Below are 115,102 nucleotides of genomic sequence, written 5' to 3' on the forward strand. Positions count from 1 at the left end.
AACGCCGTTTGGCCGACGCGCAGCAGATCCGAGACAGGTTCTCAGCGCTTGCCGATCTGCTCGTCCGGGGTGCGCCAGATCAGCTTGCTGGTGTCGTAGTCGCGATGGTGCGCCTCGTCCAGCAGTTTCTCGCGCACCTGTGGCGTCACCTGCGGCTCGCGCGACAGCAGCCACAGGTAGTCGCGATCGGGGTTGCCGACCAGCGCGGTGCGGTAGTCCTTGTCCAGGTACAGCACCCAGTATTCGCCCTTGCTCAGGCCCGGGGCGAGCGAGGAAAACCAGTTGTCGAAGCGCACCCACAGCTTGTTGGTTTCGCCCTTCTCCTGCGGCTCGGCGCGGCCGTCGGCCTGCAGCCATTCGCCCTCGGCATTGCGGCAGCGGTTGGTGACCGCGAGGCTGCCATCGTCTTGCAGCCGATAGTGGGCCTCGGCTTGCGCGCAGTCACGCTGGATGAACATCGGCAGGCGCGCCAACTCGTACCAAGCGCCCTGGTAGCGCTGCAGGTTGACCTTGTCGACGGTCTTCGGCGGCACCGGGCCGGTGCCGGAATTGGCGCAGCCGGCCAGGACCAGCACGGCGCATAATGCTAGAAACTTGCGCATGCTCGACTCCTTACTTCAGGCCCTTGCCGGAAAACATCAACACCTTGTCGCCGGCGTACTGGACGCTGATGAAGGTCTGCTGATCGCCCCAGGTGCAGCTGCTGAAGCCGGCCGCGCCAGAGCACTCGGTCGGGCTGCCGAGCAAGGTTTCGACCTCGGCCTTGGCCATGCCGGTCTTGAGTTTCGAGTAGTTTTCCTGATTGAGCTTGCTGCAGGCGGCCAACAGCACGCACAACGACAGCAGGGCGAAACGACGCAATGGCATGACGAACTCCTTAGGGACAGGGACGACAAGCTGAGCATAGCCAGTTGCCGCATCAGCCCTTGGAGTCAGAAACGCGAGCCAGGTTCCTGCAGGAAGGCGAGTTCTTCCGCGCTCGAGACGCGGCCGAGCAGCGCATTGCGGTGGGGGAAGCGGCCGAAGCGGGCGATCACCCGCCGATGTTGCTCGGCATAGTCGAGAAAATCGGCGAACAGCGGCTGTTCGGCCGGGTCCGCGGCGTCGCGCAGCGCCTGATAGCGCTGCACCGCCTGCTCCTGCAGCGCCAGATCTTCGGCATGTTCGAGCACCAGCAGGATGAACACCCGCTGGATCGGCGCCAGCGCCGTCTCGCGGTCCTGGGCGAGACCGGTGGCGACCAGCGCCTGGGCGCGCGCGTCGCCGGCGAAGGCTTGCGGGCTATCGCGGTGGATCATCCGTGGCAGCTGGTCGAGCAGCAGGATCAGCGCCAGCCAGCCCTGCGGCTCGGCCGTCCACTCCTCGAGGCCGCCCGCCAGCGCCTGCTCGACCCAGGCGCCGAAACGCTCACGCGCCTCGGCGTCCTGGCTGGCGCGTTTGCCGAACCACAGGCCGCTGCGCTGCGCCGCCACCTCGGCGGCGCTCGTCAGGGGGCCGAACCACCAGTCGAGCAGTGGCTGCCAGGCGGCGGACATGGCTTATGCCAGGTGGTAGCGGGTGGCGCGCTCGACTTCTTCCTTCGAGCCGAGGAACACCGCCACGCGCTGGTGCAGGGAGTCCGGCTGGATGTCGAGGATGCGTTGCTGGCCGTTGGTGGCGGCACCGCCGGCCTGCTCGATGATGAAGGACATCGGGTTGGCTTCGTACATCAGCCGCAGTTTGCCGGGCTTGCCGGGCTCGCGGGCGTCGCGCGGGTACATGAAGATGCCGCCGCGGGTGAGGATGCGGTGCACGTCGGCGACCATCGAGGCGATCCAGCGCATGTTGTAGTTCTTGCCCAGCGGGCCGTCCTTGCCGGCCAGCAGCTCGTCGACATAGCGTTTGACCGGGGCTTCCCAGTGGCGCTGGTTGGACATGTTGATGGCGAATTCGGCGGTGCTTTCCGGCACGCGGATGTCGTCGTGGGTGAGCACGAAGCTGCCCAGCTCGCGGTCGAGGGTGAAACCCTTGACGCCGTCGCCGAGGGTCAGCATGAGCATGGTCTGCGGGCCGTAGATGGCGTAGCCGGCGGCGACCTGCTGGGTGCCCGGCTGGAGGAAGGCTTCCTCGCCGAGGGCATCGTTCTGGCTGACGCAGCCGTTCGGGCAACGCAGCACCGAGAAGATGGTGCCGACCGAGACGTTGACGTCGATGTTACTGGAGCCGTCCAGCGGGTCGAACACCAGCAGGTAGGCGCCTTTCGGGTACTTACCGGGGATCTGGTAGGCGTTGTCCATTTCCTCGGAGGCCATGCCGGCCAGATGGCCGCCCCACTCGTTGGCCTCCAGGAGGATCTCGTTGGACAGCACGTCGAGCTTCTTCTGCACCTCGCCCTGCACGTTCTCGGTGCCCATGCTGCCGAGCACGCCACCCAGCGCGCCCTTGGACACCGCGTGGCTGATCTCCTTGCACGCGCGCGCCACCACTTCGATGAGGAAGCGCAGATCGGCCGGGGTGTTGTTACAGCGGGTCTGCTCGATCAGATAGCGACTGAGGGTAACGCGGGACATGGAGAGGCTCCAGAAAGGAAGAAAAATCGCGCGCAGTTTAACGCGAGTCGTGCGGCAATGCTTCTGTCAGACCCGCGCGCCCGGCGGATGGTTCGTTTGTGCCTCAGCGCGCCAACACGCAGACCTGATTACGACCACTGCGCTTGGCCTCGTAGAGCGCCGCGTCGGCCGCCTGCAGCAGCGCCTCGAGCGTCAGCCCCTGCGCCGGCCAATGCGCCAGGCCGGCGGACAAGGTGACCCCCAGGGCGCCGCTGCGGGTCGCCACCGGCGTGGCCGCCAGTTGCTGGCAGAGGCTGTTCAGCCGCTTGTGCGCCTCGCCCGCCTCGGCCCCTGGCAACACCAGCAGGAATTCCTCGCCGCCGATGCGGAACACCGCATCGGTACTGCGCAGGCTGGCAGTCAGCAGCTGCGCCACTTCGCGCAGCACATCGTCGCCGACCAGGTGGCCGTATTCGTCGTTGAGGCGCTTGAAGTGATCCAGATCGATCAGCGCCAGGGCGATCGGCTTGCACTCGCGCTGGCAGCGCGCCAGTTCGCGGGCGAAGAACTCGTCGAGGTAGCGGCGGTTGTACAGCCGGGTCAACGGGTCGCGCAGCGCCTGGTCCTGTAACTGGCCATGCAACTGGGTGATGGTGCGCAGACGTTCCTCGCTCACCGCCAGCGCCTCGGCGAGCTTGAGCTCGCTGAGGTGACGCTGGGTGACATCGCGCAGATAGAGCATCTGCCCGAGGCTATAGGGACCGGCTCGGGTCATCCGCTCGATGCCGCGCACGCGCAACTCGAAGTAGCGCGCCTGTTCGCTCAGGCTCAGCAGCGGTTCACTGTTGGCGGTCTCCGCGCCCTGCTGGAGCAAGCGCTGCAACTCGCCGCCGAGCAGCGGCCAGTCCCGCAGCGGACGCCCCTGCCAACCGCCGCTCACGCCACTCAGGCACAGCGCCGCCGGGTTGGCTTCGACCACCCGCCCCTGTGCATCCACCACCAGCACCGGATCGGGCAGCTGCTCGAGCAGCAGGTGACGCGCCACCGGCACCAGATCGAACAGGCGCACGGCGGTGATCAGCAGGGTGAACGCGATCAGGGTGAAGGCGAAGCTGAACGGCGTCGGGTCGAAACCGAACAGCGACCAGCCGTACAGCAGGTGCGCCGCGTTGGCCAGCCAGGGCACGCAGGTGACCAGCACGAAAGCCAGATAATGACGGCGATGCAGCCCTTGACTGGCCAATGCCGCGCGCAGCACCACAGCCAGGCTGAACAACATGAACAGATAGATGTAGGCCGCCACGGCCTTGAACAGCGGACCGTGCTCGTACAGCACCGGCGCGCCCGGCAGGCCATTCAGCGGTGCGGTCAGCGGGCCGTAGAACAGTTGTCCCGGGTTGACCAGCGCCAGCCCGCAAGCCAACAGCGGACCGATGCTCAGCGCCAGATAGGCCGCAGGCCGCAGCGGTGTGCGGATGCTATTGACGTACTGCCACAGGAACACGGCCCACAGGCTCGGCACGGCGGCGATTCCCGGCCAGGCCATGCTGGCCCAGAGCACCTTGCAGGAGGCGCCCTGCACACCCATTTCGATGCCCGCGGCGAGCAGCCACCAGAGCATCGCCGCGTGGAGGAGGACGAAGGTGCCACGACCGGAAAAGTACGGTTGCCGGGCGACCCAGAGCGCCACCAGGAAGACGCCGGCGCTCACTGCGCCGATCAGAGCCAAGGGCGGGCTAAACTGCCAACCGGACTGTACGCAGACGCTCAGCACGACACCCTCTCCTTTTTCTACCCGGACTACACGAGGAACGCCGCAGTCTTTCCTGACCGGGTCGAATCTGGCAAAGATACCCGAAGCCCGGGGGTTTTGCTCTTGCCCGCACCGGCGGACGGTCGTTCCTTTTTCCGGCACGCCCGCTATCATGCCGGCCCGCAACCTTCCCCAGACATGGATCACCATGAACAAGCTGTTGATCATCGGCGCCGAACTGGATCGCACCGAAACCTGGATCAAGTACGAGAAGACCATGTGCAGCAGCTGCCACTCCAGCTGCTGCACCATGCCGGTGGAGGTGCGCTTCAACGATTTGCTGCGCATCGGCCTGGTCCAGGAATTCGAGCGCAGCGAGCCGGCGAAAAACATCGCCAAACGCCTGATGAAAGAAGGCGTGGTCGAACGGTTCAGCCAGAAGTCCGGGATCTACACCCTGGTGCGCATGGGCAACAACGACTGCCTGTACCTGGACCGCAAGAGCCGCCTGTGCACCATCTACGAGCAGCGCCCGGACACCTGCCGCAACCACCCGAAAATCGGCCCGCGCCCGGGTTACTGCGCGTTCAAGCCGAAGCAGAGCAGCTGACCTCCGCACCCCGCTAACACCCACGGCAGCCGCAACACTGCCCTGGTGAAACAACAACGCCCCCGTCAGCCAGGCTGACGGGGGCGTTGTTTCAAGCGGCTAGCGGTCAGTTCTTGCTGGCGCGCTTACGCTCGTTTTCGTTGAGCACTTTCTTGCGCAGACGGATCGACTTCGGCGTCACTTCCACCAGCTCGTCGTCGTCGATGAACTCCAGCGCCTGCTCCAGGGTGAACTTGATCGGTGGCACCAGGGCGATGACTTCATCCTTGCCGGAGGCACGCATGTTGTCGAGCTTCTTGCCCTTGGTGGGGTTGATCACCAGGTCGTTGTCGCGGCTGTGGATACCGGCCAGCTGGCCTTCGTAGATGTCCTGGCCCGGCTCGAGGAACAGCTTGCCGCGGTCCTGCAGGGTTTCCAGCGAGTAGGTCAGCGCCTTGCCGGTAGCCATCGAGACCAGCACGCCGTTCTGGCGGTGGCCGACTTCACCCGACTTGATCGCGCCGTAGTGGCTGAAGGTCGAGGTCAGGATGCCGCTGCCCGAGGTCATGGTCAGGAAGGTGTTACGGAAACCGATCAGGCCACGCGCCGGGATGGTGTACTCGAGGCGGATGCGACCCTTGCCATCCGGCACCATGTTGGTCAGGTCGCCTTTACGCAGCCCCATCTGCTCCATGATCGGACCCTGGTGCTGCTCCTCGACGTCGATGATGACGTTCTCGTAGGGCTCCTGCTTCTCGCCGTCGACTTCCTTGATCACCACTTCCGGACGACCAACCGCCATCTCGAAGCCTTCGCGACGCATGGTTTCGATCAGTACCGAGAGGTGCAGTTCGCCGCGGCCGGAGACCTTGAACTTGTCGGCCGAGTCGCCTTCCTGCACGCGCAGGGCCACGTTGTGCAGCAGTTCTTTTTCCAGGCGCTCTTTGATGTTGCGGCTGGTGACGAACTTGCCTTCCTTACCGCAGAACGGCGAGTCGTTGACCTGGAAGGTCATGGAAACGGTCGGCTCGTCGACGGACAGCGGCGGCAGGGCTTCGACATTGTTCATGTCGCACAGGGTGTCGGAGATGTACAGCTCGTCCATGCCGCTGACGCAGACGATGTCGCCAGCCTGGGCTTCGGCGACTTCAACGCGATGCAGACCCGAGTGACCCATGATCTTCAGGATGCGGCCCTGACGCTTCTTGCCGTCGGCGCCGATGGCGACCACCGGGGTGTTGGTTTTGACCTTGCCGCGAGCGATACGGCCGATACCGATGACTCCGAGGAAGCTGTTGTAGTCCAGCTGAGAGATCTGCATCTGGAACGGACCGTCGACGTCGACATTCGGGGTCGGTACGTGGTCGACGATGGCCTGGAACAGGGCATCCATGTGCTCGTCCATTTTTTCGTGGTCGAGGCCGGCGATGCCGTTCAGGGCGCTGGCGTAGACGATCGGGAAGTCCAGCTGCTCTTCGGTGGCGCCGAGGTTGTCGAACAGGTCGAAGATCTGGTCGATGACCCAATCCGGACGCGCGCCCGGACGGTCGATCTTGTTGACCACGACGATCGGACGCAGGCCGGCCTTGAACGCCTTCTGGGTCACGAAACGGGTCTGCGGCATCGGGCCGTCCTGGGCATCGACCACCAGCAGCACGGAGTCGACCATCGACATCACGCGCTCGACTTCACCGCCGAAGTCGGCGTGGCCGGGGGTGTCGACGATGTTGATGTCGTAGCCGTTCCATTTCAGGGCGGTGTTTTTTGCCAGGATGGTGATGCCGCGCTCTTTTTCCTGGTCGTTGCTGTCCATCACGCGCTCGGATTCCAGCTCTTTACGGTCCAGGGTGCCGGACAGGCGCAGCAGCTTGTCGACCAGGGTGGTTTTGCCATGGTCGACGTGGGCGATGATGGCGATGTTGCGGAGATTTTCGATCACGATGTCGTCTCGATTAGGGATTCAGGTGCCGCGATTCTGGGCGGCCAATATGAAAAGCAATGCAGTGATTCAGCTCGGGTCGGGGGGGCGATGGCGGATACTGCCGCCAAGCAGCCCCGGCTGTTTAAGCCGGACGATAAACGCGCACATTGGCATGCCCCTCGCTGAGCAAATGATGGGCATGCAGGCGACTCATCACACCCTTGTCGCAATACAGCAGGTACTGGCGGGTGTCATCCAGGTTCTTGAAGCGACTGTTGAGGGCGAAGAACGGCAGCGCCTGCACCTCGATGCCGGGAAGCGTGAGCGGCTGGTCTTCGGCGGCATCCGGGTGGCGGATGTCGAGGACGATCTGCCCCGGCAGCGCCTCGGCCAGCTCCTCGACCTGCACATCCTCGCCCAGCTCGTCGATCACCCGGTCGATGGCCACCAGCCGCGCGCGCTCCAGCGCTCGTTCGAGCACCGCCATGTCGAACTGGCGCTCCTCGTATTCGACGCGGTCGCGCTTGGCCTTGGTGGTCGGGTTGACCGAGATGACGCCGCAGTATTCCGGCATGTGCTTGGCGAATTCGGCGGTGCCAATCTCGTAAGCGGTATCGATGATGTCTTGCTTGTGGGCGGCGATCAGCGGACGCATCACCAGCTTTTCGGTCGCCGCGTCGATCACCGCTAGGTTCGGCAGGGTCTGGCTGGACACCTGGGAGATCGCCTCGCCGGTGACCAGCGCATCGATCTTCAAGCGCTCGGCGATGTCGGTGGCGGCGCGCAGCATCATGCGCTTGAGGATCACGCCCATGTGGCTATTGTCGACCTTGCCGAGAATCTCGCCAACCACTTCCTCGAACGGCACCGACACGAACAGCACGCGTTGCGAACGGCCGTACTTGTCCCACAGGTAATGGGCGACTTCCATCACCCCCAGCTCGTGGGCACGGCCGCCCAGATTAAAGAAGCAGAAGTGGCTGACCAGGCCGCGGCGCATCATCTGATAGGCCGCCACGGTGGAGTCGAAACCGCCGGACATCAGCACCAGGCAGTGTTCGATGGTGCCCAGCGGATAGCCGCCGATGCAGTCGTGCTGTTTATGCACGACGAACAGGCGCTGGTCGCGGATCTCCATGCGCACTTCGACTTCCGGCTTCTTCAGCGCGATGCCGGCGGCGCCACACTGCTGGCGCAGCTGGCTACCGACATGGCGCTCGACGTCCATGGAAGTGAAGTCATGCTTGCCGGCACGCTTGCAGCGCACGGCGAAGATCTTGCCCAGTAGCTGGTCGGCGTAATGACGTTTGCACTTCTCGACGATGTCGTCGAGGTCACCCAGCGGGTATTCGTGCACCTCGAGGAACTGACCGATGCCCGGCGTACAGCGCAGCCGCTCGATCATCTCGCGCAGCACCTTCGGCTCGCTCAGCGCGGTCTGCACTTCCAGGTTGTCCCAGGCGCCGCTCACCTCCAGCTTGGGATCGAGGTCGCGCAACACCGTGCGAATGTTCTTCGCCAGCTGCCGGATGAAGTGCTTACGCACCGGGCGGCTCTTGATGGTGATTTCCGGGAAGACTTTGACGATCAGTTTCATGAAAACAGCGCGCGCGGGCGAGGTCGAAAAACAGGGGCGCGGATTATAGCCGAAATTGCTCAAGGTTTAATCAACTATCGTATAGCCGCCCAACCGACGCACCAACATGAGGCGGGCAAAAATCAGCCAGCCCCACAATAGTGCATCAGGACGCGCCACGCGCCATCGCAACCCCCGCCACGCCTGAGTTTCAGGGCTCGCTCCCAACCTGGAGCACTGGCACGCAATTTGCTCCCTTGTGAGGCAGACTGCCCTGGCGGAGTATGCCGCCCCGGCTTCAACTTTATTACTCAGAGGCTAATCGTTAAGCCTTTACCTTCTGGAGGACATCATGTCGAAGGCGCTTCAACTGATTAAAGATAACGATGTGAAGTGGGTAGACCTGCGCTTCACCGACACCAAAGGCAAGCAGCACCACGTGACCATGCCGGCCCGTGATGCTCTGGACGAAGACTTCTTCGAACACGGCAAGATGTTCGACGGCTCGTCCATCCATGGCTGGAAAGGCATCGAAGCCTCCGACATGATCCTGCTGCCGGTCGACGAAACTGCCGTGCTCGACCCGTTCACCGAAGAGCCGACCCTGATCCTGGTCTGCGACATCATCGAGCCGAGCACCATGCAAGGCTACGACCGCGACCCGCGCTCCATCGCCAAGCGCGCCGAGGAATACCTGAAGACCACCGGCATCGGTGACACCGTATTCGTGGGCCCGGAGCCTGAGTTCTTCATCTTCGACGAAGTGAAGTTCAAGTCCGACATCTCCGGCTCGATGTTCAAGATCATCTCCGAGCAAGGCTCGTGGATGACCGACCAGGACGTCGAAGGCGGCAACAAGGGCCACCGTCCGGCCGTCAAAGGCGGCTACTTCCCGGTTCCGCCGTGCGACCACGACCACGAAATCCGTACCGCCATGTGTAATGCCATGGAAGAAATGGGCCTGGTCATCGAAGTTCACCACCACGAGGTGGCGACTGCCGGTCAGAACGAAATCGGCGTGAGGTTCAACACCCTGGTCGCCAAGGCTGACGAAGTTCAGACCCTGAAGTACTGCGTGCACAACGTCGCCGACGCCTATGGCAAGACCGCGACCTTCATGCCGAAGCCGCTGTACGGCGACAACGGCTCGGGCATGCACGTGCACATGTCCATATCCAAAGATGGCAAGAACACCTTCTCCGGCGAAGGCTATGCCGGCCTGTCCGAGACCGCCCTGTACTTCATCGGCGGCATCATCAAGCACGGTAAAGCCCTGAACGGCTTCACCAACCCGGCGACCAACTCCTACAAGCGTCTGGTTCCGGGCTTCGAAGCTCCGGTCATGCTGGCCTACTCGGCCCGCAACCGTTCCGCCTCGATCCGCATCCCGTACGTTTCTAGCCCGAAAGCCCGTCGCATCGAGGCGCGCTTCCCGGACCCGGCTGCCAACCCCTACCTGGCCTTCGCCGCGCTGCTGATGGCCGGTCTGGACGGTATCCAGAACAAGATCCACCCCGGCGATGCCGCCGACAAGAACCTGTACGACCTGCCGCCGGAAGAGGCGAAAGAGATCCCGCAGGTTTGCGGCAGCCTGAAAGAGGCGCTGGAAGAGCTGGACAAGGGCCGTGCGTTCCTGACCAAGGGCGGCGTGTTCACCGACGACTTCATCGATGCCTACATCGAGCTGAAGAGCGAAGAAGAAATCAAGGTGCGCACCTTCGTGCACCCGCTGGAATACGACCTGTACTACAGCGTCTGATCCGGCTCTGCTGAACATGAGGCCTCCTTCGGGAGGCCTTTTTTATGCCTTGCGTTCTATCGGAAACCCCCGAGTCGAACCTAGGATCATTCCGAGTTCGCCAGCCCACTCAGCGGCGGGATTGCCGACCACTGCGCAAGGTCGGCCACGCGCGCCGCCGCCGCGGCCTTTTCCCTTGCCAGTCACGCCCGGCGATGCAAGGCTTAGCGCAGTCCACCCGAGGAGCACACGCATGCGTTTGCCGATTGCCTGCCTGATGCTGGCACTGACCCTGCCGGCCAGCGCGCAGATCTACAAATACACCGACGCCAAGGGCAATACGGTGTACACCAACCAGCCACCGCACGGCGTTAAGAGCGAGACGGTCGAATTGCCGCCGCCCAATACCGTGGAGATGCAGGCGCCAAGCGCGGCGGCCGGCGACGCCGGGCAGAATGTTCAGGCCGAGCAAGCGCCCTACCGCCAGCTGCGCCTGGCCAACCTTCCCGATGAGGCGGCCTTGCGCGCCAACAGCGGCACCTTCAGCGTCAGCGTCGAGCTACAACCGCGCCTGCAACCCGGCCATAGTCTGCGCCTGCTCCTCGACGGCCAGCCCTATGGCGCGCCGAGCCAGGTGACGAGCCTGCAGTTGACCAACATCGCGCGCGGCGAACACAGCCTGGCGGTGGAAGTCCTCAGCGGCGACCAAGCGATCCAGCAGAGCGCGACCGAGACCTTCACCGTGCAGCGCGTCAACACCAGCAGCCCGGCGCTGCGCCCGCCAGCCCCCACCCCCCGAGCCACGCCCTGACTCATGCGCCTTACGCTCTTCTGCCTGCTCCTGCTCGGCCTGCCGGCCATGGCCGAGGTCTACACCTACCTCGACGCCGAAGGCAACCGGGTGTTCACCGACCGCCCCCACCCCGGCAATGCCCAGCGCCTGCAACTGACGCCGGCCAACAGCATGGGCGGCCAACGGCCCAATGCCGCGCCGCCGGCTCCGGCTCCGGCCGCCCCGGTCACGGTGCCGAGCTACCAATTGCTGCGCATTCTGGTGCCGGAGCCGGACGCGACCATCCAGAACGGCACTTCCGGCGATCTGATCGTCACCGCCACCAGCGAGCCCGGCCTGCTTCCCGGGCATAACTACCAGGTGCTGCTGGATGGCCGGCCCGCCAGCGAGCCCAGCCGCAGCCCGGTGTTCCCGCTGAGCAACCTGGAACGCGGCAGCCACCAGCTGGCGGTGGAAATCCGTGACGCCGAAGGCCGCACGCTGGAGCGTACCCCCAACCAGCCGGTGCATATCCTGCGCGCCTCGCTGGCGCAAAAGCGCCGGATCAAGCCGTGCAAGCACGAGGATTACGGCGCGCGCCCGGAATGCCGACTGCAGGACAAGCCGGCCGAAGAGCCCGACATCCCCCTCGTCCCCTTCATGTGAGCCCGGCAGGATTCGCACCATAACAGTGCGACATCCTGCACCACTTTCTGTACGCTCACCATAATGGTTCACCACCAGCGCCCCATCGCGCCGGAATGCGGCCGCAAACGCTAAGCAGCCTGGTTTTCCCGCGTCTTTTCGGGGCTTTGGTTTGTTTTTTGCATTTTCCGACCCAACTCCGGAAGCTGCCTATGACCATTAACGACGCACTGCACCGCCTGCTGCTCGACAACCTGACCACCGCGACCCTGCTGCTCAACGCCGAACTGCGCCTCGAGTACATGAATCCGGCGGCCGAGATGCTCCTGGCCGTCAGCGGTCAGCGCAGCCACGGACAATTCATCAGCGAACTGTTCACCGAGTCGCCCGAGGCCCTGGCATCCCTGCGTCAGGCCGTCGAGCAGGCGCACCCGTTCAACAAGCGCGAAGCGGTGCTGACCGCCCTGACCGGGCAGACCCTGACCGTCGATTACTCGGTCACGCCGATCCTCAACCGCGGCGAGACCCTGTTGCTGCTGGAAGTCCTGCCGCGCGACCGGCTGCTGCGCATCACCAAGGAAGAGGCGCAGCTGTCCAAGCAGGAAACCACCAAGCTGCTGGTGCGCGGCCTGGCCCACGAGATCAAGAACCCGCTCGGCGGCATCCGCGGCGCCGCCCAGTTGCTGGCCCGCGAGCTGCCGGAAGAGAGCCTGCGCGACTACACCAACGTGATCATCGAAGAGGCCGACCGCCTGCGCAATCTGGTCGATCGCATGCTCGGCTCGAACAAACTGCCGAACCTGGCACCGACCAACGTCCACGAGGTGCTGGAGCGGGTCGGCAGCCTGGTCGAGGCGGAAAGCCAGGGCGGCATCACCCTGGTGCGCGACTACGACCCGAGCATCCCGGACGTGCGCATCGACCGCGAACAGATGATTCAGGCGGTGCTCAACATCGTCCGCAACGCCATGCAGGCCATCGGCACGCAGAACGAGCTGCGCCTCGGCCGTATCACCTTGCGCACCCGCACCCTGCGCCAGTTCACCATCGGCCATACCCGCCATCGCCTGGTGACCAAGGTCGAGATCATCGACAACGGCCCGGGCATTCCGGCCGAGCTGCAGGACACCATCTTCTATCCCATGGTCAGTGGCCGCCCGGACGGTACCGGGCTGGGGCTGGCCATCACCCAGAACATCATCAGTCAGCACCAAGGCCTGATCGAGTGCGAGAGCCACCCCGGCCACACCGTGTTCTCGATCTTCCTGCCGCTGGAACAAGGAGTCAGCCCGTCATGAGCCGCAGTGAAACCGTCTGGATTGTCGATGACGACCGCTCGATCCGCTGGGTACTGGAAAAAGCCCTGCAACAGGAAGGCATGGACACCACCAGCTTCGACAGCGCCGACGGTCTGATCAACCGCCTCGGCCGCCAGCAGCCGGACGTGATCATCTCCGACATCCGCATGCCGGGCGCCAGCGGCCTCGATCTGCTGGCGCGGATTCGCGAGCTGCATCCGCGCCTGCCGGTGATCATCATGACCGCGCACTCCGATCTGGACAGCGCCGTGGCCTCCTACCAGGGCGGCGCCTTCGAGTACCTGCCCAAGCCGTTCGACGTCGACGAAGCGGTGTCGCTGGTCAAGCGCGCCTTCCAGCACGCCCAGGAGCAACAGGGCCTGGAGGCACCCGCCGCACTGGCACGCACGCCAGAAATCATCGGCGAGGCGCCGGCCATGCAGGAGGTGTTCCGCGCCATCGGCCGCCTCTCGCACTCCAACATCACCGTGCTGATCAACGGCGAGTCCGGCACCGGCAAGGAGCTGGTCGCCCACGCCCTGCACCGCCACAGCCCGCGCGCGGCCGCACCGTTCATCGCCCTGAACATGGCGGCGATCCCCAAGGATCTGATGGAATCCGAGCTATTCGGCCATGAGAAAGGCGCCTTCACCGGCGCCACCAATCAGCGCCGCGGACGCTTCGAGCAGGCCGACGGCGGCACCCTGTTCCTCGACGAGATCGGCGACATGCCGGCCGATACCCAGACCCGCCTGCTGCGCGTGCTGGCCGACGGCGAGTTCTACCGGGTCGGCGGGCATACCCCGGTCAAGGTCGACGTGCGCATCATCGCCGCCACCCACCAGAACCTCGAGTCGCTGGTGCAGGCCGGCAAGTTCCGCGAGGACCTGTTCCACCGCCTCAACGTCATCCGCATCCATATCCCGCGCCTGTCCGACCGCCGCGAGGACATCCCCACCCTCGCCCGCCATTTCCTCAGCCGCGCCGCCCAGGAGCTGGCCGTCGAGCCCAAGCTGCTCAAGGTCGAGACCGAGGACTACCTGAAGAACCTGCCCTGGCAGGGCAACGTACGCCAGCTGGAAAACACCTGCCGCTGGATCACGGTGATGGCCTCCGGGCGCGAAGTGCATATCGACGACCTGCCGCCGGAGCTGTTGACCCAGCAGCAAGACAGCGCGCCGGTGACCAACTGGGAGCAGGCGCTGCGCCAGTGGGCCGACCAGGCCCTGGCGCGCGGCCAGTCGAGCCTGCTGGACAATGCCGTGCCGGCATTCGAGCGGATCATGATCGAGACCGCGCTCAAGCACACCGCCGGCCGCCGTCGCGACGCCGCCGTGCTGCTCGGCTGGGGCCGCAATACCTTGACGCGCAAGATCAAGGAGTTGGGCATGAAGGTCGCCGGCGGCGATGACGACGAGGGCGACGACGCCTGAGGCGCGCCCCTGAACCACGCAAAAGCGGGCCACTGGCCCGCTTTTGCGTTTCTCCGCCCGCCACTCGTAACCTAGCCGGATGCTCATTGCCGGCGCGCGGGGTGCACGCGATGCACCCCCGCGGTTCAAACGCAGCGCCTTAATGGCCGGCGAAAAACCCGCAACGCGGCTGCAGCCCAATAAATTCGAGCCCTGGCGCCATCGTAATAAAACTGGCACATGCTCTGCATAGGATAGAGCACAGCCAGTTTCGGGGACCTTGGTACAGGCAGGCCGGGGAATCCCCTCTTTTATTCCGCCCGCAGGCTGATCGTCAGCCGCCACCGCCCGTCCGCCGTTGCGCCGTGCCATTCGCCGCGCAACGGGCGGGCAGCGACCAGATTCAGCAGCAAGCCCTGCGCGCCCCGCCCCACTCGCCAATTCACCGCCTTGCCGTTCAGTTGCAACTGGCCGCGGCGAGCCTCACCCTCGGCATCGATCCGCAGCAGCAGCGCACCCTGCACGTGCTCGCCGTGCACCTGCGCCTCACGGTTGAACCACAGCACCAGGCCGCCGGCCTGCACCTCCACCCGTTCGAGACTCACCGGCTCGGGGCTGCTCAGGCGGCCGAGCATCAGCCCGACCAGCAGGCCGAGCAACGCCAGGGCGGCGAGAAAACGCCAACGCAACTGCGGGCGCGGGTCCTCGGGAGTAGAATGCCGCCCGTCCTCAAGCGCGGAGCCGTGCATGTTTCACGTCATCCTTTTTCAACCGGAAATTCCACCGAATACCGGCAACATTATCAGGCTGTGCGCCAACAGCGGTTGCAGCCTGCACCTGATCGAGCCGCTCGGCTTCGAACTGGACGACAAGCGCCTGCGCCGCGCCGGTCTGGACTACCACGAGTACGCCCAGGTACAGCGCCACCCCGACCTCGCCAGCTGCCTGCAGAGTCTCGGCCAGCCGCGCCTGTTCGCCTTCACCACCAAGGGCTCGCACGCCTTCCACGAAGTCCAGTACCGCCCCGGCGACGCCTTCCTGTTCGGCCCGGAAAGCCGCGGCCTGCCGGAAGAGGTGCGCAACGCGCTGCCGCCGGAACAGCGCCTGCGCCTGCCGATGCGCCCCGGCTGCCGCAGCCTGAACCTGTCCAACACCGTGGCGGTGACGGTGTATGAGGCCTGGCGCCAGCAGGGTTTCGCCGGGGCGTAAGATGGGTTGAGGAGCGTAGCGACGATACCCATCATGCCGATGCCCATGGGTATCGCTTCGCTCAACCCATCCTACGGCTACTCGCACCTTGTCGGCGCCCATAAAAAACGCCGCTAAAAAGCGGCGTTTGATACCCGGTCGGGGCTTAGGCCTGGGCCGGCGCCGTGCCGGCGGCCTGCATGCGCGCCAGTTCCTGGGCATACAGGGCATCGAAGTTCACCGGCGACAGCATCAGCGCCGGGAACGAGCCGCGCACCACCAGGCTGTCCAGGGTTTCGCGCGCGTAGGGGAAGAGGATGTTCGGGCAGAACGCGCCGAGGGTGTGGCTCATGGACGCCGGGTCCAGGCCCTTGATCAGGAAGATGCCGGCCTGCTGCACTTCGGCGATGAAGGCGACTTCTTCACCGGTCTTGACCGTTACCGAGAGGGTCAGCACCACTTCATGGAAGTCGCCTTCCAGGGCCTTCTGGCGAGTGTTCAGATCCAGCGCGACGCTCGGGTTCCACTCCTGGCGGAAGATTTCCGGGCTCTTCGGCGCCTCGAAGGACAGGTCGCGGACATAGATGCGCTGCAGGGAGAACTGCGGGTTCTGCTCGTCCGGAGCAGCGCCACTGGTTACTTGATCGGTCATAGCGGAGCCTTCTTCTTATACGGGTTTGTACGGGGTGAACATTCAGGCCTCGAGCAGCGCGTCCAGCTTGCCGGCGCGCTCCAGGGCGTAGAGGTCATCGCAGCCACCGACATGGGTGCTGCCGATCCAGATTTGCGGCACCGAAGTGCGCCCGGCCTTGTGGCTCATCTCGGCGCGCAGCTGCGGCTGGCCATCGACTTTGATTTCCTCGAAGGCCACGCCCTTGCTCGCCAGCAGTTGCTTGGCGCGCATGCAGTAGGGGCACCAGTCGCTGGAATAGACGACGACGCTGGGCATCTCACTTCACCAGCGGCAGATTGTCGGCGCGCCAGCTGCCTATCCCGCCGCCCAGCTTGGCGGCGTTGAAGCCGGCCTTCTTCAGCTCGCGGCAAGCGGTGCCGGCATGCTGGCCCATGGCATCGACCACGATCAGGGTCTTGGCCTTGTGCTTGTCCAGCTCGCTCATGCGCGCGACGAGCTTGTCGTAGGGGATGCTCAGCGCATCGACGATGTGCCCGCTGGCGAAGTCCTTGCTGCTGCGCACGTCGACCACCAGGCCGCCGTCGCTGTTGACCAGCGCGGTGAGCTCGCGGCTGCTCAGGCTTTTGCCGCCCTTGTTCAGTTCGGTGACGATCAACAGCGCCAGCAGCACGGCGAACAATCCGCTCAGTACATAGTGGTTAGAGACAAATTCAATCAGGTGGGCAAGCATCACGTGGTTCCACAACCGTAAAATGGCGGCCAGTATACACAGGCCCAAAGGTCGGCCAAACCCCGTCCGGCGGTGACGCCAACGGAACTTGGCTTTAAAATGCCGCTCTTTTTTTCACCCCCTTAGCGCAACCGAGTCGACCCCATGACTGCTACGCCAAAACCGCTGGTTCTGATCATCCTCGACGGCTTCGGTCACAGCGACAGCCCCGAATACAACGCCATCCATGCCGCCCGCACGCCGGTCTACGACCGCCTGTGGGCGACTCAGCCGCACAGCCTGATTTCCGGCAGCGGCATGGATGTTGGCCTGCCGGACGGGCAGATGGGTAACTCCGAGGTCGGCCACATGAACCTCGGCGCCGGCCGCGTGGTGTACCAGGACTTCACCCGGGTGACCAAGGCGATCCGTGACGGCGAGTTCTTCCAGAACGCCGTGATCAACGGCGCGGTCGACCAGGCCGTGGCCACCGGCAAGGCCGTGCACATCCTCGGTCTGCTCTCCGATGGCGGCGTGCACAGCCACCAGGACCATCTGGTGGCCATGGCCGAACTGGCCGCCCAGCGCGGCGCCGAGAAGATCTACCTGCACGCCTTCCTCGACGGGCGCGACACTCCGCCGAAGAGCGCCCAGCCGTCGCTGGAACTGCTCGACGCCACCTTCGCCCGCCTCGGCAAGGGCCGCACCGCCAGCCTCATCGGCCGCTACTTCGCCATGGACCGCGACAACCGCTGGGACCGCGTCGCCCAGGCCTACAACCTGATCGTCGACAGCCAGGCCGAGTTCAGCGCCGCCAGCGCCGTCGAGGGCCTGGAGGCCGCCTATGCGCGCGGCGAGAGCGACGAGTTCGTCAAGGCCACCCGCATCGGCGCGCCGGCGCCGGTGGCAGACGGCGACGCCGTGGTGTTCATGAACTTCCGCGCCGACCGCGCGCGCGAGCTGACCCGCGCCTTCGTCGAGCCGGACTTCCAGGAATTCGCCCGCGCCCGCCAGCCGCAGCTGGCCGGCTACATCATGCTCACCCAGTACGCCGCCAGCATCCAGGCGCCCAGCGCCTTCGCCCCGGCCAGCCTGGACAACGTGCTCGGCGAATACCTGGCGAAGCATGGCAAGACCCAGCTGCGCATCGCCGAGACCGAAAAATACGCCCACGTCACCTTCTTCTTCTCCGGCGGCCGCGAAGAGCCGTTCGAAGGCGAAGAGCGCATCCTCATTCCGTCGCCGAACGTCGCCACCTACGACCTCAAGCCGGAGATGAGCGCCCTGGAAGTCACCGACCGCATCGTCGAGGCCATCGAGCAGCAGCGTCACGACGTGATCATCGTCAACTACGCCAACGGCGACATGGTCGGCCACACCGGCGTGTTCGCCGCCGCGGTGGCCGCGGTGGAATGCCTGGACGGCTGCGTCGGCCGCATCGTCGCCGCGCTGGACAAGGTCGGCGGCGAGGCACTGATCACCGCCGACCACGGCAACGTCGAACAGATGGAAGACGAGTGCACCGGTCAGGTGCACACCGCCCATACCTGCGAACCGGTCCCCTTCATCTATGTCGGCAAACGCCCGCTTAGTCTGCGCGAAGGCGGCGTGCTGGCCGACGTAGCGCCGACCATGCTCAAGCTGATGGGCCTGGCGCAGCCGGCGGAAATGACCGGCACCAGCATCATCGAGCTGCAATAACCTCGCCCGCGCCTAGCGAAGCCCCGGCCAGTGCCGGGGCTTCGGCGTTTCCAGGCAGCCGTTGCGGCACCCTGCAGATCCGCGCCCACGCCCGCCATCCGCGGCACGGGCGTTTTTTTTGCCACGCTCCGCGGGCATACTAGGCCGGTCCTCCCTCCTCGGTGTCACACGCCCCATGCCTCGTGCCCTGCTTGCCCTTCTTTGCCTCTGCTTGCTCAGCCCGGCCATGGCCGATCAGCGCGCGGAAACCCAGCAGCAGCTGGAAGCGGCGCGCAAAGACATCAACGAGCTGAAAAAACTGCTCAACCAGGTCGAGCAGGAAAAATCCGGCGTGCAGAAACAGCTGCGCCACACCGAAACCGAGATGGGCGACCTGGAAAAGCAGGTCAAGTCCCTGCAGGACGAGCTGAAGGACAGCGAGACCGAGCTGCAGCGCCTGGATGACGAGAAAAAAAAACTCGACAGCGCGCGCCATGAACAGCAGCGCCTGATCGGCATCCAGGCCCGCGCCGCCTATCAGGCCGGCAATCAGGAGCCCCTGCGTCTGCTGCTCAACCAGCAGCAGCCGGCGCAGTTCTCGCGCACCCTCACCTACTACGAATACCTCGGCCAGGCGCGGGTCGACCAGCTCAACACCTTCAATGAAACGCTGCGCCAGCTGGCCAATGTCGAGCAGGACATCGCCACCCAGCAAAGCCGCCTGAACGAACAGAAAAGCGCCCTCGACGGCCGCCGTGAGCAGCTGGCGCAGGTGCGCAAGGAGCGCCAGCTGGCCCTGGCGCAACTGAACCAGCAGTCCAGCGAACGCAGCCGCAAGCTCAAGGCCCGCGAGCAGAACCAGGCCGAGCTCGGCCGCGTGCTGAAAACCATCGAGGAAACCCTGGCCCGCCAGGAGCGCGAAGCCAAGGCCGCCGCCGAAGCCGCCCGTCAGCGCGCGCTGGCCGAGCAGCGTCTGGCCGCCAGCCAGCCGCCAAGCAAGGCCAAGCCGGCCGCTGCCGGGCCGCTGGTGTCCAGCAGCGGCGCCAATTACGGCGGGCCGTTCGGCCAGGCGCGCGGCAAGCTGCCGTGGCCGGTCAGCGGCCGTCTGGTGGCCCGCTACGGTGCCCCGCGCGGCGGCGACGCGCGCAGCACCTGGGACGGCGTGCTGATCGGCGCCAGCGCCGGCAGCCAAGTGCGCGCCGTGCACGGCGGCCGGGTGGTGTTCGCCGACTGGTTGCGCGGCGCCGGGCTTCTGGTCATTCTGGATCATGGCAACGGCTACCTGAGCCTCTACGGCCATAATCAGAGTCTGTTGAAAGATGCCGGCGATATCGTCAAGGCCGGCGAGCCGATCGCCACCGTTGGCACCAGTGGCGGGCAAGACGCCCCGGCCCTGTATTTTGCGATTCGTCAGCAGGGCCGCCCCAGCGACCCCGCTCAGTGGTGCCGCGCGCAGGGCTAGGAAGCTCGCGTCTTGGTAGCGCCGCACATTATTTAGGAGTCAGTCTCACATGCCGCATTTGCCCCGCCTCACTTCCCTGGCTGCCGCGCTTGCGCTGCTGCTAGGCGCGCCGCTGCTGCCAGCCGCCGAGTCGAGCCCGCCGGCGGTCGACGCCGCCGCCAAGGACAAGGCGCCGCTGCCGCTGGATGAACTGCGCACCTTCGCCGAGGTCCTCGACCGAGTGAAAGCCGCCTATGTCGAGCCGGTGGACGACAAGACCCTGCTGGAAAATGCGATCAAGGGCATGCTCAGCAACCTCGACCCGCACTCGGCCTATCTCGGCCCCGAGGACTTCCAGGAACTGCAGGAAAGCACCAGCGGCGAGTTCGGCGGCCTGGGCATCGAGGTCGGTATCGAAGACGGCTTCGTCAAGGTGGTGTCGCCGATCGACGACACCCCGGCGTCCAAGGCCGGCATCCAGCCCGGCGACCTGATCATCAAGATCGACGGCCAGCCGACCAAGGGCCTGTCGATGATGGAAGCGGTGGACAAGATGCGCGGCAAGCCGGGGCAGAAGATCCAACTGACCCTGGTGCGCGAAGGCGGCCAGCCCTTCGACCTGGAGCTGACCCGCGCGGTGATCAAGGTCAAGAGCGTCAAGAGCCAGCTGCTCGAAGCCAACTACGGCTACCTGCGCATCACCCAGTTCCAGGTCAACACCGGCGAGGAAATCGGCAAGGCCCTGGCCAAGCTGCGCAAGGACAACGACGGCAAGAAGCTGCGCGGCCTGGTCCTCGACTTGCGCAACAACCCCGGCGGCGTGCTGCAGTCGGCAGTGGAGGTCGCCGACCACTTCCTCAAGAAGGGTCTGATCGTCTACACCAAGGGCCGCATCGCCAATTCCGAGCTGCGCTTCTCCGCCGACCCGGCCGACGCCAGCGAAGGCGTGCCGCTGGTGGTGCTGATCAACGGCGGCAGCGCCTCGGCCTCGGAGATCGTCGCCGGCGCCCTGCAGGACCACAAGCGCGCGATCCTGATGGGCACCGACAGCTTCGGCAAGGGCTCGGTGCAGACCGTGCTGCCGCTGAGCAACGAGCGCGCGCTGAAGATCACCACCGCGCTGTACTTCACCCCCAACGGCCGCTCGATCCAGGCCCAGGGCATCATTCCGGACATCGAAGTGACCCGCGCCAAGATCACCCGCGAGCAGGATGGCGAGATCTACAAGGAAGCCGACCTGGCCGGCCACCTCGGCAACGGCAACGGCGGCGCAGACAAACCGAGCGCCAAGAAGGCGGCCGCCATGCCGCGCCCACAGGACGACGACTTCCAGCTCGGCCAGGCGCTCAACCTGCTCAAGGGCCTCAACGTCACCCGCGGCGGCTAAACCGGCGGAGCGACTGCAGAAACAAAAAACCCGGGCCTTGGTCCGGGTTTTTTATGGGCCCATCGGCCTTAGAACCTGTTTCGGATCTCGCGAGCTAGAGTCATACAAGGCAAAACGGCTGAGGATGCGGAGTTTACGAGTTGTAAATGAGCATTCCGAAGCCGTTTTTAACGCCGTTTGGCCGACGCGCAGCAGATCCGAGACAGGTTCTTACAGATAGCTGTTGAGGATGTCATCAACGAAGCCCTCGGCACGCATCTGCTCCAGCGCGGCCTGGAGCTTCTGCACCACCTCGTCCGGCACATCCTTGTTCAGCGCCAGGAACAGCTCGGCGCTGTTGAAGCGCAGCACGGTCTTCAGCCCGGACACGCCCTCCTGCTTGGCCAGGTAGCGCCCGGCCGGATCGCCGCTGGCCCACAGGTCGATCTGCCCGCTCTCGAGCTTCTTGGCATTCTCCTGGTCGCGCAGCGCGGTGATCGGCTCCAGCTTGTGCTGGGTCAGGTACTCGGCGATGGCATCGCCCTTGTAGGCGCCGATCTTGTACTGCTTGGCCTGCTCCAGGCTGCCGAGGGTGATCGGGCTGTCGCTCTTGGCCAGCAGCACCCAGTCGTCCGGACCGATCGGACCGACCCACTTGAACAGCTGCTCGCGCTCCGGCAGACGGGCGGTGACGAACACGCCGTAGTCCGGCTTCTCCAACGCCAGCTTGTAGATGCGGTCCCAGGGGAAGCGCAGGGTCAGGCTGTACTTGATCCCGGCGCGCTTGAACATCTCGCGCACGATGTCGGCGGCGATGCCGTCGATGTTGTCTTCCTGGGCGAAGTTCTTGCCGTTGATCGCCATGTTGTAGGGCGGGAAGTTCTCGGTCAGCAGGACCACGCTGTAGTTTTCGTCCACTTCGGCGCGCGCGGCGGTGGAGAGCACCAGCAAGGTGCCGGCAAACGTGAGCAGCAGGCGTTTCAACATAAGCCACTACCTAAGTCAGAGGGATCGGAAAGGTGCTGGAGCGCAGCTCACTGCGCTCGCGGAGCTCAATAGTAGGCAAGAACCGCGCTCAGCGCCCGCTCTAAACCGCGGCTCAGCGCACCACGATGCCACGACTGGCCAAATAGGCCTTGGCCTCCGGCACGGTGTATTCGCCGAAGTGGAAGATGCTCGCCGCCAGCACGGCTGAGGCCTTGCCTTCGAGGATGCCGGCGGCCAGGTGTTCGAGGTTGCCGACGCCGCCGGAGGCGATCACCGGGATACCCACGGTGTCGCTGATGGCGCGGGTGACACCGAGGTCGTAGCCGCGCTTGACGCCGTCCTGATCCATGCTGGTCAGGAGGATCTCGCCGGCGCCGAGGTCTTCCATCTTCTTCGCCCAGGCCACCGCATCGAGACCGGTCGGCTTGCGCCCGCCATGGGTGAAGATTTCCCAGCGCGGGGGTTCGCCGGGGGCGGAAACCTTCTTGGCGTCGATGGCGACGACGATGCACTGCGAGCCGAAACGGTCGGCCGCCTCGCCGACGAATTCCGGGGTGAACACCGCAGCGGTGTTGATCGACACCTTGTCGGCGCCGGCATTCAGCAGGTTGCGGATGTCCTGCACGGTGCGCACGCCGCCGCCGACGGTGAGCGGGATGAACACCTGGCTGGCCATGCGCTCGACGGTGTGCAGGGTAGTGTCGCGGCCATCGACGCTGGCGGTGATGTCGAGGAAGGTGATCTCGTCGGCGCCCTGCTCGTCGTAGCGGCGGGCGATCTCCACCGGGTCGCCGGCGTCGCGGATGTTCTCGAACTTGACGCCCTTGACCACGCGGCCGTTGTCGACGTCGAGGCAGGGGATGATGCGTTTTGCCAGTGCCATTGCGGTGCTCTCGCGACTTGTAGGGTGGACAACGCTTTGCTTGTCCACCATCGATCGGTGGAAAACGCTTCGCGGTTTTCCACCCTACCCTACGTTCAGATTAACCCTTGTAGCTGTCGCACAGCGCCTGCGCTTCGGCGACGTCCAGGGTGCCTTCGTAGATCGCCCGGCCGGTGATCGCGCCGATGATGCCCGGGGCCTTGGCGTCCAGCAGGGCCTGGATGTCGCCGAGGTTGTGGATGCCGCCGGAGGCGATCACCGGAATCTTCGTGGCGTTGGCCAGGGCGGCGGTGAAGGGCACGTTGCAGCCCTGCATCATGCCGTCCTTGGCGATGTCGGTGTAGACGATGGCGGCGACGCCATCGGCCTCGAAACGCTTGGCCAGGTCGATGACCTGCACCTGGCTGATTTCCGCCCAGCCGTCGGTGGCGACGAAGCCGTCCTTGGCATCCAGGCCGACGATCACCTTGCCGGGGAAGGCCTTGCACGCCTCGCTGACGAACTCCGGCTGCTTGACCGCCTTGGTGCCGATGATCACATAGCCGACCCCGGCCTTGACGTAGTGCTCGATGGTTTCCAGCGAGCGGATGCCGCCGCCGATCTGGATCGGCAGTTGCGGGTAGCGCTTGGCGATGGCGGTGACCACTTCACCGTTGACCGGCTGGCCCTCGAAGGCGCCATTCAGGTCGACCAGGTGCAGGCGCCGGCAGCCGCCGTCCACCCACTTGGCGGCCATGCTCACCGGGTCGTCGGAGAACACCGTGGAGTCGTCCATGCGGCCCTGGCGTAGACGCACGCAGGCGCCGTCCTTGAGATCGATAGCGGGAATAATCAGCATCGCGGAAACCTGTTTGAGTCTTGAGTTCGGTTAGGACGGGTCAGCTCTTCTCGAGCGCCCACAAGTCGCTTTCGATGCTCTGGAACCTGTCGGCCAGGTGCGCCTGCACATCGGCAATCGCCTTGTTGTAAAAGTGTGGCGCCACTTCGCGGGTGAACAACTCGAGCACTTCCTGCACCTCGAAGGAACCCAGCTGCAGCTCGAAGCGCTCCTCGAGGAAGCGTTTGATACTCTGCAATGCGGCCCGCTCCTGGGCGGCGTCCAGCGCCAGGATCGGCGGCTTCTTGGCGCGGCTCACCAGCGACCATCCCAGGCGGCGAAGTTCTGCAGCAATTGCAGGCCGTGGGTATGGCTCTTCTCCGGGTGGAACTGCACGGCGAAGCGCGAGCCCTCGGCCAGCGCGGCGGCGAAGTCCTTGCCGTAGTGGCCGCGGCCGGCGACCTGGCGCGGATTGCCAGCCTCGATGTAGTAGCTGTGCACGAAGTAGAAGCGCGCCAGGTCCGGAATATCGTGCCAGAGCGGGTGGTCGAGGCTCTGCGCGACTTCGTTCCAGCCCATGTGCGGCACTTTCAGGGCCTCGCCGTCCTCGACCAGATCCTTGCCGAAGAAGCGCACCTGGCCGGGGAACAGGCCGATGCAGTCGACCCCATCGTTCTCCTCGCTGCGCTCGAGCAGCGCCTGCATGCCGACGCAGATGCCGAGGAACGGCCGGTCCTGGCTGACTTCGCGGACCAAGCTGTCGAAACCGAGGCGGCGGATCTCGGCCATGCAGTCGCGAATCGCGCCGACGCCGGGGAACACCACGCGGTCGGCCTCACGAATCACCTGCGCATCGCTGGTGATCTGCACCCGCCCGGCACCGACATGCTCGAGGGCCTTGGCCACCGAGTGCAGGTTGCCCATGCCATAGTCGATTACGGCAACGCTTTGCATCAGAGCATGCCCTTGGTCGACGGCATCTGCCCGGCCATGCGCGGGTCCAGTTCGACGGCCATGCGCAGCGCGCGGCCGAAGGCCTTGAACACCGTCTCGATCTGGTGGTGGGTGTTGTGCCCGCGTAGGTTGTCGATGTGCAGGCTGACCAGAGCGTGGTTGACAAAGCCCTGGAAGAACTCCTGGAACAGGTCGACGTCGAAGCCGCCGACCACCGCGCGGGTGAACGGCACGTGCATCTGCAGGCCGGGACGGCCGGAGAAGTCGATCACCACGCGCGACAACGCTTCGTCCAGCGGCACATAGGAGTGACCGTAACGGGTCATACCCTTCTTGTCGCCGATGGCCTTGGTGAAGGCCTGGCCGAGGGTGATACCGACATCTTCGACGGTGTGGTGGTCGTCGATATGCAGATCGCCCTGGCACTCGATGTCCAGGTCGATCAGGCCATGACGGGCGATCTGCTCGAGCATGTGCTCGAGGAATGGCACGCCGATGGCGAAGCGCGCCTTGCCAGTGCCATCCAAGTTGATCGAAACCTTGATCTGGGTTTCCAGGGTGTTGCGTTCGACGGACGCCGTACGTTCGGCCATCACCAGCTCCACAAATGCTCACGGAAAAGGCCGGCATTATAGGCTTTCGCGGCCGCACGCGGCTACCGACCGCAGCCACTCGCGGTTTACACTCGTCGCCCCACGCCCCCGCCGGAGCCCCCGCCATGCCCGTGTTCGTCGAAGTCGTCAGCGCCCCCACGGCGCAGGATCACAGCGATCTGGCGAAGATCTATGCCGATGCCCCGGCCTGGCTACTGGTGCCCTATGCCGACGCCGCGGCTCTGATTCAGGCCGGCCTGGATAACGGCACCCTGGTCGCCGGGCGCTTCAACGATCGCCTGCTCGGCGCCGCCCTGCTCGAACGCGGCGCCGCGCATTGGCAGCTGTCGCACCTGTGCGTACGCAAGGCCACCCGCCAGCGCGGCGTCGCTCGCCGCCTGCTCGACGAGGCCCAGCGCCTGGCCACCGAAGCCGGCAAGCCGCTGCACCTGGCCGCCCCCACCGGCCACCTGGAGAGTCAGGCCCTGGCCGCGCGCACGCACTTGCCGCTGGGCCCGCTGTAACGCCTACGCCGGTCCGGCGGCCGCGCCGACGCGGGAACCTGCCGCCGCTCGGCCCGTCCAACCCGCTACACGTCTGGCGGCGCAGCAGTTTTCCGCCACTCTGTATACTCCGCTATCACCCTGCTATTGCACACAAGGACTCGTCGATGAAATCGCTCGGCAAAATTCTCGGCCTGGTCTTCCTCGGCCTGTTGCTGATCGTCGTGGCGCTGGGCTTCGCCCTCACCCACCTGTTCGATCCCAACGACTACAAGGACGAAATCCGCCAGCTCGCCCGCGACAAGGCCAATCTGGAACTGACCCTGAACGGCGACATCGGCTGGAGCCTGTTCCCCTGGCTCGGCCTCGAGCTGCACGACGCGACGCTGGCCAGCGCCGTCACCCCGGAGCAGCCGTTCGCCGACCTCGACCTGCTCGGCCTGTCGGTGCGCGTGCTGCCGCTGCTGCGCAAGGAAGTGCAGATGAGCGACATCCGCGTCGAAGGCCTGAACCTGACCTTGCACCGCGACGAACAAGGCCACGGCAACTGGCAAGACATCGGCCGCCCGGCCAAGCCCGCCAGCGCTCCGGCCGACGCCAGCCAGTCGGCTCCGAGCACGCCTGCCAGCACCGACGCGGCCGAGGAGAAACCGGCGCAGCCGCTGAAGCTGGATATCGACAGCCTGATCGTCAACAACGCGCGTATCGACTACCAGGACGCCAAGAGCGGGCGGCAATTCAGCGCCGAAAGCATCCAGCTGACCACCGGCGCGATCCGCGAAGGGACCAATATTCCGCTGAAGCTGACCGCCTTCCTCGGCAGCAACCAACCGCTGCTGCGCGCCAAGACCGAACTGCAGGGCGAACTGCGCTTCGATCGCGCGCTCAAGCGCTACCAGCTGGAAGACCTGAAACTGTCCGGCGAGGCCTCCGGCGAGCCGCTGCAAGGCAAGACCGCGACCTTCGCCGTGCAGGGCCAATTGCTGCTCGACCAGGCGGCGCAGATCGCCGAATGGACCGGCCTGAAGCTGTCGGTCAACCAGCTGCGCGCCCTCGGCGAGCTGAAGGTGCGCGAACTGAACAAGACCCCCAAACTCACTGGCGGCCTGTCCATCGCCCAGTTCAACCTGCGCGAATTCCTCGACAGCCTCGGCCAGCCGCTGCCGGCCATGGCCGACGGCAACAGCCTGAGCAAGCTCGAGCTGGTCGCCCGTCTGAACGGCAGCCCGAACAGCCTGGCCCTGGACGAACTGAACCTGAAGCTGGACGACAGCAGCTTCAGCGGCCGCCTCGCCGTGGCCGATTTCGCCAAGCAGGCGCTGCGCGCGCAGCTGAAGGGCGACCGCCTCGACCTCGACCGCTACCTGCCGGCGAAAGCCGCCAAGGCCGCCGATGCCGCCAGCGCCAGCCGCCAGGCCGAAGTGCAAAGCACCGTCGCCACCGCCACCACTCAAGGCAACAGCGAACTGCCCAAGGCCCCGACCCAACAGGCCTGGAGCGAGGCGCCGCTGCTGCCGGTGGAGCGCCTGCGCAGCCTCGATCTGGAGCTGGACCTCGGTCTCGGCCAACTGACCCTGGAAAAACTGCCGATCGAGCAGGCCAGCCTCAAGGTTCAGGGCAAGGACAGCTTGCTGACTCTGCAGGACCTGCGCGGCGAACTGTACAACGGCCGCTTCGACGCCAAGGCTACGCTCGACGTGCGCCCGCCCGTGCCGCTGCTGACCATACAAAAGCACCTCAGCCAGGTGCCGGTGGAAAAACTCATCGAGAGCCAGGGGCAGAAAACCCCAGTCACCGGCCGCCTGGACCTGACCACCGACCTCAGCACCAGTGGCAACAGCCAGAAGACCTGGATCGAAGGCCTCAACGGCAGCGCCAGCTTCACCCTCAACGACGGCGTGCTGCTCAACGCCAACCTCGAACAGCAGCTCTGCCAGGGCATCGCCACCCTCAACCGCAAGAGCCCGGGTGGCCCGGTCGGCGGCAAGGACACGCCGTTCGAGGAACTCAAGGGCAACCTCAGCTTCCACAACGGCGTCGCCAGCAACCCCGACCTGCGCGCGCGCATTCCCGGCCTGAGCCTCAAGGGCGACGGCGACGTCGATCTGCGTGTGCTGGGCATGGACTACCGCGTCGGCATCTTCATCGAAGGCGACAAGCGCGAGATGCCCGACCCAGCCTGCCAGGTCAACCCGCGCTACGTCGGCATCGAATGGCCGGTGCGCTGCCGCGGCCCGCTGGAGCTGGGCGCCAAGGCCTGCCGCCTGGACCAGGACGGCCTGGGCAAGGTCGCCGCCAAGCTGGCCGGCAGCAAGCTCAACGAAAAGCTCGAAGAAAAACTCGGCGACAAGGTCAGCCCGGAACTGAAAGACGCACTCAAGGGCCTGTTCAAGCGATGAGTCCCGAGCAATTCAACGGCGCGGTGCTGGCCTGGTACGACCGCCACGGCCGCAAGGACCTGCCCTGGCAGCAGGGCATCAATCCGTACCGGGTGTGGGTCTCGGAAATCATGCTGCAGCAGACCCAGGTCAGCACAGTGCTCGATTACTTCGACCGTTTCATGCACACCCTGCCGACGGTCGAAGCGCTGGCCGCGGCGCCGGAGGACGAAGTCCTGCACCTGTGGACCGGGCTCGGCTACTACAGCCGTGCGCGCAACCTGCACAAGACCGCGCAACTGGTCGTCAGCGAGCACGGCGGCGAATTTCCCCGCGACGTCGACGCCCTCGCCGAACTGCCCGGCATCGGCCGCTCCACCGCCGGCGCCATCGCCAGCCTGAGCATGGGCCTGCGCGCACCGATCCTCGACGGCAACGTCAAGCGCGTGCTGGCGCGCTACAGCGCCCAGGACGGCTATCCCGGCGAACCCAAGGTGGCCAAGCAGCTGTGGGAAGTCGCCGAGCGCTTGACCCCGCAGCAGCGAGTCAACCACTACACCCAGGCGATGATGGATCTCGGCGCCACCCTCTGCACCCGCAGCAAGCCGAGCTGCCTGCTGTGCCCGCTGCAGAGCGGCTGCCGCGCCCACCAGCTGGGCCGCGAAAGCGCCTACCCGGTGCCCAAGCCACGCAAGACGCTGCCGCAGAAGCGCACCCTGATGCCGCTACTGGCCAACCGCGACGGCGCCATCCTGCTCTACCGGCGCCCCGCCAGCGGCCTCTGGGGCGGACTCTGGAGCCTGCCGGAACTGCTCGCCAGCAACGAACTGGACGGCCTCGCCGCCCGCCACGGCCTGACCCTCGGCAGCCGCCGCGAACTGCCCGGCCTGAGCCACAGCTTCAGCCACTTCCAACTGGCCATCGAACCCTGGCTGGTCCAAGTCGAGGCCCAGAGCCCCGCCGTGGCCGAGGGCGACTGGCTCTGGTATAACCTCGCCAGCCCGCCGCGCCTGGGCCTCGCCGCCCCGGTGAAGAAGCTGCTGAAGTGCGCGGAAACCGAATTGCACCAAGAGCCGGGCTGACCACGCCCCGCGCCGACTGATCGGCCGCGAAGCCCCAAGCGCCCGCCGAACCGCAGGAGATTGACCATGACCCGCACCGTGATGTGCCGCAAATTCAAAGAAGAACTGCCCGCCCTCGCCCGTCCGCCCTACCCCGGCGCCAAGGGCGAAGACATCTACAACCACGTCTCGCAGAAAGCCTGGGACGAATGGCAGAAACACCAGACCCTGCTGATCAACGAGCGACGCCTGAACATGATGAACGCCGAGGACCGCAAGTTCCTCCAGGCCGAGATGGACAAGTTCCTCTCCGGCGAGGAATACGCCCAGGCCGAAGGTTACGTCCCGCCCAGCGAATGAGGCCGAAATACGTAAGCGCCCGTTATCGCTAAATATTTTTCGTTCTCTCGCTTGACAGGCAAAGGTCAAATCCGTCTAATAGCGCCCCGTTGCCCAGGTAGCTCAGTCGGTAGAGCAGGGGATTGAAAATCCCCGTGTCGGCGGTTCGATTCCGTCCCTGGGCACCACTAATACCGAACAAAAAGCCTCAGCCAAGTGCTGGGGCTTTTTGCTTTCTGGGGTTCATCACCGACCAAGCTCCGACCTCGCCAGCGAACCCCGCACATATAAACAACCCGAATCCGATTGGGCTTTTTTGTATCAGCGCGACACCCGCCTTCGGCTATGCGACAAGCCTTCTTGCGGGCCGCATTTAGCCCTGCTCGCGCGCTTGGCTGGCTTTTGAACGCTATGCTAGCTTGGTGCCACGCCAGGAAGGCCAACAACTGCCGGAGCGCATCCCGAGAGCAAGAGGACCCTGTATGGCCGAGGCCACGCCCGCGCTGGAAATTCGCAATCTGCACAAACGCTACGGCGACCTCGAGGTACTCAAGGGCATCTCCCTGACCGCTCGCGATGGCGACGTGATCTCCATTCTCGGTTCCTCCGGTTCCGGCAAGTCCACCTTCCTGCGCTGCATCAACCTGCTGGAAAATCCCCATCAGGGGCAGATCATCGTCGCCGGAGAAGAGCTCAAGCTGAAGGCTAACCGCCACGGCGAACTGGTCGCCGCCGACAACAAACAGATCAATCGCCTGCGCAGCGAGATCGGTTTCGTCTTCCAGAACTTCAACCTGTGGCCGCACATGACGGTGCTCGACAACATCATCGAGGCACCGCGTCGGGTGCTCGGCCAGAGCCGTGCCGAAGCCATCGAAGTGGCCGAAGCGCTGCTGGCCAAGGTCGGCATCGCCGACAAGCGCCACGTCTACCCAAATCAGCTCTCCGGCGGCCAGCAACAGCGCGCGGCAATCGCCCGCACCCTGGCGATGCAGCCGAAGGTGATTCTGTTCGATGAACCAACCTCGGCCCTCGATCCGGAAATGGTACAAGAAGTGCTTGCGGTGATCCGCGCGCTCGCCGAGGAAGGTCGCACTATGCTGCTAGTGACCCATGAGATGGGTTTCGCCCGCCAGGTCTCCAGCGAAGTGGTCTTTCTGCATCAGGGCCTGGTGGAAGAGCAGGGGCCGCCCGCGCAGGTTTTCGACCACCCGAACTCGGCACGCTGCAAACAGTTCATGTCCAGCAATCACTAACGGAGCAACATCGCATGATGAACTATAAGAAGATTCTGCTGGCCGCTGCCGCCACCCTGGCCTTCGGTTCCGGCGCCTTTGCCGCGGACAAGTTGAAGATCGGCACTGAAGGCGCCTACCCGCCCTTCAACCTGATCGATGCCAGCGGCCAGGTGGTCGGCTTCGACGTCGAAATCGCCCAGGCGCTGTGCGCCAAGATGAAGGTCGAATGCGAGGTGGTGACCTCCGACTGGGACGGCATCATCCCGGCCCTCAACGCGAAGAAATTCGACTTCATCGCCGCCTCGATGTCGATCACCGAGGAACGCAAGCAGGCGGTGGATTTCACCGAGCCCTACTACACCAACAAGCTGCAATTCATCGGCAGCAAGTCGACCGAACTGAAAACCGACAAGGCCGGCCTCAAAGGCAAGGTCATCGGTGCCCAGCGCGCCACCATCGCCGGCAACTGGCTGGAAGACAACCTCAACGACGTGGTCGACATCAAGCTCTACGACACCCAGGAAAACGCCTACCTGGACCTGTCCTCCGGGCGTCTCGACGGCATCCTGGCCGACACCTTCGTCAACTGGGAATGGCTGAAGAGCGATGCCGGCAAGAGCTTCGAATTCAAGGGTGACCCGGTGTTCGACAACGACAAGATCGGCATCGCCGTGCGCAAGGGCGACCCGCTGCGCGAGAAGCTGAATGCCGCCCTGAAAGAAATCGTGGCCGACGGCACCTACAAGAAGATCAACGACAAGTACTTCCCGTTCAGCATCTACTGATGCCAGCCGACTGGCGTCACCGTGTGGCGGCGCCGGTCTTCAATAGTTGCCCCAGATGACCTTCGATCTCTACGGATTCGGTCCGGCGCTGGCCGCCGGCACCCTGATGACCATCCAGTTGGCGCTGTCGGCGCTGGCCCTCGGCCTGGTGCTCGGCCTGCTCGGCGCCCTGGCCAAGACTTCACCGTTCCGCACCCTGCAATGGTTGGGCGGCACCTACTCGACCCTGGTGCGCGGCGTTCCCGAATTGCTCTGGGTGCTGCTGATCTATTTCGGCACGGTCAACCTGATGCACGGTATCGGCGCGCTGGTCGGCAACCCGAGCCTGGAGCTGTCACCGTTCGCCGCCGGCAGCATCGCCCTCGGCCTGTGCTTCGGCTCCTACGCCACCGAGGTGTTTCGCGGCGCCATCCTGGCCATCCCCCGCGGCCACCGCGAGGCCGGCCAGGCGCTCGGCCTGTCGAAAACCCGCATCCTCTGGCGCCTGATCCTGCCGCAGATGTGGCGCATCGCCCTGCCCGGCCTCGGCAACCTGTTCATGATCCTGATGAAAGACACCGCGCTGGTGTCGGTGATCGGCCTCGAAGAAATCATGCGTCGCTCGCAGATCGCAGTAACCGCGAGTAAGCAGGCCTTTACCTTCTTCCTAGTGGCGGCCTTCATCTACCTGGGCCTGACCATCCTCGCCATGATCGGCCTGTACTGGCTGGAAAAACGCGCCGCCCGCGGCTTTGTCAGGAGCGCGTCATGAACTGGGAAGTCATCATCAAGTACCTGCCGCGGTTGCTCGACGGCGCCTGGCTGACCCTGGAGCTGGTCGCCATTGCGGTCATCGCCGGGCTGTTCCTCGCCATTCCACTAGGTGTCGCCCGCGCCTCGCGGCACTGGTACGTGCGCGCCCTGCCCTACGGCTACATCTTCTTCTTCCGCGGCACACCGCTGCTGGTGCAACTGTTCCTGGTCTATTACGGCATGGCGCAGTTCGAGGTGATCCGCCAGGGCCCGCTGTGGCCGTACCTGCGCGATCCGTACTGGTGCACTATCCTGACCATGACCCTGCACACCGCCGCCTATATCGCCGAGATTATCCGTGGCGCGATTCAGGCGGTGCCACCGGGCGAGATCGAGGCGGCACGCGCGCTGGGCATGTCGCGCCCTCAGGCGCTGTTCTACATCATCCTGCCGCGCGCCGCGCGCATCGGCCTACCGGCCTACAGCAACGAGGTGATCCTGATGCTCAAGGCCAGCGCCCTGGCCAGCACCGTCACCCTGCTGGAGCTGACCGGCATGGCACGCACCATCATCGCCCGCACCTACCTGCCGGTGGAGATCTTCTTCGCCGCCGGGCTGTTCTACCTGCTGATCGCCTTTATCCTGGTGCGCGGCTTCAAGCTGCTGGAACGTCGACTGCGGGTCGACGTCACCCAGGGGCGTTGAGCATCCAAGCCCCTCTCCGGCGGAGAGGGGCTTATACTGCGCTGCCACTCAGCCAATCTCGCTCCCGTGTCCACTCCAACTCCGCTCCAAGGCCCGCAACTGCTCGAACGCTTTCAGGCGCTGGATGCCTTCCTGCTGGCCGGACAAGCCCTCTGGCGCCCACGCCCCTTCACCCATCGGTATCTGCCCTGGGAGCAGCAACACCCCGAGCTGGCCACCTGGCTGCGCCGGCGCTCGCTGGCGGAAGCCGAAGCCGTCCATAACCACCCGGAGCAGCTGCAAGCACCCGCGCCTTTCGCCCAACTGGCCGCGCAAGCCCTGGCACTGAACGCGGTGGGCGAGTTCGCGGAGAAGCCGCTGCCGACCCTATCGATGCACTTCGCGATGGATATTCCCGGACGCAAATGGCAGCAGATCCAGGCCTTCGCCAGCCGCCTGCAGTTCCGCCAACCGCCGCGGCACTGGCTCGACTGGTGCGCCGGCAAGGGCCATCTCGGCCATCTGCTGGCCCAGGATGGCGGCGGCCTGACCTGCCTGGAATACGACCCGCAGCTGGTTCAATCCGGCGCAGAACTGAGTCGGCGCCGCAGCCTGCAAGCTGTGCACCGGCAGCAGGACGTGCTCGCCGTCGATGCCGCGGCTTGCCTAGACGCCCGCCACACACCGGTGGCCTTGCACGCCTGCGGCGATTTGCATGTGCGCCTGATCGAACTAGCCAGCGCGGCCGGCTGCGCGCACCTGGCGATCGCTCCGTGCTGCTACAACCGTATCGCGAGTGCGACCTATCAACCGCTTTCATCCGCTGCGCAGGCCTCGGCACTGCACTTATCCCGCGACGACCTCGGCCTGCCGCTGAGCGAAACGGTTACCGCCGGCGCTCGCGTACGCCGTCAGCGCGACACCTCGATGGCCCGCCGCCTGGCCTTCGACCTGCTGCAACGCGAACTGCGCGACTGCGACGACTATCTACCGACCCCATCGCTCCCCAGCGCCTGGCTGCACAAGGACTTTCGCAGCTATTGCTTGGACCTGGCGGCGCTGAAGAACCTCCCCATTTCCGGCGCCCGCGACTGGTCAGCCTTGGAAGCGGCCGGCTGGCAACGCCTGGCCGCAGTACGCAACCTCGAACTGCTGCGCGGCCTGTACCGCCGCCCGCTGGAACTCTGGCTGCTGCTCGACCGCGCGCTCTACCTGCAAGACCAGGGTTATCGCGTGCAACTGGGCAGCTTCTGCCCCAGCCGGCTCACCCCGCGCAACCTACTGCTGCTCGCCGAGCGCGAATGAGTTACCCACACATTCTGTGGATAACTTTGTGGGCAGTTTCTGAGCAAATCGCTGCACCGTCGGCAGACCAAGGCCTGGCCTGTACTGGCGAATTTTCATCCGGTTCATAAAAATTAGTAAAAACAGATAGTTATGAATTTCTGCTAGCTGTCGCACAAAAACCGAGCACGTTTGTACTAAGCGCATTGAGGCTGTGCATAAGCATTTCCTTTACATGCCTCGAACTCCGTCTAAACAGCCATTTCTCCGACTTTACGCGAGCTTACGAATGGATATAATGGCGGCCCGAAAAAGCCGGTATAGCTCAGCTGGTAGAGCAACTGACTTGTAATCAGTAGGTCCCGGGTTCGATTCCTGGTGCCGGCACCATATAAAACAACGACTTAGGCTCACCGCAAGGTGGGCCTTTTTCGTTTCCAGAGCAATTAAAGGCCATTTGGTCACAGCTTTGGTCACAGCTTCTCGCTTGATTGAACTGAATACGCCCCTGTTCCGGCGAAACTCGTGCACAGCGTGCGCCGGCTCGCGGGTGGCGCGTCATGAAACAAGAAAGCCCCGCCACCGGTGATGGTGTGCAGGGCTTTCAAGGCTTGGGCAGAGCACGGCGAATCTATCAGGGCACCATGCCCAGGACAAACGTGCCCCCGGCATAACGCTTCGTTCCCCTCTCCGTCGCCACCCAAGGCGCCGGCGTGCCCCTGGGCGACTGATCGCTGATCGGCGAAGTCCTCGCCACCGGCCGCCTCGTAGCCCCTTCGACCTCAAGGTGCCCACTGGCGACGGCTTCCTCGTCTACCCCAAACGCCCGCCCCCAGCCCGCCACTGGGCGAGCTGGCGGACTGGCTCTTGGCCCAGGCCCGCCACTGCCAACCGCTGCAGGAACAATGGCAAAGAAATATTGCTAATGGCCAGTTGCCAGAATTGAACGTGTAAGCAATTATTTGCACTCGCGTACCAGTACGGTGCGCAATCCCTTGCAGCACGGACCGCTGACACCCCTCTTTCCAACCGGGGGCATTTCGAGGCGGCGCCACACAGGAGAGCTTCGATGTCCATCCAGCGACTGTTTTCCCTGATTTTCAGCGCCATCATTCTCTGCACCGCCATCCTCTGCCTGCTGGTCGTGCTGCTCATCAACAACCAGAAACAACTCAGTGAACGACAGGAAAACCGTAACCAGTCCTACCTCCTGGCTGACGAACTGCGCCAGAGCTCGGATGACCTCACCCGCATGGCCCGCACCCTGGCCGTGACTGGCGATGCCCGCTACGAAAAGCTCTACCACCAGATACTGGCCATCCGTAACGGCCAAGAACCCCGGCCGCAGGGCTACCAGCACCCGTACCTCGACTTCATCGTCGCCGGCCAGGACAGCGACACTGAGCCGGGCCAGGCCATGCCCCTGCTCGAACTCATGCGCCGCCAAGGCTTCACCGAGGCCGAACTGGCCAAACTCGCGGAAGCCGACGCCGCTTCCAATGCCCTGGTGAAAATCGAAACCCAGGCCATGAACGCCGCCCTCGGCCTGTACCCTGATGACCAGGGCCAGTACACCCGACACGGCCAGCCCGACCTCGTCCTGGCCAGCCAACTCATGCACAGCCCCGACTACCACCGCGAAAAAGCCCGCATCATGCGCCCAGTGGACGACTTCTTCGAGTTGCTCGACCAGCGCACCAACAACGAAGTGGCTCATCTGCGCGAAGTCGGCACCGCCTACATGACGGCCGTCAGCGTCATGGTCCTGCTGCTCATCGTCATCGCCGTCATCGGCATCATCGCCATCCGCCGCAAAGTCAGCGGTGCCCTGCTGCGCCTTTCCGCCGAAGTCAGCCGCGTGGCCGAAGGCGAATTGGCCACCAACCTCGACGCCCGCAGCGCCGGCGAATTCGGCATGCTCTCCCACGCCTTCAGCCAGATGGTCGGCAAGCTGCGGGAAATCGTCAGTAACGTCGTCCACTCCAGCAGCCAGCTCAGCGTCTCCGCCGCGCAGCTCACCAGCATCACCAGCACCACCCAGGACAACATCAAGCAACAGGAACTGCACACCGTCGAAGTCGCTACCGCCATCACCGAAATGGCCGCCACCGTGCAGGAAGTGGCGCGCAACTCCGCGCACACCGCCGATGCCGCGCAAGAGGCCGACCGGGCCGCCAACAGCGGCCGGCAAGTGGTGGAGCAAATGGTCGGCACCATCCAGCGCCTGTCCGGCGAGATTGGCCAGGCCGCCGAAGTGGTTCAAGCGCTGGCGGCAAACACCGCCAACATCGGCGGCATACTCGACGTGATTCGCGGCATCGCCGACCAGACCAATCTCCTCGCCCTCAACGCCGCCATCGAAGCCGCGCGGGCCGGCGAACAAGGTCGCGGCTTCGCCGTGGTGGCTGACGAAGTACGCAGCCTGGCCAAACGCACCCAGGACTCGACCCAGGAGATCCAAGGCATGATCGAACGCCTGCAAGAAGGCGCGCAGCAAGCCGTCAGCGTCATGACCCAAAGCCGCGCCCAGGCCGAAACCGGCGCCAGACAAGCCGACGACGCCGGCCAAGCCCTGGCCAGCATCACCCACTCCAACCGCGTGATCAGCGAAATGGCCGTCCAGATCGCCAGCGCCGCCGAAGAACAAGCCGCCGTGGCCCAGGACATCAGCCAACGCATCGAACTCATCCGCGACCTCGCCAGCAGCAACGCCGCAGGCTCCGACCAGGTCAACAGCGCCAACCAAAGCCTCGCCGAACTCGCCGAACTCCTCCACGCTCAGGTCCGCTACTTCAACCTCGGCCGCACCTGAAAGAAAGTACTCACCAGAAGCAGAGGTCAGGCCACGATAGCCTTCCTCTTGCTTCGCATTGACGCCGCCCGCCAGCAGAATGCTTTGGGCATGAGTCCAGCCTGACCGTGAGGTGCATGACTCTGGTGCGCCATACCGCGCCAGCGCTCACGGATCGAGTCTTGAGGGCGTATCGCTTCGGAGTTTGGCAGGACTGCAGCGAAAAGGTGCTTCGGCCGCGCCCTCCCACCGCAGTTGAATTTGCCGGGCAAGCCCCAGGAGCGTCACCAAGGAGCGTCACCAAGGAGCGTTAAGTGTCTCGCACAATCCACAGCCTGCGCACACGCACCCTCTTCTATCTGCTGTTGCTGCTGTCCGCAGTGGCGCTGGCCAGTTACTGGAGCTCCTCTAACCTGCTGCACCAGAGCCTGGGGCAGTATGAAGAGCGCCAGGCCCAGGAAGAGCTGGAACGGGTCAATGTGGCGTTGGTCACTGACGCCCAGGCGTTGCTGGGCAGTGCTCTGGACTATGGCGTCTGGGATGACAGCTACGAGTACCTGCAGCAGCCGAGCCCGGCTTACCTGGACGCCAATTTCACCGTCGACTCCATGCGCAACCTGCGCGTGGATTTCGCGGTGTTTCTCACGACCGCCGGTGCGCTGCACTCCGACATCACGTCAGGTGGCGAGCAGCGGGAGCCCCTCGCGACCGACAGCAGCACGCTGCGCGCGGTGCACGGCGGTCTAGCCGCGCTCTCCGCCACGCTGCAGCAGCAGGGCGCCTACCTGCTGCGCTGGATCGATGGCACGCCGGTAATCCTGGCCTACAGCCCCATCCTGGACACCGACCGGAACCAACCGCAGCGGGGTTGGCTGGTGATGGGCCGACGGCTCGACGCGAACGCCTTGGCCAGGCTGGAGCAGCTGGTCGGCACTTCCTTCCAGCTGGCACCTGCCACGACCAGTGCGCCGGCGCTCCCAACGGCACCGGGCAGCCTGCGCGTCAGTCGCCTGCTCGCGGACTCCCTGGGCCCCAGCGCCGTGCACCTCATCATCCAGCGCCCGCCCATCCTGGACCCGCAGAAACGCGCCGGCGACCTCCTGCTCCTCGGCAACTCCCTGCTCATTCTGCTGCTGGCTGCCCTGGCCGCCACCCTCCTGCTCGACCGCCTGATCCTCAAGCGCCTGAGCCGCTTCTCGCACCTGGCCGAGCAGCGCCGGCGCAATGCGGAACAGCCGGCAGTTTGGCCGGTGCAAGGCGACGATGAACTGGACCAGCTCGCGCTATCGCTCAACGAGCTGATGACGGAAGTGCACACGGCCCACGAGAGTCTTTACCAGGAAGCGCGCCGGGATCCGCTCACCGGACTGGGCAACCGCAAATTCCTCAGCGAGCGCCTGGCCCTCTACCAGGCGATGCAGCGGCGCCAGCCCGGCCTGACGCTGACCCTCTACCTGATCGACCTGGACGACTTCAAGCTGATCAACGACTGCCTCGGTCACGAAGCCGGCGATGCCCTGCTGAACCACCTCGCGCAACGACTGGGGGGATTGCTGCGCGCTAGCGATACGGCGGTGCGTATGGGCGGAGATGAATTCGTCGTGCTCAGTCTGACGGACGACACCGGGCCGGGCAGTCACGCCCTCGCCCAGCGCCTGCTAGAGGCGGTCTGTCAACCGCTGATGTTCCAGGACACGCAGCTGGCGATCAGCGCCTCCATCGGCATCGCCCTGGCCGGACCGGGTACTAGCGAGGACGAGTTACTGCGCAACGCCGACATCGCCTTGTACCAGGCCAAACGGGCCGGCAAGAGCGGCTTTGCGTTCTTTTCCGCGACCATGCACACCAATGTGCAGGAACGCATGCGCATCGAACAACGCCTGCGCCAAGCCCTGGCCCTTGGCCAGTTGGAAGTCTGGTTCCAGCCGATCGTCGACGGTGAATCTGGAGCCACCCGGATGGTTGAAGCACTGGCTCGCTGGCCTGTCGACGGCGGCTACTGCCCACCCGACAAGTTCATCCCGGTGGCCGAGGAGGCCGGTCTGATCTGCGAGCTGGGCCTGTATATCGCCCGGCGCGCCATCCAGGCCCTGCCCCGCCTGCAGCAGGCCCGCCCAGGACTGGTCCTGAACATCAACCTGTCGGTCAAGCAACTGCTGCAGGTCAACCTCGTCGGTCAACTCTGTGAACTGGTGGACGCCGAACGGCTATCCCGGCACAGCGTGCACTTCGAGCTGACCGAGAGTGCCTTCTCGGAAAGCCTGGAGGTGCTCGAGGAACAGGTCAATGCGCTGGTCGCGGCCGGGTTCCAGCTCCATCTCGATGACTTCGGCACCGGCTATTCCTCCCTGCAACGCCTGCAACATTTGCCGATGTCGGCGCTTAAGCTGGACAAATCCTTCACCCGCCTGCTGGACGAGGGCGATGAGCGCATCGTCAAGGTGATCCTGTCGCTAGGTGAACTGCTGCAGCTGAGGGTGATCGCCGAGGGCGTCGAAACCGAGCAGCAGCGGGAGCGTTTGCAAATCCTCGGCTGCCGGCTGATGCAGGGTTATCTGTTCGCCAAACCAATGCCCGAACAACAATTGCTCGACTGGCTACCGGCCCCTTCCTCCACGGCTGGCTCAGTGTGAGAACAACAGGCGTGATGCTCGGCCGGCTACACAAAGCCGCCAGGCGGTCGCCGCCGCGACCGGTGGCTGGGGCTAAGGCTTTGCCGGCGGTGACCCGGCCCAGCGTGTTGTCGGTGGCGACGCGGCCACGGCCTGTTTTGCCTGCCACGCCGCCGAAAAGGACCACGACTACGTGTTCAGCCGCACGCGTGATTGAACCGCCGCGCTGATCCAGCGGGCATTGTCGGCGCAGGCGGGAGCGAGGTGGACCCGCGGCGCGGTAATGGCGGTCAGACTGCGGTACAACCAGCCCAGAGTTACCTCTGGTCACCGGCTATCCGTAGGCTCCTAGCGCAAGGCGGCAGGATTTCGGCGTTAACCGAAATCGCCTTCCCGCCTTCGAGCGCGCCTCCCGTCTCGGTGATCCACCCTGTCACTGTGAGCGGGGTTTGCGGGGCGATTGAGCTCCGCACTGCTGGCAGCTTGTACGGTGCCGAAGCCTAGCCGCGCTAGGCCCAATCGCAACCCGGTTTGCCACGGCATAACCGGCGATCGAGGCTCCAGGCGCCGCCCCCGGCCGCCACCAGATAGAGGAAGATAAAGCAGAACAGGATGGCCGGCTCGCCGCCATTCAGCAGTGGTACCCAGCCATCGGGGGCATGTCCGATGAAGTAGGCAAAGGCCATTTCACCGGACAGGATAAAGGCACTCAGTCGTGTGAGCAGGCCGAACAGCAGCAGCAGGCCGCCCACCACTTCGAGCAACCCGGCGAAGCCAATCAGGGAAAACAGGTTCAACTCATCGAAGAAGGCGACATGCGGGAAGCCGAACAGCTTGGCCGTACCATGCTGGAGGAACAGGAAGGCGGTGACGATCCGCAGCACGCTCAGCAGGCGCGGGGCCCAGAGCGTATTCAGTTGGTTGATGAGCGCAGACACGGGAGGTTCTCCTGAGCAAGGTCGAGCGTCGGAGGCAACAGGTAACTGCAGTGAGGCACAGATTCGCGCGAAGTAAAGTTGGCAGGGCAGCGGCATCTTTCTTCAGGACCGGGTCCTGGCCAGCGCTGCGGCGATGACGCCGGCGGCCAGCAGTTCCTCGGCCAGGACCTGGCGTTACGGAGGACGCCGCTCGCTGCCTGGCCTCCAGAGACGCCAAGGCTCCGGTGACTTCTTGTAGGTGCTGCCGGTCAGGCAGCGAGGTACGGACGATTGAGCGCTCGCGCTGGAAGAAGGTGCCCGGCATGACCTGCTGGAAGTGATCGACGACCGCGCCGGCAGCCGCTCCACCCTCCTGACCAGACAACTGCCCATCGAGCACTGGCATGGCTGGATCCTCGACCGCCTGGTGCACAGCGCCTACCGAGTGACGATGAAGGGCGAGTCATTGCGCCGGAAAAAAGCCGAGAAGATGCCGCATCGTGACCAGTCCCTGGGCAGTACGGCGAAGCACGCCGGCAACGCCTTGGACGATGCGGTCAACGGTCTTGGCGCCCTGCTTGGCGGCGGAAGCTGGCTGAGTTCCAGGCTAACCTTCGATGAGGAAACCAACGCCAAGGCCAAGCCGCTGTTCATCTCGACCGTGGCGAACTTGAAGGCCGCCAGCCAAGACCTGCGCGAAGCGATGCGCGTTGTGGTCAGCATGGTCGTCGAACGGTTCGGCGCCGAGGTTGCGCAGAACATGAAGCCCTACGTGGTGCGCTTCATCGCGGACGTGCGCGACGGCAAGGCCAGCCTGGAGACTGAGAATGAGCGCGGAACGGTACGCGGCGATGGCCCGTAAGCACTGGACGAAGTGGCTGCCGGAGAAAACGGCGGAACTGAAAGCGGACGGGGATTGGGAGTCGACCCTGCGGACGCGGGGCAAGTGGGCGGCCGAAAGGGTGCGCGAACTGATGGAGCAGGGGTTCCCGCAGTTCGCGGCGGAAGAGGTGGCTCTAAGCGAGTTCATTCTTCTGAAACCGGAGCCGAAGGCGAATCTGGAGCCGTTGGAGCGCAAGGAACTGGCGGAACTGGAGCGGCAGTACCGCAAGACGCACCGCGAGTAAGCATCGACGGCGCGCCCGTGGGGGCGCCGAACATCCCCGCCAGTAACTTCCAGATCACCGAGGCCACCCGCCTCGGCCAGGGCGGCGAGGTCCAGAAGCTCAACGACAACCTCGCCGCCATTCGCACCCTCAAGCAGATCGAGGCCGAGGCCGATGCCGCCACGCCACCCCGGACGAGCAGGGCGTGCTGGCCCGCTACGTCCGTTGGGGCGGCCTGGCCAACGCCTTCCCCGAGCGGATGCTGTACCTGGGCACCGGCAGCCAGCACTTGGGTAACTTCGGCAAGGTGGTGGTGCGTGGCCTGACCGGCACCCTGGCGTTGGCGCGCACCGCGAAAACTCTAGCCACCATGCCTGTTCCAAAAAGGTGTACCTAAATAGAAACAGAGCAGCAGAGATTTTTTCGCACTGATTCCTTGGAAAGTAACACTCAAAGTGCAACATTAATTAAAAAAGCACCTCAAGTGATACAGGAGCAAGGAATCATGTTCGTCCGCGCCTACCTCCGCGCCTCTACTATCGAGCAAGACGCCAGCCGCGCCCGCGCGGCCCTGGAGCAGTTCGCTGCCAGCCATGATCGAGTGATCGCCGCCGAGTACCTGGAGAACGCCAGCGGCGCCAGGGTCGACCGGCCCGAGTTGCTGCGCCTGCTGAAGGACGCGCGCAAGGGTGACGTGTTGCTGGTGGAATCCATCGACCGCCTCTCCCGTCTGCCTGTCGAGGATTGGCAGAGGCTGAAGGCTGCCATCGACGCCAAGGGTCTGCGCATCGTTGCGCTTGACCTGCCCACCAGCCACCAGGGTATTTCCGACACCAGGGGCGACGAGTTCACCAACCGCATGCTCGGCGCCATCAATTCGATGCTGGTGGAGATGATGGCCGCCATCGCCCGCAAGGACTACGAGCAGCGCCGCGAGCGCCAGGCCCAGGGCATCGACAAGGCGAAGGCTGAAGGGAAGTACAAGGGGCGCCCGGTGGATGCCGATCTGCACAAACGCATCACTGAGCTGCTGAAGGCTGGCCTGGGCATCCGGGCAACGGCCCGTCACGCCGATTGCAGCACCACCACCGTTCTGCGCATCCGTGACGCCATTACGTGACGAGTGCCGATGCTTCGTGCTGTCACCCTGCTGTCACGGGTGCTGCTCGCTGTCAACGCGAAAGGGCTGGAGCCCTTGATTTTATTGGCGTCCCAGAGTGATTTAGTACCAACCTTCCCCTTAGGAGGTGTAAGGCGGCATGACATGCAGGGACCCACCGTCCTGCTCATCGATGCCAGGGCGTCGGGCTAGAGACCGTGTCGGATCGCGCGGGCCACCGTTCAGCATCGGTGTCAGCCAGGTCGATCGGCTCGTGCGGCTCCCAATACCGGCCCTCCAAGAGTTCTGAAGGTCGAACGCCCAGCAATCGCGACTCGTGTCAGCAGGCTGCGCGACCGCTGGGGCGGCCAGGCTCAGTGTTAACGCTTGATCGCCTTCAGCAGGGTGGCCAACGTCACTTCGTCGCCGACCTCAATCCACCAGTCCTGGTCGTGCTGGAGCAGTGCCCCGCCCCGATAAAGCGGGTCACTGCGCAATTGCAGTCATCTGACCAGCCAATTGCATTGGTACTGACCACCACTTGCAACTGTGGTAGCCACATGGTCAACCGGAAGCCCAAGAAGGTCGTAGGTGTGTACCTGTCCTGCTCCAAATATCCGGCGTGTCATGGCACACGCCGGCTTACCAGGTAGAACTCGGCTACTTGCTCTTCACGCTACTATGTCGGCTCACAGGGTGTGCATCGGTTACCACACTGATCTGTTCGACGTGGTGGACCACAACTGATTTGGTGTTAACCCTAAGCGTGTTGATTCGAGTGTCGGCGTCCAGATTCATCTGGGAAAAGTGAGCCCAGAACGGGAGCATTTCGTTTGGCTGTTCTGGAGCCGGGTCCGGTTCAGGGGGCAGATGCTCATGGACGCGGTATTCTGCATGGAAACCGTCTTCATCACTGAAGCCTGTATAAGCGCCAATCTCGGTGTCTTTTGGCAGATTGAGCGAGGCGACCCGAGCTGCTTTGTGGAATAGGACGATGTTGCGGCCGGCTTTCATCTGAGCTGACATGAAAATGATGCCGTCGAGCGGTGGGTCATTTTCATTTGCCAGGAAGTCGGCAATGGCTTGCGTCGGTAGATAGTCGAAATCCTTGTCGCTTGGCATTATCGGCCGAGATATCTTCTGGCCGAGTGTCCTCAGGAAGGCTACCCGTTCCAGCTTATCCTTGAATGCCGGGTCGAAGATGCTACCAGGGGCGTGCACCGCAGCCAGTGCCGTGAGATCTAGGAGTTTCAACGGTCGAATGATGCTGAACTGGGCGACGGCGACTCGGCTACCCACGGAGGGACGGACCTCAGCAATTGCAACCTCTGACTCTTCAGCTCCGTAAAACACTGCGATACCGCGAGGGTTCATCCGGCCAGCCGTTGCAAAGCGTGAGGGTGGTGGTGCCAAACCTTTATCGGGGCGACGCATGGCGTCGAGGAGGCCATCTTCCGACTGAAACTCGCGAGCGCGGTAGAGGTGTTCGACGGGATGTCCCGGCCCTGCGTCCACCACCAGCGGGCGGTCGTCCCTGGTTCGGAATTTGTCGATCTCACGGAAAAGGTCAGTCAGCAGTCCGGCGGCTGAACGACTGAAGAAACGGGCTTCTGTCTGGAGTGAATTTTCGAAGACGGTCCATTCCAACTGCCAGGCGAAAGCACTGTAATCCTTCAGTTCGTAATAGGAGTCACCATCGAACGGGCACTCCTCGCCCATTGCGGCGTTGTCATGGTCATAGTGCCTGGATGACAGCAGCTCCAGGACATCCTCAGCGGCTTCTGTCGGAATTTCCGCAGCTGCCTCAATGGCTTCAACCACCGGTTCACCATCGCGATACCACTCGTAGATCGAGTCTTCGTCAGCCTGCATCCGTGATTGTTCGGCGGTAGGTTGATCTGAGGTCTGAAAGCAGTGCTGCTCAAATGCCAGTTCGATGCGATTCGCAAGATCGACTAGAGGCCAGGTGGGGGCACTTTTCCCGCAGTAGGCGCACACATCTTTGTCGTCGTCAGCCTTTATCTCGCCAGACAGGAACTCAACTTTCACGCAATCGTGGCAGATGCGTTTCGCTTCAAGCTCATCTTTGTCGGTGTAGTCCATGTGATCTCGACTCACTTCGCCGGGTGCGTGGTTGGGGCAGGGTCACGGTTGAAACGCTTGATCGTACGCGAGTCGGCCTCGGGGTCGACCGCCTCGCAGAGTACCAGGTAGCAGGGCGCTCCCTGGTGGATCGCCTGTACATGGCGGAGGCGTTCTGTGTAGCCCAGCGCCTGGCAGCCAGTGGAAACTGCTACAGGTGAGTCAGTTCCACGCACTGGCGGCCGGGGTGACTTGGTGTGCGGGCGATACGGTCACGCCAGACACGCAGATACACCGTGCCGTTGGGGTGGATTGTCCCCCAGGAGCAGCGGGTGTCGTGGAGCGGCGCGCCGAGTCGGACGAACAGATCGGTGATTGTATCTTGGTAGGCGGGTTGGGCGTGGCGCGAGGGCATGGCAGGCGCCTCATTGGGCAGCCATCTTGAGGCTAGCATGCACGCGCTGAGCGGCTGATCGCCGGCCAGCCTGCTGGCAGTCGCGCCACTCCAGGTTTTGATAGTGCCCCACGGGGTTCCGAGCGCCCAAATGCTGACCGTGTTGTCCGTTGGGCTCGAACGGCCATTTACTGGCCTCTTTTCCAGTGCGCGCTGTCGGATGGCCAGCTCGTTGTGCAGGACTACGGCGGTCAAGCCAGGTGCTCCAGCCACTGCTCATGGGTCAGCTGGGTGACGCTGGTTTCAACCTGCTGCTTGATTCCGTACTTGCGCGCGGCTAAGCGCTCGGCCATCCGCCAACGACTGTCGATCATCAGCTTGGTCTTGCTGATCGCCGCCGGGTCAAGCTCGGCGTCGTCGGCGATGTCGAGCGTCTCGTCGACGACCAGATCAATACGCACCGCCATGGCCGCCTGGTAGGCGAGGCGGAATTCTTCGTGCCTGATCAACCAGCGGCAGACCACTGCACGCGCCGGCATGCCAGGGCGTTTGCACAGGCGGTTCAGCGAACAGGGCTCCATCAGCGCGGCACAGATGCGCTCGGCCATTTCCGCGCTGTAGATGGTCGCGCAAATGCAGGCATAGGGATTATTTTCGCCTGGCCGTAACGCCAGAAACTGTCTTCACTCTACCAATGTGTCGGGACCGAATAAGCCGTCCACGGCCGACATCCATCACATGAGGACAACAAGATGACCGTCAAGACTGCCGCTGCTGGCGCCGCCCTGGCCCTGGCCGCCGCCGGCCTATTCGCCAGCATCCCGACCCAATCCTTCGCCGAGGAAGCCCAGATGGTGCACTGTTACGGCGTCAACGCCTGCAAAGGGCAGAACGACTGCAAGACCGCGAAAAACGCCTGCAAAGGGAAGGGTGAATGCAAGGGCCAAGGCTTCAAGAGCATGACCCTGGCCGAGTGCAACAACGCCGGCGGCAAAGTCGGTCCATAAGTGCACGCGGGGTGGCCGATGTGCGGCCACCCCGACCCCTTAGGCGAAGGAGCCCGGCATGTCCTCAGTTACTCCCTGCATCGGCTACGGCCTGGGGCTGCGCAGCACCTACTACAACGAGATACTCGAGCAGCGCCCGGCGGTGGACTGGTTCGAAGTGGTCTCGGAAAACTATCTGGTCGAGGGCGGCAAGGCGCTGTACTACCTGGACGCCATCGGCGAGCACTACCCGCTGGTGATGCACGGCGTGTCGTTGTCCATCGGCGGCCCGCATCCGCTCGATCGCGACTACCTGCAGCAGCTCAAGCGTCTCGCCGAACGGGTGCAGCCGGAGTGGATCTCCGACCACCTGTGTTGGAGCCGCGGTAACGCCCATCAACTGCACGACCTGCTGCCGCTGCCTTACAGCGAAGAAAGCCTGCAGTATGTGGCCGCCCGTGTGCGCCAGGTGCAGGAGGTAATAGAGCGGCCGCTGGTGCTGGAAAATGTCTCCAGTTACGTGCGCACCGCGAACTCTGATTTCAGCGAATGGCAGTTCCTCGCCGCCCTCAGCGAGTTGAGCGGCTGCGAGTTGCTGCTGGACGTCAACAACGTCTACGTCAGCGCGCGCAACCACGATTTTGACCCCTGGACCTTCATCAGTGCGCTGCCGGCCGCGCGCATCCGCCAGCTGCACCTGGCCGGGCATAGCGACTACGGCAGCTACCTGATCGATACCCACGATCAGCCGGTCAGCGATCCGGTTTGGCGGCTCTATCAGCGCACCCTGCAGCATCTCGGCCCGGTCGCCACCCTGCTGGAGCGCGACGATCACTTCCCGCCCTTGGTCGAGCTGCTCGCCGAGTTGGACCAGGCTCGCGCCCTCGGCGCCGTAGCACTCGGCACGGAGGCCGCATGCGCCTGAACGACTGGCAGCGCGAACTAGAGGCCTACCTGCTCGGCGTACCGACGCAGCCCAACACGGCGTTGCGCGACAGCCTGCTCGGCAGCCCCGCCTTGAGCGCCGAGGAAGGCCTGGCGATCTACCACAACGCCTACCGGGCGCGGCTGTTGGATGCCCTGCGCGAAGACTACCCGACCCTGCACCATTGGCTCGGTGACGACGAGTTCGAGGGTCTGGCGAGTGCCTATCTGCAAGCCCATCCATCCCGCCATTTCAGCCTGCGCTGGCTGGGTGCGCGGCTGGCGGATTTCATCGACGGCTATCTGGTCGCCGCAAAGAGCGCCCCACTGGCCGAACTGGCGCGTCTGGAATGGGCTTTCACCCTGGCCTTCGACGCCGCGGACGGCGAACCCCTGACCTTGCAGAGCATGGCCACGCTGCCGCCCGCGGATTGGCCCGAGCTACGGGTACGCCTGCTGCCCAGCGTGCAGTGGCTGGTCTGCCACTACAACAGCCTGGTGTTGTGGCGCGCACTCAAGGCCGCCGAGGAGACGCCAGCCAGCACACTGCTGGAGCAGCCGCACGTCTGCCTGATCTGGCGCCAGGGCCTGGTCAGCCAGTACCGCAGCCTGGGCCCGGCGGAAGCCGAGGCGTTGCACGGCATGAGCCAGCAAGGCTGGAGTTTCGCTGAGTTATGCGCCGAACTGAGCGCGCATGGCAATGCCGCGCCTCTTCAGGCGGCGACTTGGCTCAAGCAGTGGATCAGCGAGGGCACACTTGAGCGTTCAAGTCCGTCTCTCTAGTCCCAATTCCACCGGCTCTGTGCCACCGCATCATGGGCATACAGGCTTTCCTCATGTACTCCCGCAGGGGAAATCCCTCGATCGCGAGCAGGAAATCGCTGGAGGAGGAAACCACGATGGAGCTGGGCAGCGTGACGGGAGGCTTCACGATCGACACTTGCAGCAGGCTGGCGGTCTTGCATTCCTGGCCGGGCTTGCAGGGTTTGCCATGCTCGGAGGGGCTGCCCATGCTGTGGCAACAGTCCGGCTCCACATCCCCCATCATCGCCATACCTGTAGATTTCATCGGGCAAGGTTCTGACGGTACCTCGATGCCCGCCATCCCGCTCAGGGGAAGCGCCAGGCTGCCCACACCCCTTCCGGGGTATGGCGACCTCCGCGCGTTTGATTCCTGTACCACACTGATTTTCATCTCGCATTGGCGGGATGGCTAGTCTGCGCGCTCGTCCGAGCGGCGCGCAGCGAATCATCACAGGAATCGTGAACATGAATTCCAAACGCTATTGCACCGGTTGGCCCGTCGTGGCTGCCCTGGCGACAACCGTGCTGGCATTGCCGAGCCTGGCCGCCCCCCTGACACTCGATGAAGCCTTGCAACTGGCCGAAGACAATGCCCCCTCGCTGACCGCCCAGGCGGCCAAACTGCAGGCGGCCAGTAGCGCCGCCATCCCGGCCGGCGAATTACCCGATCCTAAGTTACTGCTAGGCGTGCAGAACTTCCCCGTTGGCGGCCCCGATCGCTGGACCATCGGCCAGGACTTCATGACCATGCGGATGGTCCAACCCTAGGGTGCGGTGTACGTAGCCGTTTCCCCGTGGCCGCGAAAATGGCATTGGCTACTGCCTGATGCAAGCCTATTGGTTCGCCAGGCCGGTGCCCGAGCAGCAGCTGCTAGACTGGCTGCATGCCTGTGACACCGTCTTGACCTCATGATCAGCCGCACGCACCTCAAGGCTTCGTTCATGCACTCTGCCGCGCAACTGGTCGCCACGCTCGTACTAGCCGCAGGCCTGTTGGGCTGCAGCGAGTCACCACGTCCCGACCTGAAACGGCTCTACCAACTCAGCAGCCCCCAGGCCGAAACCGCGCCGGTCATCTTGATTCCAGGGGCCTTCGGCACGCGCCTGCGCGACCGGGTCAGCGGCGAAGAAATCTGGCCGGGGTCCTGGTGGCGCATTCTGTTCTCGTCCTATCCGGAACTGGCCCTCGACATCGATCCGCAAACGAATAGGCCGCTCCCCTCGAGACTGGAACCCTCGGGCATTGCCGAGCAGGCGCTACAGCGCGACTTTTACCGCCCGATCCTGCGAACGTTGACGCAATTCGGTGGCTATGTGCGCGCCCAGCCCGGGACGCCGGTGCGCAAGGGCGAGCGCCGCTACTACGTCCTGTCCTACGACTGGCGCCAGGACACCTTGCACAGTGTGCAAGAACTCGATCGGCTGATCGAGGCTGTGCGTCGTGACTACGCCGATCCTGCGCTACGGGTCAACCTCGTAGCGCACAGCATGGGTGGCCTTATCGCACGTTATTACCTGCGCTTTGGCACCCGCGACGTGCTGGACGGCGAGCCTCACCAGGTGACCATGGACGGTGCGCCGCAGGTGCGCAATCTGGTGTTGCTGGGCACACCCAATGGGGGATCGGTCAGCTCGTTGCACGCCTTCATCGGTGGCGAAAAGGTCGGTCTGGGGCGTATTTCACCACGCACGCTGGCCACCTTTCCCAGCGGCTACCAGCTGTTTCCCCACCCGCTCAACACCTGGCTGGTGGACATCGAAGGTAAGCCGCGCCACGACGACTTGTTCGACCCCAAGACCTGGCAGAGCATGGCCTGGTCAATCTACGCACCCAGCCTGGCCGCCGCTGTCGACGCACCGGTGATGCAACGCTATTTCGCCTATAACCTGGAGCGCGCACGTCGTTTGGCTTGGATGCTCTCCGTGGCCGAGCCGGTGTCGCCGATCCGCTACGTGCTGTTTGGTGGCGGCTGCCACATGACGCCTGCACGGCTCCTGGTGGAACAGCGCGATGGGCGCGACACGGTACGCCTCACGCCAGCGGACATTGCTGCACCCCGGCCCGGTGTGCCTTACGACGAGCTGATGATCGAGCCAGGTGATGGACGCGTCACCAAGCCGTCGCTGCTGGCACGCGAGACGCTGGACCCAGGCGTACCACAGAATGAGGACAGCTTTCTGCCGGTCGCTTATGCGTTTTTCCTGTGCGAGAACCACACTGACCTGACCAGCAACATCAATTTTCAGGACAACCTGCTCAATGTGCTCCTGTCGAACCAACCCCGGCCCTGAAGTCAGCTCCGTAGGGGGGAAATCGACTTGTGGAACGGCGCGCCGAGTCGGACAAACAGATCGGTGATAGTGTCTTGGTAGGCGGGTTGGGCGTGGCGAGAGGGCATGACAGGCTCCTCATTAGGTGACCATCTTGAGGCTAGCATGCACGCGCTGAGCTGCTGATCGCCGGCCAGCCTGCTGGCAGTCGCGCCACTCCAGGTTTTGATAGTGCTCCACGTCGACACGGTCAGCATTTGGGCGCTCGGAGCCCCCTTCGCGCGCGTACGCGCGCGTACTTGTCACTAAATCATCAAAGTGTTGTTCCACTCACTGAATCATCCAAGCCTGTCGCGGGCTAGTTTCTCCTCGATGGCCAGACGCACGAACTCTGAGCGGTTGCCGGCGGCAGGGTGCAGGCTGCCGTAGGGGTAGTCGATCAGCCGGTCGATCGCCTCGATGACGGCGATTTCCACGGACACGATCAGCCGTTCCTTGGCCTTGTCGCCAAACAGGCGGTTCTTGCTCATGGTGCTGACTCCAGTGGGGTGCGCTCATAGGTGGAGTGCAGATCGGCGCCGGTTACACAGTGCCGGCCCGTCGGGGCGTGGCAGTCGCGGCAGGACCATAGGTGGTTGTGGAAGGCATCTCGGGCGGTGATCCACGCCAGCGAGGCGGTGGCCGCCGTGGCGACGTGGAGGGCGGTTGCCAGTGTCTCCGGTGCGGCCACGCACTCTGCGCTCACCTGTCTGTTCGCAGGCCGCCAGTGCAGGCCGGATCGGATCAGGTTGGCCACGGCGCGCGGAGGCTGGTGCTGCTGCGACTCGATGTCGTGCAGGTCGAGATAGCCCCACTCCAGCAGGTATGTCGGCGAGCACTCCAGCAGGCGGGCGACTCGGGCCAGCCAGGTGTCGCGGCTCCCCACCAGCGGCGGCACATCAGCCGTCGGGGGAAGCCTGCCGGCCACGGCCTGGATGGCCTCATCATCGCTCAGCACGCGCTCCATGCCAGGCACAGGTACCACGGCCAGAAGGGCATCACCGTATCGGCGGCGAGCCTCCTGCTCGATTGCCGCAGAGGTCTGGTGTCCGCAGCTCTGGACGATCTCGCCGGAATCCAGCACCAGCAAGTGGAGCCAATGCTCCATGTGCGGGGCAGGCATCTCGCCCACTTTCTCCGGCTCAATGCCCTGCGGATCGGTCAATGCGCGCAGGAACTCGACGATCTCCGGACGCTTAGCTTTGATCAGCGCCAATAGCTCGGGCGACGGTGGATGGTCGGCCCTACAGAGCAGGCGATCACCTTCCAGCACCACCATCACGCCTTCGGCCCTCGCCAGGCCCAGCACTTCGAAGACGCTCATACCTCAACCTCGAAAGCGAACTCGCATTGGTACTCGGCTCGGGGCATTGCGACAGGCCAGGCGCGCGCGTTCAGAATGAGTGCGGAATCTGCGGATTCTGCGGAAGGTCCCGGATTTACTGGAGGTTGCGGGTGCGGAGAAAGTGCGGAGAGGTGCGGATTTTCTGCGGGCTGCCCTCCGACTGCCGACGAGCCCCGCAGGTTTTCCGCATTCCTCCGCACTTCTTCCTCAGTCCCCAAGCCGTGCCACTGCTGGGCTTCCGCACTTTCCGCACTTTCCGCACAGCTGACGAGCCGAAACGACTTCCCGTCTGCTGTCCGCAGCCAGCGGTATTCGACCAGCACGGCCAACAGGTCGTCGCGACGCTTGGCCCTTCGCACAACAGGGGGGCCGGCCTTGCCCAGCTTGTCGCGGTGGAACTCAACCCAGCCCTTCTGGCGCAGCCAATTGAGAAGCTGCTGTGCCTGCTGCAAGCGCGAGTCTATGCGTTCCTTGTCGGTGTAGCGCAGCCACTCGCCCAGCGAGTATCGGACCAGCCCGCACGCCCGACGCATGCACTCGCCGTCGATCCAGTCATAGCCCTCGAAGAACGCCAGCACGGCGGCCAGGCGCCGTACCAGCTCGCCCGCACGACTAGCAAAGGGGCGCAGGCCGGCATAGCTGCCCAACGCACCCTGCTCGCTCTCGATCTCGTTGTAGAACGACAGCCATTCGCGGTCGGCGGCGGCATCCATCGACAGAACAGGCGGCTTAACCTCGCCAGAGAGGACGTCGATAGCCGCTTCGCTGGTCAGGATCTGCTGACTACGCTCCCAATAGCGCTGCAAGCGCGCGTCGGAATAGCTCTTGCGCGCCAGTTGGGACGAGGTCAGCAGTCGCGTGCCGGCCAGCGATTCGGGACTGGCGAACAGGAAACGTGGCAGGAAGCCTTGGCCACGTAGCAACGGGTCGCCCAGCGCTTCGGCCACGGTCACGGGCTGGGCCATCAGGTGCAGGGTCAGCCGGCGCTGATCGACGGTCCCGCTGCCCTCCTGGTTGCCGTGGGAGCGGGTGCGCTCGACGTAGCCGGTATCAAATAGCTTGACCAGGCCGCCCAGAGTGGCGGCGCGGGTGTCGGCCTTGAGCGAAGCCCCGCCCAGCACCTGCCCGCCTTCGTCGGTGTCCCAGGCAGCGGCAGGCATGCCCCGCACGAAGTCGCCGGTGAGGCGCTCGAAGGTGGCGTCCGTGTACTGAGTGCGCGGATCGCGCGGCAGCGGGTTTTCGTCCAGATACTCGCCCCGATCCTTGCCGCTCAAGCCGTTGGCGGCGGTGAGGATGGCATCGACCTTGGCCTTGTGTCGGGTACGAGCCTCGCGCTCGGCATCGTCTATCGGCTTGAAGGCCAGACGTCGACACTCGCTCTTGCGATCCCCCGACTCGCCCAGGGTCAGCAGGAACAGGGACGCTGGCATGCCGTCCGGGTTGTGCAAATGCGGGGCGTTCACGCGAGTCTGCGCCAGGTAGGCAGCCGCACCGACGACGCACTGCGCAGCCAGCGCCATCGGCGCCTGGACATGCTCGGCAATGGCCTTGGCTGCGTCGCGCAGCACGTCGGGCAATAGGTCTACCGAATAGGGGGCTGCCGACGCGGTATCGGGCAGCAGGGGCAGTGGCGCGGGATCGATGGGCTGCTGGTCAATCTCGGCCCACTGGTCGGCATAGTCTTTATCGCTCATGCGGGCACTCCCAGTTTCGACAGGCGACGGCGGGCCAGCTCAAGGCGGGCTTGGTGCTCGGAGTTGAGAGTGTGGCCTTGGGCAACCAGCCCCATGGCGCAGGCAATGATGGCCTTCTCGCGCTCGATGGCTTGGCGGCTCGGGCCAGATCGGCGCGGCTTGCCCGAGCCAGGAAACAGGTCACGCAACCCCAGCCCCATGGCAGACATGATCTCGGCAGCCGAACAGCCGGCCCAGCACTTGAGCAGGACGGTGCCGTCCTGGGTTTCGCTGATCTTGAGCGACGGAGTCCTGTCGTCATGCGCAGGACAGCAGGCGACCCACTGTCCGGGTTTGGTCTGCTTCACCTTGCCCATGGCCGACAGCAGGCGGTCGATCGGCATCAGTTCCATAGTTGCACCTCGATAGCGAGCAGTAGCGCCAGCGATTCGCCGTTGAATTGCAGCGACAGCAGCAGATCCAAGGCTTTTTTCAGGCAAGTCGAACCCGTCGCCACCGATTGGCAGCGTTGAATGTCAGGCATGGGTTAGCCTTCCTGAGCGATCAGGAAAGCATCAACGGCAGCGGTGTCCCAGCGCACGGAACGCCCGAAGCGGATCGGCGCAGGAAAGCCCTCAGCCTGCGACCAGCGCCACCAGGTGGTGCGGCTTACTTGGTACTTGGTGCAGAGCTGCGCGGCAGTAGCGAGCGCGCCAGGGATTGGCAGGTTGGGAATTTGAGTCATGATCGATTTCTCCTAAATACGGAAAAACCGAGGGGTGACAGCACCACCAGTGGTCAGGCTTTTGCCGTCAAGTAGATTGACAACTTGCAACCGCTTAACCATTGGTAATACAGTCTCATGCGCGTCAAGTTTCTTGTCGCGCAAATAAGCAGAAGACCTTCAAAACTTCGCTTACCCTCGGGATTTGTGTACTGGCCTAGCCGGCATGCAAAGGACGCGGTTAACGTCCCCTCCCGAAACGGCCCCGGTACGGCAAATACCGGGGCTTTTCTTTGTCTGCATTCCAGCGGCGACAACATTACCCGCAAAGCCCAGCCATAGTGCGCAGGGCGTTGCATCTGGTCATGTATGCCTAGCCAGTGGCCGCATAGTAGCGAGCCGTTTCAAAGTGGCGCAAGGGTTGACTTGTGGATAAGACCCTGCAGGCCCCGACAACCCTGTAGATGGCCTGTGGATATCCTGCTTAAAATGATGTGCATGGACCGAGACGCTCCCCTTCAAGCCATATACTGCGCGGGATAGCGCCTTTCGTCGCTTGCCCTGCGCCGGATCAATTCCTCCTCTTCGACAACAGCACCACGTTGTCGGCCTGCTCCTCCCCCAGCACCTTGGCAAGCGCCCGCTCGAGCAGTTCGATGGCGCGCTGCTTCTCCGGTAGCGCCGCCTCGGGGTTGTTACGGTAGTGCAGATTCGCCACGCCGGTCTGGCCGTGCGCTTGCAGCAGGTCGGACAGTTGGTCGCTGACGCCGTGACGCTGCATCAGTTGAGCGCAAGTGCGGCGCAAGTCGCGCGGCGAGAAGCTGGGCGTCTGCTTCCCGTCGATAACCGCGTGCTCTGACTTCAGCCAGTCGGCTATGGCATGGCGCGGACTGCTGACGACAATGTGCTGCTTTCCGGTGGTGGTCCACGGCCAGGGGTGGCAACCGTTAATCTCCCGCACGCGCTCCAGAATGGTGACAGCTCGCTCGGTCAACGGGACAAGGTGAGGTCTGCTCATTGCTTGGCCTCCGCGCCCTTTGCGGTGGATCAGGCGCACGGTGCCGGCCTCCAGATCGTAGTCATCCCAGGTGGTCTGGCAGACGTTGAAGATGCGCTGGCCGCCCGTGGCAATGACGAACTTGAACAACAGCGCCATGACCGGCCCCACGCCTTCGGTGATCTCAATGGTTCCCCAGAGCTGGCGCAGCTCGGCATCCAACAGCGCCCGGGTAGCCGGTGCCGACACCTTCTCAACTGCAACCACGGTGGCGGGGTTGCTCTCCAGGCTGTAGCTCTTGGCGCTCGACCTGCCGACCGCGTTCTCGGCGCGCAGACCATGATTGAAAGCCGCCGACAGGAACGAACGCATACGTTCGGCCTGCACCTTTGCGCCGCGATCCCAGATCAAATTGAGAATGGCGAGGATGTGGTCGGGGCGAATGTCGCGCGCCTTCATCGCCATGATGCTGGGGTGCGGAGTCAGCATGTTGGTCTGATACAGCCGCTCCAGTTCCTTGACTACGCCGGGTGTGGCCTTCTCCCGGCGCGATTCGATGTAGTCGAGAAATAGCTCCCCGAAGGTGCCGCGCGATGCTTCGATCTCGGCTAGGCGCTGGCGCTCTCGGGTTTCCTCCTCCGCCTTCAGGCGTGCCGCTTCGGCGTCTGCGCCCAGCTTCGCCAGGTACGCCTTAACGTCGCCGTGCGCTTTGGCTATCTGCGCCATTGCGGCGGCCTTGTCGCGCAGCTCCGGCAGGGTGAAGCCGATTTCCCGCGCGGTGCGCCGATATGCGCCCAGCTTGACCAGCACTTGTTTGCCGGCATGGTGATAGCGGTAGTAACAGGACGGCGGGCCATCGTTCGGACGCTTGAACACCAGCGCCCCAGTGCCGCGCCCAGGCAGGCTCTCGACCAGCGGCGAGCTGCCGGGCGTCATAGCCCGCACCTTTTGGTCATTCACGGTCTTCGATGCGTTGCTCGCCATTGATCGCCCCTCAGTCTTGGTCACAGCTTCTCGACGCTTGGTCACAGCTTTGGTCACAGCTTCTCGGTTAGCTGAAGGCTACAACGTGCAACGGGACGAAACAACGAAATAAGTGAAATCCGTTGTTTATCAATGACTTTGGTTGATTTTTGTTATCGAATGAATCATGGAAAAACGCCGGGACAAGCCGCTTGTAATCAGTAGGTCCCGGGTTCGATTCCTGGTGCCGGCACCATTTAAAACAAAGGCCTGCAGCGATGCAGGCCTTTTGTTCTTTCGGGGCCGCAAAAATTCGCCGCCCCTCGCAGTCACTCTGCACAGCCAAGCATGCAACCACGGCATAGCTTGCTCGTAACTCCAGAAGCCATCTGGCCCCTCTTCATGGATCGAAGGCGCGCTCCAGCAAAATGAGCGTCTCGCGAATCATCCAGCGGCAACCTGGAAAGAATCGACCAGCACCCTTCCCGGTCCCCCTGATAGTGAGCTAATGCGGTTCTGGCTCATTCCCCAGCGGTCCCCATCCAGATTCAATCTCGAGCAGGCATAATGCCTGGGAACCCCGGACGTCACGAACCATGGCTACCGCGATACCTCGTCGCCCGCGCTGGCGCACCCTGCTACTCCTGGCCCTGCTACTGACCCCGCTGCTGTGGCCGGTGAAGTATTTCGCCGAGCGCCATTACAGCAACCAGTTGGCCGAGCAGAATCGCCAGACCCTCGACCTGTATGTCGCCAACCTGCTCGGCACGCTGCGGCGCTTCGAGGTGCTGCCGAACATCCTCGGTGATCTGCCAGCCCTGCGCAGCCTGCTCGCCGAGCCGGCTGACCCGAGTCGAGCAGAGGCCGCCAACCGCCTGCTGGCGCGGGTGCGGATGGATACCGGGGCGGATGTGATCTACCTGATGGACCCGGCCGGCAAGGCGCTGGCCACGTCCAACTGGGATCAGGCCGACAGCTTCATCGGCCGCAGCTTCGCCTTCCGGCCTTATTACCGCGAGGCGCTCGCCGGCAAGCGCGCCGGTTTCTTCGGCCTCGGCACCACGTCGGGCAAGCGCGGCTACTACTATGCCGCGCCGATCAGTGGCAACGGCCGAGTGCTGGGCATTCTGGTGGTCAAGGTCGATCTGGACGACACCGAAACCCTCTGGGGCAAAACGCCCGAACAGCTATTGGTCACCGATGGCAACGGCGTGGTGATCCTCACCTCGCGGCCCGCCTGGCGCTTTCGGGCCAGCCGTCCGTTGAGCGCGGCGGAAAGCCGACGCATCGCCGCCGACCAGCCCTATCCCACCGTCACGCCGCCGCCGCTGAGCCTCGACGAGCCGGCCTGGCTGATCCAGGGCCGCACACTGGCGGAAACCGGCTGGACCGTGAGCATCCTCGCCCCGCGCGCGCTGGTCGAGCGCCCGGTGCGTACCGCGCTGGTCATCGGCGGCGCCACCCTGCTGGTGCTCCTGCTGCTGCTCGGCCTGCTGATGCAGCGCCGTCGTCATTACCTCGAGCGCATCGCCCTCGATGCCCGCGCCCGGCGCGAGCTGGAAATGCGTGTGCTGGAGCGCACCCGCGATCTGGAAACGCTGAACAGCCGGCTGAAAGAGGAAGTGCTGGAGCGCGAACAGGCGCAGCAGGAACTGCTGCGCGCCCAGGACGAACTGGTGCAGGCCGGCAAGCTCTCCGCCCTCGGCACCATGTCGGCGAGCATCAGCCATGAGCTCAACCAGCCGCTGGCGGCGATCCGCAGCTATGCGGAAAACACCGGCGTGCTGCTCGATCATGGCCGCAGCGACGACGCCCGCGGCAACCTCAAGCTGATCGGCGAGCTGACATCGCGCATGGCCTCGATCATCGCCCACCTGCGCGCCTTCGCCCGCCGCGACCGCCATGCGCCGGAGAGCATGGCCCTGCAACCGGCACTGGACGATGCCCTGGCGCTGCTGGCCAAGCGCCGGCGGGCGATGGACGTCGAACTAATCCGCGACCTGCCGGCCGCCACGCTCTGGGTCCAGGCCGGCGAAACGCGCCTGCGCCAGGTCCTCGGCAACCTGCTGGCCAACGCCCTCGATGCCCTGATCGAGAAGGCCCCACCGCGACGCCTCTGGCTCAGCGCCACCCGGGACGCCGAAGGCGTCACCCTGACCCTGCGCGACAACGGCCCGGGCTTCTCCGCCGAAGCCCTGGCGCGCGCCCGCGAGCCGTTCTTCACCACCAAGACCAGCGCCCAGGGCCTGGGCCTCGGCCTGGCGATTTGCGATACCCTGATGCGTGCGCTCGACGGCGAGCTGTTGCTGGCCAATCACCCCGAGGGCGGCGCGCTGCTGACCCTGCGCCTGCGCGCGGCCGAGCCCGGCGTCAACCTTCAGCCCCCCGAGGACATTCCGGCATGACCATGGACGCCATCGACGACCGCACCCAAGTGTTGCTGATCGACGACGACCCGCATTTGCGCCAGGCCCTCGCCCAGACCCTCGATCTGGCCGGCCTCAAGGTGGTCAGCTTGGGCGATGCCCGTGGCCTCGGCGCGCGCATCGGCCGCGACTGGCCGGGCGTGGTGGTCAGCGATATCCGCATGCCCGGCATCGACGGCCTGCAACTGCTCGCCCAGCTGCACGAACAGGATGCACAGCTGCCGGTGCTGCTGATCACCGGCCATGGCGACGTGCCGCTGGCGGTGCAGGCGATGCGCGCCGGCGCCTACGATTTCCTCGAGAAGCCCTTCGCCAACGATGCCCTGCTCGACAGCGTGCGCCGGGCCCTGGAAGTACGCCGCCTGGTGCTCGACAACCGCAGCCTGCGTCTGGCCCTGGCCGACCGCCAGCAACTCGATGCGCGTCTGATCGGCCGCTCGCCGGCGATCCAGCGCCTGCGCGAGCAGATCGGCGCGCTGGCGGCGATCAACACCGACGTGCTGATCCTCGGCGAAACCGGCGCTGGCAAGGAGGTGGTGGCGCGCGCCCTGCACGATCTGTCCGCCCGCCGCAACGGCCCGTTCGTGGCCATCAACGCCGGCGCACTGGCCGAGTCGGTGGTCGAGAGCGAGCTGTTCGGCCACGAGCCGGGCGCCTTCACCGGCGCGCAGAAACGCCGGATCGGCAAGTTCGAATTCGCCAATGGCGGCACCCTGTTCCTCGACGAGATCGAGAGCATGAGCCTCGACGTGCAGGTCAAGCTGCTGCGCCTGCTCCAGGAGCGGCTGGTCGAGCGTCTGGGCGGCAACCAGCTGATCAAGCTGGATATCCGCGTCATCGCCGCGACCAAGGACGACTTGCGTCAGGCCGCCGACCAGGGGCGCTTCCGCGCCGACCTCTATTACCGCCTGAATGTCGCGCCGCTACGCATCCCGCCGCTGCGTGAACGCGGCGAGGATGCCCTGCTGCTGTTCCAGCACTATGCCGACGCCGCCAGTGCCCGCCATGGCCTGCCAGCCAGTTCCCTGCAACCGGTGCAGCGCGCCATGCTGTTGCGCTACGACTGGCCGGGCAATGTGCGGGAGCTACAGAACGCCGCCGAACGCTTCGCCCTTGGCCTCGATCTCGGCCTGACTGCGGATGGCCCTACACCCGACCCGGTCAGCAGCGGCGGCTTGAGCGCACAGGTGGAAGCTTATGAGCGGGCGCTGATCGCCGCCGAACTGGCGCGGGCGCACGGCTCGCTGCGCAGCCTGGCCGAAGCCCTCGGCATTCCGCGCAAGACCCTGCACGACAAACTGCGCAAGCATGGCCTGAGCTTCACCGACAGCGACAGCGCGGCCACCGATCCGGACTGAGGCTTGTCAGTCAGACAAACCGCACCTGTCAGCCCCGCAACACTATCGGCAACCTCCTGCGCCGCCCTCCACCTTCCTGGCAGTGCCGTTTCAGCCGCTTCGCGAAGAATCGTGAACGCGCAAATCCGGCAACTTTCAGCACAATAAATGGCATTTGGCCACTAACTCGTGCCACTCCGCATCCTTGCAGAGTCTGGAAAGTTAGCTAGGTTTGATTACACTGCGATGGAAATCGCTGTCGCCGGAGGCTCTAGAACGCCGCTTTCCGGATGCCATCAAGTTGCAATGACTGTCGGGCTATTTGATCAGGGAGTGGAAATAGTGAGACAGCTATTGACCCAAGTCATCACCCCCTCCGCTACGCCCGCGCTTAATTGACGACGAATTCTTCCCTGGATTGGAGGTATGCAATGTCACAGTCCGCTCAGAAACTACGACTCGGTGCATTAGTCGCCCTGGTAGTGGGCTCAATGGTGGGAGGCGGGATCTTTTCCCTGCCGCAAAACATGGCCGCGAGCGCCGATGTCGGCGCCGTGCTGATTGGTTGGGCGATCACCGCCGTCGGCATGCTCACCCTGGCCTTCGTGTTCCAAACCCTGGCCAACCGCAAGCCGGATCTGGATGGCGGGGTGTACGCCTACGCCAAGGCCGGTTTCGGTGACTACATGGGCTTCTCCTCGGCCTGGGGTTACTGGATCAGTGCCTGGCTCGGCAACGTCGGCTACTTCGTCCTGCTGTTCAGCACCCTCGGTTTCTTCTTCCCGATGTTCGGCGAAGGCAACACCGTGGCCGCCATCATCGGCGCGTCCATTCTGCTCTGGGCCGTGCACTTCCTGGTCCTGCGCGGGATCAAGGAAGCGGCGTTCATCAACCTGGTCACCACCGTCGCCAAGGTGGTGCCGTTGGTGCTGTTCATCCTGATCTGCTTCTTCGCCTTCAAACTGGACATCTTCACCACCGACATCTGGGGGGCGAGCAACCCCGACCTCGGCAGCGTGATGAACCAGGTGCGCAACATGATGCTGGTCACCGTCTGGGTGTTCATCGGCATCGAGGGCGCGAGCATCTTCTCGGCCCGTGCGGAAAAGCGCTCCGACGTCGGCAAGGCCACCATCATCGGCTTCATCTCCGTGTTGCTGTTGCTGGTGCTGGTCAACGTGCTGTCCCTCGGCATCATGACTCAGCCGGAACTGGCCAAGCTGCAGAACCCGTCGATGGCCGCCGTGCTCGAGCATGTCGTCGGCCACTGGGGCGCGGTGCTGATCAGCGTCGGCTTGGTCATCTCCCTGCTCGGCGCCCTGCTGTCCTGGGTGCTGCTGTGTGCGGAAATCATGTTCGCCGCCGCCAAAGACCACACCATGCCGGAGTTCCTGCGCAAGGAAAACGCCAACAACGTGCCGGCCAATGCGCTGTGGCTGACCAACGCCTGCGTCCAGGTGTTCCTCATCATCACCCTGTTCAGTGCCAGCACTTACCTGTCGCTGATCTACCTCGCCACCTCGATGATCCTGGTGCCCTACCTGTGGTCGGCGGCCTACGCCGTACTCCTCCCGGCACGCGGCGAGACCTACGAAACCGACTCCCGCGACCGCAACAAGGACCTGATCATCGGCCTGATTGCGCTGATCTACGCGGTCTGGCTGCTGTATGCCGGCGGGATGAAATACCTGCTGCTGTCGGCCCTGCTCTACGCCCCCGGCGTCATCCTGTTCGCCAAGGCCAAGCGTGAACTCGGCCAGCCGATCTTCACCCATGTCGAGAAGCTGATCTTCGCCGCCGTAGTAATCGGCGCTGCAGTGGCCGCCTACGGCCTCTACTCCGGCTTCCTGACCCTGTAATTTGCAAGGAGAACCACTGTCATGACCACTGAAAAAGTCAAACTGGGCGTCCATTCCGAAGCCGGCAAGCTGCGCAAGGTGATGGTCTGCTCCCCCGGCCTGGCGCACCTGCGCCTGACCCCGAACAACTGCGACGAGCTGCTGTTCGACGACGTGATCTGGGTCAGCCAGGCCAAGCGCGACCACTTCGACTTCATCACCAAGATGCGCGAGCGTGGTGTCGACGTGGTGGAGATGCACAACCTGCTGGAAGAGACGGTGCAGAACAAGGAAGCCCTGAAGTGGATCCTTGATCGCAAGCTCACCCCCAACAGCGTCGGCCTCGGCCTGCAGAACGAAGTGCGCGCCTTCGTCGAAGGCCTGGAGCCACGCCGGATCGCCGAATTCCTCATCGGCGGCGTGTCCGGCGCCGACCTGGCCAAGCACAAGGATTCCGAAGCGGCGAAGATGTTCAACGCCTATCTGGGCGAATCCAGCTTCATCTTCCCGCCCCTGCCGAACACCCAGTTCACCCGCGACACCACCTGCTGGATCTATGGTGGCGTGACCCTCAACCCGATGTACTGGCCGGCCCGGCGCCAGGAAACCCTGCTGGCCACCGCCATCTACAAGTTCCACCAAGACTTCGCTAACGCCGACTTCAAGGTCTGGTACGGCGACCCCGACCTCGACCACGGCGCCGCCACCCTCGAAGGCGGTGACGTGATGCCGATCGGCAACGGCACCGTGCTGATCGGCATGGGCGAACGCACTTCGCACCAGGCCATCGGCCAAGTCGCCCAAGCGCTGTTCAAGCACGGCGCCGCCGAGCGCGTGGTGGTCGCCGGCCTGGGCAAATCCCGCGCGGCGATGCACCTGGACACGGTGTTCAGCTTCTGCGATCGCGACCTGGTGACCGTCTTCCCGGAGGTGGCCTACCAGATCGTGCCGTTCGTCCTGCGTCCGGATGAAAGCCGTCCGGGTGGCATCGACGTACGTCGCGAGAACAAGCCCTTCCTCGACGTGGTCGCCGAATCGCTGAACCTGAAAAAACTGCGCGTGGTGGAAACCGGCGGCGACAGCTTCGAAGCCGAACGCGAGCAGTGGGACGACGGCAACAACGTAGTCGCCCTGGAGCCCGGCGTGGTGGTCGGCTACGACCGCAACACCTACACCAACACCCTGCTGCGCAAAGCCGGGGTGGAAGTGGTCACCATCAGCGCCAGCGAACTCGGCCGCGGCCGTGGCGGCGGCCACTGCATGACCTGCCCGATCATCCGCGACCCGATCGACTACTAACCCAACTGTAACTATCGGCGGCCCAACCTGGGCCGCCTGCCCCGCCAGCTTCAAGCAGTTCTGACGGAGCCAGTTTCCAGCTGCCTTTAAGGAGAAAGATCAATGGCTTTCAATCTGCACAACCGCAACCTGCTCAGCCTGATGCACCACAGCCCGCGCGAGCTGCGCTTCATGCTGGACCTCTCGCGCGACCTGAAGCGCGCCAAATACACCGGTACCGAACAGCAACACCTGAAGCGCAAGAACATCGCGTTGATCTTCGAGAAAACCTCCACCCGCACCCGCTGCGCCTTCGAGGTGGCAGCCTATGACCAGGGCGCCAATGTCACCTACATCGACCCAAACTCCTCGCAAATCGGCCACAAAGAGAGCATGAAGGACACCGCCCGCGTGCTCGGCCGCATGTACGACGCCATCGAGTACCGCGGCTTCAAGCAGGAGATCGTCGAAGAGCTGGCGAAATATGCCGGCGTCCCGGTATTCAACGGCCTGACCGACGAGTACCACCCGACCCAGATGATCGCCGACGTGCTGACCATGCGTGAGCACAGCGACAAGCCCTTGCACGACATCAGCTACGCCTACCTCGGCGACGCCCGCAACAACATGGGTAACTCCCTGCTGCTGATCGGCGCCAAGCTCGGCATGGACGTGCGCATCGGCGCGCCGAAAGAACTCTGGCCGGAAGAGGACTTCATCGAACAATGCCAAGCCTTCGCCAAGGACAGCGGCGCGCGCATCACCCTCACCGAAGACGCCAAGGCCGCGGTCAAGGGCGTGGACTTCATCCACACCGACGTCTGGGTATCCATGGGTGAGCCGGTGGAAGCCTGGGGCGAGCGCATCAAGCTGCTGATGCCCTATCAGGTCAACGCCGAGCTGATGAAGGCCGCGGGCAACCCGCGGGTGAAATTCATGCACTGCCTGCCGGCCTTCCACAACAGCGAGACCAAGGTCGGCAAGCAGATCGCCGAGCAGTATCCGCACCTGACCAATGGCATCGAAGTGACCGATGACGTCTTCGAGTCGCCGGCCTGCATCGCCTTCGAGCAGGCAGAGAACCGCATGCACACCATCAAGGCGATCCTGGTTTCGACCCTGGCCGACATCTGACAGCCCTCTCCCCGTTCGGCGCGCCTGAACCGCCCGCCGGGCGGGGATTTTCTTTCTTAGGAGGTACAAACCATGCGCATCGTCATCGCCTTGGGCGGTAACGCGCTGCTGCGTCGTGGCGAACCCATGACCGCGGACAACCAGCGGGTCAACGTGAAAATCGCCGCCGAACAGATCGCCAAGGTCGCGCCGGGCAACGAACTGGTGATCGCCCACGGCAACGGCCCGCAAGTCGGCCTGCTGGCCCTGCAGGGCGCCGCCTACGACGCGTCCAACCCCTACCCGTTGGACGTGCTCGGGGCGGAAACCGAGGGCATGATCGGCTACATGATCGAACAGGAAATGGGCAACCTGCTGCCCTTCGAAGTACCTTTCGCCACCATCCTCACCCAGGTCGAAGTGGACGGCAAAGACCCGGCCTTCCAGAAGCCGACCAAGCCGATCGGCCCGGTCTATCCGAAGGAAGAGGCGGAGCGGCTGGCCAAGGACAAAGGCTGGCACATAGCCCCGGACGGCGACAAGTTCCGCCGCGTGGTCGCCAGCCCGCGGCCCAAGCGCATCTTCGAGATCCGCCCGGTGAAATGGCTGCTGGAGAAAGGCACCATCGTCATCTGCGCCGGCGGTGGCGGCATCCCCACCATGTACGACGAGACCGGCAAGAAGCTCTCCGGCGTCGAGGCGGTGATCGACAAGGATCTGTGCTCCTCGCTGCTGGCCCAGGAACTGAACGCCGATCTGCTGGTAATCGCCACCGACGTCAACGCGGCCTTCATCGACTGGGGCAAGCCGACCCAGAAAGGCATTGCCGAAGCGCACCCGGACGAACTCGAACGCCTCGGCTTCGCCGCCGGCTCCATGGGCCCGAAGGTCCAGGCCGCCAGCGAATTCGCCCAGGCCACCGGCAAGGTCGCGGTGATCGGCTCGCTCGCCGACATCGAAGCCATCGTCCAGGGCAAGGCCGGCACCCGCGTCAGCACCGCCAAGCCCGGCCTCAGCTATTACTGAATGCCCCACCGCGGCCAAGGCAACCTTGGCTGCGGTGCACCCACCCATCGCCACCGTCAGTCGCCTAACAGGCCGTTGAAAAATGTAGACGAGGCAGCCGAGACAAGGCAAAAACGGCCGAAAAAGCGCAGTTTACGTGTTGTAAATGAGCATTTTGAGGCCGTTCTTAACGCCGTATCGGCAACGTAGGTAGTTTTTCAACGGCCTGCTAACCCCGCCACCAATGGCGTGACCGCACGCATTCAGCGTGACTCAGAAGTCACAGTCCTCGTCAGCTAGGCACCCGAATCCTAAGCATGTGAGCCGCCACCGGGCATGTGGCCCATGGCCCGTGCGGCTGTCGCCGCCATCCTGGCCCTCATGTCGCCCGCGCGCTGGTCTATTTGAAGGAGTTGCTGAGTGATGTCTCGTTTACCGGTCATTGTTGGTTTTGGTGGCTATAACGCCGCGGGCCGAAGCTCCTTCCATCACGGCTTCCGCCGCACTGTGATCGAATCCATGGACGCCCAGGCCCGCCAGGAAACCCTGGCCGGCCTGGCGGTGATGATGAAGCTGGTCAAGGTCGTCGACGGCCAGTGGCAATCCGCCGAGGGCGAGGCCCTGTCGCCGGCCGCTATAGAGGACCGCTTCGCCGCGCAGATCCTCGCCTCCACCCTGGTACGCCGCATCGAGAAGCAGTACCTGGATGTCGATGCCGCACACTGGCAGAAGAACCTCAGCATCGGCGGCAACGCTGCCAGCCCGCTGACCTTCGTCACCCAGCGCAAGCAACTGCCCGAACCGCTGCCGGCCAACTGGTCGGTTGAAGCGCTGGAAGGCAATGAAGTGCAGGTCACCCTGCACGGCAGCTGCGACTTCAAGGTCGACAGCTACCGCGCCCTGCCGGTGAAATCCGCCGGCCAGCTGCCCAGCGGCTTCGATCCGGGCGAGCTGTATCATTCGCACTTCCACCCGCGCGGCCTGCAGCTGTCGGTGGTCGGCGCCACCGACGCGCTGCGCTCCACCGGCATCGCCTGGCAGACCATCCTCGAGCATGTGGCGCCGGATGAAGTCGCGGTGTTCTCCGGCAGCATCATGAGCCAGCTCGACGACAACGGCTTCGGCGGCATGCTGCAGTCGCGCCTCAAGGGCGGTCGGGTCAGCGCCAAGCAGTGCCCGCTCGGCCTCAACACCATGCCGGCCGACTTCATCAACGCCTACGTGCTGGGCAGCGTCGGCACCACCGGCAGCGTCACCGGCGCCTGCGCCACCTTCCTCTACAACCTGCAGAAGGCCATCGACCTGATCACCAGCGGGCGCACCCGCGTGGCACTGGTCGGCAATAGCGAGGCACCGATCACCCAGGAGTGCATCGACGGCTACGGCGCCATGAGCGCGCTGGCCACCGAGGACGGCCTGCGCAACGTGCAGGGCGGCGGCGAGGTCGACTTCCGCCGCGCCAGCCGGCCGTTCGGCGACAACTGCGGCTTCACCCTGGCCGAATCCACCCAGTACCTGGTGCTGATGGACGACGCCCTGGCCATGGAGCTGGGCGCCGATGTCCACGGTGCGCCGACCGACGTGTTCATCAACGCCGACGGCTTTAAGAAATCGATCTCCGCTCCCGGCCCGGGCAACTACCTGACCCTGGCCAAGGCGGTGGCCAGCGCCGTGCAACTGGTCGGCCTGGAAGGGGTGCGCCGGCACAGCTTCATCCACGCTCACGGCTCCAGCACCCCGGCCAACCGGGTCACCGAGTCGGAGCTGCTGGACCGCGTCGCCGGTGCCTTCGGCATCGAGCAGTGGCCGGTCACCGCGGTCAAGGCCTTCGTCGGCCACTCGCTGGCGGCCGCCAGTGCCGACCAGGTGATCTCCGCGCTGGGCACCTTCAAGTACGGCATCGTGCCGGGGTTGAAGACCATCGACCGGGTCGCCGACGACGTGCACCGCCAGCACCTGCGCCTGAGCACCACGGACACCCAGGTGAGCGGGCTGGACGTCTGTTTCATCAACTCCAAGGGCTTCGGCGGCAACAACGCCAGCGGCGTGCTGCTGTCGCCGCGCCTGGTGGAGAAGATGCTGCGCAAGCGCTATGGCGACGCCGCGTTCGCCGCCTACAGCCAGCGCCGCGAACAGACCCGCGCCAAGGCCAAGCAATACGACGAACAGGCGCTCAAGGGCCAGTTCGACATCATCTACAACTTCGGCAACGACCTGATCGACGACCAGGCCATCGAACTGGGCACCGAGCAGATCAAAGTGCCAGGCTTCAGCCAGCCGCTGGTTTACCAGAAGGATGAGCGCTACCGCGACATGCTCGACTGAGCTCCGGAAGCTTGAGCACGGCGGCTAAGAACCTGTTTCGGATCTCGCGAGCTAGAGTCAAACAAGGCAAAAACGGCTGAGGAAGCGGAGTTTACGAGTTGTAAATGAGCATTCCGAAGCCGTTTTTTAACGCCGGTTGGCCGACGCGCAGCAGATCCGAGACAGGTTCTAAGCCCTCGCGGCCTAGCCACCCAGCCGCACCTCAATCCAGCGCGCGGGCCAGCGCCAGCAGCTCGGCGCGCCAAGCGGCAGTCGCCGGCAGCGCCAGGAACGACGGATTGAGGAAGGATTCACGCGCCGGGTAACGCAACGCCTCACCCTGGAGATCGAGCACCTCGCCACCCGCCCCTTCGAGCACACCTTGGGCCGCCGCGGTGTCCCACTGCGAAGTCGGCGCCAGGCGCGGATAGCAGTCCGCAGTCCCTTCGGCGAGCAAGCAGAACTTCAGCGAGCTGCCGATGTTGGCCAGTTCGAGATGGCCAAAGCGCTCGCCCAAACCTGCCAGCAGGCGCTCCTGCGCCGGGCTGGAATGGCGCCGGCTGGCCACCAGAGTAAAGGCCGCGGCCGGCGCACCCCGCACCGCGATCGCCTGCGCCTCACCCTGCGCCTCGCAGCGCCAGGCCCCGAGCCCGGCGCCACCGTAATAGCAGCGGCCAGTGCTCGGCTGACCGACCACGCCGAACACCACCCGCCCGTCTTCGATCAGCGCCACATTGACGGTGAACTCCTCGCTGCCAGCGATGAACTCCTTGGTGCCATCCAGCGGGTCGACCAGCCACCAGCGCGTCCACTGCGCGCGCTCGGCCAAGGGAATCAGGCTGTCCTCCTCCGACAGCACCGGAATCTGCGGAGCGAGCGCACCCAGGCCGGCGGCGAGCAGATGGTGGGCGGCCAGATCGGCGGCGGTGACCGGCGAGGCGTCGGCCTTCTGCGTCACCGCCACGTCGGCGCGCCAGTACGGTAGGGTGGCGGCGCCGGCCTGGCGCACCAGCTCGACGACCGCCGGCAGCAAGGGATGGCTCACAGGACGAACTCCCCGCGCTGGGTCAGCAGGTCGCGCGCCAGGTACAACGCCGCCAGCGCGCGGCCCTCGCTGAACTGCGGGTGCTGGACCAGGTTGGCCAGCTCGCGCAGGTTGACCCGATCGACGCCCATCGGCTCCGGCTCGTCGCCGGGCAGGCTTTCCGGGTACAGGTCGCGGGCCAGCACCACCTGGATCTTCTGGCTCATGTAGCCGGGCGACAGGCTCAGCTCGGTGAGGTACTCCAGCTGATGAGCGCCGAAGCCGGCCTCCTCCTTGAGTTCGCGGTTGGCGGCGGCCAGCACGTCCTCACCCGGCTCGATCAGGCCCTTGGGCAGCGACAGCTGATAGTCGTCGGTACCGGCGCAGTATTCCTCCACCAGCAGCGCATGCTCGTCATCGGCCAGCGCCACGATCATCACCGCGCCATAGCCACCGCCCTTGCTGGCCAACCGCTCGTAGGTGCGCTCGACCCCATTGGTGAAGCGCAACTGCAATTCCTCGACGGTGAACAGGCGGCTTTTGGCGACGACCTCGCGGCCGAGGACAGTGGGTTTCTGACGCATGGGACGACTCCGTGGCATGAGCAGGCGGGTTATCATACCCCGGCTTTGCCGATTGTCCGCCGCGCCGATTGCGCCATCCACCACCGCTGCTCGCTGAATCCGCCATCATGCCGACACTGCCCTGGGCCGAGATCGACACCGTCCTGCTCGACATGGACGGCACCCTGCTCGACCTGCATTTCGACAACCATTTCTGGCTCGAACACCTGCCGCAACGCTACGCCGAGCACCACGGCATCACCCGTGTGCAGGCCGACGCCGAACTGCTGCCGCTGTTTCGTGACCATGCCGGTACCTTGAATTGGTATTGCACGGACTTCTGGAGCCGCGAGCTGAAGCTTTCGATCCGCGAACTCAAGCGCGAAGTGGCCGAATTGATCAGCCTGCGCAGGGATGCCGATACGTTCCTTACCGCACTGCGGCGCAGCGGCAAGCGGGTGGCACTGATCACCAACGCGCACCGCGACTCGCTGTCGCTGAAACTCGAGCGCATCGAACTGGCGCCCTACTTCGATCGCCTGATCAGCTCCCACGATTACGGCGTCCCCAAGGAAGACCAGCAGTTCTGGACCGCCCTGCAAGACGATTTCGGTTTCGACCCGGCGCGCAGCCTGTTCATCGACGACAGCCTGCCGATTCTGCGCAGCGCCGGGCGCTTCGGTATTGCGCACCTGCTCGCCGTGCGCGAACCGGACAGCCGCAAGGACCCGAAAGACACCGAGGAATTTGCCGCGCTAGGCGACTATCGCGACTTGCTGGCAGGGCTGTAGGAGCGACTCGAGAACGCGCAAACAGATAGCTCCTCTCCCCCTTTCACTTATGACGAGAGGGAGAGGGCGAAATGGACGGCGCCAGGCTTGCGGCCAGCGCCTATTCCGGAATGCGCAGTACCTGCCCCGGATAGATCTTGTCCGGGTGACCGAGCATCGGCTTGTTGGCCTCGAAGATCTTGTTGTACAGGTTGGCGTTGCCATATTCGACCTTGGCGATGGCGCTCAGGGTGTCGCCCTTCTGCACCGTGACGAAGCGCGCCGCCGGCGCCGGTGCCGCCACCGTGATGCGGTCCTCGACCTCGCTGACCCCGGCGACATTGCCCAGCGCCAGCAGGATCTTCTCCTTCTCTTCCTGGCTGGCCACCTCGCCGCTGGCGACGACCTTCTCGCCCACCACCTCGACCTGGATATTCGGATTGCCCAGGCCGACCTTGGCTACATGCTCTTTCAGCGATTCGGCTGCCTGCGCTTCCTGACCTACCAGCGATTCCCACAGCTTGGCACCGGCTTCTTTCACAAAGGCGAAAATGCTCATCGTCAACTCTCCTGTCGATTGGCTTGGTCGCGACCGGGTAGCCCGCTCGCGCGCTGGAAAGAGTCTAGCCAGCCCCCTGCATGAGCATCGACAAACCGACCAACGCAAGCCCCCGCGGGCGGCAACGGCCGCGCAGAGCGCTTCGCCACTGGGCCGCGCCAAGCCGGCAGAGCTGGATTAAGCTGAGAGCCTGTTTACGATCTCGCGAGCGAGAGCCAGACAAGGCAAAAATGGCCGAGGGAGCGGAGTTTACGAGTTGTAAATGAGCATCCCGAGGCCATTTTTAACGCCGGATGGCCGACGCGCAGCAGATCGTAAACAGGCTCTGAGCAGGCCGGCCGCGCAAGCGGTTCAGGCCTCAGCTTCTTTCCCCCGTCACTGCGGAGTCAGTCATGTCGATTTCCATGCACCAGCTGTCCATCCCGGTATTCGAGCGCATGCTCGGCAACCTGAGCGCGATCATCGCCAAAGCCGCCGCCCATGCCGAAGCACGCAAGATCGATCCGGCGGTGTTCGTCAACGCCCGCCTGGCCCCCGATATGTTCCCCTTTAGCCGCCAGGTGCAGATCGCCTGCGATGCCGCCAAAGGCGCCGGCGCGCGCCTGGCCGGCGTCGAAGTCCCCAGCCATCCCGACACCGAAAGCAGCTTCGCCGAGTTGCAGGAACGCATCGCCAAGACCCAGACTTTCCTGCGCAGCCTCAGCCCGGCACAGTTCGACGGCAGCGAAGCACGGCGCATCAGCCTCAAGCTGCGTGACCGCGAGGTGGAATTCCAGGGCCTGGACTTCCTCACCCAGTTCGCCCTGCCGAACTTCTATTTCCATATCAGCGCCGCCTACGCCATCCTCCGCCATAACGGCGTGGACATCGGCAAGCGGGATTACCTCGGCGCCTGAGCCAGGCGCGCGCCCCGCCTGATGTCATCGACGCCAGCGGGGCGCCATTGAAAGGCCAGTAAAATACGCCCAAAAGGCCGCTAAACCGGCCGGTGGGAAGCAGCTTCAGACCCGCCGAAATCGACGAAGTTCCCTGGTAAAAACAACAAGTTACAGATTGCGAAAAGGTCGTGCTACTCGTCGGCAAATGCTTGTAAGCCGCCCGTCTCGCCCCGCAGGATCGCCTCCGTCATCCCACATAGGTGCTCCTGTTCATGAAGTACTCCTCGATCATCCTGGTCTCTCTCGGCCTGTTCAGCGGCGCCGTCCTCGCCGATGGCGACACCCGCGCAGGCGTCGGCGGTGCATTGGGTGGGGTGCTGGGTTCGGTCGTCGGCCAATCGGTCGGCGGCAGCACCGGTGCCGCCATCGGCGCCGGGGTCGGCGGTGCGGCCGGCGGCGCGGTCGGCGCCCGGCGTGGTAACAAAACCGAAGCGGCGATCGGCGGCGGCCTGGGCGCGGCCGGCGGCAACGTCATCGGCAACAAGGTCGGCGGCACTACCGGCGGCCTGATCGGTGCGGCCCTCGGCGGCGGTGCCGGCGGCGCGCTGGGCAACCACTACGGCGACTCCAACCGTGACGACGACGATGACTACCGCGGCGGCCGCTACTACCGCGACGACGATCGCCACGACAATGGCTACCACCGCGGCCATCACAAGAAGCGCTGGAAGCATCGCCACGATCACGACGACGACGACGACTGATCGCCGCCCGGTTTGTTGCCGGCAGCCACGCCGGCAACTGACCAACGGGCAAATTTTTCGCCGCTGGCATGATCCAAGCCAATATCAGGCGGCGCTCCATCCGTGACAATGGATGCTCCTATTTCTTCCCCTCGAGGTTCGCAGCATGCGTTCAGCTCTTTCCGCAATCGTCCTGGCCCTGCTGGTCGCCCAGGGCGCCAGCGCCGACGACAACACCAAAGCCGCGGTTGGCAGCGGGATCGGCGGCGCGCTGGGTAATGTGCTCGGCCAGCAGGTCGGTGGCAGCACCGGCGCGGCCATCGGCGCCGGCGTCGGCGGTGCCGCCGGTGGCGCGATCAGCAGCAAGAGCGGCAACAAAACCGAAGCGGCGATCGGCGGCGGGCTCGGCGCCGCGGGGGGCTCGATCATCGGCGGCAAGCTCGGCGGCAGCACCGGTTCGGCCATTGGCGCCGGCCTCGGTGGTGCCGCCGGCGGCGCCCTCGGCAACGACCTGGGCGATGACGACGACGGTCATGGCCACGGCAAGAAGCACAAAAAGCACAAGCACGACTGAGCCCCACGCTGCTCGACCACGGCCCGCCGACGCGGGTCGTGGCAGACTCATACGGTGGTCTCCCGCTGGCCGACAAAGGCCGCGTTCATTGATCCAGATCGATACTTCGCCGCGCCAGTACGCCGAAAATGCCTCCATCCTTTATCGATCGAGGTCCTCCCCATGCGTACTCCCCTCGCCACACTGGCCATGACCCTGCTGGTTTCCCAAGGCGTACTCGCCGACGACAACACCTACCTGAATGCACGCAACGACAGCGACCGCGCGCAGGCGCAAGTCGCTAAGCACCGCCACGTTGATCACCACGCCATCGCGCCGGCCAAGGCCGCAGTCCCGGCCCCAGCGGCGCCAGACGCCTAGCCCAAGGCGCCGCGCTAGCCCGAGCGCGGCCCACCCTCCGCCTCATCCAGCCGCTCCTGCAAGCGCGCCCGCGTCGCATCGCGCAGCTCGATCGACTCCAGCCAGCCCGGCCCCGCCGCCCGCAGCGGGGCACAGACGCTGACGGCAAGCGCGCCGTGGCGCGGGAACCACTGGCCGGCGCGCAGCACCGTGCGCGCGCCGCGGATGGCGACCGGCAGCAGCGGCACGCCGGCACGCGCGGCAACCACGAAGGCGCCCATGTGGAACGGGCGCAGGCCCGACTCGCGGGTGAAGGTCCCTTCCGGGAAGAACAGCAGGGCTTGCCCTTGCGCGAGGCTGTCGGCCAGGGCTTCGGCGTCCTTGACGCTGCGCTGCAGGTCGAAGCGCTCGACGAAGCGGGCGCCGAGCTTGCGCAAGAACAGGCCGGCGACCCATTGCTCGGCCAGTTCGCGCTTGGCGACGAAGGCGAACTGCGGCGGCAGGGCGGCGCAGAGGATGACACCGTCGAGGTAGCTGGCATGGTTGGCGGCCAGCACGCTCAAGCCGGAGGCCGACAAGTGCTCCAGCCCCTCGACCTGCAACGGCACGCCGCACAGCCGCAGGAACAGACGCGCCGCCGCGTGGGCGAAGGCGCGGCACCAGCGCTGCCGCGGCAGCGCCGCGACGCCCAGCCAGGTCAGCGGCGCCACCAGGCAGAACAGCAGCCAGATGTAGCCGGCATACAGCGCGGCGCGGCTGGCGCGCCAGCAACGGCCGCCCAGCGCCCGCGCGGCCAGCAGTCCCAGGCGCAGCAGTTGCCGCCACACCGCCCGGCGGTGCCCACCCACTTCACCGCGTTCGTACAGCTCGCGGCTGGCGGCGCGGCGGATCTTGCCGCTGGAAGTCTTCAGCACGCTGTGCGGCGGCGCCAGGACGATATCGTCCGGCGGCACGCCGGTGAGGTCGACGACGATGCGGTTGATCTCCTGCTGCAGGCGCTGGCGCGCGGCGGCCTCGCGCGCGTGGGTTTCCGCCAGCACCACCAGGCGCTCGGTACCGCTGGCCGGCGCGCGACTGCCGAACACCGCGACGCAGCCCTTGCGCAGGCCCGCCAGGTTGCCGACCGCCGCCTCGACATCGTAGGGATAGATGTTGCGTCCGGCGCGGATGATCAGGTCTTTGGCGCGACCGGTCAGGTACAGCTCGCCGCCGGCCAGATAGCCCAGGTCGAGCGAGTCCACCCACTCGCCATGCAGCACCCGGCGGGTCTCTTCCGGGTTGCGGAAATAGCCGCGACTGGTGGACGGCCCCTTGAATTGCAGGTGGCCCTCATGGCGCTCGGGCAACTCGAGGCCGCTGCCATCGACGATGCGCAGCTGATGGCCCGGCAGCGCCCGACCGCTGGCGACGAAGCACAGGGTGTCGGCCGCGCCCTCCGCGGCGGGCAGCGCCTGGCCGCGGGTCTGGAACGGCGTGCGCTGCACCCGGTCGATCAGCGGCCCGCGTTCCAGGGGCGGGAAGGCCACGCCGAGGGTGGCCTCGGCCAGCCCGTACACCGGCGTCAGCGCCGTGGGCGCCAAACCATAGCGGCCGAAGCGCTCGCCGAAACGCCGCAACGTATCCGGACTGACCGGCTCGGCGCCGTTGAGGGCCAGGCGCCAGCGGCTCAGGTCCAGGCCCTCGAGGTCATCGTCGCTGAGCCGGCTCAGGCACAGCTCGTAGGCGAAATTGGGCGCCGCCGACAGCGTGCCGCCATAGCGGTCGAGGGCCCACAGCCAGCGCGACGGCCGCGCCAGGAAGGCCAGCGGCGACATCAGCACCAGGGTGTAGGCGTAGTACAGGCTGCCCAGCCAGGCACCGATCAGGCCCATGTCGTGATACATCGGCAACCAGCTGACGAACACGTCGCGGGGGCTGATCCGCACTCCCGCCCCCATGGCCCGCAGGTTGGCGAGCAGATTGGCGTGGCTGACCATCACCCCCTTGGGCTGGCCGGTGCTGCCCGAGGTGTATTGCAGGAAGGCGAGGTCTTGCGCCTGTCGCGGCGAGGTCACGAATTCGCCGCGCTGGTCCGCCAGCTCGGCCACCGTGGCGATCTCGCGCAGGCTCGGCACCTGCGGTTGGAGCAGGCGGGCGAGCAACTTCGCCTCGGTCACGGTGAGCAGCGCCACCGTCTCGGCGTTGTTGAGAATGCCGGCCTGGCGGCGCAGATGCTCCTCGATCTGCGACAGGCGCAGCGGCGGGTAGATGGGTACGGGCACGCCGCCGGCCAGCAGGACGCCGATGAAACCGAAGAGAAAATCGCGCCCGGTCGGCAGCATCAGGGCCACCGTCTGGCCGCCGCGCAGGCCGCGCCGCTGCAGCCCGGCAGCCACGCTCAAGGCGCCCTGGTACAAGGCGGCGTAGCTGAGGTCGTCGCTGCCGTCGGTTTCGTTGAGCAGGCGCACATGGGTGCGTTGCGGCTGGTGATGCAGGTGCCACTCCAGCACTTCGACCAGCGTCGCCGCGGCATCCGGCGCGCTCGGTCCCGACGCCGCGGCCGCGGCTGCGGCGCCAGGGCTGCCCGCCGGCGCGGGCGGCGTCGGCGCGCGACCCTGGGCCTGCACGGCCTGCAGGAGATCCGCCGGGGTTTCCGCGCTGGCGAACAGCTCTTCGGCAAAGCGCACGCCGAACGCCTGTTCGAGGCGCGACCACAGCTCGACCCGCGCCAGGCTGTCCAGCCCCAGGTCACGGTCGAGGGCGCTGTGCAGGCTGACCTGCAACCCCTCGGCCGCATACGGGCGCAGCTCGAGCACGGTTTGTCGGACGATGCCGAGCAGCTTTTCCGCCGCATCGGCGCCGCAGTCTGGACTGGATTGCTGAGGCAAGCGAGGCATCGGCAGTCCCTCATGGCAAGACCCTCGAGGGTCCTGGCCATTATGCGCCTATGCCGGCGACCGGGAAGACCGGCTTGGCGCCCATGTTTTTTCCGGTTTATACGTAGCCCGGATGAAATGCGAGATGGCCTGATATCTGTGCCCCGGATTGCATCCGGCTACCGGGCGGGACCCGGGCGGCTCGTCATTTAGCGAACACGCCCTAAGAACCTGTCTACGATCTGCTGCACGTCGGTCAAACTACGTTGAAAACGGCTTCGGAAAGCGGCTTGCCGCTAACGCGCTTTAGCGCGACCCGAAGGGCGAGTGAAACGAGTCATGCTCATTTACAACACGTAAACTCCGCTTCCTCAGCCGTTTGACTCGCTACGCTCGCCCTGCGGGCCAGCCTTCGGCTGTTACTCCGCTGCGCTACGTTGCGCCTTGTTTGACTCTAGCTCGCGAGATCGTAAACAGGTTCTAAGTGCCTGTTCAAAGTCTTGCGATCCGAGAGCCGACTCTGGCCTTCGGTGGAAAATGCTTCGCAGTTTTCCACCCTACGCGGACTGGCAGGCTGGGTAGGGTGGATAACGCTTTGCTTATCCACCATCACGCCGGCAGAAAATGCTCACGGGCAAGACCTTGCACAGATTCTAAGCTGTGCAGAACAGCGCCCCGCACGGAGAGTCCCCATGCCAGCCAGCCTTGCCCCTGGAGTGACGCGCCGCGAAGCTTGGTCGTGGGCGATGTTCGATTTCGCCAATTCCGGTTACACCACGGTGGTGATCACCGCCGTGTTCAATGCCTATTTCGTCGCCGTGGTGGCCGAAGGCAAACCCTGGGGCACGCTGGCCTGGACCAGCACCATCGCCCTCGCCAATGCGCTGATCATCCTCAGCGCCCCGCTGGTTGGCGCCTACGCCGACGCCTTCGCCTGCAAGAAGCGCCTGCTGCTGTTCAGCACCATCGGCTGCGTCGCCTGCACCGCCGCGCTGGCCTGGGCCGGGCCCGGCGCACTGGGGATCGCCGTGCTGTTCGTGGTGCTGTCGAATTTCTGCTTCGGCAGCGGCGAGAACCTGATCGCCGCCTTCCTTCCGGAAATCGCCCGCGAAGATGCCCTGGGCCGGGTCTCCGGCTGGGGCTGGGGCTTCGGCTATGTCGGCGGCCTGGTCAGCCTCGGCGCCTGCCTGGCCTATGTCGGCTGGGCGCAGGGCCAGGGCCACGACGCGGCGCAGTTCGTGCCGGTGTGCATGCTGATCACCGCCGCGCTGTTCGCCGTCGCCAGCGTGCCGACCTTTCTGTTCCTGCGCGAACGCAGCCAGGCGCAACTGCAAGCCGGCGCCGCGCCGCTGGCCCAAGCGGTCTGGCGACGCTTCGCCAAGACCCTGCGCGAAGCCGGGCGCTACCGCGACCTGCGGCGCTTTCTCGCCTGTACCGTCTGTTACCAGGCCGGGATCTCCGCGGTGGTCACCCTGGCGGCCATCTACGCCGACCAGGTCATGGGCTTCAGCACCCAGGACACCCTGCTGCTGATCTTCGTGGTGAACATCACCGCCTCGCTCGGCGCCGTGCTATTCGGCTGGCTGCAAGATCGCCTCGGCCATCGCGCCACCCTGGCCCTGACCCTGTGCGGCTGGCTCGGCATGGTCGGCCTGACCTGGGCGGCGCAGGGACCGGCGCTGTTCTGGCTGGCGGCCAATCTCGCCGGCCTGTGCATGGGCGCCAGCCAGTCGGCCGGACGCGCCATAGTCGGTCTGCTGGCGCCGCCGACGCGGCTGGCGGAGTTCTTCGGCCTCTGGGGTCAGGCGGCGAAGCTGGCGGCGATCCTCGGCCCGATGACCTACGGCCTGAGCAGTTGGCTCTCCGGCGGCGACCACCGCCTGGCGATGCTGATCACCGGCAGTTACTTCGTCGCCGGCCTGCTGATCCTCGCCGGCGTCGACCTCGAACGCGGCCGCCGCGCCGCCCTGGCCGAGGCCTAGGTTGGCGTTGCGCGCAGCGAAACCCCACAAGCCCGCGGCCATCAGCCCGGCAACAACGCGCTCAACGCCGCGCGCAGCGGCGCTGGAATCGCCACCGGGCGGTTGCTCGCGCGATCGACGAACACGTGAACGAAGCGCCCGGCGGCGCAGGCTTCGTCCTCGCCGGCCTTGAAGATCGCCAGCTCGTACTGCACCGAACTGTTGCCCAGCTTGCCGACCCGCAGGCCGACCTCGATGCGCTCGGGAAAGGCGATCGAGGCGAAGTAGTCGCAGGACGAACTGACCACGAAGCCGACCACTTCGCCGTTGTGGATATCCAGCCCGCCCTGTTCGATCAGGTAGGAGTTCACCGCGCTGTCGAAGAAGCCGTAGTAGACGACGTTGTTGACGTGGCCATAGACATCGTTGTCGTGCCAGCGGGTGGTGATCGGCCGGAAGTGGCGGTAATCGCTACGCAGGTGTTGGGGTTGGCTCATCGGTTTCTCTCAATAGGGTTCTTGTAGGAGCGAATTCATTCGCGATGGGAGACAGCCCTATCGCGAATGAATTCGCTCCTACGGGTATGGCGGGGCTCAGTAGGCCGCTCGATAAATCGCCAGCGCATCGGCCTCAGTGACGGCGCGCGGATTATTCACCAGCAGGCGCTGCTGCAGCATGGCGTCGCTGGCCAGTTGCGCGAGCATGGCCTCCGGCACCCCGGCATCGCGCAGACGACTGGGCAGGCCGCAACGCGCATTGAGCGCCGCCAGTTCGGCGATGAACTGCGCGGTCAGTTGCTCGGCGTTGCCAGGCTGCAGCCGCTCGCCCAACAGCAGCGGCGCCAGCTCGGCATACAGCGGCGCGGCAACCGGCGCATTGAAGCGCAGCACGTGCGGCAGCACCAGCGCGTTGGAGAGGCCGTGGGGAATGTGGAAGTGCCCGCCGAGCGGGTAGGCCAGCGCGTGCACCGCCGCCACCGGCGCATTGGCGAAGGCCTGGCCGGCCAGGCAGGCGCCGAGCAGCATGGCCTGACGCGCCGCGCAGTTCTGCCCGTCGTGCACCGCTTCATGCAGGTTGCCGGCGAGCAGACGCAGCGCCTCACGGGCCAGCAGGTCGGACAGCGGGTTCTTCTTCAGCGCCGTGGTGTAGGCCTCGATGGCATGCACCATGGCGTCGATGCCGGTGGCGGCGGTCACCGCCGGCGGCAGACCGAGGGTCAGCTCGGCATCCAGCAGCGCCAGATCCGGCAGCAACAGCGGCGAGACCACGCCCAGCTTGGTCGTCTCGCCGGTGGTGATGATGGCGATCTGGGTGACCTCCGAGCCGGTGCCGGCGGTGGTCGGTACTTGAATCAGCGGCAGGCGTCGGCCTTTGGCGTTGCCCACGCCATAGATATCGGCGAGCGACTGGCGGCACTCGGGATGGGCGAGCAAGGCGACCAGCTTGGCCACGTCCATCGAACTGCCGCCGCCGAAGCCGACGATCAGCTCGGCCTTGAGCGCCTTGGCCTGTTCGACGGCGGCGCGGACGGTGGCTTCCGGCGGGTCGGCGACCACCTGGTCGTACACCGCGACGCTGACGCCCTCGGCGGCGAAGCCGGGCAGCACGGCGTCGAGCAGGCCGAAGCGGGTGATGCCGGGGTCGGTGACGATCAGCACCGACCCCGCCTCGCGCTCGCGGCACAGGCTGGCCAGGCGCACGGCGGCGCCGGCTTCGCAGAGGATCTGCGCGGTGGTGGCGAAACTGAACGGCTGCATGGCGGTTCCTCTGGTTGTTTGGGTAGGGCGGGGTGCACCCGCCCTACGACTCGACCAGTAGCCCGGATGCAATCCGGGGATCGGCGTTGCCGGCTTCCCGGGCTGCACCCTGGCTACCACCCTCTCCCCAGCCCTCTCCCATAAATGGGAGAGGGGGCAGCTCGTGCACAGCCGGTCAGGCGCGCGTCACCCCTCGCCCGCCCTTCTTTTATGAAAAGGGGAAGAGGGCCATGTTCAAAACGCAAAACTCTCCTCATCCAACGCCACCAAACACGCCGCACCACCGAGCAAGGCCTCGCGGTGGCCGCTGGCGCGCGGCAGCACGCGGCGCAGGTAGAAGTCGGCACTGAGCAGCTTGGCCTGGTAGAACGCCGCCTCGCCGCTGCCGGCGTCCAGCGCATCCTGGGCACGGGCGGCGGCCTGCAGCCACAGGCCGGCGAGCAGCACGTGGGCCGAGTAGGCGAGGAAGTCCACTGAGGTCGCGCCGATCTCCTGCACGTCGCGCTGGCAGGCGGCGATCACTTCGCTGCTCAGCTCGCGCCATTCGCCGAGGCGCGCCTGCACGGTCTTGGCCAACTCGGCCAGCGCCGGACGGTCGACCTGTTGATCGCACAGTTCGCTGAACTCGGCCTGCAGCGCGGACAGCTCCGCGCCGCCGTCGCCGAGCAGCTTGCGGCGGATCAGGTCGAGCGCCTGGATGCCGTTGGTGCCCTCGTACAGCTGGGTGATGCGGCTGTCGCGCATCAGCTGCTCCATGCCCCACTCGCGGATGAAACCGTGGCCGCCATACAGCTGCACGCCGAGGCTGGCGACTTCCTGGCCCATGTCGGTGAAGAAGGCTTTCACTATGGGGATGAGCAGCGCCGCGCGCTTGCCGGCGGCCTTGCGTGCCGCGGCGTCCGGATGACCGTGCTCGAGGTCGAGCTGGCGCGCGCAGTAGGCGGCGAGCATGCGGCTGCCTTCGCTGAGGGTCTTCTGGGTCAGCAGCATGCGCCGCACGTCCGGGTGGACGATGATCGGGTCGGCCGGTTTGTCCGGCTGCACCGCACCGGCCAGGCCACGCGACTGCAGGCGCTCGCGGGCATAGCGCAGGCCGCCCTGGAACGCCGCTTCGGCGATGCCCAGGCCCTGCAGGCCGACCTGGAAGCGCGCGTCGTTCATCATGGTGAACATGCAGGCCAGGCCCTGGTTGGCCCCGCCGATCAGCCAGCCGGTGGCGCCGTCGAAGTTCATCACGCAGGTCGAGGCGCCCTTGATGCCCATCTTGTGCTCGATGGCGCCGCAGCTCAGGGCGTTCTTCGTCCCCGGCGTGCCGTCGGGATTGGCGATAAATTTCGGCACCAGCAGCAGGCTGATGCCCTTCACCCCGACCGGCGCGTCCGGCAGGCGGGCGAGCACCAGGTGGACGATGTTCTCGGTCAGGTCCTGCTCGCCGCCGCTGATGAAGATCTTGCTGCCGCTGACCTTATAGCTGCCGTCGGCCTGCGGCTCGGCGCGGGTGCGCAGCAATGCCAGGTCGGTGCCGGCCTGCGGCTCGGTGAGGCACATGGTGCCGGTCCACTGGCCGCTGACCATCTTCGCCAGATAGGCCTGTTTCAGTGCTGCGCTGCCGTGCTTGTGCAGGGCCAGCACCGCGCCTTCGGTGAGCCCGGAGTAGACGCGGAAGGACAGCGAGGCGGCCATCAGCATCTCGTGGAAGCTGGCGGCGACCAGTTGCGGGAAGCCCTGGCCACCGAACTCGACCGGCCCGGTCATGCTCGCCCAGCCGTTGTCGACATACTGCCGGTAGGCCTCGCGGAAGCCGTGCGGGGTGGTCACCGCGCCGTCCCGCAGCTGGCAGCCTTGCTCGTCGCTGTTGCGATTCAGCGGTGCCACCACCTCGCCGGTGTAGCGCGCCGCTTCGTCGAGTACGCCGTCGATCAGCTCGCGGTCGAGGCCGTTGCCGAGCAATTCACAATGGCCGGCGACGTCGAACAGTTCATGCAAGACGAAGCGCATGTCGCGCAGCGGGGCCTGGTAGCTCATGCGCGACCCTCCTGCACGTCGGCGAAGCGCTTGCCGCCGGCGGCCAGTTGCTCGATCAGCGCAGCCGGCTGCCAATGGCTGCCAAACAGCTGCTGCAGCTGCTGCAGGCGCGCGCGCACCGCCGCCAGGCCCTGGCCGTCGGCCCAGCTCATCGGCCCGCCGGTGGCGGCCGGGAAGCCGTAACCGTTGAGGTAGACCAGGTCGACGTCATGGCTGGTGGCGGCGATGTTCTCTTCGAGAATCTTCGCCCCTTCGTTGACCAGTGCCAGCACGCAACGCTCGACGATCTCTTCGGCACCGATGTCGCGGCGCCGGTAGCCCAGGCCTTCGGCGACGCGCAGCACCAGCGCGTCGACTTCCGGATCGTGCTCGGCCTGGCGGCTGCCCTCGGCGTAGTGGTAGTAGCCCATGCGCGCCTTCTGGCCGAAGCGGCCGAGTTCGCACAGCGCGTTGTCGACCTGCACCAGCGGCTCATCCTGGCCTTCGCCGGCCAGTTGGCGGGCGCGCCAGCCGAGGTCGATACCGACCACGTCGTACATGCGGAACGGGCCCATGGCGAAGCCGAAGCCCTGCAGCGCGGCATCGATCTGCTGCGGGTAGGCGCCTTCGAGGAGCATCTTGCGCGCCTCGCGCACGTACTGCTCGAGCATGCGGTTGCCGATGAAGCCGTGGCAGTTGCCGGCCACCACGCTGACCTTGCCCATGCGCTGGCCGAGAGCCAGGGCGGCGTCCAGCACGGCCGGCGCGGTCGCCTGGCCACGGACGATCTCCAGCAGCTTCATGATGTGCGCCGGGCTGAAGAAGTGCAGGCCGAGCACCTGTTGCGGGCGGCCGGTGACGCCGGCGATGGCGTCGATGTCCAGGTAGGAGGTGTTGCTGGCGAGGATCGCCCCCGGGCGCACGGCCGCGTCCAGGCTGCGGAAGATCTGCTGCTTGAGCTCGAGGTTCTCGTATACCGCCTCGATCACCAGATCGACCTCGGCCAGCGCCGTATAGCGGTCCACCGGGGTGACGCGGGCCAGGCGCGCGGCCGACTCGGCTGCGTCGATGCGGCCCAGGCGCAGGTTGTGCGCGTTGGTCTCGGCCAGCACGGCCATGGCCTGTTCGAGCATCTGCGGATTGTTGTCCAGCCACAGCACCGGCACGCCGGCGTTGGCCAGGCTCATGACGATGCCACGGCCCATGGTGCCGGCGCCGATCACCGCGGCTTGCTGTATGGAGAAGGCGGTCTGGCTCATGCTTATTCCTCTTGTCGAACCTGGGTAAAGACTGCTGCGCGTCGGCCATGGGCGTCGAGAGCGGGCTCTACGCGCGCAAAAAACCGGCAAACACCATAGAGGAACCGGCTACTATTTTTGAAATTTAGTCTTGTGATACTTAGTATTCAGCCGATGAATATTTCCAATTTCGACCTCAACCTATTGCGTGTACTCGACGCCCTGCTGCGCGAGCGCAACGTCTCGCGCGCCGCCGAACGCCTGTCCCTCAGTCAGCCGGCGGTGAGCAACGCCCTCAATCGCCTGCGCGAACTGCTCGACGATCCGCTGCTGGTGCGCGCCGGCCGCAGCATGCAGCCGACGCCGCGCGCCCTGGCCCTGGAAGCGCCGATCCGCGCCGCCTTGCAGCAGATCGAACAGAGCCTCAGCGGTGGCGAACAGTTCGACCCGGCGCGCAGCCGCCAGCGCTTCACCGTCGCCATGACCGACTACGTCGAGCTGCTGTGCATGCCGCGCCTGCTCGAGCAACTGACCCGCGAGGCGCCGGGCATCAGCATCGCCATCAGCCAGCTGAGCCCGCAGCTGCCGACCGAGGCGCTGGACAAGGGCGATCTGGATTTGGCCCTCGGCCGCTTCGAGCAGATCCCCGGCCGCTTCGCCCAGCGACTCTGGATGAGCGAGACCCTGCGCCTGGTCACCCGCCGCGACCACCCGCTGCTGGCCCAGGCGCCAGATCTCGACACCTTTCTGCACCTGCGCCACCTGTGGGTGCACGGCGGCCAGACCAAGGGCATGGTCGATCAGTGGCTCGCTGAGCACGGCCTGCGCCGCGCCATCCACTACACCACGCCGAATTATCTGCAGGCCGCGCACATCGTCGCCGGCACCGACCTCGCCGTGGTCCTCCCGACGCGCCTGGCCGAACACTTCGCCGCCCTGCTGCCGCTGAGCCTGTATCCGCTGCCGTTCGAGGTCGGCAGCTTCCAACTGGAGATCGTCAGCCTCGGCCAACGCCAGCGCGATGCGGCATTGCAATGGTTGATCGAGCAGATCGGCGCGATCGGCGCGATCGGCATGACGCCGTAGGATGGGTTGAGCGCAGCGATACCCATCGATCCGCTCGTTGGCTATCGCTGCGCTCAACGCCAACCTACGCCGATTACGCCAGCGCGGCCCCGCGCTCGGCACTGCTCTTCGGCGAGGAAAACACCAGGTAACCGTCCTCGACCTTGCCATAACGCAGCAGGGCCAGGTCGAGGGCGTAGTTCTGGTAGAGCTTCCACGGCGCACGGTCGCCCTGCTTGGGCATCTTGTCCGCCGCGCGCTGGATGTAGCCGGAGTTGAGGTTGAGGAACGGCGCTTCCTTGACCGCGTCGGCGGTGTTGCGCGGCGTGTACTGGCGCATGCCGATGGCGTCCATGTGGTTGATCAGGCGGCAGAAGTATTCGCTGGAGAGATCGGCCTTGAGCGTCCAGCTGGCGTTGGTGTAGCCGAGCACCACGGCGGCGTTGGGCAGGTCGCGCAGCATGATGCCGCGATAGCCCATGCTCTGCGCGGCGTCGAACGGCTGGCCGTCCACCGCTATCTGCATGCCACCGAACATCACCAGGTCGAGGCCGGTGGCGGTGACGACGACGTCGGCCGCGAGGGTCTGCCCGGATTTCAGGCGGATGCCGGTTTCGCTGAAGCTGTCGATATGGTCGGTAACCACCGAGGCCTTGCCCTTACGCAGGGCCTTGAACAGGTCGCCGTCGGGCACCACGCAGACACGCTCGTCCCACGGCTTGTAGCTCGGGCTGAAATGCCGCATGTCAAAGTCCTTGCCGAGCTGGCGGCGGGCCAGGCCGAGGATCACCTTGCGCACCTGCGCCGGAAAGCCTTTCGACAACATGAAAAAGATCATCTGCAGGGTCACGTTGCGCGCCCGCGCGAAGCGATAGACCCAGGTTTTCGGCAGCAAGGGCCGCAGCACGTTGGAGATCAGGTCCTTTTGCGGCAGGTTGATCACATAGGTGGGCGAGCGCTGCAGCATGGTCACGTGCTCGGCCTTATCGGCCATCGACGGCACCAGGGTGACTGCGGTGGCGCCGCTGCCGATGACCACCACCTTCTTGCCGGTGTAATCGAAATCCGCCGGCCACAGCTGCGGGTGGATGACCTCGCCCTGGAACTGCTCGCGGCCGGGAAACTCCGGGGTGTAACCGGCCTCGTAGCGGTAGTAGCCGGTGCACATCAGCAGGTGGTGGCAGCTCAGCTTGAGCGGCTCGGCTTCGTCGCCGCGCTGCACTTCCAGGGTCCAGGTCGCGCTGTCCGAACACCAGTCGGCCTTGAGCACCTTGTGCTGGTAGCGGATCTTGCGGTCGATGCCGTTCTCCCGCGCGGTTTCCTCGATGTAGCGGCGGATCGACGGGCCATCGGCGATGGCCTTGGGGTCGTTCCACGGTTTGAAGTTGTAGCCGAGGGTGAACATGTCCGAGTCGGAGCGGATGCCCGGGTAGCGGAACAGGTCCCAGGTGCCACCCAGCGCCGCGCGCCCTTCGAGCACGGCGAAGGTCTTGCCGGGGCAGTGCTTCATCAGGTGGTAGGCGGCGCCGATGCCGGACAGGCCGGCGCCGATGATCAGTACGTCCAGATGTTCAACAGGCATGGGGGCTCCTCGGTCGATGCGTCTTGGGCGGTCCATGGATTCAAGACTGCAGACGCGCTGCCCGCCAGATTCGCCGCAAGGCGCCGGCTTGTCCCCGACCCTAGGATGGGTTGAGCGCCGCGCTAGCCATCAATCCGCCCGCTGGCCAGCGCTGCGCGCAACGCCAACCTACACAGGCCCCAAGGCCTCCAGCTGCCGGCGCACCTCGGCGTAGGGATAGTCCTCCAGCGCGGCGAAGCCGGGAATGCCGCGCGCCTTCAGTTTGGTGAACAGCGGCAGGCTGATACCGCAGAGGAAGCGGGTCAGGCATTCGGCGCTGGGCGAGTCGCCCTTGAGTTCCCGATGGCGCTGAATAAAGGCGCCGCCCAAGCTGTGCAGGTTTTGCTGATCGAGCGCCGGCAGCGGCGGCGGTTCCGGCAGGCGGGCGACCTGGCCGTGGCAGACTGAACAGTGACCACAGCGCTGCGGCGCGTGCTGATCGCCGAAGTAGCAAGCCAGGCGCTGGCTCAGGCACTGGTCGCTGGCGAACAGCGCGAGCATGGCGTGAATGCGCGCGATCTCGCTGGCTTCGTGCTGCTGGAAGTAGGCGTGCAGTTCGGCGCTCAGCGCCTCGGGATCGAAGGCATGGTCGAGCAGCGCGTAGACCTCGGTCATCTGCTTGCTTTCCAGCTCGATCCAGCCCTGTTCCTGGAACCAGTCCAGCGCCTTGACCACCCGCCCGCGCTCGGCCTGGTGCTGCTGGTAGAGCGCGTCGAAATCCACCGTGCACCAGGTGCGCGCGCGTGGTGAGGTGGCGACGATCGCCGCGACGAACTGGCGGCGTTCGCCGGCGAACTTTTCCAGCAGCGCCTCGGGCTCGAGCAGGTACTTGAAGCGGTATTCGGCGAAATAGGCATAGCGCGGAGCGATGATGCCGCGCAGTTCCAACTGCACCAGCAGGGTCTTCAGCGGCAGTTGGCGGATATTGCTCTGCTCGCTCAGCGCGTTGAGCAGCAGTTCCCACTGGCCGCCCTGGCCGGCTGCCAGCAGTTCGTCGAGCACGCAGCGGATGCCGGCACGCTCGGGGGTGTCGCCGTAGACGAAGTTCTCCAGCACGTTGAGGCTGTCGCGGTTGGCCAGCACCAGGCAGTCGGACGGCTGGCCGTCGCGCCCGGCACGGCCGATCTCCTGGCTGTAGTTCTCGATGGATTTCGGCAGGTCGAAGTGCACCACGTTGCGGATGTCGGCCTTGTCGATGCCCATGCCGAAGGCGATGGTGGCGACGATGCAGTTCAACTGCCCGCTCATGAACTGGCGCTGGATCGCCTCGCGCTGCTCATGGACCATGCCGGCGTGGTAGGCGCAGGCCGGGATGCCGCGCTGGCTCAGGTGCTCGGCGACCTGCTCGGCGGTCTTCTGCTGGGTGACGTAGACGATGCTCGGCTGGTCGGCCTTGGCGGCCAGCCAGTCGACCAGGCGGCGGCGCTTGTCCTCGCCGCTGACCGGCTCGACCAGCAGGTTGAGGTTGGCCCGGTAGAAGCCGGTGGTGATCACGTCTTCCGCGGCAATCGAGAATTTCTCGCGCATATCGGCGATCACCGGCGGCGTCGCTGTGGCGGTCAGCAGCAGCACCTGGGGAATGCCGAACTGGCGCTGGTAGTCGGGCAGCTTGAGGTAGTCGGGGCGGAAGTTGTGGCCCCATTCGGAGATGCAGTGCGCCTCGTCGACCACCAGCAGGGAGATCGGCACCTGGGCAATGAAGTGGCGGAAGCGCTCGTTCTTCAGGCGTTCGACCGAGATCATCAGGATCTTCAGCTCGCCGGCCTTGGCCCGGCGCATCACCGCGGCGGTCTGCTCGCGGCTCTGCGCCGAGTCGATGCTCGCCGCGCTGATGCCATGGCGGGCGAGGAAGGCCAACTGGTCCTGCATCAACGCCAGCAGCGGCGACACCACCAGGCACAGGTGCGGCAGGTGCAAGGCCGGCAGCTGGTAGCACAGCGACTTGCCCGAGCCGGTGGGGAAGATCGCCGCCGCCGAGCGGCCGGCCAGCACGGCGCCGATCGCCGCCTCCTGGCCGGGGCGGAACTGGCGGTAGCCGAACACGCGTTCGAGGGTTGGGTGCATGAGTCAGTCACTCCGTTGACCGCTAGAGGGGGTGTTGACCATAGCGGGGCGTTGAGGGTGAAGCCAGCACCGGGCACGTGTCGGCGGATGGCTCTCAGAACCTGTTCCGGATCTCGCGAGCTAGAGCGAGACAAGGCAAAAACAGCCGAAGAAGCGCAGTTTACGAGCTGTAAATGAGCATGACTCGCTTCGCTCGCCCCTTCGGGGCCGCGCTAAAGCGCGTTAGCCGCAAGCGGCCTCTGAGGCTGTTTTTAACGCCGTATCGCCGACACGCAGCAGATCCGAGACAGGTTCTCAGCACGTAGGATGGGTGGAGCGCAGCGATACCCATCTTGGCCAGGCGAGCACCGCTCGTAGGGTATCGCTGCACTCAACACCAACCTACAAGAGCGGGAGCGCTCCTGCAGGCATCAATGAAAAAGCCGCCCGGAGGCGGCTTTTTCGACGCGGGTCGCTTACAGCTGCGGGCCGGCGTTCTTGATGGCGGCGCTGACGTCGAACTTCTGGAAGTTGTCGACGAACTGCTTGGCCAGGCCCCTGGCGGCCTCGTCGTAGGCGTTCTGGTCGGCCCAGGTGTGGCGCGGGTTGAGCAGGTTGGTCTCGACGCCCGGCACCGACTTCGGCACATCCAGGTTGATGATGTCCAGGTGCTCGGTCTCGGTGCCGATCAGCGCGCCGCTCTGGATCGCCGCGATCACGCCACGGGTGGTGGGGATGTTGAAGCGCTTGCCGACGCCGTAGCCACCGCCGGTCCAGCCGGTGTTGACCAGGTAGACCTTGGAGCCGAAGCCGCGGATGCGCTTGATCAGCAGCTCGGCGTACTCGCCGGCCGGACGCGGGAAGAACGGCGCACCGAAGCAGGTGGAGAAGGTCGACTTGATGCCGCCGCCGGAGCCCATCTCGGTGGAGCCGACCAGCGCGGTGTAGCCGGACAGGAAGTGGTAGGCCGCCTGCTCTTCGCTGAGGATCGACACCGGCGGCAGCACGCCGGTCAGGTCGCAGGTCAGGAAGATCACCGCATTCGGCTCGCCGCCGAGGTTGTGCTCGGAGCGCTTCTCGACCAGTTCCAGCGGGTAGGCCGCGCGGCTGTTCTGGGTCAGGCTGTCGTCGGCGTAGTCCGGTACGCGGTTGGCGTCGAGCACCACGTTTTCCAGCACGGCGCCGAACTGGATGGCTTTCCAGATCACCGGCTCGTTCTTCTCGGACAGGTCGATGCACTTGGCGTAGCAGCCGCCCTCGATGTTGAACACCACGCCTTCACCCCAGCCGTGCTCGTCGTCGCCGATCAGGTAGCGGCTCGGATCGGCGGACAGGGTGGTCTTGCCGGTGCCGGACAGGCCGAAGAACAGGGTGACGTCGCCTTCCTCGCCGATGTTGGCGGCGCAGTGCATCGGCAGTACGTCGACGGCCGGCAGCAGGAAGTTCTGCACCGAGAACATGGCCTTCTTCATTTCCCCGGCGTAGCGCATGCCGGCGATCAGCACTTTCTTCTGGGCGAAGTTGAGGATCACGCAACCGTCGGAGTTGGTGCCGTCACGCTCGGGCACGCACTCGAAGTTGGCGACGTTGAGGATCTGCCACTCGCTCTTGCCGGCCGGGTTGTACTGTTCCGGGTTGATAAACAGCTGGCGGCCGAACAGGTTCTGCCAGGCGGTCTGGGTGGTCATCTTCACCGCCAGGTAGTGGTCGGCGGCGGAGCCTACATGCACGTGGGAAACGAAGTGGTCCTGAGCCTGGTTGAAGGCTTCGACGCGGTCCCACAGGGCATCGAACTTGTCGGCCGGGAACTTGCGATTGATCGGACCCCAGGCGATGGCCGCCGAGGTGCTCGGCTCGTCGACGATGAAGCGATCGACCGGCGAACGGCCGGTGCGGTGGCCGGTGCGCACCACCAGCGAGCCGTTGCTGGCGAGTTCGCCCTCGCCGCGACGGATGGCTTCTTCGACCAGTTGCGCGGCGCTGATGTCGGTGTACACGGTGGTGTTGGCTTGCGTCATGAGGGTCCCCATCGGCCCAGGGCCGAGCTTCCAAACGTTTTGTAGTAGAAGCTGCGGCACTACTACAGAGAAAAAAGTGCGCCGGATTATGCCAGAAAAGGCCGATCCAAGTGCAGCCTCCGATCCGATCAACGGGCGATCATCGCCCTACGGTCGGCAACCGTGCGGAAATTGCGCCGATCCGGCGCGCGGTGCCGTTGCTACAGACCGCTGCCGGCACAGAAGTTCCGTGCCAGCAGCCTCAGTGGCGGGTATCCGAAGGCGGCTGTACCCCGGCGCCGGCGAACAGTTGCGCGACATCGGCGGCATCGAAGGCATAACGCTGATTGCAGAACTGGCAGTCGATGACCACCTCGCCGCCATGCTCGGCGAGCAATTGCTCGACGTCCGCCTGACCGAGGCTGATCAGCGCCCGGGCCGAACGGTCACGCGAGCAGCTGCAGCGGAACTGCAGGGCGCGCGGCTCGAACAGGCGCAGGGCCTCCTCATGGTAGAGGCGGTGCAGCAGGGTTTCGTTGTCCAGCCCGAGCAGCTCTTCGGTGCTCAGGGTGCCGGCCAGGGTGACCACATGCTCCCAGTTGGCCGCACGCGCCTCGCTGTCCTGCAGGCGGTCGGCCGGCAGTTGCTGCAGCAGCAGGCCGCGCGCGCGCTGGCCGTCGGCGTTCAGCCAGAAGCGCGTGGGCAGCTGCTCGGACGTGGCGAAATAGCTGGACAGGCAGTCGGCCAGGTTGCTGCCTTCGAGCGGCACTATGCCCTGATAGCGCTGGCCGCGCGCCGGTTCGACGGTCATCGTCAGGGTGCCGTCCGGCATCAGTTCGTGCAGGCCACTGCCGGCTGCGATCTGCTCGGCGTGGTAGCGGGCGATGCCGCGCAGCTCGCGCTCGCTGGAGCACTCCACCATCAGCAGCGGCACGGCGCCGGCGGAACGCGCCTGCAGCACCAGCAGGCCGTCGAACTTCAGCGTGCCGACCAACAGGGCGGCGGCGGCCAGCATCTCGCCGAGCAGCTGCGCCACCGGCTCGGGGTAGGCGTGCTTGGCCAGCACATGGCGGTAGCTGGCGTCGAGCGCGACCAGTTCGCCGCGCACGTCGGAATCATCGAAAAGGAAGCGTTGGGAAAAGTCGGACATGCTGGAGTCGCCGCGTGTGGCCAGGGCCGGCGATTTTAGGCGCAAAGCCCGAGGCGACCAAGGGCCTCTTGTCTATCGACAGTGCCGGCGTTGCCTATCGATGCGCGGCTACTGCTCCTGGCGGTCGCGAAAATTCAGCAGCTCGCGGCGCTGCTTCTTGCTCGGCCGCCCGTCGGTGCTGAGGCCCAGGGCACCGGCCTTGCGCTGCGCGGCGGCGAGCTCGCGGCGGGCGATGCTCTCGGCGGTTTCGGCGTACAGCGCCTGCGCCTCGGGGGCGCCGCGACGGACCACCGACAGCGCCAGGATCACCACCGTGCGCTCGTCGAAGCCGCAGCGGATCAGCAGCTCGTCACCGATCTTCGGCTCCTTGCTCGGTTTGCAGCGCTCGCCGCGGCAATGCACCTTGCCGCCCTCGATGGCCGCCTTGGCCTGTGCGCGGGTCTTGAAGAAGCGCGCCGCCCACAGCCACTTGTCCAGGCGCACCTTGTCGTCGTGTTGCTCGCTCATAGCGTTTTCCACTGGGATACGCCGCTCATCGCAGCACGAAAAACCGGCGCGGTAAACCTCTGCCGAGCGCGGGTGCAGTTGTCACCTGGCCCGACTAGAATGCCGTCATCTCCTTAACCGCGGCAGTCTGGGTACGTTTATTTTGAAGACCTTCGACCACCTTTCGGTTATCGGCCTGCGCGAGTGGATCAACCTGCCGGAGCTCGGCATGGTTGGCCTGCGCGCCAAGATCGACACCGGCGCCAGCACCTCGACCCTGCACGCCAGCGACATCCAGCCCTTCCAGCGCAACGGCGAGGACTGGGTGCGCTTCACCGCCCACCTCGGCACCCTGGTGCAACGCCGCCATCGCTGCGAAGCGCCGCTGGTCACGCAGAAGAAGATCAGGAGCTCCAATGGCCAGGCGCAGAGCCGCTATGTGATCCGCACCCAGCTGACCCTCGGCGACCGCAACTGGGCGGTGGAATTCACCCTGGCCTGCCGCAAGACCATGCGCTACCGCGTACTGCTCGGCTCCAAGGCGCTGGTGCACGGCCAACTGGTGGTCAACCCGGCGCTGACCTATGTGCAAGACAAACCGCTCCTCCCTTCCCCTAGCATCACAGGTGCTGCATGAAGATTGCCGTGCTGTCGCGCAACCCGCGTCTGTACTCCACCCGTCGCCTGGTCGAAGCCGGCGAGCAACGCGGCCACGAGATGGTGGTGATCGACACCCTGCGCGCCTACATGAACATCGCCAGCCACAAGCCGCAGATCCACTACCGCGGCCGCCCGCTGGAGGGCTTCGACGCGGTGATCCCACGGATCGGCGCCTCGGTGACCTTCTACGGTTGCGCGGTGCTGCGTCAGTTCGAAATGCAGGGCGTGTTCCCGCTCAACGAATCGGTGGCGATCAGCCGCTCGCGCGACAAGCTGCGCTCGCTGCAGTTGTTGTCACGCAAGGGCATCGGCCTGCCGGTGACCGGCTTCGCCCACTCGCCGGACGATGTGCCGGACCTGATCCAGATGGTCAACGGCGCGCCGCTGGTGATCAAGGTGCTGGAGGGCACGCAGGGCATCGGCGTGGTCTTGTGCGAGACCGAGAAGGCCGCCGAATCGGTGATCGAGGCGTTCATGGGCCTCAAGCAGGACATCATGGTCCAGGAATACATCAAAGAAGCCGGCGGCGCCGACATCCGCTGCTTCGTGGTCGGCGACAAGGTCATCGCGGCGATGAAGCGCCAGGCCAAGCCCGGCGAGTTCCGCTCCAACCTGCACCGCGGCGGCAGTGCCAGCCTGATCAAGATCACCCCGGAAGAACGCATGACCGCGATTCGCGCGGCCAAGGTCATGGGCCTGAACGTCGCCGGGGTCGACATCCTGCGCTCCAACCACGGCCCGCTGGTGATGGAGGTCAATTCCTCGCCGGGCCTGGAAGGCATCGAGACCACTACCAGCAAGGATGTGGCGGGGATCATCATCGAATACCTGGAAAAGAACGGCGGCCCGCACCTGACTCGCACCAAGGGCAAGGGCTGAGCCGGGGGGATCGCGCGGGCTCGGCGTCGATACCCGCACGCCACCGCCGCGCGCGCTGACCAAGGCACAGACCCGGATTGCATCCGGGTTAGCCGTTGTCAGCACCGCCCCAACAGTAAGAAGCCCCGCAGCAGCGGGGCTTAGTGTTTTAGGGCCGAGCCTCAGTAGCAGGGCTGCGGCTGACTGTGCCGCTCCAGCCACTCGACAAAGGCCGCCTCGCTCAGCGGCTTGCTGAAGAAGTAGCCCTGGCCCAGGGCGCAGCCGTGGCTGCGCAGGTGCTGCAGTTGCGCGGCGCTTTCGATGCCTTCGGCGATGCATTCGAGGCCGAGGTTGCGGGCGATCACCAGGATGGTTTCCACCAACATCCGCCCGCTGGCCTCGCTCTCCAGATCGCTGATGAAACTGCGGTCGATCTTCAGGCGGTCCAGCGGCAGGCGCTTGAGGTAGGTCAGTGAGGAGTAGCCGGTGCCGAAGTCGTCGATGGCGAAGCGTACGCCCAGGGCCTTGAGGGTGAGCATGGCGGCGATGCACTGGTCGACATCCTCGAGCAGCACGCCCTCGGTGATCTCCAGTTCCAGCGCGGTGGCCGGCAGGCCGTGGCGTTGCAGGCAGTCGCTGATCCGCGGCACCAGGTCCGGCTGGCGCAATTCCCGCGGGCTGAGGTTGACCGCCAGGACCAACCGCGGCCAGCGCTGGCGCCAGCGCGCCAGCACGGCGCAGGCGTTCTCCAGGACCCAGGCGCCGATTTCCTGGATCAGCCCGGTTTCCTCGGCCAGGGCGATGAACTGCTGCGGTGGAATGTCGCCGCGCTCGGGATGCGCCCAGCGCAGCAGCACTTCGGCGCCGGCCACCTCGCCGCTCGCCAGGCTCAGTTGCGGCTGGAACACCAGTTTCAGCTGGCCGCGTGTCATGGCCTGGCGCAGCTCGCTTTGCAGCAGCAGACGCTGGTCGATCACCGCCTGCATCTCCGGGGCGAAGAAGTGCAGGCCGTTGCGCCCGCTCTGCTTGGCTCGGTACATCGCCGTATCGGCCTGCTTGAGCGCATCGGCAGCGCCCTGGGCGCCGAGCGGGTGCAGGGCGATGCCGATGCTGGCGCTGACCGCTAGCTCATGGGTGTCGATCTGGTAACTGCCGTGCAGGCTGGCGAGGAGTTTCTCGCCGACCTCGGCGGCATGCTCGCCGGCCGTCGCCGGACTGTCGCCGAGCGCTTCGAGGAGCACCACGAACTCGTCGCCGCCGAGCCGCGCCAGGGTGTCCTCGGCACGCAGGCAGCCGGCCAGGCGTGCGGTGACTTCGCGCAGCAAGGCATCGCCGACCGGATGGCCGAGGCTGTCGTTGACCGTCTTGAAGTGGTCGAGGTCGATGAACAGCAGGGCGCCGAAACAGCCTTCACGCTGCTCGCGCGCCATCGCGTGCTGCAGGCGGTCGAGCAGCAGGCGGCGATTGGGCAGGCCGGTGAGTTCGTCGCTGTAGGCCAGGCGTTCGATCTCGCGCTGGTAGCGCTGGCGTTCGGAGATGTCGGTGACGCTCAGGCGCACCAGCGGCCGCTCGCCCCCGGGCAGGCGTACCAGGCGCACCTCGCAGGGGCGCAGGCGGCCGCCGGCATCGCGCATCAGCCAGTCGAACACCGGCGTCTCACCGGACAGCGCCGCGCGCGCATAGCCGTGGGCGACCTCCCGCGACGGCCGACCGTCGGGCTGCAGCTGCGGGCTGAAGCTGGATGGCATGCGCCCGACCAGTTCCCCGTGCGGCAGGCCGAACAGGCGCGAGGCGTTCTCGTTGGCCTCGACTATGCCGCGTTCGGTGTCGAACATCAGGATCGCCTCCGGCGCGTGCTCGACCAGGGTGCGGTAACGCGCCTCGGCCTCGCGCCGCGCGGTGATGTCCTCGACCAGCACCAGGCAGGCCTCCAACCGGCCCTGGCCGTCGCGCACCGCGCGCAGGCTGAGACGGGTGTAGACGATGCTGCCATCGCCGCGCAGGAAGCGCTTATCCAATTCGTAATCATCGCGCGCACCGGCCTTCACCGCCTCGAACAGCAGGGCCTCGGCCGGCAGGTCGTCGGCATGGGTGATCGCCGACCAGGTGGCGCCGCGCAGCTCGTCGCGGCTGCGCCCGAGCACCTGGCAGAGCTTGGTGTTGACCTCCAGCCACAGCCGTTGCGGGCCGATCATGGCCATGCCGATCAACGGCGCCTCGAAGAACAGCCGCAGCCACTCGTCGCGCTCGCGCAGCTGCTGCTCGGCGCGCTTGCGCGCGCTGAGGTCCTGCAGGGCACCGTAGACGCGGATGACCCGGCCGCCGTCCAGCTCGGCCAGGCCCCTGACCCGCACGTGGCGGGGGTTGCCGTGGGCACTGACCAGGCCCAGTTCGATGTCGAAGGGGGCGCCCGTTTGCAGGGTGCGCGCCAGGGTTTGCTCGGCCAGCCGGCGACCGCTGGCGTCGAGGTAGCCGAGGGTCTGCTCGAAATTCGGCGTGACCCCGGACGGATCGAGCTCGAACAGACGGAAGCAGCCCTCGCTCCAGAACATGCTGGCGTCGGCCGGGTTCAGCACCCAGCCGCCGATATCGGCGATCGCCTCGGTCTGCGCCAGCAGATGGGTCTGGCGCAGCAGTTCCTCGCGGCGCCGGGTCAGTTCCACCAGTTGCACTTCGCGGGCGCTGACGTCGTGCTGCAGGGCGACGTAATGGCTGATGCCGCGGGCATCGCGCATCGCCGCCAGGGTGATCTCGTTCCAGAACAGGCTGCCGTTCTTGCGATAGTTGCGCAGCACCACCTGGCAGGACTCGCCCTGCTGCAGGGCGACGCGCAGGCGCTGCAGCTCGTTCTGGTTGCGGTCATCGCCCTGCAGGACGCGGCAGTTGCGGCCGAGAATCTCGGCGCTGGAATAGCCGCTGATACGCTCGAACGCCGGGTTGCAGTAGATCAGCGGCTGATCCGGTTGGCGGGCGTCGGCGATGCTGACGCCCATCGGGCTGGCTTGCAGCGCCAGATTGACCAGTGCCAGCTGTTGCTGCATGTCGGCGCTGCGACTCAGGGCCAGGCGCAGGTCACTGAGGCTGCGGCCCACCAGCAGGGCGGCGAGCAGCAGCAACAGCACACTCACATGCAGCTCGCCGAGCTGCGCGCCGAGCCTGGGCAGCGCGCCGCTGGCGGCCAGCGCCTGGGCCAGCAGCAGCAGCGCCAAGCTGGTCAGCAGCGCGCCGCAGAACGCCCCGGGCAGCCCCCAGCGCAAAGCCAGGCCGAGCAGCACCAAGCCCATCAGCGGCAGCGCGAACGGCAACGGCAGCACGTTGAGTAGCCCCGGCAGGCCCACCAGCAGTACCAGCAGCAGCGGCCAGGGCGGCAGGCAGCGCAACGGCTCGGCCAGCGGTAGCCGGCTGCCGCCCGGCGGGGTCGCCACCCAGCCGCGCTGGCGCAACCACAGGGTGGCGTAGGTCAACAACGGCGTGGCCACCACCAGGGTGGTCAGGCTGTCGGTCAGCCACCGGGTCAGGCTGGCCGGGCCCCAGGCCTCGGCCGCCAGCTGGCCGCCGAACCGCAACGCGCCCTGCACGCCCAGCGCCAGGATGGTCACCGGCACCAGCACGCCGAGCAGGATGAAACGCAGCAGATGGCCGAGGTCCGGCAGGGCCACATCGAAGTCGCGCCGGCGCACCAGCAGCCAGGCCAGCCCGATGGCGAGGGTTTCCGGCAGCGCATAGAGCGGCGCCCAGTGCCAGTCCAGCTGCCACAGCGGCGCACAGATCAGGGCATTGAGATAGACCGCCGGCAGGACCCGCGGCCCCCACCAGAGCACGAGCGCCAGACCGAGGGCGAACGGCAGGTAGCCCGGCGCGAGCCCGTCAAACGGGAAGGTAAACAGGGATAGCCAGGACGCGAGGTGGAGCAACGGCAGGGGCAGCCACCAAGTCCATTTGGGCAGTCGGTCGTGAATGGCGAGCATGCTGACCTCACATCAATGTGCAGCCACAGCATAGAACAGCTTTGCGACTAACGTCTGACCCGCGGCTCTGGGCCACCCGCCTTAGGTTCGGCGACGGTTCGATAGGCTTGCCATAGGGTCGACGGCCACTCTCAAGGAGGGCCGCCATGCTGCGCCTGAACATCGTACTGAGCCTGCTCCTGCTCGCCGGCTGCGCTCGCGACCCCGGCGGCCTGCCGCTGTGGCGCGAGACCGAGGTCGCAGCGCCGAAACTGCAATACCTCGGCGTCGGCGGCTACCTGCTGCGCTGGCGCGGCGAAGCTCTGCTGTTCGCGCCGTCGTTCAGCAACCCGGCGACTCTCGGCCTGCCGCCGCTACGGGTGGTCGCCGACGACGCACGGATCGATGCGCTGATGCCGCCGGCAGCCGACGCCAGCCTGCTGCTGGTCGGCCATGCCCACTACGACCACCTGCTCGACGTGCCGCGCGTGCTGCTCAAGCACGCGCCGCAAGCGAAGGTCTACGGCTCGAAGACCATGGGCCACATCCTCGCTGCGGTGACCCCACGCTCACGCATCGTCGACGCCGAGACCGACATGGCCCGGGGCCTGACGCCCGGCCGATGGTTCGTTTCGCCCCACAAGCGCTTCCGCGTCATGGCCATCGAGAGCGAGCACGCATCGCACATCGCCGGCCTCAAGTTCCTCGGCGGCGGCTACACGCACGACCTCAAGGCACTGCCCGACAGCATCTGGGGCTGGAAGGAAGGCCAGACGCTGGCCTGGCTGGTGGACCTGCTCGACACACAGGGCCGGCCGGTCTACCGCTTGCACTACCAGGACGCCGTCAGTACCCCGCCGCTGGGCTTCCCACCGCTGCTGCCGGACGCCAAACGGGTCGACGTGACAATCCTCTGCGTCGGCTCGTGGAATCAGGTGCCCGGCTATCCGGACGCTCTACTGCGCTTGCTGCGACCGCGCCTGGCGGTGCTCGGCCACTGGGAGGACTTCTTCGGCAATGATCCGCAGCAACCGCAGGCACTGCGCTTGCTCGACGAACAGGGCATCGTCGCCGCTACCCGCAGCCACCTGCCGGCCGACGGCCGAGTAGTGATGCCCGTACCGTTCGCCGAAGTACCGCTCCCCGCGGCGGCGCCACGCTAGGCCGCGTCGCGCGGCAACAGCAGCCCCAGTGGCAGGCAGACCCGCGCCTCCAGGCCGCGGCCGACGCGGTTGCGCAGCTCGACACTGCCACCGTGCTGGGCGGCGATGCGTTTGACGATGGCCAGGCCGAGGCCGGTGCCCTTGCCGCCACGGGCGCGGTCGCCACGGATGAAGGGGTTGAAGATGTCCTCCAGCTCGGCCGGATCGATGCCGTTGCCCCGGTCCAGCACGCTGAGCAGCACGTAGGGCGCGCTGCTGTCGCCGGACAGCGAGGCGGCCACCTCCACCGACGAGCCGCCATGCAGCAGGGCGTTGTCGATCAGGTTGTTGAGCAGGCGCTTGATCGACACCCGCCGCAGCGGCATGCACGGCATCGGCTCCAGGCACAGGCGCACGCGCTCCGCGCTCTGGTTGAACGGTGCCACCACCTCGCGCACCAGCTCGGCCAGGTCGGCCTCCTCCACGCGCTCGTCACGACCATCGCGGATGAAGGCGAGGAACTGGTCGAGGATGGCGTCCATGTCCTCGATGTCGCGGACCATGTCCTCGGTCAGCTCGGCGTCGCTGTTCAGCAGCTCCAGCGACAGGCGCAGGCGGGTCAGCGGCGTGCGCAGGTCGTGCGACACCCCGGCCAGCATCAGCTCGCGCTCGCGGGCGGCCTGCTCGACGTCCTCGGCCATCTGGTTGAAGGCGCGGTAGACCTCGGTCATCTCGCTCGGCGTGTCGCTGACCGGCAGGCGCACGCTGCTGCCCTGACCGAGCTGGCGGGCGGCGAACACCAGGCGCTTGAGCGGTGCACTGAGCTGGCGCACGAAGATCCAGGCGGCGGCGGTGGACAACACGCCGATGGCCAGGAACCAGCCGAGCACGCTCCAGATCTTCTGCCCGCGCAGCGGATGCGGATACAAAGGCACCTCGACCCAGCCCTCGCCAAGGCTCGGTGCACGCACCCAGAGCGCCGAGGGGTGATGGACGCGCAGGTGCACCTCGGTATCCGGGCCCAGCTCCATGCGCATCTGTCGCTGGAACACATCGGTGTACGGCCAGTGGTACTCGCCCGCCGGCGCCTCGTCATCCGCCCGCCAGCGCAGCCCGGCGGCCTTGGCCACCTCGTCGCGGGCGTTCTCGTGGGTGGCCCAGTAGGCGCGCAGGGTCAGCGCCGCACCGTGGCTGTACTGGCGGTCGACCAGCACGTCCTCGTTGAGCAGCAGATAGACCAGGGTCAGCGCCTTGGAGAACAGCACCACGATCAGCACCAGCCACAGGGTGCGGGCGAAGAAGCTTTGCGGGAACCAGACGGGGGTTTTCATAACGCGATCACAGGTGAATGTGGGTTAGCCGCGCAGCGGCGTAACCCACCATGCGGCCCGGAGGGGCGCCAGACTTGAACACCTTTGGTGGGTTACGCCTTCGGCCAACCCACCCTACGACTTATTTGTTGCCGTCGGGCACGAACACGTAGCCGACGCCCCAGACCGTCTGGATATAGCGCGGCTTCGACGGGTCCGGCTCGATCAGCCGGCGCAGGCGCGAGATCTGCACGTCGATGGAACGCTCCAGGGCGTCCCATTCGCGGCCGCGGGCGAGGTTCATCAGCTTGTCGCGGGTCAGCGGCTCGCGGGCGTGCTGGACCAGGGCCTTGAGCACGGCGAACTCGCCGGTGGTGAGCATGTGCGTCTCGGCGCCGCGCTTCAGCTCGCGGGTGGCGAGGAACAGCTGGTAGTCGCCGAAGCTGACCGTGGCGTCTTCGCTGTCCGGCGCGCCCGGCACCGCCGGGGTCTGCCGGCGCAGCACGGCCTTGATCCGCGCCAACAGCTCGCGCGGGTTGAAGGGCTTGGCCAGGTAGTCGTCGGCGCCCAGTTCGAGGCCATGGATGCGGCTGGACTCGTCGCCCTTGGCGGTGAGCATGATGATCGGCACCTGGTTGTTCGCCGCGCGCAGGCGCTTGCATGCCGACAGGCCATCCTCACCTGGCAGCATCAGATCGAGCACCACCAGCTGGAACAGTTCGCGGGCCAGCAGGCGGTCCATCTGCTCGACGTTCTCCACCGCCTTCACGCGGTAGCCCTGCTCGTCGAGAAACCGCTCGAGCAGGCGCCGCAGCCCCGGGTCGTCATCCACGATGAGAATTTTTTCGCCTTCAACGGTGGCAGTGCTGCTCATACGGGCTCCTTTGAAAATCACGCGCCATTATGGCCCAGGCGCCGGTTGGCACGGGCGCGGCATTCGTTAGCAGATTTTTCCCCAGCCGCACCGGGGAACATCGACGGCTGCCGCCGGTCAGTTCAGCACACCGCGGGCTCGGCGCTTTTGCCGACCGCCGCCCAACAGCCTGGTTATAATGCCGCCCTTTTCGCGGCAAGCCCGGCTTGTCCTCAACTCCGTCAGTGTTCAGGGAGTTTTGTCGTATGTCAGTCAATGTCATGGACAGCATCAACCAACGCATCGCCGAAGAACTGTCCGCCCTGCCCACCGGCCGCGTGCTGCCGCAACAGGTGGCCGCCGCCGTCGCCCTGCTCGATGAGGGCTCGACCGTACCCTTTATCGCCCGTTACCGCAAAGAGGTCACCGGCAGCCTCGACGACACCCAGCTGCGCCTGCTCGAAGAGCGCCTGCGCTACCTGCGCGAGCTGGAGGAGCGGCGCACCGCGATCCTCGCCAGCATCGAGGAACAGGGCAAGCTGACCCCCGAGCTGAGCCGCGAGATCCGCCTGGCCGACACCAAGACCCGCCTCGAAGACCTCTACCTGCCGTACAAGCAGAAGCGCCGCACCAAGGGCCAGATCGCCCTGGAAGCCGGCCTCGGCGAGCTGGCCGACGCGCTGTTCGGCGACCCGAGCCTGAGTCCGGAAGCCGAGGCGGCGCGCTTCGTCGATGCCGAGAAGGGCTTCGCCGACGTCAAGGCCGTGCTCGAAGGCGCCAAGTACATCCTCATGGAACGCTTCGCCGAGGACGCCCTGCTGCTCGACCAGCTGCGTGGCTTCCTCAAGGACCACGCCAGCCTCAGCGCGCGCCTGGTGGCCGGCAAGGAAGCCGAAGGGGCGAAATTCAGCGACTATTTCGAGCACGACGAGCCGCTGAAGAACGTGCCCTCGCACCGCGCCCTGGCGATCTTCCGCGGCCGCAACGAAGGCGTGCTAAGCGCCGCGCTGAAGGTCGGCGACGAGCAGCCGGGCAGCCTGCACCCCTGCGAAGGCATGATCGGCGCGCGTTTCGGCATCAAGGATCAAGGTCGTAGCGCCGACAAATGGCTCGGCGAAGTGGTGCGCTGGACCTGGAAGGTCAAGCTCTATAGCCACCTGGAGACCGACCTGTTCGGCGAGCTGCGCGAGAAGGCCGAGGACGAGGCGATCAGCGTGTTCGCCCGCAATCTGCACGACCTGCTGCTCGCCGCCCCGGCCGGGCCGCGCGCCACCCTCGGCCTCGACCCCGGCCTGCGCACCGGCTGCAAGGTCGCCGTGGTGGATGCCACCGGCAAGCTGCTGGACACCGCCACCGTCTACCCGCACGCGCCGCGCAACGACTGGGACGGCACCCTGGCGACCCTCGGCAAGCTGTGCGCCAAGCATGCGGTCGATTTGATCGCCATCGGCAACGGCACCGCCAGCCGCGAGACCGACAAGCTGGCCGCCGAGCTGATCAAGAAATACCCGGGCCTGAACATGACCAAGATCATGGTCAGCGAGGCCGGCGCCTCGGTGTATTCGGCCTCCGAGCTGGCGGCCAAGGAATTCCCCGACCTCGACGTGTCGATCCGCGGCGCGGTGTCCATCGCCCGCCGCCTGCAGGACCCGCTGGCCGAACTAGTGAAGATCGAGCCGAAGGCCATCGGCGTCGGCCAGTACCAGCACGACGTGTCGCAGCTGAAGCTGGCGCGCAGCCTGGATGCCGTGGTCGAAGACTGCGTGAACGCCGTCGGCGTCGACGTCAACACCGCCTCGGCGGCGCTGCTGGCGCGCATCTCAGGGCTGAACAGCACCCTGGCGCAGAACATCGTGCAGTTCCGCGACGCCAACGGCGCGTTCAAGAGCCGCGCCGCGCTGAAGCAGGTGCCGCGCCTGGGCGACAAGACCTTCGAGCTGGCCGCAGGCTTCCTGCGCGTGATGAACGGCGACAACCCGCTGGACGCCTCGGCGGTGCACCCGGAAACCTACCCGCTGGTGCAGCGCATCGCGCAAGGCACCGGCCGCGACATCCGCTCGCTGATCGGCGACTCGGGCTTCCTCAAGCGCCTCGATCCCAAGCAGTTCACCGACGAGCGCTTCGGCCTGCCGACCGTCACCGACATCCTCACCGAACTCGACAAGCCGAGCCGCGACCCGCGTCCGGAGTTCAAGACCGCGGCCTTCCAGGATGGCGTCGAGACGCTCAAGGACCTCAAGCCGGGCATGGTCCTCGAAGGAGTGGTGACCAACGTCGCCAACTTCGGCGCTTTCGTCGACATCGGCGTGCATCAGGACGGTCTGGTGCACATCTCGGCGCTGTCGGAGAAGTTCATCAAGGACCCGCGCGAGGCGGTCAAGGCCGGCGACGTGGTCAAGGTCAAGGTCATGGAAGTGGACATCGCCCGCCAGCGCATCGGCCTGTCGATGCGCATGGGCGACACCCCCGGCGAGAAGCTCGAGGGCCCGCGCGGCGGTGGCCAACGCGGCAACGCACCACGCAGCGAGCGCCATTCGCCGCAGGACAAGCCGGCGCCGAGCAATGCCGCCATGGCCTCGCTGTTCGCCAACGCCAAGCAACTGAGGAAGAACTGATGAGCGAGTCCACCAACCCAGGCAGCGCCTTCAGCCGCCTGCTCGGCCTGGAGGTCGTCTCCGCCGCCGAGGGCCGCGCCGAGGTGCACATGAAGATGCATGAGGGCCTCGGCAACGTGCACGGCAAGCTGCACGGCGGCGCGCTGTTCTCGCTGATCGACACCGCCATGGGCCAGGCCTGCCACAGCCTCAGCGGCGGCGTGGCGCAGAGCGTGACCCTGGAGAGCAAGATCAACTACATCCGCCCGGTCAGCGCCGGCGAGCTGGTCTGCCGCGCCTGGGTGCTGCACGCCGGCAAGCGCACCCTGGTGGTCGAAGCGGACACCTACCAGGGCGAGAAACTGGTGGCCAAGGCCCAGGCCACCTTCGCCCAGGTCTGACGCGGCGTAGGTTGGGTTGAGACGCGCAGCGTCGAAGCCCAACAAGCGGAGGCTCAGGCATCGCCATTGCCAAAACGACCGCCGTTGGGCTTCGCTACGCTCAGCACCAACCTACAATCACCGCCGTCTCACCCCCATCACCCGGCCAGGCGATCACGCCAGCCTTCCCCAGCCTTGTAGAACGTCCGATCCACCCCCATATTGGGGCGACCGATGCGTGAAGGAAAATCATCTTGAGCGAGCTTCTGCAACGCCGCCGAGCCCTGCTCGGCGCCCCCGAACACCTGTCCCTGCTCGGCCAAAGCCTGCACGGCATCGAGCGCGAATGCCTGCGGGTCGATGCCCAGGGCCAGCTGGCGCTGACCCCGCACGCGCCTGCGCTGGGCTCGGCGCTGACCCACCCGCAGATCACCACCGACTATTCGGAGTCGCTGCTGGAGTTCATCACCCCGGCGGAAACCGACCCGGCGGCCACCCTCGCCGACCTCGAGCGGGTTCACCGCTTCGTCTACAGCAAGCTCGACGGCGAGTACCTGTGGAGCGCCTCGATGCCCTGCCCGCTGCCCGGCGAGGAGACTATTCCCATCGCCCGCTATGGCAGCTCGCACATCGGCCGCCTCAAGTACGTGTACCGCCAGGGCCTGGCGCTGCGCTACGGCAAGACCATGCAATGCATCGCCGGCATCCACTACAACTTCTCCCTGCCGGAAGCCCTGTGGCCGCTGCTGCAGCAGCTCGACGGCGACACGCAAAGCCAGCGCGACTACCAGTCGGCCAGCTACATCGCCCTGATCCGCAACTTCCGCCGCTACAGCTGGCTGCTGATGTACCTGTTCGGCGCCTCGCCGGCCCTGGATGCCGGCTTCCTGCGCGGCCGCCCGCACCAGCTCAAGCAGCTGGATGCGCAGACCCTGTACCTGCCCTACGCCACCAGCCTGCGGATGAGCGACCTGGGCTACCAGAGCAGCGCCCAGTCCGGCCTGACGCCCTGCTACAACGCTCTGGCCAGCTACACCGACAGCCTGCGCCAGGCGGTAGCCACGCCCTACCCGGCCTATGCCGAGCTCGGTACCAAGCGCGATGGCGAGTGGCAGCAGCTGAACACCAACGTGATCCAGATCGAAAACGAGTACTACTCGAGCATCCGCCCCAAGCGCGTCACCTACAGCGGCGAACGGCCGCTCCAGGCGCTGCTGGCGCGCGGCGTGCAGTACGTCGAAGTGCGCTGCCTGGACATCAACCCCTTCCTGCCGTTGGGCATCGATCTACCCGAAGCGCGCTTCCTCGATGCCTTCCTGCTCTACTGCGCGCTGCAGGACAGCCCACTGCTGGCCGGCGACGAATGCCGCGCCTGTACCGACAACTTCCTCAAGGTGGTCAAGGAAGGTCGGCGCCCGGGCCTGCACCTGCAACACCGCGGCGAACAGATCGCCCTGCGCGACTGGGGCCATGCGCTGCTCGAGCAAATCCTGCCGCTCGCCGAACTGCTCGACCAGAGCCAGGGCGGCACAGCCCACGCCGAGGCGCTGGCGGCGCAACGTGCCAAGCTCGACGACCCGAGCCTGACGCCCTCGGCGCAGGTGCTCGCCAGCCTGCAGCAGCACGGCGAAAGCTTCGCCGCCTTCGCCTTGCGCCAGAGCCAGGCGCATGCCGAATACTTCCGCAGCCAGCCGCTCGAGGCCGCGCAACAAACGGAGTTCGAGGCCCTGGCGCGGCAGTCGCTGGCCGAGCAGGCCGAACTGGAGGCCAGCCAGGAGGGCGACTTCGACGCCTTCGTCGCCGCCTACCAGGCGAGCATCCTCGGCCTGGCGGTCTAGGCCGGGGGCGCGGCGATTTAGTCGAGTGCGTCACAAAACGCAGCAATGGCGGCGACCGTGGGACCGGTGGCACAGCCGGGGCGCGGCGGCCCGGCTAGGCTTACCGGGTACGAACGATGCGAGCCCGCACCATGGAGCCCACCGAGGCCCTACCTGAAGATGACCGGTCCAACGATGACCGCCAATGGAGCCTGGACAGCCTGAACAAGGCCTACCAGCAAGGCTACATGGCCGGTCTCACCGGCCACCCACCGAGCCAGCAACCCTACAGTGCGGAAGTGCTCGCCGCCGCCTGGGAAGCCGGCTGGGACGACGGTGAAGAGCAGTACCAGCGCCTGCTGAAAAGCGCCTGATCCCTCGCCATATAGAAACAACCGCCCGCCGACCCTTTCACCAGCGCGCAGGTAGCCCGGATCTAATCCGGGAAAGCCGGGCCGCGCATGTCCCGGATTGCATCCGGGCTACGGCCAGATCTCTCTACCTCCCGCCACGGCCCCTCCCCCTCTCCCAAGTTCCGTAGGATGGGTTGAGAAGCGCAGCGCCGATACCCATCGCCGCGGCGCCGATGGGTATCGCTTCGCTCAACCCATCCTGCGGCCCCTCACCCCCTACAGCGTCTTCTCGAAGATCTGCGAGTTGCGCTGATAGTTGTACAACGAGGCGCGCGCGGTCGGCAGGCGCTCGACCCCGCTCGGCTCGAAGCCGCGCTCGCGGAACCAGTGGGCGGTGCGGGTGGTGAGCACGAACAGGGTCTTCAGCCCCTGGGCCCGCGCGCGCTCCTCGATGCGCTCCAGCAGTTCGTCGCCGCGCCCGCCATGGCGGTATTCGGGATTGACCGCCAGGCAGGCCAGCTCGCCGCTGTCGGAGTCGGCAATCGGATACAGCGCGGCGCAGGCGATGATCAGGCCGTCGCGCTCGACGATGCTGAACTGGCCGATCTCGCGCTCGAGCACCTCGCGCGAACGGCGCACCAGGATGCCCTGCTGCTCCAGCGGGGTGATCAGCTCGATCAGGCCGCCGACGTCCTCGATGCTCGCCTCGCGCAGCGACTCGAACTGCTCCTGGGTCACCAGGGTGCCGCCGCCATCGCGGGTGAACAGCTCGGTGAGCAGCGCGCCGTCCTCGGCATAGCTGACGATATGGCTGCGCGCCACGCCGCCACGGCAGGCCTCGGCGGCGGCATCCAGCAGTTCCGCCTGGTAGCTGTTGCCGAGCCGCTGCAGATGCGGGGCGACCTGCTGCGGACGCAGCTCGCGCACCAGCTTGCCGTCGGCGTCGAGCAGGCCCTGCTCGGCGCCGAACAGCAGCAGCTTCTCGGCGCCCAGCTCGATGGCCGCGCGGGTCGCCACGTCCTCGCAGGCGAGGTTGAAGATCTCGCCGGTGGGCGAGTAGCCGAGCGGCGACAGCAGGACGATGGCGCGCTCGTCGAGCAGGCGGCCGATGCCCTTGCGGTCGACCCGGCGCACCTCGCCGGTGTGGTGGTAGTCGATGCCCTCGACCACGCCGATCGGCCGCGCGGTGACGAAGTTGCCGCCGGTCACGCGCAGGCGTGCGCCCTGCATCGGCGAGGCGGCCATGTCCATCGACAGGCGCGCCTCGAGGGCGATGCGCAGCTGGCCGACGGCATCGATCACGCACTCCAGGGTCGGCCCATCGGTGACCCGCAGGTCGCGGTGGAAGTGCGGCGCCAGCCCGCGCGCGGCCAGGCGCGCCTCGATCTGCGGACGCGAGCCGTGCACCAGCACCAGGCGCACGCCGAGGCTGTGCAGCAGCACCAGATCGTGGACGATGTTGCCGAAGTTCGGATGGGCGACGCCGTCGCCGGGCAGCATGACCACGAAGGTGCGCTCCCGGTGGGCGTTGATGTAGGGCGAAGCGTGGCGGAGCCAGGTGACGTATTCGGGCATGGAAAGACCTGCGTGGCGGAACTCGAGTGCTCCCCTCGCCCATTTATGGGAGAGGGGCCGGGGGAGAGGGTGACTGGCGCCGGCCCTCTCCCCAACCCTCTCCCGCAAGCGGGAGAGGGGGCAGTTCGTATTCATCGTCGCAGCACAGGTGGCACTCCGCTCAGTTCGGGCTCAGGCAATAGTGGCCGATCAATTCCCGCAGCAGACGCACGGTCGGCTGCAGGCGTGACAAGTCGAGAAATTCGTCCGGCTGGTGGGCGCAGGCGATGTCGCCCGGGCCGAGCACTATAGTCTCGCAGCCGAGCTGCTGAAGATAAGGCGCTTCGGTGCCGAATGCTACCGACTCGGCCGCATGCCCGGTCAGGCGTTCGGCCAGGCGCACCAGCTCGGCCGCGGCCGGCTGTTCGAACGGCGGCACGCTGGGGAACAGCGGCGCGTAGTCGATGCGCACCTGATGCAGGGCGGCCAGCGGCTGCAACTTGGCGCGGATCGCCGCACGCAGCTGCTCCGGGTCCATACCCGGCAGCGGGCGTAGGTCGAACTCCAGGGCGCACTGGCCGCAGATGCGGTTGGGGTTGTCGCCGCCGTGGATGCAGCCGAAGTTGAGGGTCGGCTGCGGCACGCTGAACTGCGGGTTGTTGAACTCCTGCTGCCACTGCTGACGCAACTGCTTGAGCGCGCCGATGGCATCGTGCATGGCCTCGAGGGCACTGTGGCCGAGGCTCGGGTCGGAGGAATGGCCGCTCTGGCCGAGGATGTCGATGCGCTCCATCATCACCCCCTTGTGCAGACGGATCGGCTTCAGCCCGGTCGGCTCGCCGATCACCGCCGCGCGCCCCAGCGGCCGCCCGGCGGCGGCCAGGGCCCGGGCGCCGGCCATCGAGCTCTCCTCGTCGCAGGTGGCGAGGATCAGCAACGGCTGCTTGAACGGCTGATCCAGCAGCGGTTGCACGGCCTCGATGATCAGCGGGAAGAAGCCCTTCATGTCGCACACGCCGAGGCCGATCCAGCGGCCGTCGCGCTCGGTGAGCTGCAGCGGGTCGCTGTGCCATAGCGCCGCGTCGTAGGGCACGGTGTCGCTGTGGCCGGCCAGCACCAGGCCGCCGGGGCCGCTGCCGTAGCTGGCCAGCAGGTTGAACTTGCCGGGGCTGACTTCCTGCGTCTCGCAATGAAAGCCGAGATCGCCGAGCCAGCCGGCCAGCAGCTCGATCACCCCACGGTTGGACTGATCCAGGTGCGCCTGGGTACAGCTCACCGAGGGCGCGGCGATCAGCGCGGCGAATTGCTCTTTCAAGGATGGCAGGGGCATCGGCGGTCTCCAGCGAATGGACCCATCATAAAGACAAAGAGGGCCGCCGGTAGCGGCGAAGTTACTCCCAGCGCGGGACTAAATGGCTTAGCCGGTCAGCCTAGCTCAGCGGTTTCCCTCGGCCGCCACAGCCAGCCCGGCAGGCGGCGGGCTTGTCCTGTAGACTTTGCCGTCTTGGCAGCCGCGCCGTGCTGCGTCCGAATCGTCCGTCCATGAACAAAGAAACCGAAATCAAGCTGCGCGCCAGCCGCGAAACGCTCGCCGCCCTGCGCGACCACCCGCTGCTGAAGAAACGCAACAAGTCGGGCTGGGAACGCCGCGAGCTGTTCAACCAGTACTACGACACGCCGGCGCGCGAGCTGGCCGAGGCCAAGGTCGCGCTGCGCCTGCGCCGCGATGGCGACAGCTATATCCAGACCCTGAAGAGCCGCGGCCAGAGCGTCGCCGGGCTGTCCGAGCGCCACGAGTGGGACTGGTATCTGGAGCAGCCGCAACTCGACCCGCAACTGCTCGGCGACGACTGCTGGCCGGCCAGCCTGGCGGACCTGGACAAGCGGCTGCTGCAGCCGCTGTTCACCACCGACTTCGTCCGCGAGCGCGCCGAGATCGCCTGGGGCCGCGGCAAGACCAAGGTGGTGATCGAGGCGGCGCTGGACCTCGGCAAAGTCAGCGCCGATGGCCGTGAGGAAGAGATCTGCGAGCTCGAGCTGGAGCTGCGCCAGGGCGAGCCCGAGGCCCTGCTGGAACTGGCCACCGAACTGGCCGCCAGCTTGCCGCTGATGCCCTGCGACATCAGCAAGGCCGAGCGCGGCTACCGCCTGTTCGATGCCGCCAGCTACGCCCTCGGCCTGCCGGCCCCGGCGCTCGGCGCCGAACAGCCGCTCGACGACGCCTTCGCCGCCCTCGCCTGGCACCTGCTCGGCAGCAGCCAGCGCCTCGCCGAGCAATACCGCTTCAACGGCCACTGGCGCCTGTTGGTCGACTGGGTCGCCCAGCTCGCCGAGCTGCGCGCCCTGCTCAGCAGCCTCGGCCAGGCCGCGCCGCGGGTCGCCAGCCATGAGTTGCGCGCCACCCTCGACGCCCTGCTGGACGACTGGCGCCCGCGCATCCAGGCCGGCCAGGACGACGAGGCCGTGCGCCAGGCGGCGCCCGCGCAGTTCGCCGCGGAACTGGCCGCAACCCGCTGGGGCCTGTTCTCCCTGCAGGCCTCGCAGTGGCTGCTGCAGCGCCGCTGGGCGGCGCAGCGCAGCAACCGCGGCAACCGCCAGGGCGCCGCGCAGCTGAGCAACTGGCTGACCCATCTGTTCGGCGAGGAAGGCGCGGCGCTGCAGCTCAAGCGTTATCAGCAGCAGCCGGAAGACCTCGGCGAGCAGCTGCCGCGCCTCGAACGCCTGCTGGTCTGGTTGCGCCTGGCGCGCCAAGTGCTGGAGGTGCCCGAAGTCGACCGCCTGTACGGCGAGCTGAGCAAGCTGGCCGAACTCGCCAGCCGCCCGCTCGACCCCGAGCTGCTGGTCGCGCGTACCGCCCAGGCCCATACTGTGGCGGCGCTCAAAGCCTGGAAGGCCCTGACGCGATAGGCTTCAGGCGGTAGGGTGGAAAACCGCGCAGCGTTTTCCACCAACAGCCGGTGGATGTGAAAAGCGACATCCACCCTACAGTGCCGTAGCGCCTTGTGCAGGAACCAAAAGGGAGCCCCATGTCCGCCATTGCTTCGCCCGCCGCCGATCGCATCCTCGACCTCGCCGAACTGCTGCGCGAACTGGTCGTCCAGGGTCGTCTCGACCAGGACACCGCCGAGCAATGCCTGGCGATCCGTCGGAGTGCGGCGAGCAACCAGCAGCATCCGCTGGAGTTCCTCGCCAGCCAGCAACTCGACGACCGCCAGCGCCCGGGCAAGAAGTTCGACCTGGAAAGCCTCACGGTGTGGCTGGCGCAATGGTCCGGGCAGCCCTACCTGCGCATCGACCCGCTGAAGATCAACGTCGCCGCCATCACCCCGCTGATGTCCTACGCCTTCGCCCAGCGCCACAAGATCCTCGCCGTGGCGGTGGACAGCGAGGCGGTGACCATCGCCAGCGCGCAGCCCTTCGTGCACGGCTGGGAGTCCAACCTGACCCACGTGCTGAAGCGGCCGATCAAGCGCGTGGTGGCCAACCCCGGCGACATCCAGCGCTACACCCTGGAGTTCTACCGCCTGGCCAAGTCGGTCAGCGGCGCCACCCACGCCGACCAGAAGATCAGCGGTGTCGGCAACTTCGAGCAGCTGCTCAGCCTCGGCGCCCAGGACCAGGAACCGGACGCCAACGACGCGCACATCGTCAACATCGTCGACTGGCTGTTCCAGTACGCCTACCAGCAGCGCGCCAGCGACATCCACATCGAGCCGCGCCGCGAGATGGGCACCGTGCGCTTTCGCATCGACGGCGTGCTGCACAACGTCTACCAGTTCCCGCCGCAGGTCACCATGGCCATCGTCAGCCGCCTGAAGAGCCTCGGGCGGATGAACGTCGCCGAGAAGCGCAAGCCGCAGGACGGCCGGATCAAGACCAAGACCCCGGACGGCGGCGAGGTCGAGCTGCGCCTGTCGACCCTGCCCACCGCCTTCGGCGAGAAGATGGTGATGCGTATCTTCGACCCCGAGGTGCTGCTGAAGAACTTCGACCAGCTCGGTTTCTCCGCCGACGACCTCAAGCGCTGGCAGAGCATGACCGGCCAACCCAACGGCATCATCCTGGTCACCGGGCCGACCGGCTCGGGCAAGACCACCACGCTGTACACCACCCTCAAGCAGCTGGCCACCAGCGAGGTGAACGTCTGCACCATCGAGGACCCGATTGAGATGATCGAGCCGGCGTTCAACCAGATGCAGGTGCAGGCCAACATCGAGCTGACCTTCGCCAGCGGCGTGCGCGCGCTGATGCGCCAGGACCCGGACATCATCATGGTCGGCGAGATCCGCGACCTGGAGACCGCGGAGATGGCGATCCAGGCGGCGCTCACCGGCCACTTGGTGCTGTCGACCCTGCACACCAACGACGCGCCGAGCGCCATCAGCCGCCTGCTCGAACTCGGCGTACCCTACTACCTGCTCAAGGCCACCCTGCTCGGGGTGATGGCCCAGCGCCTGGTGCGCACCCTGTGCCCGCACTGCAAGGCGCCGGTGACGCTCGACGAGGCCGACTGGCAGAGCCTGACCAAACCCTGGAGCGCGCCGCCACCGACCCAGGCGATGCGCGCCGTCGGCTGCCTGGAATGCCGCGACACCGGCTACCGCGGGCGCGCCGGGGTGTACGAGATCATGCTGCTGAACGACAACATCAAGCCGCTGATCACCGCCGACACCGACCTCATCGCCCTGCGCCGCGCCGCCTTCAAGGACGGCATGCGCAGCCTGCGCCTGTCCGGCGCGCAGAAGGTCGCCGCCGGCCAGAGCACCATCGAGGAAGTGCTGCGCGTCACGCCGCAGAGCGAGCAGAAGTAGGTCGGGTTGGGCCCAGCACTGCCGCCGCCGGGCATCGCCTCGGCGGCAGGCGGGAGCCAGGCGGCCGCTCCGGGCAGCACGCAATGGGGACATGGCTGTTCCCTTGCCCCCGAACCTGAGCCTCCTCGGCGCAAGTCGAGATAGTCCCGGCACGGGAAAAATACGCCATCTGCCGTATGTCCTTGTCGCGGATGCATCGCTAGCCTGCGCAGTCGTCCGCCCAACACAACCACACGCCGGGAGCCAGCAGTGCACCTCGACAGCCGCGCAGTGCCTGGCCATCCCGCCGGGCTCGGCACCTTAGTCCTGCTTTGCCCTAGCCATGCAGTCCTGCATGCCGAACCGCCGCCTCTAGCCAGCCCATCTACCACCAGGCCTCGTCTATTCGCCCCGTCATGGACAGCGGCATTCGCCTGCTGAAAGGAATCCGAGCATGCGCCGTAACGTCGTACCCCTAGTCCTCGCCCTGCTCCCGCTTGCTCAAGCGCTAGCGGTGGAATTGCCGCCCAACGCCGGCCAGTCGATCCGCGAGATCGAACAGCAGCCGCTGCAATTGCCGCCACCGCAGAAGCTCGAACTCAACCTGCCGGCCGCACCGGCTACCCAGCCGCAGGCCGGCGGACCGAGCCTGGAGGTCAAGGGCTTCCACCTCAGCGGCAACCAGGCGCTTACCAGCGACGAGCTGCTGCCGCTGCTGGCCGACCTGCAGAATCGCCGCGTCAGCCTCGGCGAACTGCAGGCCGGCGCCGCGCGCATCACCCAGCGCTACCGCGAACGCGGCTACCCGCTGGCCCGCGCCTATCTGCCGGCGCAGGAAATCGACGCCGGCGTGGTGCAGATCGCCGTACTCGAAGGCCACTACGGCCAGATCCAGGTGCACAACAGCTCGCGCCTGCGCGACAGCGCGCTGGCGCCACTGACTGCGCTCAAGCCGGGCGAGGCGGTGCGCGCCGACTCGCTGGAGCGCAGCCTGCTGCTGCTCAACGACACCCCGGGCGTCGAGGTGCAGTCCACGCTCAAGCCCGGCAGCGCGGTCGGCGCCACCGACCTGCAGGTGGATGTACAGCCCGGTCCGCTGCTGTCCGGCTCGCTGGATGCGGACAACTACGGCAACCGCTTCACCGGCGAATACCGTCTCGGCGGCACGCTGAACCTCAACAGCCCGCTCGGCCTCGGCGACCGCCTGAGTGTCCGCGCGCTCGGCTCCGACGAGGAGCAGCACTACTACCGCGCCGCCTACCAGTTGCCGCTCGGCCCCTGGGCGACCCAGGCCGGCATTGCCTACTCGGACATGGACTACCAGCTGGCCAAGGATTTCGCCGACCTCGACGCCCACGGCAATGCGCGCATCACCAGCGCCTTCGTCATCCAGCCGCTGCTGCGCTCACGCGCGCTGTCGCTGTACGCGCAACTGCAGTTCGACGACAAGCGCCTGAAGGACGATATCGACCTGTTCGCCGCCAAAAGCGACAAGCGCTCGCGGGTGTGGACGGCGGCGCTCAACGGCAACTCGCGCGACGACCTGCTCGGCGGCGGGGCCAACAGCTTCGCCCTGGCCTGGAGCCACGGCAGCCTGAACATCGACGGCGCGCGCAACCAACTGATCGACGACCTCAGCGCCGGCACCCGTGGCCGCTTCAACAAGCTCAACCCGGCCTTGGTGCGCCTGCAACGCCTGAGCGAACGCTTCAGCCTGTATGGCCAGCTGCAAGGGCAGCTCAGCGACAGCAATCTCGATTCCTCGGAAAAGATCGACCTCGGCGGCGCCTACGGCGTGCGCGCCTATCCCGAGGGCGAAGCCTCCGGCGACCAGGGCTGGCTGGCCAACCTCGAACTGCGCTATGCGCTGACCCAGGCCTGGCAACTCTCGAGCTTCCTCGACCACGGCGCAGTGCGCCTGAACAAGGATCGCTGGAGCCGCGGCGAGAACCACCGCAGCCTCAGCGCCGGCGGCCTCGGCGCGAGCTGGGCGGCGCACGGCTGGCAGGTCAACGCGGTGGCGGCGTGGAAACTCGGCAACGCCGAGCCGCAGAGCGACGTCGACCGCACGCCGCGGGTCTGGGCGCAACTCGTTCGCTACTTCTGACCACTTAAAGGGATCTGGCCATGAACCGCCTCTACAACATCGTCTGGAATCACAGCCTGGGCGCCTGGATCGTGGCCAGCGAGCATGCCGCAGCGCGCGGCAAACGCGGCGCGGCCAAGCGGGTCGGAACGGGGCTGGCGCTGGCTATCGTCGCACTCAGCCCTGGCCTCGGGGCGGCGGCGGAGTTGCCCAGTGGCGGGCAGATCGTCCTCGGTAGCGGACAGATCGGCACACCGGCCAACCAGCAACTGCACATCGACCAGTCCAGCCACAAACTGGCCATCGACTGGCAGAGTTTCGACATCGGCGCCGGTCACAAGGTGAGCCTCAACCAGCCGGGCCAGGACGCCATCGCCCTGAACCGGGTGCTCGGCGCCGACGGCTCGAAGATCATGGGCCAGCTCGACGCCAACGGCCGGGTGTTCCTGGTCAACCCCAACGGCGTGCTGTTCGGCGCCGGCGCGCAGGTGAATGTCGGCGGGCTGGTCGCCTCGACCCTGAATATTTCCAACGACGACTTCGCCCAAGGCAACTACCGCTTCAAGGGCGACGGCAGCAATGCCGCGGTCACCAACCAGGGCCACATCGCCGCAGCCGATGGCGGCGCGGTGGCGCTGCTCGGCGGCACGGTAAGCAACCAGGGGGTGATCGCCGCCCGCGCCGGCACGGTCGCGCTGGCCGCCGGCAATGCGCTGACCCTCGACTTCGCCGGCGACGGCCTGCTCAACGTACAGATCGATGAAGCGACCAAGGATGCCCTGGTGGAAAACCACCAGCTGATCCAGGCCGACGGCGGCCAGGTGCTGATGACCGCCAAGGCCAGCGACGCGCTGCTGCAAACCCTGGTCAACAACACCGGGGTGATCGAGGCGCGCAGCCTCGGCGAGCAGGCCGGCAAGATCGTCCTGCTCGGCGGCTTCGACGGCGGCACGGTGCAGGTCGCCGGCACCCTGGATGCCTCCGCGCCGCAGGGCGGCAACGGCGGCTTTATCGAAACCTCCGGCGCCCATGTGCGAATCGCCGAAACCGCCAAGGTCACCACCCAGGCGGCGAGCGGCCAGACCGGCATCTGGCTGATCGACCCCAACGACTTCACCATCGCCGCCAGCGGCGGCGACATGAGCGGCGCGGCGGTGGCGCTGGCGGTGCAGAACAACCACTTCGAGATCCAGACCGCCACCCAGGGCACGGCCGGCGGCAATGGCGACATCCACGTCAACGACGCGATCAGCTGGAGCAGCAACAACCACCTGACCCTGAGCGCCGAACGCAACATCAACATCAAGGCGCCGATCACTGCGACGGGCAACAGCGCCGGCCTGGCACTCAACTACGGCGGCGACTACTACATCAACGCGCCGGTCACCCTCGCCGGCGCCAATGCCAGCCTGGCCCTGAATGGCGCCGCCTATACGCTGATCCACAATGTCGACCAGCTCCAGGCCATCGACAACGATCGCAACGGCCACTACGCCCTGGCCCAGGATATCGACGCCAGCGCCACCGCCGGATGGAATAGCGGAGCGGGGTTCAAGCCGATCGGGAGTAGACTCGATGGTTCAGCCTTCACCGGCACCCTCGCCGGCCTCGGGCA

The 115,102-nt window shown here is 65.8% G+C and carries 98 protein-coding genes, 2 tRNA genes and 4 pseudogenes (1 of these 104 cut by a window edge); 58 read left to right on the top strand and 46 right to left on the bottom strand.

Annotated elements, in window-relative coordinates; translation table 11 throughout:
• Positions 1–41: 41 nt before the first annotated feature.
• The 5 genes from D3880_RS20700 to D3880_RS20720 form a co-directional block, all read right to left on the bottom strand.
• Positions 42–602, bottom strand: a complete 561-nt coding sequence (locus D3880_RS20700) for a lipocalin family protein (protein ID WP_119895301.1) — start codon at positions 600–602, stop codon at positions 42–44.
• 10 nt (positions 603–612) lie between these two features.
• Positions 613–867 (bottom strand): outer membrane protein assembly factor BamE domain-containing protein, encoded by a 255-nt coding sequence (gene bamE / locus D3880_RS20705; RefSeq protein ID WP_119895302.1) that lies wholly within the window; start codon positions 865–867, stop codon positions 613–615.
• Positions 868–932: 65 nt separating this feature from the next.
• The gene (locus tag D3880_RS20710; protein ID WP_119895303.1) at positions 933–1,535 is read right to left on the bottom strand and encodes a DUF924 family protein; all 603 of its coding nucleotides are present in this window, start codon (positions 1,533–1,535) and stop codon (positions 933–935) included.
• Between the two features lie 3 nt (positions 1,536–1,538).
• Positions 1,539–2,549 (bottom strand): class 1 fructose-bisphosphatase, encoded by a 1,011-nt coding sequence (locus D3880_RS20715; RefSeq protein WP_119895304.1) that lies wholly within the window; start codon positions 2,547–2,549, stop codon positions 1,539–1,541.
• A 103-nt stretch (positions 2,550–2,652) separates the two neighbouring features.
• Entirely contained in the window at positions 2,653–4,302 is a 1,650-nt protein-coding gene (locus D3880_RS20720; RefSeq protein WP_420800842.1) for a histidine kinase N-terminal 7TM domain-containing diguanylate cyclase, read from the bottom strand.
• A 187-nt stretch (positions 4,303–4,489) separates the two neighbouring features.
• Between D3880_RS20720 and D3880_RS20725 the strand changes: the two genes are divergently transcribed.
• Positions 4,490–4,891 (top strand): YkgJ family cysteine cluster protein, encoded by a 402-nt coding sequence (locus D3880_RS20725; RefSeq protein ID WP_119895305.1) that lies wholly within the window; start codon positions 4,490–4,492, stop codon positions 4,889–4,891.
• A gap of 106 nt (positions 4,892–4,997) precedes the next feature.
• On the opposite strand, the gene typA is transcribed toward D3880_RS20725, so the two are convergent.
• Together typA and thiI are read right to left on the bottom strand one after the other, a co-directional pair.
• Entirely contained in the window at positions 4,998–6,809 is a 1,812-nt protein-coding gene (gene typA, locus D3880_RS20730; protein ID WP_119895306.1) for a translational GTPase TypA, read from the bottom strand.
• Between the two features lie 124 nt (positions 6,810–6,933).
• Complete coding sequence (thiI, locus tag D3880_RS20735; RefSeq protein WP_119895799.1) at positions 6,934–8,388, bottom strand: tRNA uracil 4-sulfurtransferase ThiI; 1,455 nt, start codon at positions 8,386–8,388, stop codon at positions 6,934–6,936.
• Positions 8,389–8,719: 331 nt separating this feature from the next.
• Here thiI and glnA point away from each other — a divergent pair, with 331 nt between their 5' ends.
• The 5 genes from glnA (at position 8,720) to ntrC (ending at position 14,253) form a co-directional block, all read left to right on the top strand.
• On the top strand, positions 8,720–10,126 hold the full coding sequence (gene glnA, locus D3880_RS20740; protein WP_119895307.1) for a glutamate--ammonia ligase: 1,407 nt from the start codon (positions 8,720–8,722) through the stop codon (positions 10,124–10,126).
• A gap of 232 nt (positions 10,127–10,358) precedes the next feature.
• The gene (locus D3880_RS20745) at positions 10,359–10,916 is read left to right on the top strand and encodes a DUF4124 domain-containing protein (protein WP_119895308.1); all 558 of its coding nucleotides are present in this window, start codon (positions 10,359–10,361) and stop codon (positions 10,914–10,916) included.
• Positions 10,917–10,919: 3 nt separating this feature from the next.
• A complete protein-coding gene (locus D3880_RS20750; protein WP_119895309.1) occupies positions 10,920–11,543 on the top strand; it encodes a DUF4124 domain-containing protein in 624 nt (207 codons plus the stop codon).
• 191 nt (positions 11,544–11,734) lie between these two features.
• Complete coding sequence (gene glnL / locus D3880_RS20755; RefSeq protein WP_119895310.1) at positions 11,735–12,820, top strand: nitrogen regulation protein NR(II); 1,086 nt, start codon at positions 11,735–11,737, stop codon at positions 12,818–12,820.
• A complete protein-coding gene (gene ntrC, locus D3880_RS20760) occupies positions 12,817–14,253 on the top strand; it encodes a nitrogen regulation protein NR(I) (protein WP_119895311.1) in 1,437 nt (478 codons plus the stop codon). Before glnL ends, ntrC begins: the two co-directional genes overlap by 4 nt.
• 290 nt (positions 14,254–14,543) lie before the next feature.
• On the opposite strand, the gene D3880_RS20765 is transcribed toward ntrC, so the two are convergent.
• Complete coding sequence (locus tag D3880_RS20765; protein ID WP_119895312.1) at positions 14,544–14,981, bottom strand: hypothetical protein; 438 nt, start codon at positions 14,979–14,981, stop codon at positions 14,544–14,546.
• On the opposite strand from D3880_RS20765, the gene trmL reads away from it, so the two are divergent.
• On the top strand, positions 14,980–15,441 hold the full coding sequence (gene trmL / locus D3880_RS20770) for a tRNA (uridine(34)/cytosine(34)/5-carboxymethylaminomethyluridine(34)-2'-O)-methyltransferase TrmL (RefSeq protein ID WP_119895313.1): 462 nt from the start codon (positions 14,980–14,982) through the stop codon (positions 15,439–15,441). The genes D3880_RS20765 and trmL overlap by 2 nt on opposite strands.
• A 145-nt stretch (positions 15,442–15,586) precedes the next feature.
• On the opposite strand, the gene secB is transcribed toward trmL, so the two are convergent.
• From secB to D3880_RS20785, 3 genes are read right to left on the bottom strand one after another with little or no spacing between them, the layout of a single operon-like run.
• Entirely contained in the window at positions 15,587–16,072 is a 486-nt protein-coding gene (gene secB, locus D3880_RS20775; RefSeq protein ID WP_119895314.1) for a protein-export chaperone SecB, read from the bottom strand.
• Positions 16,073–16,114: 42 nt separating this feature from the next.
• Complete coding sequence (grxC, locus tag D3880_RS20780; RefSeq protein WP_119895315.1) at positions 16,115–16,369, bottom strand: glutaredoxin 3; 255 nt, start codon at positions 16,367–16,369, stop codon at positions 16,115–16,117.
• Position 16,370: 1 nt separating this feature from the next.
• The gene (locus tag D3880_RS20785) at positions 16,371–16,784 is read right to left on the bottom strand and encodes a rhodanese-like domain-containing protein (protein ID WP_119895316.1); all 414 of its coding nucleotides are present in this window, start codon (positions 16,782–16,784) and stop codon (positions 16,371–16,373) included.
• Between the two features lie 144 nt (positions 16,785–16,928).
• On the opposite strand from D3880_RS20785, the gene gpmI reads away from it, so the two are divergent.
• From gpmI to D3880_RS20800, 3 genes are all read left to right on the top strand, one after another.
• Complete coding sequence (gene gpmI, locus D3880_RS20790; RefSeq protein WP_119895317.1) at positions 16,929–18,464, top strand: 2,3-bisphosphoglycerate-independent phosphoglycerate mutase; 1,536 nt, start codon at positions 16,929–16,931, stop codon at positions 18,462–18,464.
• 175 nt (positions 18,465–18,639) lie between these two features.
• Positions 18,640–19,905 carry a murein hydrolase activator EnvC family protein gene (locus D3880_RS20795; RefSeq protein ID WP_119895318.1) on the top strand — a complete coding sequence of 422 codons (1,266 nt, stop codon included), beginning with the start codon at positions 18,640–18,642 and terminating at the stop codon, positions 19,903–19,905.
• A 49-nt stretch (positions 19,906–19,954) separates the two neighbouring features.
• A complete protein-coding gene (locus D3880_RS20800) occupies positions 19,955–21,271 on the top strand; it encodes a S41 family peptidase (RefSeq protein ID WP_119895319.1) in 1,317 nt (438 codons plus the stop codon).
• Between the two features lie 210 nt (positions 21,272–21,481).
• Here the strand turns inward: D3880_RS20800 and D3880_RS20805 are convergent, their stop codons facing one another.
• From D3880_RS20805 to hisB, 6 genes are all read right to left on the bottom strand, one after another.
• Positions 21,482–22,237, bottom strand: a complete 756-nt coding sequence (locus tag D3880_RS20805) for a substrate-binding periplasmic protein (protein ID WP_119895320.1) — start codon at positions 22,235–22,237, stop codon at positions 21,482–21,484.
• A gap of 112 nt (positions 22,238–22,349) precedes the next feature.
• Positions 22,350–23,120: an imidazole glycerol phosphate synthase subunit HisF gene (gene hisF / locus D3880_RS20810; RefSeq protein WP_119895321.1), complete on the bottom strand. Its 771-nt coding sequence runs from the start codon at positions 23,118–23,120 to the stop codon at positions 22,350–22,352.
• 100 nt (positions 23,121–23,220) lie between these two features.
• Positions 23,221–23,958 carry a 1-(5-phosphoribosyl)-5-[(5-phosphoribosylamino)methylideneamino]imidazole-4-carboxamide isomerase gene (hisA, locus tag D3880_RS20815; RefSeq protein WP_119895322.1) on the bottom strand — a complete coding sequence of 246 codons (738 nt, stop codon included), beginning with the start codon at positions 23,956–23,958 and terminating at the stop codon, positions 23,221–23,223.
• Positions 23,959–23,998: 40 nt separating this feature from the next.
• The gene (locus tag D3880_RS20820) at positions 23,999–24,256 is read right to left on the bottom strand and encodes a DUF2164 domain-containing protein (RefSeq protein WP_119895323.1); all 258 of its coding nucleotides are present in this window, start codon (positions 24,254–24,256) and stop codon (positions 23,999–24,001) included.
• A complete protein-coding gene (hisH, locus tag D3880_RS20825; RefSeq protein WP_119895324.1) occupies positions 24,253–24,891 on the bottom strand; it encodes an imidazole glycerol phosphate synthase subunit HisH in 639 nt (212 codons plus the stop codon). The genes D3880_RS20820 and hisH overlap by 4 nt, the downstream gene beginning before the upstream one ends.
• Entirely contained in the window at positions 24,891–25,484 is a 594-nt protein-coding gene (gene hisB, locus D3880_RS20830; protein ID WP_119895325.1) for an imidazoleglycerol-phosphate dehydratase HisB, read from the bottom strand. The genes hisH and hisB overlap by 1 nt, the downstream gene beginning before the upstream one ends.
• Positions 25,485–25,609: 125 nt before the next feature.
• Between hisB and D3880_RS20835 the strand changes: the two genes are divergently transcribed.
• From D3880_RS20835 to D3880_RS20895, 14 genes and pseudogenes are all read left to right on the top strand, one after another.
• Positions 25,610–26,008, top strand: a complete 399-nt coding sequence (locus tag D3880_RS20835; protein WP_119895326.1) for an acetyl-CoA sensor PanZ family protein — start codon at positions 25,610–25,612, stop codon at positions 26,006–26,008.
• 146 nt (positions 26,009–26,154) lie between these two features.
• Entirely contained in the window at positions 26,155–28,386 is a 2,232-nt protein-coding gene (locus D3880_RS20840) for an AsmA family protein (protein WP_119895327.1), read from the top strand.
• Positions 28,383–29,447: an A/G-specific adenine glycosylase gene (gene mutY / locus D3880_RS20845; RefSeq protein WP_119895328.1), complete on the top strand. Its 1,065-nt coding sequence runs from the start codon at positions 28,383–28,385 to the stop codon at positions 29,445–29,447. The genes D3880_RS20840 and mutY overlap by 4 nt, the downstream gene beginning before the upstream one ends.
• A 66-nt stretch (positions 29,448–29,513) precedes the next feature.
• Complete coding sequence (locus D3880_RS20850) at positions 29,514–29,786, top strand: oxidative damage protection protein (protein WP_119895329.1); 273 nt, start codon at positions 29,514–29,516, stop codon at positions 29,784–29,786.
• A gap of 91 nt (positions 29,787–29,877) precedes the next feature.
• A tRNA-Phe gene (locus tag D3880_RS20855) sits at positions 29,878–29,953 on the top strand.
• A 294-nt stretch (positions 29,954–30,247) separates the two neighbouring features.
• A complete protein-coding gene (locus D3880_RS20860) occupies positions 30,248–31,021 on the top strand; it encodes an ABC transporter ATP-binding protein (RefSeq protein ID WP_119895330.1) in 774 nt (257 codons plus the stop codon).
• A 14-nt stretch (positions 31,022–31,035) separates the two neighbouring features.
• The gene (locus tag D3880_RS20865) at positions 31,036–31,788 is read left to right on the top strand and encodes an ABC transporter substrate-binding protein (RefSeq protein ID WP_119895331.1); all 753 of its coding nucleotides are present in this window, start codon (positions 31,036–31,038) and stop codon (positions 31,786–31,788) included.
• A gap of 55 nt (positions 31,789–31,843) precedes the next feature.
• Complete coding sequence (locus D3880_RS20870; RefSeq protein ID WP_119895332.1) at positions 31,844–32,539, top strand: ABC transporter permease; 696 nt, start codon at positions 31,844–31,846, stop codon at positions 32,537–32,539.
• Positions 32,536–33,225, top strand: a complete 690-nt coding sequence (locus D3880_RS20875; RefSeq protein WP_119895333.1) for an ABC transporter permease — start codon at positions 32,536–32,538, stop codon at positions 33,223–33,225. Before D3880_RS20870 ends, D3880_RS20875 begins: the two co-directional genes overlap by 4 nt.
• Before the next feature lie 66 nt (positions 33,226–33,291).
• On the top strand, positions 33,292–34,509 hold the full coding sequence (locus D3880_RS20880; protein WP_119895334.1) for a methyltransferase: 1,218 nt from the start codon (positions 33,292–33,294) through the stop codon (positions 34,507–34,509).
• Positions 34,510–34,802: 293 nt separating this feature from the next.
• Positions 34,803–34,878: transfer RNA gene (locus D3880_RS20885), tRNA-Thr, on the top strand.
• A 1,369-nt stretch (positions 34,879–36,247) separates the two neighbouring features.
• Positions 36,248–36,388, top strand: a pseudogene (locus tag D3880_RS23485) (hypothetical protein); the annotation flags it as partial.
• 198 nt (positions 36,389–36,586) lie between these two features.
• Positions 36,587–37,300: a methyl-accepting chemotaxis protein gene (locus D3880_RS23490; protein ID WP_420800887.1), complete on the top strand. Its 714-nt coding sequence runs from the start codon at positions 36,587–36,589 to the stop codon at positions 37,298–37,300.
• Positions 37,301–37,593: 293 nt separating this feature from the next.
• Positions 37,594–39,912 carry a putative bifunctional diguanylate cyclase/phosphodiesterase gene (locus tag D3880_RS20895; protein ID WP_119895336.1) on the top strand — a complete coding sequence of 773 codons (2,319 nt, stop codon included), beginning with the start codon at positions 37,594–37,596 and terminating at the stop codon, positions 39,910–39,912.
• Positions 39,913–40,400: 488 nt separating this feature from the next.
• Here D3880_RS20895 and D3880_RS20905 read toward each other — a convergent pair whose 3' ends face one another.
• Positions 40,401–40,829, bottom strand: a complete 429-nt coding sequence (locus tag D3880_RS20905; RefSeq protein WP_119895337.1) for a DoxX family protein — start codon at positions 40,827–40,829, stop codon at positions 40,401–40,403.
• A gap of 283 nt (positions 40,830–41,112) precedes the next feature.
• On the opposite strand from D3880_RS20905, the pseudogene D3880_RS20910 reads away from it, so the two are divergent.
• The 4 genes and pseudogenes from D3880_RS20910 to D3880_RS20925 form a co-directional block, all read left to right on the top strand.
• Positions 41,113–41,298 (top strand): annotated as a pseudogene (locus D3880_RS20910) (ATP-binding protein); the annotation flags it as partial.
• Positions 41,299–41,635: 337 nt separating this feature from the next.
• A complete protein-coding gene (locus D3880_RS20915) occupies positions 41,636–41,935 on the top strand; it encodes a hypothetical protein (protein WP_119895338.1) in 300 nt (99 codons plus the stop codon).
• A 184-nt stretch (positions 41,936–42,119) separates the two neighbouring features.
• On the top strand, positions 42,120–42,311 hold the full coding sequence (locus D3880_RS20920; protein WP_119895339.1) for a hypothetical protein: 192 nt from the start codon (positions 42,120–42,122) through the stop codon (positions 42,309–42,311).
• A gap of 108 nt (positions 42,312–42,419) precedes the next feature.
• Positions 42,420–43,034, top strand: a complete 615-nt coding sequence (locus D3880_RS20925; protein ID WP_119895340.1) for a recombinase family protein — start codon at positions 42,420–42,422, stop codon at positions 43,032–43,034.
• A gap of 639 nt (positions 43,035–43,673) precedes the next feature.
• On the opposite strand, the gene D3880_RS20935 is transcribed toward D3880_RS20925, so the two are convergent.
• Both D3880_RS20935 and D3880_RS20940 read right to left on the bottom strand, forming a co-directional pair.
• The gene (locus D3880_RS20935; protein ID WP_119895342.1) at positions 43,674–45,116 is read right to left on the bottom strand and encodes an RES family NAD+ phosphorylase; all 1,443 of its coding nucleotides are present in this window, start codon (positions 45,114–45,116) and stop codon (positions 43,674–43,676) included.
• Positions 45,117–45,740: 624 nt separating this feature from the next.
• Positions 45,741–46,097 (bottom strand): terminase small subunit-like protein, encoded by a 357-nt coding sequence (locus D3880_RS20940; RefSeq protein ID WP_238474381.1) that lies wholly within the window; start codon positions 46,095–46,097, stop codon positions 45,741–45,743.
• Positions 46,098–46,241: 144 nt separating this feature from the next.
• On the opposite strand from D3880_RS20940, the gene bufA2 reads away from it, so the two are divergent.
• Genes bufA2 through D3880_RS20955 form a run of 3 tightly spaced genes read left to right on the top strand, consistent with a single transcriptional unit; the run spans position 46,242 to position 48,182 of the window.
• Positions 46,242–46,496 (top strand): BufA2 family periplasmic bufferin-type metallophore, encoded by a 255-nt coding sequence (gene bufA2, locus D3880_RS20945; protein ID WP_119895343.1) that lies wholly within the window; start codon positions 46,242–46,244, stop codon positions 46,494–46,496.
• 58 nt (positions 46,497–46,554) lie between these two features.
• Complete coding sequence (gene bufB, locus D3880_RS20950; protein WP_119895344.1) at positions 46,555–47,400, top strand: MNIO family bufferin maturase; 846 nt, start codon at positions 46,555–46,557, stop codon at positions 47,398–47,400.
• Positions 47,391–48,182, top strand: a complete 792-nt coding sequence (locus D3880_RS20955) for an HvfC/BufC N-terminal domain-containing protein (RefSeq protein WP_119895345.1) — start codon at positions 47,391–47,393, stop codon at positions 48,180–48,182. Before bufB ends, D3880_RS20955 begins: the two co-directional genes overlap by 10 nt.
• An 88-nt stretch (positions 48,183–48,270) precedes the next feature.
• Here D3880_RS20955 and D3880_RS23160 read toward each other — a convergent pair.
• Positions 48,271–48,534, bottom strand: a pseudogene (locus D3880_RS23160) (hypothetical protein); the annotation flags it as partial.
• Between the two features lie 134 nt (positions 48,535–48,668).
• Between D3880_RS23160 and D3880_RS20965 the strand changes: the two are divergent.
• Both D3880_RS20965 and D3880_RS20970 read left to right on the top strand, forming a co-directional pair.
• A pseudogene (locus D3880_RS20965) lies at positions 48,669–48,962 on the top strand (TolC family protein); the annotation flags it as partial.
• Between the two features lie 150 nt (positions 48,963–49,112).
• On the top strand, positions 49,113–50,495 hold the full coding sequence (locus D3880_RS20970) for a lipase family alpha/beta hydrolase (protein ID WP_119895346.1): 1,383 nt from the start codon (positions 49,113–49,115) through the stop codon (positions 50,493–50,495).
• A gap of 317 nt (positions 50,496–50,812) precedes the next feature.
• On the opposite strand, the gene D3880_RS20980 is transcribed toward D3880_RS20970, so the two are convergent.
• From D3880_RS20980 to D3880_RS21005, 7 genes are all read right to left on the bottom strand, one after another.
• The gene (locus D3880_RS20980; RefSeq protein ID WP_119895348.1) at positions 50,813–51,004 is read right to left on the bottom strand and encodes a toxin-antitoxin system protein; all 192 of its coding nucleotides are present in this window, start codon (positions 51,002–51,004) and stop codon (positions 50,813–50,815) included.
• A complete protein-coding gene (locus D3880_RS22825; RefSeq protein WP_162935027.1) occupies positions 51,001–51,837 on the bottom strand; it encodes a hypothetical protein in 837 nt (278 codons plus the stop codon). Before D3880_RS22825 ends, D3880_RS20980 begins: the two co-directional genes overlap by 4 nt.
• Positions 51,834–53,552 carry a DUF3987 domain-containing protein gene (locus D3880_RS20990; RefSeq protein ID WP_119895349.1) on the bottom strand — a complete coding sequence of 573 codons (1,719 nt, stop codon included), beginning with the start codon at positions 53,550–53,552 and terminating at the stop codon, positions 51,834–51,836. The genes D3880_RS22825 and D3880_RS20990 overlap by 4 nt, the downstream gene beginning before the upstream one ends.
• Positions 53,549–53,944: a virulence-associated protein E gene (locus tag D3880_RS20995; protein WP_238474382.1), complete on the bottom strand. Its 396-nt coding sequence runs from the start codon at positions 53,942–53,944 to the stop codon at positions 53,549–53,551. Before D3880_RS20995 ends, D3880_RS20990 begins: the two co-directional genes overlap by 4 nt.
• Positions 53,935–54,075 carry a hypothetical protein gene (locus D3880_RS22830; protein ID WP_162935028.1) on the bottom strand — a complete coding sequence of 47 codons (141 nt, stop codon included), beginning with the start codon at positions 54,073–54,075 and terminating at the stop codon, positions 53,935–53,937. The genes D3880_RS20995 and D3880_RS22830 overlap by 10 nt, the downstream gene beginning before the upstream one ends.
• Before the next feature lie 3 nt (positions 54,076–54,078).
• Entirely contained in the window at positions 54,079–54,276 is a 198-nt protein-coding gene (locus tag D3880_RS21000; protein ID WP_119895350.1) for a helix-turn-helix transcriptional regulator, read from the bottom strand.
• Positions 54,277–54,826: 550 nt separating this feature from the next.
• A complete protein-coding gene (locus D3880_RS21005) occupies positions 54,827–56,236 on the bottom strand; it encodes a tyrosine-type recombinase/integrase (RefSeq protein WP_119895351.1) in 1,410 nt (469 codons plus the stop codon).
• A gap of 575 nt (positions 56,237–56,811) precedes the next feature.
• Here D3880_RS21005 and D3880_RS21010 point away from each other — a divergent pair.
• The 7 genes from D3880_RS21010 to D3880_RS21040 all read left to right on the top strand — a co-directional run bounded on the left by D3880_RS21010 (position 56,812) and on the right by D3880_RS21040 (position 67,537).
• On the top strand, positions 56,812–58,620 hold the full coding sequence (locus D3880_RS21010) for a sensor histidine kinase (RefSeq protein WP_119895352.1): 1,809 nt from the start codon (positions 56,812–56,814) through the stop codon (positions 58,618–58,620).
• On the top strand, positions 58,617–59,999 hold the full coding sequence (dctD, locus tag D3880_RS21015; protein ID WP_119895353.1) for a two-component system response regulator DctD: 1,383 nt from the start codon (positions 58,617–58,619) through the stop codon (positions 59,997–59,999). The genes D3880_RS21010 and dctD overlap by 4 nt, the downstream gene beginning before the upstream one ends.
• Before the next feature lie 410 nt (positions 60,000–60,409).
• Positions 60,410–61,837 (top strand): arginine-ornithine antiporter, encoded by a 1,428-nt coding sequence (gene arcD / locus D3880_RS21020; protein ID WP_119895354.1) that lies wholly within the window; start codon positions 60,410–60,412, stop codon positions 61,835–61,837.
• Between the two features lie 21 nt (positions 61,838–61,858).
• A complete protein-coding gene (arcA, locus tag D3880_RS21025) occupies positions 61,859–63,115 on the top strand; it encodes an arginine deiminase (protein WP_119895355.1) in 1,257 nt (418 codons plus the stop codon).
• A 102-nt stretch (positions 63,116–63,217) separates the two neighbouring features.
• A complete protein-coding gene (locus D3880_RS21030; protein WP_119895356.1) occupies positions 63,218–64,228 on the top strand; it encodes an ornithine carbamoyltransferase in 1,011 nt (336 codons plus the stop codon).
• A gap of 72 nt (positions 64,229–64,300) precedes the next feature.
• A complete protein-coding gene (gene arcC, locus D3880_RS21035) occupies positions 64,301–65,233 on the top strand; it encodes a carbamate kinase (RefSeq protein WP_119895357.1) in 933 nt (310 codons plus the stop codon).
• A gap of 402 nt (positions 65,234–65,635) precedes the next feature.
• On the top strand, positions 65,636–67,537 hold the full coding sequence (locus D3880_RS21040; protein WP_119895358.1) for a beta-ketoacyl synthase: 1,902 nt from the start codon (positions 65,636–65,638) through the stop codon (positions 67,535–67,537).
• Positions 67,538–67,739: 202 nt separating this feature from the next.
• Here the strand turns inward: D3880_RS21040 and cysQ are convergent, their stop codons facing one another.
• Positions 67,740–68,561 carry a 3'(2'),5'-bisphosphate nucleotidase CysQ gene (gene cysQ, locus D3880_RS21045; protein WP_119895359.1) on the bottom strand — a complete coding sequence of 274 codons (822 nt, stop codon included), beginning with the start codon at positions 68,559–68,561 and terminating at the stop codon, positions 67,740–67,742.
• The gene (gene nudE, locus D3880_RS21050) at positions 68,558–69,124 is read right to left on the bottom strand and encodes an ADP compounds hydrolase NudE (RefSeq protein WP_119895360.1); all 567 of its coding nucleotides are present in this window, start codon (positions 69,122–69,124) and stop codon (positions 68,558–68,560) included. The genes cysQ and nudE overlap by 4 nt, the downstream gene beginning before the upstream one ends.
• A gap of 107 nt (positions 69,125–69,231) precedes the next feature.
• Between nudE and yrfG the strand changes: the two genes are divergently transcribed.
• Complete coding sequence (gene yrfG, locus D3880_RS21055; protein ID WP_119895361.1) at positions 69,232–69,894, top strand: GMP/IMP nucleotidase; 663 nt, start codon at positions 69,232–69,234, stop codon at positions 69,892–69,894.
• Positions 69,895–69,994: 100 nt separating this feature from the next.
• On the opposite strand, the gene lysM is transcribed toward yrfG, so the two are convergent.
• Positions 69,995–70,432, bottom strand: coding sequence for a peptidoglycan-binding protein LysM (gene lysM / locus D3880_RS21060; RefSeq protein WP_119895362.1), 438 nt, complete (start codon positions 70,430–70,432; stop codon positions 69,995–69,997).
• 392 nt (positions 70,433–70,824) lie between these two features.
• Here lysM and D3880_RS21065 point away from each other — a divergent pair, with 392 nt between their 5' ends.
• The 4 genes from D3880_RS21065 to D3880_RS21080 all read left to right on the top strand — a co-directional run bounded on the left by D3880_RS21065 (position 70,825) and on the right by D3880_RS21080 (position 72,987).
• Positions 70,825–71,328 carry a DUF1993 domain-containing protein gene (locus D3880_RS21065; RefSeq protein ID WP_119895363.1) on the top strand — a complete coding sequence of 168 codons (504 nt, stop codon included), beginning with the start codon at positions 70,825–70,827 and terminating at the stop codon, positions 71,326–71,328.
• Between the two features lie 254 nt (positions 71,329–71,582).
• A complete protein-coding gene (locus D3880_RS21070; protein ID WP_119895802.1) occupies positions 71,583–72,074 on the top strand; it encodes a glycine zipper domain-containing protein in 492 nt (163 codons plus the stop codon).
• 145 nt (positions 72,075–72,219) lie between these two features.
• Positions 72,220–72,627, top strand: coding sequence for a YMGG-like glycine zipper-containing protein (locus D3880_RS21075; RefSeq protein ID WP_119895364.1), 408 nt, complete (start codon positions 72,220–72,222; stop codon positions 72,625–72,627).
• A 162-nt stretch (positions 72,628–72,789) separates the two neighbouring features.
• Positions 72,790–72,987: a hypothetical protein gene (locus tag D3880_RS21080; protein ID WP_119895365.1), complete on the top strand. Its 198-nt coding sequence runs from the start codon at positions 72,790–72,792 to the stop codon at positions 72,985–72,987.
• A gap of 14 nt (positions 72,988–73,001) precedes the next feature.
• Here the strand turns inward: D3880_RS21080 and D3880_RS21085 are convergent, their stop codons facing one another.
• Positions 73,002–75,842 (bottom strand): AMP-binding protein, encoded by a 2,841-nt coding sequence (locus D3880_RS21085; protein ID WP_119895366.1) that lies wholly within the window; start codon positions 75,840–75,842, stop codon positions 73,002–73,004.
• Positions 75,843–76,513: 671 nt separating this feature from the next.
• Here D3880_RS21085 and D3880_RS21090 point away from each other — a divergent pair.
• The gene (locus D3880_RS21090) at positions 76,514–77,803 is read left to right on the top strand and encodes an MFS transporter (RefSeq protein ID WP_119895367.1); all 1,290 of its coding nucleotides are present in this window, start codon (positions 76,514–76,516) and stop codon (positions 77,801–77,803) included.
• A 41-nt stretch (positions 77,804–77,844) separates the two neighbouring features.
• Here the strand turns inward: D3880_RS21090 and D3880_RS21095 are convergent, their stop codons facing one another.
• The 4 genes from D3880_RS21095 to D3880_RS21110 form a co-directional block, all read right to left on the bottom strand.
• Positions 77,845–78,279: an acyl-CoA thioesterase gene (locus D3880_RS21095; RefSeq protein WP_119895368.1), complete on the bottom strand. Its 435-nt coding sequence runs from the start codon at positions 78,277–78,279 to the stop codon at positions 77,845–77,847.
• Positions 78,280–78,375: 96 nt separating this feature from the next.
• Positions 78,376–79,539: an iron-containing alcohol dehydrogenase gene (locus D3880_RS21100; protein WP_119895369.1), complete on the bottom strand. Its 1,164-nt coding sequence runs from the start codon at positions 79,537–79,539 to the stop codon at positions 78,376–78,378.
• 234 nt (positions 79,540–79,773) lie between these two features.
• A complete protein-coding gene (locus D3880_RS21105) occupies positions 79,774–81,564 on the bottom strand; it encodes an acyl-CoA dehydrogenase C-terminal domain-containing protein (RefSeq protein ID WP_119895370.1) in 1,791 nt (596 codons plus the stop codon).
• Entirely contained in the window at positions 81,561–82,802 is a 1,242-nt protein-coding gene (locus D3880_RS21110) for a 3-hydroxyacyl-CoA dehydrogenase (RefSeq protein ID WP_119895371.1), read from the bottom strand. Before D3880_RS21110 ends, D3880_RS21105 begins: the two co-directional genes overlap by 4 nt.
• A gap of 153 nt (positions 82,803–82,955) precedes the next feature.
• On the opposite strand from D3880_RS21110, the gene D3880_RS21115 reads away from it, so the two are divergent.
• Complete coding sequence (locus D3880_RS21115) at positions 82,956–83,867, top strand: LysR family transcriptional regulator (RefSeq protein ID WP_119895372.1); 912 nt, start codon at positions 82,956–82,958, stop codon at positions 83,865–83,867.
• A 73-nt stretch (positions 83,868–83,940) separates the two neighbouring features.
• Here the strand turns inward: D3880_RS21115 and D3880_RS21120 are convergent, their stop codons facing one another.
• The 5 genes from D3880_RS21120 to D3880_RS21145 form a co-directional block, all read right to left on the bottom strand.
• The gene (locus tag D3880_RS21120) at positions 83,941–85,428 is read right to left on the bottom strand and encodes a flavin-containing monooxygenase (RefSeq protein WP_119895373.1); all 1,488 of its coding nucleotides are present in this window, start codon (positions 85,426–85,428) and stop codon (positions 83,941–83,943) included.
• A gap of 168 nt (positions 85,429–85,596) precedes the next feature.
• Entirely contained in the window at positions 85,597–87,531 is a 1,935-nt protein-coding gene (locus D3880_RS21125; RefSeq protein WP_119895374.1) for a RecQ family ATP-dependent DNA helicase, read from the bottom strand.
• A gap of 455 nt (positions 87,532–87,986) precedes the next feature.
• Positions 87,987–89,528: a phosphoenolpyruvate carboxykinase gene (locus D3880_RS21130; protein WP_119895375.1), complete on the bottom strand. Its 1,542-nt coding sequence runs from the start codon at positions 89,526–89,528 to the stop codon at positions 87,987–87,989.
• A 241-nt stretch (positions 89,529–89,769) separates the two neighbouring features.
• Positions 89,770–90,657 carry an Hsp33 family molecular chaperone HslO gene (gene hslO / locus D3880_RS21140; protein WP_119895377.1) on the bottom strand — a complete coding sequence of 296 codons (888 nt, stop codon included), beginning with the start codon at positions 90,655–90,657 and terminating at the stop codon, positions 89,770–89,772.
• Between the two features lie 108 nt (positions 90,658–90,765).
• Positions 90,766–91,164, bottom strand: coding sequence for an RNA-binding S4 domain-containing protein (locus D3880_RS21145; RefSeq protein ID WP_119895378.1), 399 nt, complete (start codon positions 91,162–91,164; stop codon positions 90,766–90,768).
• 142 nt (positions 91,165–91,306) lie between these two features.
• Between D3880_RS21145 and rimB the strand changes: the two genes are divergently transcribed.
• A complete protein-coding gene (rimB, locus tag D3880_RS21150; RefSeq protein ID WP_119895379.1) occupies positions 91,307–91,780 on the top strand; it encodes a retropepsin-like aspartic endopeptidase RimB in 474 nt (157 codons plus the stop codon).
• Entirely contained in the window at positions 91,777–92,682 is a 906-nt protein-coding gene (gene rimK, locus D3880_RS21155) for a 30S ribosomal protein S6--L-glutamate ligase (protein WP_119895380.1), read from the top strand. Before rimB ends, rimK begins: the two co-directional genes overlap by 4 nt.
• A 161-nt stretch (positions 92,683–92,843) precedes the next feature.
• On the opposite strand, the gene D3880_RS21160 is transcribed toward rimK, so the two are convergent.
• Positions 92,844–96,629: a bifunctional diguanylate cyclase/phosphodiesterase gene (locus D3880_RS21160; RefSeq protein ID WP_119895381.1), complete on the bottom strand. Its 3,786-nt coding sequence runs from the start codon at positions 96,627–96,629 to the stop codon at positions 92,844–92,846.
• A 146-nt stretch (positions 96,630–96,775) separates the two neighbouring features.
• On the opposite strand from D3880_RS21160, the gene D3880_RS21165 reads away from it, so the two are divergent.
• Entirely contained in the window at positions 96,776–97,771 is a 996-nt protein-coding gene (locus D3880_RS21165) for an MBL fold metallo-hydrolase (RefSeq protein ID WP_238474383.1), read from the top strand.
• Here D3880_RS21165 and D3880_RS21170 read toward each other — a convergent pair.
• Both D3880_RS21170 and ompR read right to left on the bottom strand, forming a co-directional pair.
• The gene (locus D3880_RS21170; RefSeq protein ID WP_119895382.1) at positions 97,768–99,081 is read right to left on the bottom strand and encodes an ATP-binding protein; all 1,314 of its coding nucleotides are present in this window, start codon (positions 99,079–99,081) and stop codon (positions 97,768–97,770) included. The two genes, D3880_RS21165 and D3880_RS21170, sit on opposite strands and share 4 nt — an antisense overlap.
• Before the next feature lie 121 nt (positions 99,082–99,202).
• Complete coding sequence (gene ompR, locus D3880_RS21175; RefSeq protein WP_119895383.1) at positions 99,203–99,934, bottom strand: osmolarity response regulator transcription factor OmpR; 732 nt, start codon at positions 99,932–99,934, stop codon at positions 99,203–99,205.
• A gap of 260 nt (positions 99,935–100,194) precedes the next feature.
• On the opposite strand from ompR, the gene D3880_RS21180 reads away from it, so the two are divergent.
• The 4 genes from D3880_RS21180 (at position 100,195) to rmf (ending at position 105,078) form a co-directional block, all read left to right on the top strand.
• Positions 100,195–102,528 carry a Tex family protein gene (locus D3880_RS21180; RefSeq protein ID WP_119895804.1) on the top strand — a complete coding sequence of 778 codons (2,334 nt, stop codon included), beginning with the start codon at positions 100,195–100,197 and terminating at the stop codon, positions 102,526–102,528.
• Positions 102,528–102,908 carry a PaaI family thioesterase gene (locus tag D3880_RS21185; RefSeq protein ID WP_119895384.1) on the top strand — a complete coding sequence of 127 codons (381 nt, stop codon included), beginning with the start codon at positions 102,528–102,530 and terminating at the stop codon, positions 102,906–102,908. Before D3880_RS21180 ends, D3880_RS21185 begins: the two co-directional genes overlap by 1 nt.
• Before the next feature lie 233 nt (positions 102,909–103,141).
• Entirely contained in the window at positions 103,142–104,725 is a 1,584-nt protein-coding gene (gene gshA, locus D3880_RS21190) for a glutamate--cysteine ligase (protein ID WP_119895385.1), read from the top strand.
• 131 nt (positions 104,726–104,856) lie between these two features.
• Positions 104,857–105,078, top strand: coding sequence for a ribosome modulation factor (rmf, locus tag D3880_RS21195; protein ID WP_119895386.1), 222 nt, complete (start codon positions 104,857–104,859; stop codon positions 105,076–105,078).
• 255 nt (positions 105,079–105,333) lie between these two features.
• Here the strand turns inward: rmf and argA are convergent, their stop codons facing one another.
• Entirely contained in the window at positions 105,334–106,632 is a 1,299-nt protein-coding gene (gene argA, locus D3880_RS21200) for an amino-acid N-acetyltransferase (protein ID WP_119895387.1), read from the bottom strand.
• Positions 106,633–106,792: 160 nt separating this feature from the next.
• The gene (argE, locus tag D3880_RS21205; protein WP_119895388.1) at positions 106,793–107,941 is read right to left on the bottom strand and encodes an acetylornithine deacetylase; all 1,149 of its coding nucleotides are present in this window, start codon (positions 107,939–107,941) and stop codon (positions 106,793–106,795) included.
• A gap of 212 nt (positions 107,942–108,153) precedes the next feature.
• Between argE and D3880_RS21210 the strand changes: the two genes are divergently transcribed.
• The 4 genes from D3880_RS21210 to D3880_RS21225 all read left to right on the top strand — a co-directional run.
• Complete coding sequence (locus D3880_RS21210) at positions 108,154–109,518, top strand: CYTH domain-containing protein (protein ID WP_119895389.1); 1,365 nt, start codon at positions 108,154–108,156, stop codon at positions 109,516–109,518.
• A gap of 119 nt (positions 109,519–109,637) precedes the next feature.
• Positions 109,638–111,422: a type IV pilus assembly ATPase TfpB gene (tfpB, locus tag D3880_RS21215; protein WP_119895390.1), complete on the top strand. Its 1,785-nt coding sequence runs from the start codon at positions 109,638–109,640 to the stop codon at positions 111,420–111,422.
• Between the two features lie 433 nt (positions 111,423–111,855).
• Positions 111,856–113,508 carry a ShlB/FhaC/HecB family hemolysin secretion/activation protein gene (locus D3880_RS21220; RefSeq protein WP_119895391.1) on the top strand — a complete coding sequence of 551 codons (1,653 nt, stop codon included), beginning with the start codon at positions 111,856–111,858 and terminating at the stop codon, positions 113,506–113,508.
• Between the two features lie 20 nt (positions 113,509–113,528).
• On the top strand, positions 113,529–115,102 hold the 5' portion of the coding sequence (locus D3880_RS21225) for a GLUG motif-containing protein (protein ID WP_119895392.1). Its footprint extends 3,913 nt past the window's final position; only the first 1,574 of its 5,487 coding nucleotides appear in the window; the start codon lies at positions 113,529–113,531; its stop codon lies beyond the right edge, outside the window.

Origin of the sequence: Pseudomonas cavernae (assembly GCF_003595175.1) — a bacterium.
Taxonomy (GTDB): domain Bacteria; phylum Pseudomonadota; class Gammaproteobacteria; order Pseudomonadales; family Pseudomonadaceae; genus Aquipseudomonas; species Aquipseudomonas cavernae.

Bases quoted from the DNA above. Each gene is read 5' to 3' on its own strand.
- D3880_RS21105 (WP_119895370.1), bottom strand. From the start codon at position 81,564: ATGAGCTACCAGGCCCCGCTGCGCGACATGCGCTTCGTCTTGCATGAA.
- D3880_RS21180 (WP_119895804.1), top strand. From the start codon at position 100,195: ATGGACAGCATCAACCAACGCATCGCCGAAGAACTGTCCGCCCTGCCC.
- D3880_RS21210 (WP_119895389.1), top strand. From the start codon at position 108,154: ATGAACAAAGAAACCGAAATCAAGCTGCGCGCCAGCCGCGAAACGCTC.
- D3880_RS20840 (WP_119895327.1), top strand. From the start codon at position 26,155: ATGAAATCGCTCGGCAAAATTCTCGGCCTGGTCTTCCTCGGCCTGTTG.
- D3880_RS20915 (WP_119895338.1), top strand. From the start codon at position 41,636: ATGAGCGCGGAACGGTACGCGGCGATGGCCCGTAAGCACTGGACGAAG.
- secB (WP_119895314.1), bottom strand. From the start codon at position 16,072: ATGACCGATCAAGTAACCAGTGGCGCTGCTCCGGACGAGCAGAACCCG.
- D3880_RS21005 (WP_119895351.1), bottom strand. From the start codon at position 56,236: ATGGCGAGCAACGCATCGAAGACCGTGAATGACCAAAAGGTGCGGGCT.
- arcA (WP_119895355.1), top strand. From the start codon at position 61,859: ATGACCACTGAAAAAGTCAAACTGGGCGTCCATTCCGAAGCCGGCAAG.
- lysM (WP_119895362.1), bottom strand. From the start codon at position 70,432: ATGAGCATTTTCGCCTTTGTGAAAGAAGCCGGTGCCAAGCTGTGGGAA.
- D3880_RS21130 (WP_119895375.1), bottom strand. From the start codon at position 89,528: ATGACGCAAGCCAACACCACCGTGTACACCGACATCAGCGCCGCGCAA.
- thiI (WP_119895799.1), bottom strand. From the start codon at position 8,388: ATGAAACTGATCGTCAAAGTCTTCCCGGAAATCACCATCAAGAGCCGC.
- D3880_RS21080 (WP_119895365.1), top strand. From the start codon at position 72,790: ATGCGTACTCCCCTCGCCACACTGGCCATGACCCTGCTGGTTTCCCAA.
- ntrC (WP_119895311.1), top strand. From the start codon at position 12,817: ATGAGCCGCAGTGAAACCGTCTGGATTGTCGATGACGACCGCTCGATC.
- dctD (WP_119895353.1), top strand. From the start codon at position 58,617: ATGACCATGGACGCCATCGACGACCGCACCCAAGTGTTGCTGATCGAC.
- bamE (WP_119895302.1), bottom strand. From the start codon at position 867: ATGCCATTGCGTCGTTTCGCCCTGCTGTCGTTGTGCGTGCTGTTGGCC.
- D3880_RS20995 (WP_238474382.1), bottom strand. From the start codon at position 53,944: ATGGAACTGATGCCGATCGACCGCCTGCTGTCGGCCATGGGCAAGGTG.
- D3880_RS21000 (WP_119895350.1), bottom strand. From the start codon at position 54,276: ATGACTCAAATTCCCAACCTGCCAATCCCTGGCGCGCTCGCTACTGCC.
- D3880_RS20710 (WP_119895303.1), bottom strand. From the start codon at position 1,535: ATGTCCGCCGCCTGGCAGCCACTGCTCGACTGGTGGTTCGGCCCCCTG.
- bufB (WP_119895344.1), top strand. From the start codon at position 46,555: ATGTCCTCAGTTACTCCCTGCATCGGCTACGGCCTGGGGCTGCGCAGC.
- D3880_RS21065 (WP_119895363.1), top strand. From the start codon at position 70,825: ATGTCGATTTCCATGCACCAGCTGTCCATCCCGGTATTCGAGCGCATG.
- D3880_RS20870 (WP_119895332.1), top strand. From the start codon at position 31,844: ATGACCTTCGATCTCTACGGATTCGGTCCGGCGCTGGCCGCCGGCACC.
- D3880_RS21010 (WP_119895352.1), top strand. From the start codon at position 56,812: ATGGCTACCGCGATACCTCGTCGCCCGCGCTGGCGCACCCTGCTACTC.
- D3880_RS21100 (WP_119895369.1), bottom strand. From the start codon at position 79,539: ATGCAGCCGTTCAGTTTCGCCACCACCGCGCAGATCCTCTGCGAAGCC.
- D3880_RS20750 (WP_119895309.1), top strand. From the start codon at position 10,920: ATGCGCCTTACGCTCTTCTGCCTGCTCCTGCTCGGCCTGCCGGCCATG.
- hisH (WP_119895324.1), bottom strand. From the start codon at position 24,891: ATGCAAAGCGTTGCCGTAATCGACTATGGCATGGGCAACCTGCACTCG.
- D3880_RS21075 (WP_119895364.1), top strand. From the start codon at position 72,220: ATGCGTTCAGCTCTTTCCGCAATCGTCCTGGCCCTGCTGGTCGCCCAG.
- D3880_RS21085 (WP_119895366.1), bottom strand. From the start codon at position 75,842: ATGCCTCGCTTGCCTCAGCAATCCAGTCCAGACTGCGGCGCCGATGCG.
- D3880_RS21220 (WP_119895391.1), top strand. From the start codon at position 111,856: ATGCGCCGTAACGTCGTACCCCTAGTCCTCGCCCTGCTCCCGCTTGCT.
- D3880_RS20700 (WP_119895301.1), bottom strand. From the start codon at position 602: ATGCGCAAGTTTCTAGCATTATGCGCCGTGCTGGTCCTGGCCGGCTGC.
- D3880_RS20935 (WP_119895342.1), bottom strand. From the start codon at position 45,116: ATGGACTACACCGACAAAGATGAGCTTGAAGCGAAACGCATCTGCCAC.
- D3880_RS20745 (WP_119895308.1), top strand. From the start codon at position 10,359: ATGCGTTTGCCGATTGCCTGCCTGATGCTGGCACTGACCCTGCCGGCC.
- D3880_RS20970 (WP_119895346.1), top strand. From the start codon at position 49,113: ATGATCAGCCGCACGCACCTCAAGGCTTCGTTCATGCACTCTGCCGCG.
- D3880_RS21120 (WP_119895373.1), bottom strand. From the start codon at position 85,428: ATGCCTGTTGAACATCTGGACGTACTGATCATCGGCGCCGGCCTGTCC.
- arcC (WP_119895357.1), top strand. From the start codon at position 64,301: ATGCGCATCGTCATCGCCTTGGGCGGTAACGCGCTGCTGCGTCGTGGC.
- D3880_RS20785 (WP_119895316.1), bottom strand. From the start codon at position 16,784: ATGCTTGCCCACCTGATTGAATTTGTCTCTAACCACTATGTACTGAGC.
- D3880_RS20980 (WP_119895348.1), bottom strand. From the start codon at position 51,004: ATGAGCAAGAACCGCCTGTTTGGCGACAAGGCCAAGGAACGGCTGATC.
- D3880_RS21165 (WP_238474383.1), top strand. From the start codon at position 96,776: ATGCTGCGCCTGAACATCGTACTGAGCCTGCTCCTGCTCGCCGGCTGC.
- yrfG (WP_119895361.1), top strand. From the start codon at position 69,232: ATGCCGACACTGCCCTGGGCCGAGATCGACACCGTCCTGCTCGACATG.
- D3880_RS20860 (WP_119895330.1), top strand. From the start codon at position 30,248: ATGGCCGAGGCCACGCCCGCGCTGGAAATTCGCAATCTGCACAAACGC.
- hisA (WP_119895322.1), bottom strand. From the start codon at position 23,958: ATGCTGATTATTCCCGCTATCGATCTCAAGGACGGCGCCTGCGTGCGT.
- bufA2 (WP_119895343.1), top strand. From the start codon at position 46,242: ATGACCGTCAAGACTGCCGCTGCTGGCGCCGCCCTGGCCCTGGCCGCC.
- D3880_RS21030 (WP_119895356.1), top strand. From the start codon at position 63,218: ATGGCTTTCAATCTGCACAACCGCAACCTGCTCAGCCTGATGCACCAC.
- gpmI (WP_119895317.1), top strand. From the start codon at position 16,929: ATGACTGCTACGCCAAAACCGCTGGTTCTGATCATCCTCGACGGCTTC.
- D3880_RS21095 (WP_119895368.1), bottom strand. From the start codon at position 78,279: ATGAGCCAACCCCAACACCTGCGTAGCGATTACCGCCACTTCCGGCCG.
- tfpB (WP_119895390.1), top strand. From the start codon at position 109,638: ATGTCCGCCATTGCTTCGCCCGCCGCCGATCGCATCCTCGACCTCGCC.
- D3880_RS20990 (WP_119895349.1), bottom strand. From the start codon at position 53,552: ATGAGCGATAAAGACTATGCCGACCAGTGGGCCGAGATTGACCAGCAG.
- D3880_RS23490 (WP_420800887.1), top strand. From the start codon at position 36,587: ATGGCCGCCACCGTGCAGGAAGTGGCGCGCAACTCCGCGCACACCGCC.
- glnL (WP_119895310.1), top strand. From the start codon at position 11,735: ATGACCATTAACGACGCACTGCACCGCCTGCTGCTCGACAACCTGACC.
- glnA (WP_119895307.1), top strand. From the start codon at position 8,720: ATGTCGAAGGCGCTTCAACTGATTAAAGATAACGATGTGAAGTGGGTA.
- D3880_RS21185 (WP_119895384.1), top strand. From the start codon at position 102,528: ATGAGCGAGTCCACCAACCCAGGCAGCGCCTTCAGCCGCCTGCTCGGC.
- nudE (WP_119895360.1), bottom strand. From the start codon at position 69,124: ATGCGTCAGAAACCCACTGTCCTCGGCCGCGAGGTCGTCGCCAAAAGC.
- D3880_RS20835 (WP_119895326.1), top strand. From the start codon at position 25,610: ATGCCCGTGTTCGTCGAAGTCGTCAGCGCCCCCACGGCGCAGGATCAC.
- D3880_RS20940 (WP_238474381.1), bottom strand. From the start codon at position 46,097: ATGGCCGAGCGCATCTGTGCCGCGCTGATGGAGCCCTGTTCGCTGAAC.
- D3880_RS20850 (WP_119895329.1), top strand. From the start codon at position 29,514: ATGACCCGCACCGTGATGTGCCGCAAATTCAAAGAAGAACTGCCCGCC.
- hisF (WP_119895321.1), bottom strand. From the start codon at position 23,120: ATGGCACTGGCAAAACGCATCATCCCCTGCCTCGACGTCGACAACGGC.
- D3880_RS22830 (WP_162935028.1), bottom strand. From the start codon at position 54,075: ATGCCTGACATTCAACGCTGCCAATCGGTGGCGACGGGTTCGACTTGC.
- D3880_RS20725 (WP_119895305.1), top strand. From the start codon at position 4,490: ATGAACAAGCTGTTGATCATCGGCGCCGAACTGGATCGCACCGAAACC.
- D3880_RS20805 (WP_119895320.1), bottom strand. From the start codon at position 22,237: ATGTTGAAACGCCTGCTGCTCACGTTTGCCGGCACCTTGCTGGTGCTC.
- ompR (WP_119895383.1), bottom strand. From the start codon at position 99,934: ATGAGCAGCACTGCCACCGTTGAAGGCGAAAAAATTCTCATCGTGGAT.
- D3880_RS21160 (WP_119895381.1), bottom strand. From the start codon at position 96,629: ATGCTCGCCATTCACGACCGACTGCCCAAATGGACTTGGTGGCTGCCC.
- D3880_RS21115 (WP_119895372.1), top strand. From the start codon at position 82,956: ATGAATATTTCCAATTTCGACCTCAACCTATTGCGTGTACTCGACGCC.
- D3880_RS21125 (WP_119895374.1), bottom strand. From the start codon at position 87,531: ATGCACCCAACCCTCGAACGCGTGTTCGGCTACCGCCAGTTCCGCCCC.
- D3880_RS21040 (WP_119895358.1), top strand. From the start codon at position 65,636: ATGTCTCGTTTACCGGTCATTGTTGGTTTTGGTGGCTATAACGCCGCG.
- D3880_RS20795 (WP_119895318.1), top strand. From the start codon at position 18,640: ATGCCTCGTGCCCTGCTTGCCCTTCTTTGCCTCTGCTTGCTCAGCCCG.
- D3880_RS20955 (WP_119895345.1), top strand. From the start codon at position 47,391: ATGCGCCTGAACGACTGGCAGCGCGAACTAGAGGCCTACCTGCTCGGC.
- hisB (WP_119895325.1), bottom strand. From the start codon at position 25,484: ATGGCCGAACGTACGGCGTCCGTCGAACGCAACACCCTGGAAACCCAG.
- argA (WP_119895387.1), bottom strand. From the start codon at position 106,632: ATGCCCGAATACGTCACCTGGCTCCGCCACGCTTCGCCCTACATCAAC.
- hslO (WP_119895377.1), bottom strand. From the start codon at position 90,657: ATGTCCGACTTTTCCCAACGCTTCCTTTTCGATGATTCCGACGTGCGC.
- D3880_RS21170 (WP_119895382.1), bottom strand. From the start codon at position 99,081: ATGAAAACCCCCGTCTGGTTCCCGCAAAGCTTCTTCGCCCGCACCCTG.
- D3880_RS21110 (WP_119895371.1), bottom strand. From the start codon at position 82,802: ATGAGCCAGACCGCCTTCTCCATACAGCAAGCCGCGGTGATCGGCGCC.
- D3880_RS20800 (WP_119895319.1), top strand. From the start codon at position 19,955: ATGCCGCATTTGCCCCGCCTCACTTCCCTGGCTGCCGCGCTTGCGCTG.
- rimK (WP_119895380.1), top strand. From the start codon at position 91,777: ATGAAGATTGCCGTGCTGTCGCGCAACCCGCGTCTGTACTCCACCCGT.
- D3880_RS20715 (WP_119895304.1), bottom strand. From the start codon at position 2,549: ATGTCCCGCGTTACCCTCAGTCGCTATCTGATCGAGCAGACCCGCTGT.
- D3880_RS20925 (WP_119895340.1), top strand. From the start codon at position 42,420: ATGTTCGTCCGCGCCTACCTCCGCGCCTCTACTATCGAGCAAGACGCC.
- arcD (WP_119895354.1), top strand. From the start codon at position 60,410: ATGTCACAGTCCGCTCAGAAACTACGACTCGGTGCATTAGTCGCCCTG.
- argE (WP_119895388.1), bottom strand. From the start codon at position 107,941: ATGCCCCTGCCATCCTTGAAAGAGCAATTCGCCGCGCTGATCGCCGCG.
- D3880_RS20875 (WP_119895333.1), top strand. From the start codon at position 32,536: ATGAACTGGGAAGTCATCATCAAGTACCTGCCGCGGTTGCTCGACGGC.
- D3880_RS20765 (WP_119895312.1), bottom strand. From the start codon at position 14,981: ATGCACGGCTCCGCGCTTGAGGACGGGCGGCATTCTACTCCCGAGGAC.
- D3880_RS20865 (WP_119895331.1), top strand. From the start codon at position 31,036: ATGATGAACTATAAGAAGATTCTGCTGGCCGCTGCCGCCACCCTGGCC.
- trmL (WP_119895313.1), top strand. From the start codon at position 14,980: ATGTTTCACGTCATCCTTTTTCAACCGGAAATTCCACCGAATACCGGC.
- rmf (WP_119895386.1), top strand. From the start codon at position 104,857: ATGGAGCCCACCGAGGCCCTACCTGAAGATGACCGGTCCAACGATGAC.
- D3880_RS21145 (WP_119895378.1), bottom strand. From the start codon at position 91,164: ATGAGCGAGCAACACGACGACAAGGTGCGCCTGGACAAGTGGCTGTGG.
- D3880_RS21090 (WP_119895367.1), top strand. From the start codon at position 76,514: ATGCCAGCCAGCCTTGCCCCTGGAGTGACGCGCCGCGAAGCTTGGTCG.
- D3880_RS21070 (WP_119895802.1), top strand. From the start codon at position 71,583: ATGAAGTACTCCTCGATCATCCTGGTCTCTCTCGGCCTGTTCAGCGGC.
- D3880_RS22825 (WP_162935027.1), bottom strand. From the start codon at position 51,837: ATGAGCGTCTTCGAAGTGCTGGGCCTGGCGAGGGCCGAAGGCGTGATG.
- grxC (WP_119895315.1), bottom strand. From the start codon at position 16,369: ATGCCCAGCGTCGTCGTCTATTCCAGCGACTGGTGCCCCTACTGCATG.
- mutY (WP_119895328.1), top strand. From the start codon at position 28,383: ATGAGTCCCGAGCAATTCAACGGCGCGGTGCTGGCCTGGTACGACCGC.